The 84266-nt window shown below is 69.7% G+C and carries 76 protein-coding genes, 1 tRNA gene, 1 pseudogene and 1 riboswitch; of the genes and pseudogenes, 28 read left to right on the top strand and 50 right to left on the bottom strand.

Features of this window, described 5'->3' with window-relative positions; genetic code table 11:
* Positions 1–70: 70 nt before the first annotated feature.
* The 8 genes from IEZ13_RS41770 to mqnE form a co-directional block, all read right to left on the bottom strand.
* Complete coding sequence (locus tag IEZ13_RS41770; RefSeq protein ID WP_183225935.1) at positions 71–841, bottom strand: ABC transporter ATP-binding protein; 771 nt, start codon at positions 839–841, stop codon at positions 71–73.
* Between the two features lie 73 nt (positions 842–914).
* Entirely contained in the window at positions 915–1997 is a 1083-nt protein-coding gene (locus IEZ13_RS41775; protein ID WP_183225936.1) for a FecCD family ABC transporter permease, read from the bottom strand.
* 39 nt (positions 1998–2036) lie between these two features.
* A complete protein-coding gene (locus IEZ13_RS41780) occupies positions 2037–2957 on the bottom strand; it encodes an ABC transporter substrate-binding protein (protein ID WP_183225937.1) in 921 nt (306 codons plus the stop codon).
* A gap of 112 nt (positions 2958–3069) precedes the next feature.
* Positions 3070–3128: riboswitch (cobalamin riboswitch) on the bottom strand.
* A gap of 59 nt (positions 3129–3187) precedes the next feature.
* Complete coding sequence (gene lepB, locus IEZ13_RS41785; RefSeq protein ID WP_183225938.1) at positions 3188–3799, bottom strand: signal peptidase I; 612 nt, start codon at positions 3797–3799, stop codon at positions 3188–3190.
* A complete protein-coding gene (locus IEZ13_RS41790; protein WP_183225939.1) occupies positions 3796–4122 on the bottom strand; it encodes a PadR family transcriptional regulator in 327 nt (108 codons plus the stop codon). Before IEZ13_RS41790 ends, lepB begins: the two co-directional genes overlap by 4 nt.
* Before the next feature lie 64 nt (positions 4123–4186).
* Positions 4187–4498, bottom strand: a complete 312-nt coding sequence (locus IEZ13_RS41795) for a DUF4229 domain-containing protein (RefSeq protein ID WP_183225940.1) — start codon at positions 4496–4498, stop codon at positions 4187–4189.
* 12 nt (positions 4499–4510) lie between these two features.
* Positions 4511–4921 (bottom strand): hypothetical protein, encoded by a 411-nt coding sequence (locus IEZ13_RS41800; RefSeq protein WP_183225941.1) that lies wholly within the window; start codon positions 4919–4921, stop codon positions 4511–4513.
* Positions 4922–4943: 22 nt separating this feature from the next.
* Complete coding sequence (gene mqnE, locus IEZ13_RS41805; protein ID WP_183225942.1) at positions 4944–6113, bottom strand: aminofutalosine synthase MqnE; 1170 nt, start codon at positions 6111–6113, stop codon at positions 4944–4946.
* A gap of 234 nt (positions 6114–6347) precedes the next feature.
* On the opposite strand from mqnE, the gene IEZ13_RS41810 reads away from it, so the two are divergent.
* From IEZ13_RS41810 to IEZ13_RS41825, 4 genes are all read left to right on the top strand, one after another.
* On the top strand, positions 6348–7904 hold the full coding sequence (locus IEZ13_RS41810) for a C40 family peptidase (protein WP_229795702.1): 1557 nt from the start codon (positions 6348–6350) through the stop codon (positions 7902–7904).
* A 184-nt stretch (positions 7905–8088) separates the two neighbouring features.
* Positions 8089–9510 carry a hypothetical protein gene (locus tag IEZ13_RS41815; protein ID WP_183225944.1) on the top strand — a complete coding sequence of 474 codons (1422 nt, stop codon included), beginning with the start codon at positions 8089–8091 and terminating at the stop codon, positions 9508–9510.
* A 308-nt stretch (positions 9511–9818) separates the two neighbouring features.
* Positions 9819–11585: a DEAD/DEAH box helicase gene (locus IEZ13_RS41820; protein ID WP_229795703.1), complete on the top strand. Its 1767-nt coding sequence runs from the start codon at positions 9819–9821 to the stop codon at positions 11583–11585.
* 371 nt (positions 11586–11956) lie between these two features.
* Positions 11957–12580, top strand: a complete 624-nt coding sequence (locus IEZ13_RS41825) for a putative glycolipid-binding domain-containing protein (RefSeq protein ID WP_183225946.1) — start codon at positions 11957–11959, stop codon at positions 12578–12580.
* Here IEZ13_RS41825 and IEZ13_RS41830 read toward each other — a convergent pair.
* Genes IEZ13_RS41830 through IEZ13_RS41840 form a run of 3 tightly spaced genes read right to left on the bottom strand, consistent with a single transcriptional unit; the run spans position 12564 to position 15401 of the window.
* Positions 12564–13820 carry a gluzincin family metallopeptidase gene (locus tag IEZ13_RS41830; RefSeq protein WP_183225947.1) on the bottom strand — a complete coding sequence of 419 codons (1257 nt, stop codon included), beginning with the start codon at positions 13818–13820 and terminating at the stop codon, positions 12564–12566. The two genes, IEZ13_RS41825 and IEZ13_RS41830, sit on opposite strands and share 17 nt — an antisense overlap.
* A gap of 34 nt (positions 13821–13854) precedes the next feature.
* Positions 13855–14952 carry an L-cysteine desulfhydrase Cds1 gene (gene cds1, locus IEZ13_RS41835; protein WP_183225948.1) on the bottom strand — a complete coding sequence of 366 codons (1098 nt, stop codon included), beginning with the start codon at positions 14950–14952 and terminating at the stop codon, positions 13855–13857.
* The gene (locus IEZ13_RS41840) at positions 14952–15401 is read right to left on the bottom strand and encodes an Lrp/AsnC family transcriptional regulator (protein WP_183225949.1); all 450 of its coding nucleotides are present in this window, start codon (positions 15399–15401) and stop codon (positions 14952–14954) included. Before IEZ13_RS41840 ends, cds1 begins: the two co-directional genes overlap by 1 nt.
* A gap of 215 nt (positions 15402–15616) precedes the next feature.
* On the opposite strand from IEZ13_RS41840, the gene IEZ13_RS41845 reads away from it, so the two are divergent.
* The gene (locus IEZ13_RS41845) at positions 15617–15892 is read left to right on the top strand and encodes a BldC family transcriptional regulator (protein ID WP_183225950.1); all 276 of its coding nucleotides are present in this window, start codon (positions 15617–15619) and stop codon (positions 15890–15892) included.
* Here IEZ13_RS41845 and IEZ13_RS41850 read toward each other — a convergent pair.
* From IEZ13_RS41850 to IEZ13_RS41870, 5 genes are all read right to left on the bottom strand, one after another.
* Entirely contained in the window at positions 15889–16512 is a 624-nt protein-coding gene (locus tag IEZ13_RS41850; RefSeq protein WP_183225951.1) for a UbiX family flavin prenyltransferase, read from the bottom strand. The two genes, IEZ13_RS41845 and IEZ13_RS41850, sit on opposite strands and share 4 nt — an antisense overlap.
* A 12-nt stretch (positions 16513–16524) precedes the next feature.
* Positions 16525–17178: a hypothetical protein gene (locus IEZ13_RS41855; protein ID WP_183225952.1), complete on the bottom strand. Its 654-nt coding sequence runs from the start codon at positions 17176–17178 to the stop codon at positions 16525–16527.
* 110 nt (positions 17179–17288) lie between these two features.
* Complete coding sequence (locus tag IEZ13_RS48050) at positions 17289–17612, bottom strand: sigma factor (protein ID WP_372441918.1); 324 nt, start codon at positions 17610–17612, stop codon at positions 17289–17291.
* A 31-nt stretch (positions 17613–17643) separates the two neighbouring features.
* Entirely contained in the window at positions 17644–18546 is a 903-nt protein-coding gene (gene mqnP, locus IEZ13_RS41865) for a menaquinone biosynthesis prenyltransferase MqnP (protein ID WP_183226006.1), read from the bottom strand.
* Entirely contained in the window at positions 18534–19994 is a 1461-nt protein-coding gene (locus IEZ13_RS41870; protein ID WP_183225953.1) for a menaquinone biosynthesis decarboxylase, read from the bottom strand. The genes mqnP and IEZ13_RS41870 overlap by 13 nt, the downstream gene beginning before the upstream one ends.
* Positions 19995–20070: 76 nt before the next feature.
* Here IEZ13_RS41870 and IEZ13_RS41875 point away from each other — a divergent pair, with 76 nt between their 5' ends.
* Positions 20071–20901 carry a hypothetical protein gene (locus tag IEZ13_RS41875; protein ID WP_229795705.1) on the top strand — a complete coding sequence of 277 codons (831 nt, stop codon included), beginning with the start codon at positions 20071–20073 and terminating at the stop codon, positions 20899–20901.
* 3 nt (positions 20902–20904) lie between these two features.
* Here the strand turns inward: IEZ13_RS41875 and ccsB are convergent, their stop codons facing one another.
* From ccsB to hemL, 6 genes are read right to left on the bottom strand one after another with little or no spacing between them, the layout of a single operon-like run.
* The gene (gene ccsB, locus IEZ13_RS41880; protein ID WP_183225954.1) at positions 20905–21828 is read right to left on the bottom strand and encodes a c-type cytochrome biogenesis protein CcsB; all 924 of its coding nucleotides are present in this window, start codon (positions 21826–21828) and stop codon (positions 20905–20907) included.
* Positions 21828–23420: a cytochrome c biogenesis protein ResB gene (resB, locus tag IEZ13_RS41885; protein ID WP_183225955.1), complete on the bottom strand. Its 1593-nt coding sequence runs from the start codon at positions 23418–23420 to the stop codon at positions 21828–21830. The genes ccsB and resB overlap by 1 nt, the downstream gene beginning before the upstream one ends.
* The gene (locus tag IEZ13_RS41890; protein ID WP_183225956.1) at positions 23417–24172 is read right to left on the bottom strand and encodes a cytochrome c biogenesis CcdA family protein; all 756 of its coding nucleotides are present in this window, start codon (positions 24170–24172) and stop codon (positions 23417–23419) included. Before IEZ13_RS41890 ends, resB begins: the two co-directional genes overlap by 4 nt.
* A complete protein-coding gene (locus IEZ13_RS41895; RefSeq protein ID WP_183226008.1) occupies positions 24172–24738 on the bottom strand; it encodes a TlpA family protein disulfide reductase in 567 nt (188 codons plus the stop codon). Before IEZ13_RS41895 ends, IEZ13_RS41890 begins: the two co-directional genes overlap by 1 nt.
* Positions 24735–25391: a histidine phosphatase family protein gene (locus IEZ13_RS41900; protein WP_183225957.1), complete on the bottom strand. Its 657-nt coding sequence runs from the start codon at positions 25389–25391 to the stop codon at positions 24735–24737. Before IEZ13_RS41900 ends, IEZ13_RS41895 begins: the two co-directional genes overlap by 4 nt.
* Before the next feature lie 2 nt (positions 25392–25393).
* Positions 25394–26731 (bottom strand): glutamate-1-semialdehyde 2,1-aminomutase, encoded by a 1338-nt coding sequence (gene hemL, locus IEZ13_RS41905; protein ID WP_183225958.1) that lies wholly within the window; start codon positions 26729–26731, stop codon positions 25394–25396.
* A gap of 125 nt (positions 26732–26856) precedes the next feature.
* Here hemL and IEZ13_RS41910 point away from each other — a divergent pair, with 125 nt between their 5' ends.
* Positions 26857–27183, top strand: a complete 327-nt coding sequence (locus tag IEZ13_RS41910; protein ID WP_183225959.1) for an STAS domain-containing protein — start codon at positions 26857–26859, stop codon at positions 27181–27183.
* 33 nt (positions 27184–27216) lie between these two features.
* On the opposite strand, the gene IEZ13_RS41915 is transcribed toward IEZ13_RS41910, so the two are convergent.
* The 4 genes from IEZ13_RS41915 to IEZ13_RS41930 all read right to left on the bottom strand — a co-directional run bounded on the left by IEZ13_RS41915 (position 27217) and on the right by IEZ13_RS41930 (position 34617).
* Positions 27217–27999 (bottom strand): hypothetical protein, encoded by a 783-nt coding sequence (locus IEZ13_RS41915; protein WP_183225960.1) that lies wholly within the window; start codon positions 27997–27999, stop codon positions 27217–27219.
* Between the two features lie 101 nt (positions 28000–28100).
* Positions 28101–29528, bottom strand: coding sequence for a pectate lyase (locus IEZ13_RS41920; protein ID WP_229795706.1), 1428 nt, complete (start codon positions 29526–29528; stop codon positions 28101–28103).
* A 119-nt stretch (positions 29529–29647) separates the two neighbouring features.
* Complete coding sequence (locus tag IEZ13_RS41925) at positions 29648–30196, bottom strand: response regulator (protein ID WP_183225961.1); 549 nt, start codon at positions 30194–30196, stop codon at positions 29648–29650.
* A 29-nt stretch (positions 30197–30225) separates the two neighbouring features.
* Positions 30226–34617 (bottom strand): HAMP domain-containing protein, encoded by a 4392-nt coding sequence (locus tag IEZ13_RS41930; RefSeq protein ID WP_183225962.1) that lies wholly within the window; start codon positions 34615–34617, stop codon positions 30226–30228.
* 111 nt (positions 34618–34728) lie between these two features.
* On the opposite strand from IEZ13_RS41930, the gene IEZ13_RS41935 reads away from it, so the two are divergent.
* Both IEZ13_RS41935 and IEZ13_RS41940 read left to right on the top strand, forming a co-directional pair.
* Positions 34729–36765, top strand: a complete 2037-nt coding sequence (locus IEZ13_RS41935) for a SpoIIE family protein phosphatase (RefSeq protein ID WP_183225963.1) — start codon at positions 34729–34731, stop codon at positions 36763–36765.
* Between the two features lie 344 nt (positions 36766–37109).
* The gene (locus IEZ13_RS41940; protein WP_183225964.1) at positions 37110–37724 is read left to right on the top strand and encodes a dihydrofolate reductase family protein; all 615 of its coding nucleotides are present in this window, start codon (positions 37110–37112) and stop codon (positions 37722–37724) included.
* An 83-nt stretch (positions 37725–37807) separates the two neighbouring features.
* Here the strand turns inward: IEZ13_RS41940 and IEZ13_RS41945 are convergent, their stop codons facing one another.
* Positions 37808–38908: an FAD-binding oxidoreductase gene (locus IEZ13_RS41945; RefSeq protein WP_183225965.1), complete on the bottom strand. Its 1101-nt coding sequence runs from the start codon at positions 38906–38908 to the stop codon at positions 37808–37810.
* A gap of 106 nt (positions 38909–39014) precedes the next feature.
* Here IEZ13_RS41945 and IEZ13_RS41950 point away from each other — a divergent pair, with 106 nt between their 5' ends.
* Positions 39015–41078, top strand: a complete 2064-nt coding sequence (locus tag IEZ13_RS41950) for a S9 family peptidase (protein WP_183225966.1) — start codon at positions 39015–39017, stop codon at positions 41076–41078.
* A gap of 64 nt (positions 41079–41142) precedes the next feature.
* Entirely contained in the window at positions 41143–43884 is a 2742-nt protein-coding gene (locus IEZ13_RS41955) for an FG-GAP-like repeat-containing protein (RefSeq protein WP_183225967.1), read from the top strand.
* Here IEZ13_RS41955 and IEZ13_RS41960 read toward each other — a convergent pair.
* Genes IEZ13_RS41960 through IEZ13_RS41985 form a run of 6 tightly spaced genes read right to left on the bottom strand, consistent with a single transcriptional unit; the run spans position 43872 to position 49427 of the window.
* Positions 43872–45407, bottom strand: a complete 1536-nt coding sequence (locus IEZ13_RS41960) for a SpoIIE family protein phosphatase (protein ID WP_183225968.1) — start codon at positions 45405–45407, stop codon at positions 43872–43874. The genes IEZ13_RS41955 and IEZ13_RS41960 overlap by 13 nt on opposite strands.
* The gene (locus IEZ13_RS41965; protein WP_183225969.1) at positions 45404–46747 is read right to left on the bottom strand and encodes a sensor histidine kinase; all 1344 of its coding nucleotides are present in this window, start codon (positions 46745–46747) and stop codon (positions 45404–45406) included. The genes IEZ13_RS41960 and IEZ13_RS41965 overlap by 4 nt, the downstream gene beginning before the upstream one ends.
* On the bottom strand, positions 46744–47775 hold the full coding sequence (locus IEZ13_RS41970) for a SpoIIE family protein phosphatase (protein ID WP_183225970.1): 1032 nt from the start codon (positions 47773–47775) through the stop codon (positions 46744–46746). Before IEZ13_RS41970 ends, IEZ13_RS41965 begins: the two co-directional genes overlap by 4 nt.
* Positions 47772–48176, bottom strand: coding sequence for an ATP-binding protein (locus IEZ13_RS41975; RefSeq protein ID WP_183225971.1), 405 nt, complete (start codon positions 48174–48176; stop codon positions 47772–47774). Before IEZ13_RS41975 ends, IEZ13_RS41970 begins: the two co-directional genes overlap by 4 nt.
* Positions 48173–48586 carry an STAS domain-containing protein gene (locus IEZ13_RS41980; protein ID WP_183225972.1) on the bottom strand — a complete coding sequence of 138 codons (414 nt, stop codon included), beginning with the start codon at positions 48584–48586 and terminating at the stop codon, positions 48173–48175. The genes IEZ13_RS41975 and IEZ13_RS41980 overlap by 4 nt, the downstream gene beginning before the upstream one ends.
* Before the next feature lies 1 nt (position 48587).
* Entirely contained in the window at positions 48588–49427 is an 840-nt protein-coding gene (locus IEZ13_RS41985; RefSeq protein ID WP_183225973.1) for an STAS domain-containing protein, read from the bottom strand.
* A gap of 164 nt (positions 49428–49591) precedes the next feature.
* Here IEZ13_RS41985 and IEZ13_RS41990 point away from each other — a divergent pair, with 164 nt between their 5' ends.
* From IEZ13_RS41990 to IEZ13_RS42000, 3 genes are all read left to right on the top strand, one after another.
* On the top strand, positions 49592–49945 hold the full coding sequence (locus IEZ13_RS41990) for an STAS domain-containing protein (protein ID WP_183225974.1): 354 nt from the start codon (positions 49592–49594) through the stop codon (positions 49943–49945).
* An 85-nt stretch (positions 49946–50030) separates the two neighbouring features.
* Positions 50031–50480, top strand: a complete 450-nt coding sequence (gene mscL, locus IEZ13_RS41995; RefSeq protein ID WP_183226010.1) for a large conductance mechanosensitive channel protein MscL — start codon at positions 50031–50033, stop codon at positions 50478–50480.
* 64 nt (positions 50481–50544) lie between these two features.
* Positions 50545–50778: a hypothetical protein gene (locus IEZ13_RS42000; RefSeq protein WP_183225975.1), complete on the top strand. Its 234-nt coding sequence runs from the start codon at positions 50545–50547 to the stop codon at positions 50776–50778.
* Here the strand turns inward: IEZ13_RS42000 and IEZ13_RS42005 are convergent, their stop codons facing one another.
* Complete coding sequence (locus IEZ13_RS42005; RefSeq protein WP_183225976.1) at positions 50779–51543, bottom strand: zf-HC2 domain-containing protein; 765 nt, start codon at positions 51541–51543, stop codon at positions 50779–50781.
* A 42-nt stretch (positions 51544–51585) separates the two neighbouring features.
* Positions 51586–52182, bottom strand: coding sequence for a CGNR zinc finger domain-containing protein (locus tag IEZ13_RS42010; RefSeq protein ID WP_183225977.1), 597 nt, complete (start codon positions 52180–52182; stop codon positions 51586–51588).
* Positions 52183–52293: 111 nt separating this feature from the next.
* Here IEZ13_RS42010 and IEZ13_RS42015 point away from each other — a divergent pair, with 111 nt between their 5' ends.
* Positions 52294–53079, top strand: coding sequence for a L,D-transpeptidase family protein (locus IEZ13_RS42015; RefSeq protein WP_203834032.1), 786 nt, complete (start codon positions 52294–52296; stop codon positions 53077–53079).
* Here the strand turns inward: IEZ13_RS42015 and IEZ13_RS42020 are convergent.
* From IEZ13_RS42020 to IEZ13_RS42040, 5 genes are all read right to left on the bottom strand, one after another.
* Positions 53073–53513: a hypothetical protein gene (locus tag IEZ13_RS42020; protein ID WP_183225978.1), complete on the bottom strand. Its 441-nt coding sequence runs from the start codon at positions 53511–53513 to the stop codon at positions 53073–53075. The two genes, IEZ13_RS42015 and IEZ13_RS42020, sit on opposite strands and share 7 nt — an antisense overlap.
* A gap of 180 nt (positions 53514–53693) precedes the next feature.
* On the bottom strand, positions 53694–54236 hold the full coding sequence (locus IEZ13_RS42025) for a hypothetical protein (protein WP_203834033.1): 543 nt from the start codon (positions 54234–54236) through the stop codon (positions 53694–53696).
* 119 nt (positions 54237–54355) lie between these two features.
* Positions 54356–54751, bottom strand: coding sequence for a hypothetical protein (locus IEZ13_RS42030; protein ID WP_183225979.1), 396 nt, complete (start codon positions 54749–54751; stop codon positions 54356–54358).
* A gap of 231 nt (positions 54752–54982) precedes the next feature.
* Positions 54983–55054: transfer RNA gene (locus IEZ13_RS42035), tRNA-Lys, on the bottom strand.
* Between the two features lie 569 nt (positions 55055–55623).
* Positions 55624–55830, bottom strand: a complete 207-nt coding sequence (locus tag IEZ13_RS42040) for a DUF397 domain-containing protein (protein ID WP_183225980.1) — start codon at positions 55828–55830, stop codon at positions 55624–55626.
* 382 nt (positions 55831–56212) lie between these two features.
* On the opposite strand from IEZ13_RS42040, the gene IEZ13_RS42045 reads away from it, so the two are divergent.
* From IEZ13_RS42045 to IEZ13_RS42080, 8 genes are all read left to right on the top strand, one after another.
* A complete protein-coding gene (locus tag IEZ13_RS42045; RefSeq protein ID WP_203834034.1) occupies positions 56213–57379 on the top strand; it encodes a sensor histidine kinase in 1167 nt (388 codons plus the stop codon).
* The gene (locus IEZ13_RS42050; RefSeq protein ID WP_183225982.1) at positions 57376–58035 is read left to right on the top strand and encodes a response regulator; all 660 of its coding nucleotides are present in this window, start codon (positions 57376–57378) and stop codon (positions 58033–58035) included. The genes IEZ13_RS42045 and IEZ13_RS42050 overlap by 4 nt, the downstream gene beginning before the upstream one ends.
* Positions 58036–58117: 82 nt before the next feature.
* Positions 58118–58519: a hypothetical protein gene (locus IEZ13_RS42055; RefSeq protein WP_183225983.1), complete on the top strand. Its 402-nt coding sequence runs from the start codon at positions 58118–58120 to the stop codon at positions 58517–58519.
* Positions 58519–59211, top strand: coding sequence for an ABC transporter ATP-binding protein (locus IEZ13_RS42060; RefSeq protein ID WP_183225984.1), 693 nt, complete (start codon positions 58519–58521; stop codon positions 59209–59211). Before IEZ13_RS42055 ends, IEZ13_RS42060 begins: the two co-directional genes overlap by 1 nt.
* Positions 59208–61694: an ABC transporter permease gene (locus IEZ13_RS42065; RefSeq protein ID WP_183225985.1), complete on the top strand. Its 2487-nt coding sequence runs from the start codon at positions 59208–59210 to the stop codon at positions 61692–61694. Before IEZ13_RS42060 ends, IEZ13_RS42065 begins: the two co-directional genes overlap by 4 nt.
* A 168-nt stretch (positions 61695–61862) precedes the next feature.
* A complete protein-coding gene (locus IEZ13_RS42070) occupies positions 61863–62093 on the top strand; it encodes a hypothetical protein (protein ID WP_183225986.1) in 231 nt (76 codons plus the stop codon).
* A 287-nt stretch (positions 62094–62380) separates the two neighbouring features.
* The gene (locus IEZ13_RS42075) at positions 62381–67198 is read left to right on the top strand and encodes a glycosyl hydrolase family 18 protein (protein WP_183225987.1); all 4818 of its coding nucleotides are present in this window, start codon (positions 62381–62383) and stop codon (positions 67196–67198) included.
* Between the two features lie 342 nt (positions 67199–67540).
* Entirely contained in the window at positions 67541–67762 is a 222-nt protein-coding gene (locus tag IEZ13_RS42080; RefSeq protein ID WP_183226013.1) for a CBS domain-containing protein, read from the top strand.
* Positions 67763–67774: 12 nt separating this feature from the next.
* Here the strand turns inward: IEZ13_RS42080 and IEZ13_RS47225 are convergent.
* Positions 67775–68349: pseudogene (locus IEZ13_RS47225) on the bottom strand (transposase); the annotation flags it as partial.
* A gap of 681 nt (positions 68350–69030) precedes the next feature.
* Between IEZ13_RS47225 and IEZ13_RS42085 the strand changes: the two are divergent.
* Complete coding sequence (locus IEZ13_RS42085; protein WP_229795708.1) at positions 69031–71706, top strand: transglycosylase domain-containing protein; 2676 nt, start codon at positions 69031–69033, stop codon at positions 71704–71706.
* Positions 71707–71735: 29 nt separating this feature from the next.
* On the opposite strand, the gene IEZ13_RS42090 is transcribed toward IEZ13_RS42085, so the two are convergent.
* Positions 71736–71969: a hypothetical protein gene (locus tag IEZ13_RS42090; RefSeq protein ID WP_229795709.1), complete on the bottom strand. Its 234-nt coding sequence runs from the start codon at positions 71967–71969 to the stop codon at positions 71736–71738.
* Between the two features lie 18 nt (positions 71970–71987).
* Here IEZ13_RS42090 and IEZ13_RS42095 point away from each other — a divergent pair, with 18 nt between their 5' ends.
* Entirely contained in the window at positions 71988–72197 is a 210-nt protein-coding gene (locus tag IEZ13_RS42095; protein WP_183226016.1) for a hypothetical protein, read from the top strand.
* A gap of 285 nt (positions 72198–72482) precedes the next feature.
* Here IEZ13_RS42095 and IEZ13_RS42100 read toward each other — a convergent pair whose 3' ends face one another.
* The 5 genes from IEZ13_RS42100 to IEZ13_RS42120 all read right to left on the bottom strand — a co-directional run bounded on the left by IEZ13_RS42100 (position 72483) and on the right by IEZ13_RS42120 (position 77384).
* On the bottom strand, positions 72483–72668 hold the full coding sequence (locus tag IEZ13_RS42100) for a hypothetical protein (protein WP_183225989.1): 186 nt from the start codon (positions 72666–72668) through the stop codon (positions 72483–72485).
* A 35-nt stretch (positions 72669–72703) separates the two neighbouring features.
* On the bottom strand, positions 72704–73723 hold the full coding sequence (locus tag IEZ13_RS42105; RefSeq protein ID WP_183225990.1) for an IS701 family transposase: 1020 nt from the start codon (positions 73721–73723) through the stop codon (positions 72704–72706).
* Between the two features lie 75 nt (positions 73724–73798).
* Positions 73799–74947: an FAD-dependent monooxygenase gene (locus IEZ13_RS42110; RefSeq protein WP_183225991.1), complete on the bottom strand. Its 1149-nt coding sequence runs from the start codon at positions 74945–74947 to the stop codon at positions 73799–73801.
* Between the two features lie 1379 nt (positions 74948–76326).
* A complete protein-coding gene (locus IEZ13_RS42115) occupies positions 76327–76575 on the bottom strand; it encodes a calcium-binding protein (protein ID WP_372441919.1) in 249 nt (82 codons plus the stop codon).
* The gene (locus tag IEZ13_RS42120; protein ID WP_183225993.1) at positions 76461–77384 is read right to left on the bottom strand and encodes a calcium-binding protein; all 924 of its coding nucleotides are present in this window, start codon (positions 77382–77384) and stop codon (positions 76461–76463) included. The genes IEZ13_RS42115 and IEZ13_RS42120 overlap by 115 nt, the downstream gene beginning before the upstream one ends.
* Before the next feature lie 665 nt (positions 77385–78049).
* On the opposite strand from IEZ13_RS42120, the gene IEZ13_RS42125 reads away from it, so the two are divergent.
* Positions 78050–79549 carry a hypothetical protein gene (locus IEZ13_RS42125; RefSeq protein WP_183225994.1) on the top strand — a complete coding sequence of 500 codons (1500 nt, stop codon included), beginning with the start codon at positions 78050–78052 and terminating at the stop codon, positions 79547–79549.
* A gap of 62 nt (positions 79550–79611) precedes the next feature.
* Here IEZ13_RS42125 and IEZ13_RS42130 read toward each other — a convergent pair whose 3' ends face one another.
* A complete protein-coding gene (locus tag IEZ13_RS42130; protein WP_183225995.1) occupies positions 79612–80160 on the bottom strand; it encodes an RNA polymerase sigma factor in 549 nt (182 codons plus the stop codon).
* A gap of 42 nt (positions 80161–80202) precedes the next feature.
* Here IEZ13_RS42130 and IEZ13_RS42135 point away from each other — a divergent pair, with 42 nt between their 5' ends.
* Positions 80203–81540 carry a serine/threonine-protein kinase gene (locus IEZ13_RS42135; RefSeq protein WP_203834035.1) on the top strand — a complete coding sequence of 446 codons (1338 nt, stop codon included), beginning with the start codon at positions 80203–80205 and terminating at the stop codon, positions 81538–81540.
* On the opposite strand, the gene IEZ13_RS42140 is transcribed toward IEZ13_RS42135, so the two are convergent.
* Entirely contained in the window at positions 81531–82169 is a 639-nt protein-coding gene (locus IEZ13_RS42140) for a hypothetical protein (protein WP_183225996.1), read from the bottom strand. The two genes, IEZ13_RS42135 and IEZ13_RS42140, sit on opposite strands and share 10 nt — an antisense overlap.
* A gap of 158 nt (positions 82170–82327) precedes the next feature.
* Here IEZ13_RS42140 and IEZ13_RS42145 point away from each other — a divergent pair, with 158 nt between their 5' ends.
* Positions 82328–83539 (top strand): phytase, encoded by a 1212-nt coding sequence (locus IEZ13_RS42145; protein WP_183225997.1) that lies wholly within the window; start codon positions 82328–82330, stop codon positions 83537–83539.
* Between the two features lie 156 nt (positions 83540–83695).
* Here IEZ13_RS42145 and IEZ13_RS42150 read toward each other — a convergent pair whose 3' ends face one another.
* Positions 83696–84187 (bottom strand): STM3941 family protein, encoded by a 492-nt coding sequence (locus IEZ13_RS42150; RefSeq protein ID WP_183225998.1) that lies wholly within the window; start codon positions 84185–84187, stop codon positions 83696–83698.
* Positions 84188–84266: the final 79 nt, after the last annotated feature.

Genomic DNA, 84266 nt, shown 5'->3' on the forward strand with positions numbered 1-84266 from the left:
AGTTCGGGAACTTGAGGAAACGCCGGAGTGCGCGACGGGGGCCCCTCGGTTGCCGTCGGGTTGTGCAAGATCAGCCGCGGACGGCCACCACGAGCGGTCCCCGGTCCCCTTCGATGATCCGGACCTTGACCCGGTAGTGCTCGGCCAGGTGCGGTTCGGTCAGCACCTCGGCGGGCGTGCCGGACGCGGCCACCCGGCCGGCGGCCAGCAGGAACATCCGGTCGGCGTACTCGCCGGCGGTGGTCAGGTCGTGCATGGTGGCGAGGACGGTCAGGCCCCGCTCGGCGCGCAGCCGGTCCACCAGCTCCAGCACCTCCTGCTGGTGGCCGATGTCCAGGGCACTGGTCGGCTCGTCCAGCAGCAGGATCCCGGCGCCCTGGGCGAGCGCCCGGGCCAGGAAGACCCGCTGCCGCTCCCCGCCGGAAAGGGTCTCGAGACGCCGCCCGGCGAAGGACTCCAGGTCCAGCGCGACCAGGACCTCCTCCACCGCGGCCAGGTCCATCGCCGACTCCCGGCCCAGCGGCGGGATGAACGGGGTACGCCCGAGCAGCACGTAGTCGAACACCCGCATGGCCGGCGGCACCACCGGCGACTGGAGCACCGTGGCCACCGCCTTGGCCCGTTCGCGCCGGGACAGGCGGTCGGCCGGGACGCCGTGCCACCGGACCGTCCCGCCGAACGCCAGCAGCCCGCCGATGGCCCGCAGCGCGGTGGACTTGCCGGCCCCGTTCGGCCCGATGACGGTGACCCACTCGCCCTCGGCCACGTCCAGGTCCACACCGTCGACGATGAGGGTCCCGTCCAGCCGTACCGTAAGTCCTTCGACCTCGATCGCGCTCATGGCGCCACCTCCGCTTCGCTCCGGCGGCGCCATGAGTTCAAAACTGAGCCCGATGATTCACTCGCAAGCTCGCTCATGACGGCACCGCCCGGTTCGTCCGCAGCACCAGCACGAAGAAGGGCGCGCCGAGAAACGCCGTGACCACTCCGATCGGGATCTCCGCGTCTCCGCCCGCGGTCCGGGCGACCAGGTCGGCGAGGACCAGGAAGGCTGCCCCGAACAGCAGCGACAGCGGCAGCAGCGCCCGGTAACTCGGGCCGGCCATGAGTCGCAGCGTGTGCGGCACGATGATCCCGACGAAGCCGATCAGCCCGGAGGCGCTGACCGCGGCGGCGGTGCCCAGCGAGGCCGCGATGATCAGCAGGTAGCGGGACCGCTGCGGGTGTAGGCCCAGGCTGGTCGCCTCGGCGTCGCCGACGGTCAGCACGTCCAGCTCGCGGCGCTGGGTCAGCACGATCACGGCGGTCACCAGCACGTAGGGCAGGATCACCCGCACCTCGTGCCAGCCCGCGGTGGACAGCCGGCCGAGCGTCCAGGAGAACACCTCACGGACCGACTCGACGTTTCGTTGCAGCAGGTAGGTCTGCGCCGCGGACAGGAACGCCGACACCGCGACCCCGGCCAGGATCAGGGTGGCGGGCGACCGGTCCCGGCCCCCGGCCGCGCCGAGCAGCCAGGTGAGGGCCACCGCGCCGACCGCGCCCACGAACGCCGCCATCGGCGCCCCGATCGGCAGTTCGGTGACCTCGCCGGTGGCCCGCAGGACGATCACCGCGGTCACCCCGAGACCGGCGCCGGCCGCCACCCCGAGCAGGTGCGGATCGGCCAGCGGGTTGCGGAAGGCGCCCTGGTAGGCGGCGCCGGCCAGGGCCAGCATCGAGCCGACCAGCGCGCCCAGCACCACGCGGGGCAGCCGGAGCTGGGTGAGGATCGCGACCTCACGGTCGGTCAGGCCGCTGTCCAGGCGTACCCCCGGAAGGAGATTGAGCATCTCCACCGCGACGCCGCCGGGCGGCAGCCGGACCGACCCGAAGGCCAGCGCCAGGACCATCGCGCACAGCAGCGTGAGCACCCCGGCCGCCAGCCACGCCGGGCGCAGCCCGGCAGGCCGGCGCAAGCTCATGGCGCCGGCTCCGCTGCGCTCCGGCGTCGCCATGAGTTCAAGACTGAGCCGATGATTCGCTCGCAAGCTCGCTCATTGGGGAACCTTGCTCACCGCGTCCCCGACGGCCTTGACCAGATCGACGGTACGGGGACCCCAGCGCGAGGCGATGTCGTCGTCGAGGGCGTAGATCTGCCCCTTGCCGACCGCGGCGATCGACGACCAGCCGGGCCGCGCCTTCACCGTCTCCGGGGACTGCTGGCAGCACTTGGAGTCGGCCAGGAAGATCGTGTCCGGGTTCGCCTGGACCAGCGACTCCTGGGCGAGCTGCGGGTAGCCGCCGAGCTTGCCGTCCGGGTCGGCGGCGTCGGCCACGTTGGCCATCCCGAAGAGGTTGAAGACCGAGCCGATGAAGGTCTTCGAGGTGGCCGAGTACAGGTCCGGGCCCAGTTCGTAGTAGTAGCTGAGCGGCTTGCTCCGGGCCGGCACCGACTTGACGATCTTGTCGATGTCCGCGGCCATCCGCTCGTTCAGCGCCTTCGCCTCGGCCGGGTGACCGGTGAGCGCGCCGAGCTCGGTGATCTCCCGGTAGGTGTCGTCGAGGGTGGCGGCGGCCGGTGACACGAACGCCGGGATCGACAGTTTGCCGAGCTGGGCCACGATGCCGTCGGAGTCGTTGGACAGCACCACGAGGTCCGGGTCCTTGGCCGCGATCGCCTCGGCGTTCGGCTTGAAACCGGACAGGTCGGTCTTCGGCGCGTCGGCCGGGTAGGTGGACTGGTCGTCGACCGCGGTGACCTGCGACCCGGCGCCGATCGCGTAGAGCATCTCGGTGGCCGTCGGGCTCAGCGACACGATCTTCGCGGGCGGGGCGGCCAGGGTCACGGCACCGACCGTGACGGGGTACGCCCCGGCGGCGGAGCTGGACGCGGTGGCGGGCGTGGGTTCGTCGCCCGCACATCCGGTGAGGAACAGTGCGGTGGCCGCTATGGCAGCTGTGAGCAGGCGTTTCATCGGTCCTCCTGTCGGCCGGTCAGGTGGTGCTTCGCCGACAGGGGCCACGCTGGCCGCCGCCCGCGAGGCGCCCCTCCCCGGGAGCGCTGAATCGCGACCGACGCCCAGGCGACCTGGCTAGACCTCCGAAGAGGGATCACAGTTGCGGGACAGCGCCGGTTTCACACCGGCTTCGCTGCGGCGCGGTCCCTGAAACGCTAACCCACGGCCGTCCCGCAGCCTCAACGGCATCACATGACGAGCCTTCCGGTCACATCGTCCGCGCTGATCAGGCCCCAGTGGCGGGAGTCCTGGGCCACCGGGCGGCTGTCACCGAGCACGTAGACGGCGCCGTCCGGGACGGTGACCGGAGCGCACTCGGTGCCGACCACCTGGGACTCGAACGACAGGTACGGCTCGTCGAGCGCCGTGCCGCCCCGCAGCACCCGCCCGTCCCGGCACTCGATGCGGTCACCGGGCAGGCCGATGACCCGGAGCAGGGTCTCGTGCCCGGGCGCATCCGGGATCGGGAGAGCGACGATGTCGCCGTGGTCGATGCCGGTCACCCGGTAGCCGATCCGGTCGACCAGGTGGCGGCTCGTGACGGCGAGGGTCGGAGTCATGGCGTTGCTCGGCACGAACCAGACCGAGAAGGAGAACGACGTGGTCACGGCGAGCAGCACGGCGGCCAGCGCGCCCCCGTAGGCGACCGGCCGCTCCCGCACCGCCACCCACAGGCCGCCGGCCGTCCAGCGCAGCGCCGCCCAGGTCCCGGTCGTCTGATCGAACTCGGCCAGCACCGCTTCACCCCACGGCTTGCCCGTGACCGCGAGCTTCAAGAGCCGGTACAGCATCCGCCTCATGCCGGCCTCACGATCGCCAGGCTGGTGCCCCGGCGGGCCGCGACCTTGGCCGCCGCGTCGGCCAGCCGGACCCGGGCCAGCGCCACCCCGTCGCCGGTCAGCCGGTAGGTGTGCCGGGGCGGGCGGCCCGGCTGGTCGGAGGGCTCCCAGCCGGCCTCCAGCAGCGCCTGCTCGGTGAGGCGCATCAGGATCGGGTAGAGCGTCCCGGACGCCAGGCCGGTCTCCCGGCTCAGGTCGTAGCCGTAACGCCAGGTGGACGGGTCCTTCATCAGCGCCCCGAAGAGCCGCAGGGTCTGCGGCGAGGCATGCGGTGTCCTCGGCATGACAGAAACTCTACATAACTCGACTTACCCGAAGTCAAGGGGCCGGCATCGATCAGATGCCGGCTCAGGAGTTCTTGCCGTGCTCCACGACGTCGGCGGCAGCCACCCGGTCCCCCGCGGCGGCCGCGTCCTCGTCACCGGCGAGCGCCGAGCGCAGCCGGTCCTTCTCCGCGGTGCGGCGGGCCGCCATCTCGCCGAGCTGCTCGGCCATCTCGTCACGCCACCGGCGCAGCAGGATGAACGAGAGAGCCGCCGAGGCGACGAACGCCACCATGGCGCAGACCAGGACGTTCAACGGCGTCAGGAGGAACAGCACGGCGAAGGCGGCCACGAACAGTCCGAGGCGGCCGAGCGTGTACTTGACGGCGGGCTTCATGCGATATCCCCCTCAGCCGGACCGGTGACTGAGCCACCGGAGGCCGTAGAACCAGACCAGGCAGTACACGACCGTACCGGTCAGGGCGCCGGAGCCGCCGCTGACCAAGGGCGGAGCGACCTCGGACACCACACCGGCCACGGTCATCCCGGCCGCGACACCGAAGCCGGCGGCCAGGCCACTCACCATGATCCGGTGTGCGCCGAAGCCCTCGGCCCGGAACTCCTCGACGAAAAGCCAGACGGGAAGGATCAGCGCGAGCCAGCCGTTCGACTCACCGAACTCACCGAGGCCGGTCAGCGCCATCACCGCCTCGAATATCAACAGTACGGCGGCGCCGGCGGCCAGCCCGGCGAAGGCGGAACCCAGCAGGTCACCGATCGTCGCCAGGCGGCCGGTCGCGTCCTTCTTCAGCTGGGTCATCAACGTCACCGTCCGTAGGGGGTCAGGCCCAGATCTTCTGGGGCTCACTGCGGCGCTCGGCCAGCTTCGGCGCCTTCTCGTACTCGCGTACCACCTGATAACGAGTGTCCCGCTCGACCGGCTGGAATCCGGCGTCCCAGATCAGATCGAGCAGGTCCTCGCGGTGCATGGTGTGCGGCGTGCCGTACGAGTCGGCGTCGTGGGTGATCTTGTACTCCACCACCGAGCCGTCCAAATCGTCGGCGCCGAAGTTGAGCGACAACTGGGCCACCGAGAGACCGTGCATGACCCAGAAGCACTTCACGTGCGGCACGTTGTCGAACATCAGCCGGGACACCGCGAACGTCTTGAGCGACTCGGCCGGCGCCGCCATCGTGGTGCGCTCCTGGATCCGGTTACGGACCTTGCCGTCCGCCGAGTCGTGGAAGTCGTGCTGGTAGCGCAGCGGGATGAAGACCGCGAACCCACCGGTCTCGTCCTGGAGCTCGCGCAGCCGCATCACGTGGTCGACCCGGTGCCGCGGTTCCTCGATGTGCCCGTACAGCATGGTGGCGGGCGTCTTCATGCCCCTCTCGTGGGCCAGCCGGTGGATCCGGGACCAGTCCTCCCAGTGGCACGCGTGGTCGACGATGTGCTGCCGGACCTCCCAGTCGAAGATCTCGGCGCCGCCACCGGTCAGCGACTCCAGGCCGGCGTCCATCAGCTCGTCCAGGATCTCGCCGGCCGACAGCCCACTGATCTTCTCGAACCACTGCACCTCGGTCGCGGTGAAGCACTTGAGCTTCACGTTCGGCAGCGCGGCCTTCAGCTCACGCAGTACCTTCGGGTAGTACCGCCAGGGAAGGGTGGGGTGCAGGCCGTTGACGATGTGCAGCTCGGTGAGCTGCTCGTCCTCCATCTCCTTGGCCTTACGGACGGCCTCGTCGATGCGCATCGTGTACGCGTCCTTCTCGCCCGGCTTGCGTTGGAAGGAGCAGTACGCGCAGCTGGCCGAGCAGACGTTGGTGAGGTTGAGGTGCCGGTTGACGTTGAACATCACCCGGTCACCGTTCAGCTCGGTGCGCCTGTGGTGCGCCAGGCGGCCGAGCCAGGCGAGATCGTCGCATTCATAGAGCGCGACACCGTCCTCGCGGCTCAGCCGCTCACCGGCGTAGACCTTCGCTTCCAGCTCACGCTTCAACCCCGCATCCATGCGGTCGAGGGTACGTCCCGTCACTCGAGTGGCCCGCGGCACCGTTGAGTCGAATAATTCTCAGCATGCTTTCACCTTCATTGGATCGACATGGGTGCGCGGCTTGCGGTATGAACCAGTAGGAACGACAAGCGGCGGTCGTCCACCGACGCGGACGGGGAGCTGATGTCCAAGGCATTGCGGCACGGATCGCCGAATCGCATGCGCTTCGTGCGGTCCCGCTTTCGACCTGTCGTGTGCTCAGCCGCGGTCGCGGCCGCGATCGCAGCGCTCTTCCAGCCGATCCCGGCGATGGCCGATCCGGTCTCGGTGACCGGCTCCACCTCGGTGCCGGACGCCGGGGCACGCCCCCCGCAGCTCGCCTCGCTCGTCCTCCCCGGCACGCAGACCGCCAGCCCCACCCCGACCACCCCTTCGCTCATCACGCCCGGAGTCGTCGCCAGCCCGGTCATTCAGAAGGTGGAGAAGGGCCGCGCCGAGATCGCCGCCCTCGGCGACCAGCTCATCCGGCTCGGCCAGGATCGCGACCTCGCCCAGACCCACCTCACCGCCGCGGCACAGCGGGTCACCGAGACCCAGCAGGCCGCCGCCCAGGCGAAGACGATTGCCGCCGAGGCCGCCGCCGCCACCATGCAGGAGGCCGCCGCCCTGCCGCCCGGCGCCCTCGACTCCGGTCTGCTCGACCTCGACGCGCTGTCCCGCATGCAGCTTGGTGACGCCACGTCGTACGAGGCGGCCGCCTCACGCCTGGCCGCCGCCGAGGCCGCGGTGAAGACCGCCACCGAGGAGCACCTGCTCGCCAACAACCGGCACAGCAGCCTCACCGCGCAGTGGACCGCTCTGAACACGCAGCTCGGCCGCAAACAGGCGGCCCAGAAGAAGTATGAAGACGAGCACCGCGCCGAGATCAGCGCCGCCGAGAGCACGGCGAACGCGGCTGACCAGCAGCTCGGCGCCGAGTACCTGGCCGGTTCCCAGGAGGGCCGCGACGCCGACCCCCGCGCGGTGAAGGCGCTCGAGTTCGCGCTGGCCCAGCGCGGCGATCCGTATGTGTGGTCCGAGGAGGGCCCGGACCGGTACGACTGCTCCGGCCTGATGTACGCGGCCTACCGCTCCACCGGCTACCCGCTCGTCCGGGTCTCCCGCGATCAGTACTACCAGACCCGCGACCGGGTGGTCTCCCGCTACTCGCTGCTCCCCGGCGACCTGCTCTTCTTCAGCTCCTCCAGCAGCTGGACGGGCATTCACCACGTCGCCATGTATGCGGGCGAGGGCATGATGGTCGAGGCCCCGCGGACCGGCCTGAACGTCCGTCTCACCCCGGTCCGGTGGAGCCGCCTGTTCGCGGCGACCCGGGTGTACGGGTCGATCGAGGGTGACACCGAGACGCCGGACCTCGGCGCTCCCGACCCGGACGAGCCGGCCACCTCGTCGCCGAGCCCGAGTTCGACCACCAGCAAGCCGCCGACCAGCCCGTCGAGCAGCCCGTCGAGCAGCAAGACGCCGAAACCGAGCTCGTCCAGTTCGACGTCCCCCTCGACGTCGCCGTCGACGTCGCCGTCGACGTCCACCTCGCCGTCGCCGTCGGCCAGCCCGTCGGCGAGTCCCACCCCCAAGCCGTCCGACAGCACGATCCCGGTGACCACGCCGACCCCGGGCGGAAGCGCTTCGTCGTCCTCGGCCGCCGCGACGACGTCGTCGGCCGGCTCCGCGTCCGTGACGTCAGCGTCGAAGACCGCCGCCACGTCCGATTCGAAATCCGCCTCCCCGTCCGCTTCGTCCAGCGGCTGAGCCAGTCGCGCCGGCGAAAATCCAGTAGTACGCCCGGAAAACGGCCCATCCGTCGATCGGACAACCGTCCCGGAGTGGGTGCCGCTGATGCCGGGTGTGTTCACACCGGCTGATGTGGCACGGTTAAGGTCAGCGCCCGACGTCCGAAACCGTCGGCAGCGGTGGTCGGTTCGGGAGGATTTCCATGGACGAGCAGCAGGCGACCAAGGACGGCGAAATCGGGACGCCGCCCGCTGCGCCGCCGCCCGCTAACGACGCCGAGGGGTTTGCTCCACCACCCCCGCCGGCGCCGGGTGCCCTGTGGGCCGCCTCGGACAGTGCGGCTCCCGTCTCCGACACCCCGGCCGCTCCGGCCGTCAAGGCGTCCGCGTCGGTCCCGGTCTCCGCAGCCCCGGCAGCGCCCGCCGCCGATGCGGCCAAGCCCGCCCCGGCCGCGCCCGCAGCCGCCCCCGCGGTCGGCTCCGCCAAGCCGGTCTCGGCCGCCCCCGCGGTCGTCTCGGCCAAACCCGTCTCGGCCGCTCCCAGCAGCGGGACCGCACGCGCCGCCGTGCCCGGATCCGTCAAGCCGGCCGCCGACGAGGTGCCCGCTTCCGCTCGCGCCACGGCACAACCGAAGGTCTACGGCTCGATCGCCTCGCTCGAAGAGCCCGCCGAGCCCGAGCCCGCCGACCCGGCGGATCCCAAGCCCTCCGACCCGGCGAAGCCCGAGCCGGACGGACCGGACGAACCGGAGAAAAAGCCGGAACCGGAGAAGCCCGAACCGGAGAAGCCTGCCGACCCGGACGAACCCGAGCCGTCGCAGCCGAGGCCGGTGCCCCGCCCCGGGCCGCCGAAACCGGCCGAACCGGCACCGATCGAGCCGGAGAAGCCACCGACACCGTTCCCGGTGCCGACCCCGGCGCCCGCACCCGGCCCGGTCCCGCCGGTCCCGCCGCCACCGAGCCCCGTCCCGCCCGGCCCGGTCCCACCCACCCCCGTGCCGCCGAGCCCGACCCCGCCCGGTCCAGGCCCGAGCCCGGTGCCGCCGGGTCCCGGCCCGAGCCCGGTGCCGCCGGGTCCCGGCCCGGGTCCGATCCCGGGCCCGGTGCCGCCGCCCCCGGTGATCGGGAACGGTCTGCCCAGCTACACCCTGCCGCCCAGTGACGCTCCGGCAGGCCTGCCACCGACCTCGTACGGCACCCCGCGCGGAACGCCGTACCGGGGTTTCCCGTCGTCGCCGGAGAACATCGAGATGACCCAGCCGGTCCACACCGGAACGCCGTACCCGACCACCTACGGCAACCCGCCGACCACCCCGGTCAGCCCGACCTCGGGCGACGAGCCGCAACCGCGTGGGCAGGCCGGCACGGTCTACAGCACCGGCGGCTACCCGGCCATCGACATGACCATGCCGGTCTCCGACCCGGTGGAGAACTCCGGTTCGCTGACCGGGCACATCCTGGCCCAGGGCTGGTACGACGCCCCGGTCGACCAGCGCCGCAGCAACCTCAAGGTGGTCATCGCCATGCTCGCCGTCCTCGGCCTGCTGGTGACCGTGAGCCTGGTGTTCATCTTCACCGCCGGTGACGCCTTCACCGACTTCGTCGGCAATCTGACGGGCAAGTAGCCAACATCACGTCACCGCGTGAGCAACTGACGCGAGTCCGACAGAAGCGCGAGGCCCCGGCGTTTTGCCGCTCGGGGCCCGGCCGCCTAAGCTGGCGAGGTTTGCGCTTCGGGGTGAGCCGGCCCACTACCCGGCCGGAATGCGGTCGGATGTTTCGACGTTCACCCGTACACTGACTGTTAGTTGTTGACGCGGCGTGCCCACCCGGTGCACGCCACGGGCGTTCTTGCGGGCATTTCAGCGGGCGGTTTCCGATCAGGGGCCGCGGCGGGCCATTCGCGAGCATGCGCCCCCGTAGAGAGGTTCTCTTGACCACTTTCGCTGATCCCAGCACGTTCCCGTCCGTCCTCGAGAGCACGACCCCCGACAGCGAGCCCGTCGAGCAGCCGGTCACCGAAAGTGACGTGCGTAGCTTCGCCGACCTGGGGCTCCCGTCCGAAATCGTTCGAGTCCTCAACCGTGAGGGCATCACCACCCCGTTCGAGATTCAGGCCGCGACCGTTCCGGACGCGCTGGCCGGCCGTGACGTGCTCGGCCGTGGCCAGACCGGTTCCGGCAAGACGCTGGCGTTCGGCCTGCCGGTCCTCGCTCGCACGGCGAAGGGCGGCCGCGCCCGCCCGCACTACCCGAAGGCCCTGATCCTGGTGCCGACCCGTGAGCTGGCCATGCAGGTCGCCGACTCGCTCATGCCGGTGGGCCGGGCGGTGGGTGTCTTCCTGAAGACCGCGGTCGGCGGCGTGCCGTACGACCGTCAGATGGACGCCCTGCGCCGCGGCGTCGAGGTGATCGTCGCCACCCCGGGCCGTCTCGCCGACCTGATCGAGCGGGGCGCCTGCAAGCTCGACGACGTCGAGATCACCGTGCTGGACGAGGCCGACCAGATGGCCGACATGGGCTTCCTGCCCGAGGTCACCGAGCTGCTGGCGAAGACCCCCGAGTCGGCGCAGCGCCTGCTCTTCTCGGCCACTCTGGACGGTGACGTCGACACCCTGGTGCAGCGGTTCATGCACGACCCGGTGACGCACTCGACCGCCCCGGCCGAGGCCAGCGTCTCCACCATGGAGCACCACCTGCTGCTGATCCCGCCGGCCGAGAAGTTCCCGATCACCTCGTGGATCGCGAACCGGGACGGCAAGACCATCGTCTTCGCCCGCACCCAGATGGGCGTGGACCGGCTGGTCGAGCAGCTGGCCGCGGTCGGTGTCCGGGCCGGCGCCCTGCACGGTGGCAAGACCCAGCGCGTCCGCACCCGGACGCTCGCCGAGTTCAAGGAAGGCCGGACGAACGTCCTGGTCGCGACGGACGTGGCGGCCCGTGGCATCCACGTCGACGGCATCTCGCTGGTCATGCACGTGGACCCGCCGAAGGACCCGAAGGACTACCTGCACCGGGCCGGCCGCACCGCGCGGGCCGGCGAGTCGGGCGCGGTCGTCACGCTGGTTCTGCCGAAGCAGCGGCGCAGCACCCAGGCGATGTTGTCGAAGGCCGGTGTCTCGCCGGGCGAGTTCCGGGTCCGCCTGGGCGACGAGAAGCTGGCCGAGGTCACCGGCGCCCGTGAGCCGAGCGGCGTCCCGGTGATCGAGGAGCCGGAGCCCCGTCGCGAGCGTTCCGGCGGTTCCCGTGGCCGCTTCGGCGACCGTCCCCGTGGCGACCGCCCGCAGCGTTCCTACGGCGACCGCCCGCAGCGTTCGTTCGGCGACCGCAACGAGCGCAACTTCGGCGACCGCCCGCAGCGTTCGTTCGGCGACCGGCCCCAGGGCGACCGCTCCCAGGGTGACCGCTCTTACGGTGACCGTCCGCAGCGCTCCTACGGCGACCGCCCCCAGGGTGACCGCTCCTACGGTGACCGTCCGCAGCGCTCCTACGGCGACCGCCCCCAGGGTGACCGCTCCTACGGTGACCGTCCCCAGGGCGACCGCTCGTTCGGCGACCGCCCGCAGCGCTCCTTCGGCGACCGGCCGGCCGGCGACCGCTTCGGCGACCGCCCGTCGGGTCAGCGCCGCGACGGCCAGCGCACCGACCGCCGCGAGGGCCCGAACCGTTTCGGCTCCTCCCGCCCGGCTCGCAGCCACTGATCAACTGAAGCACCACGAAGCCCCGGCCGCCTACGCGCCGGGGCTTCGCCCTTTCTGACGTCTGCCGCGGCCTCCGCTTCCCTCCCCCGCTTCTCCCCTTCTTGTACGGGCTGCGCCGCCCCCGCCGAATCCTGGCCGTCCCGTGGCACCCCGCGACCATCTGCCGGGTCAGGCCCGCGACGCGCCCGCCGGGCTTAGATCGGTTCTCCAGCCAGCCCGACCACCGATCTAAGCCCGGCGGGCGCGGCACAGGCTCGAGTGGCACGTGATCGCGTGAACCGGCGGGACGGGAAGGATTCGGCGGGGGCGGCGCAGCCCGTACAAGAAAAGGAAAGCGCGCCGCGGCAGGGAGAAAAAGGTAGGTTACCGGCATGCCGTTGCCTATCGCCCTGTTCTGGGAGCGCAAGGACGTGCCCGGCGCCGAGCACGCCATGCTGGATGTGGATCGGTATGTGCAGGGGACGATCCTGGCCGCCGCGCCGGTGCCCTATTCCTGCCGTTATGAGGTGCAGACCGGGCCGGACGGGGCGACGAGCCGGCTGGACGCGCGCGCGGAGGGCGCCGGCTGGGCGCGGACCGTGCGCCTGGAGCTGGCGGCGGGACGCTGGCGGGTGACCGCCTCCGAGCAGGGTGACCTCGACGCGGCGCTGGTGGCGAACGGGCACGCCCGCGCCGGGCAGCCCGGCTGTGAGGACCCGGATCTGCTCTACGGCGCCTTCGACGCCGATCTGGGCGGCTCCCCGCTGTTCAACACGCTGCCGATCCGCCGGCTCGGTCTGCTGCGGGCGGATGCGGGCGTGTCGCACCGGCTCAGCGTGGCCTGGGTGCTGGTGCCCAGCCTGGAGGTGGTGCAGGCGGACCAGATCTACACGTCGCTGGGCGACCGGCGGATCCGGTTCGCCAGTGAGACGTTCAGCGCCGACCTGACCTGTGACGACGACGGCTTCGTCGAGGACTACCCGGGGCTGGCGCGGCGGATCAGGTTCGCTGCTTGATCCAGCTGACGCAGGCCTTGTCGACGTTCTTGAAGGGCGTGCCGAAGGCGGCCCGGGAGGCCGGGTCGAGCTCCTCGCCGAGCTGAACCACCCGGTCGACGAAGTCGAGCAGCTTCTTGTCGCCGTACTTGGCGGCCATGCAGCCGGCCGCGAAGTGCCCGGTGGCGTAGAGCGTGGCGACGGTGAGGTCGTCCGACTTGGCGGTGAGAGGCTTCACGACGACCGTCTTCAGGTCGCCGCGCTGGCCGAAGGAGTAGCTCAGCAGGTCCTTGTTGTAGGTGGCCCCGGGCTTGGCGGGCAGGAAGCCGATGTACTCGGCGATGCCCTCGATCAGCCAGAGGTCCTTCTCCTCGTCGTAGTTGGTGGACGAGGCGCGGGTCACCACGTGGGCCAGCTCGTGCTGGATGATCGTGGTGAGCTCCTTGTTCGAGGACGGCATCTCGCTGATCCGGACCACCACGTCGCCGCCGACCCGGCCGAGCGGCAGCTGGTACGCCACCGACCAGGCCGGGTATTTCCCGCCGTACCAGCTGTTCCACGACTTGTTGTCGGCCAGGTAGACCCGGTAGCGGGCCTGCGGGTTACCGGTGTATCCGGCGTACCGGTCGGCGACGGCGGCGGCCTTCTCGGCGACCTGGAGCACCCGGTTCAGGTGTTTACGCTGGGCCGGCGGCGCGGCCACGATGACCCGCCGGCCGGTCGCGAAGGCGAGCTGGGTGTACTCCCACGGCGCCGGCTGGAGGTAGTTCTCCTTGCCGGAGCCGGCCATCCCGGTGATCACGTAGGAGCCGCCGCGGGGCTTCCAGGTGAGTTTGTAGCCGACGTTCGGGTTGCCACCGCCGTCGCGGCAGAGCTGGGTGCTGAAGCAGTAGTCGAGCTGGAAGCCGACGTTCATCCAGCCGGCCGTCGGCGGCAGTTGCTCGATGGTCAGTTTGGTGTAGGAGATCTCGAGCGCTCGCAGGTTGCGGAAGATGGCCCGGTAGCGCTGCTGCAACTTGGTGTCGACCGGGGCGAGCCAGCCCTTCTCGTCGCCCTTCACCAACGCGTCGACCTGAGCTTCGAGCAGCGCCTCGACCTGCTCGAGCGGGGTGGGCGGGGCCTTCGGCTCGATCGTCACGCGGCGGGCCGCGACGGCCGTGTCGCCGTCGCCGGTCGGCCACAGCACGATGCCGGCCGACGCCACCGCCACCAGGGCCACGAGCAGCACGGCCCCGAGACGTGAGTTTCTTCCATCCCCCATGGACGAGGATCTAATCACGCCTCTTCAGCGCACGTCACCCGGGCCATCCACCATCGTCAAGGAATCGGCGGATCACCCCGGAGTACGACGAAAGGTCCAGTTCCTGGGCGCCCACCCAGGCGTCGGAGTAATAGGTGTCGGCGTAGCGTTCGCCACCGTCGCAGATGAGCGTCACCACCGATCCGGTACGCCCGGACGCCAGCATCTCGGCGATGAGCCGGAACGCGCCCCACAGGTTGGTGCCGGTCGAGCCGCCGACCCGCCGGCCCAGCACAGCCGAGCCGGCACGCATCGCGGCCAGGGAAGCGGCGTCCGGGACGTGGATCATCCGGTCCACCACCGAGGGCAGGAAGGACGCCTCCACCCGGGGGCGGCCGATCCCCTCGATGCGGGAGCCGCGGCCGGTCACGACACTCCAGTCACCGGCGAGATAAGCCTGCCAGAACGCCGACCCCTCGGGGTCGACAACGCAGACCTTGGTGTCGAGGCGGCGGTAGCGGGCGTACCGGCCGATGGTGGCACTGGTGCCGCCGGTGCCGGCGCCGACCACGATCCAGGCCGGGACCGGGTGCCGTTCACGCTCCAGCTGGGCGTAGATCGACTCGGCGATGTTGTTGTTGCCGCGCCAGTCGGTGGCCCGCTCGGCGTACGTGAACTGGTCCATGAAGTGCCCGTCCAGCTCGGCCGCGAGCCGCCGCGCCTCGGCGACCACCTGGGTCGGATCACTCACCAGGTGGCATCGGCCGCCCTGGAACTCGATCAGTGAGATCTTCTCCGGCGAGGTGGCGGCCGGCATCACGGCGATGAACGGCAGGCCGAGCATTCGCGCGAAATAGGCCTCGCTCACCGCGGTCGATCCGGACGACGCTTCCACGATGGTCGTGCTCGGCCCGATCCAGCCATTGCAGAGCGCATACAGGAAAAGCGATCGTGCCAGGCGATGCTTCAGTGAACCGGTGGGGTGCGACGACTCGTCCTTGAGGTAAAGGTCGATGCCCCAGGCCGCGGGAAGTGGGAAGGGCAGCAGGTGGGTGTCGGCGGACCGGTTGGCGTCGGCCTCGACCTGACCGATGGCCTCACGTGCCCAGTCGCGGTTGACCCGCTCGCAGCGCCCAAAGTCGGTGATCTCCATTACCCGAGGCCCGGCTGAGGACGGTTCTCCCACTTGGTGGAGAGAGCAATCGCGGTCCGGGTCGATGCGACGCCCGGGGTCCGGTTGATCCGCACGATCAGCTGCTCCAGTTCGGCGATCGTGCCGACCCGCACGATGAGCTGGTAGGACTCCACGCCGGCCATGAAATAGCAGCTCTCCACCTCGGGCATGGCGCGGACCGCGGCGAGGACGTCGTCGGTGTCGGCGCCCGAGTCCTCGATGATGCCGATCAGCGCGGTCACACCGAGCCCGATCGCCTCGTGGTCGATGTCGGCCCGGTAACCGCGGATGGTCCCGGCGGTCTCGAGCTTACCGACTCGCTCGTGCACGGCGGGGGCGGAGAGGCCGACCTTGCGGGCGAGCTCGGCGTACGACGAGCGGGCGTTCTCTCGTAGCAGGTCGATCAGCCGGAGGTCGATGGAGTCCATGGGAGAAACCCTAATCGGGTGGCGCTCCGGCCTTCACGCCCGGTAGCGGCGAATGGACGGCAGGATAATGACCACTGTCGCAATCGGGGCTTTTTCCGCATTTCACGGACTTGGTTCAGGGGCGGTGCTCTAATGACTTTACGTCCCGATCGAGCACGCCGACACTCACCGTGACCACCGGCCGCTCCAGATAACCGAAAACCGAGGAGGGGGTTGTGGACACTGGAGATCGTCTGCTGACACCGGGCGAGGTGGCCGCGTTGTTCCGCGTCGACCCCAAAACGGTCACGCGCTGGGCCGCCGCCGGACGGATCGGCAGTATCCGTACTCCGGGTGGACACCGCCGATTCCGTGAATCCGAAGTGCGTGCGCTCCTTGAAGGCGATGGTGTGATCGAGGAGATGCGCGAGGACGACGCCGCTAACAAGCCCCGCAACAACGGCCCGAGCCATCCCGGGCCGGGCTACGGGCCGCCCAACGGCCTGCGCTAGGCGCGTCCCTCACCCAGATCGCCGGCCCATCTGCGGAAGAGCGTGTGGGGTACGCCCAGCGCGTCGAGCACTTTTCCGGCCACGAAATCGATCAGTTGCTGTGCTGTCGCGCCGGCCCCGGAGCCGTAGAAGCCGGGGCTGGCCGGCAGCACCACCGCCCCGGCGTCGTGCAGGGCGATCAGATGCTCCAGATGACTGCGGGTGACCGGAGTCTCCCGGGGCACGATCACCGTACGGCGCCGTTCTTTCAGATTCACCTCGGCCGCGCGCTGGAGCAGGTCCTTGGAGAGCCCGATGGCGATGCCCGCGCAGGCCGCGGTGCTCGCCGGCACCACGACCATCCCACGGGCCGGGTAGGAGCCGCTGCTCGGGCCGGCGGCCAGGTCCCCGGCCGGCCAGTAGGCCAGATCGCCGAGGTCCCGGCCCAGCCAGGCGGCCACGTCGTCCTTCCAGTGCGCGTCCCGGACCGTCGCGCCGGTCTCGTCCAGCAGAGTCAGCCGGGCGGCCCGGGAGACCACCAGGTCGACGGATTCGCCGGCGTCCAGCAGGGCGGTGAGCACCTCCTTGGCGTACGGGGTGCCGGAGGCGCCGGAGACGCCGACGATCCAGGGTTCGCGCATGTCACCAGTGTGCTACTCGCCCTTGTACAGGTACTCCGCCGGGACCGCTTCGGTGACCGGGACCCAGGTCGAGTAGTCGCCCGGGGTGGACACCTCCATCGAGTCGAGGATCTTCCGCGCCTCAGCCTTCGAGATCGAGCCGGTGATGATCACCTCGTGACCGTCGTCGACCACCCGATATCCGGTGCAGCCACAGTTGGCCGCGCCGGCTGGGTCCCGCCCCTGCAGCACGATCTGGATGTTTCCCCTGGTCCCGTCGATGCCCTCGTAGCGGCGGCTCACTGGGGAACGCATCGACGCGGTCGGCAGGAAGGTGGCCGTGGCGAACTCGTTGGGTGAGTCCGGGCTGACCGCCCGCAACCAGAACCCGTCGGGCACATGGCCGACCTTGAAGGGGAGTTTGACCGGCTGCTCCGGGGCGAGGGCGAAGCCCTCGGCCACCTCTCTGACCTGTGCGCGTGTCGCGCCCGGGTGTTCCGGCGTGAGCACCGCGAACGCGTTGTCAGCGTACTCCCAGACCAGGGTCTCGCCGGGGAACCCGGCCGCGGAGACCGTGAACGCCGGCCGGCCCTTGATCGGGTCCATGTCGGCGGCCCGCTTCAGGCCCAGCCGGGTCAGCGGGTCGATGCCGGGCTCGTAGGCCACCAGCGACATCGTCGGTGACATGCCTTTTTTCGGAACGACCCCGGCGCCGGTGTAGCCGGGGCCGAAGTTTCCCGGGTCACCTACCCGGAACGAGGCCGTCCGATAGCCGCGGAACCGGGCGACGGACGGGATCAGGTACTCCGGGGCCGGCGCCGGGCCGACCGACGCGGCCGGCTGCGGCAGGTTCGGCGCCGGACCCCGGGTGACGATCTGCGGGACTGTTCGCGCCGCCACCACGGGCGGCGGGTCTCGTCGATGGCCGCCCGCACCACGGCGGTCCGCGCGTAAGCGTCCGGGTTCTCCACCCGGTTCCATTTCGCGTACAGCTTGGCCAGGGCGGACAGGACCGCGTCCTCGGCCACCTGCCAGTCACCGCAGGTGAGGTACGCGAGCCCCCGTAACGACTCCATCCGCGCGCCGACGAACTCGCGGAAGTCGGCCTCTCTATCGCTCACGCGGGTAAGACGGACGCCACCGGCCGATGGGTTACAGCACGTACAGATCGATCAGGGCGAAGAGGAACAGGGCGATGGCGATGAACCCGTTCGCCGTGAAGAACGCCCGGTTGACCTTGGAGAGATCGTTCTCGGTCACCACGACGTGCTGGTAGACCAGGCCGGCGCCGGTGACCAGCAGGCCGGCCCACCAGGCCCAACTGAATCCGGCGAGCTGGCCGAACCAGACGAACAGCGCGAAACAGAGCACGTGGGTGACCGTGGAGATGTGCAGGGCGGTCCGCACACCGAACCGGGCCGGGGTGGAGTGCACGCCGATCTTCCGGTCCACCTCGACGTCCTGGCAGGCGTAGATGATGTCGAAGCCACCGATCCAGAGGCCGACCGCGACACCGAGCACCCAGGCCGGCCACGAGCCGCTGAACGTGCCGGTGATCGCCAGCCAGGCGCCGACCGGGGCGACCGCCTGGGCCAGCGCCAGCACGTAGTGCGGGAAGTTCGTGAACCGCTTGGCGTACGGGTAGATCACCAGCGGGACGACCGCGAGCGGGGAGAGGACCAGGCAGAGCGGGTTCAGCAGGCCGGCCGCGACGACCAGGACGACCAGCGAGATCAGGGCGCCGGTCCAGGCCGTCCGCAGGCTCACGGCTCCGGTGACCAGTTCGCGATTCTGCGTACGCGGATTGAGGGCGTCGATCTTGCGGTCCAGGATGCGGTTGGCCGCCATGGCGAAGGTCCGCCCGGACACCATCGCGATCGTGACCAGCACCAGGTCGAGCCAGTGCCCGGCGACCGTCTCGTCCAGGGATGCGATGGCGACCAGCGACGACAGATAGGCGAACGGCAGCGCGAAGATCGAGTGCTCGATCATGACCAGGCGCAGGAAGGCCTTTATCTTGCCGGGCTTCTCCTCCAGCGACGTCACAGCCCGTATTCCTTCCACCGCTTGTCGACCAGGCTGACCACCTCGGGCGCCATCGTCATCTCCTCCGGCCAGCCGCGGGTGTAACCCTCGGTCGGCAGCTTACGGGTGGCGTCGACACCCGCCTTGCCGCCCCAGAACTGCTGGTAGGAGGAGTGGTCCAGGTGGTCCACCGGGCCCTCGGTGAGCAGCAGGTCGCGGGCGTAGTCGACGTTGCCGAAGGCGCGGAAGGCGACCTCGTTGTAGTCGTGCACGTCGACGTCCTCGTCGACCACCACGATCAGCTTGACCAGCGACAGCAGGTGGGCGCCCCAGATCGCGCTCATCACCTTCTGCGCGTGCTTCGGGTAGCGCTTGCGGATGGAGACGATCAGGCAGTTGTGGAAGACGCCGGAGGCCGGCATGTCGTAGTCGACGATGTCCGGGATCAGGATCTTGGCAAGCGGCAGGAAGATCCGCTCGGTGGCCTTGCCCAGGCCGTGGTCCTCCTGCGGCGGCTTGGACGTGATGATCGAGTGGTAGATCGGCTTCTTCCGCATGGTCATCGTCTCGATGTGCAGCACCGGGAACGGCTCGACCGGGGTGTAGTAGCCGGTGTGGTCGCCGAACGGGCCCTCCGGGAGGCGCTCGCCGGGCTCCAGGTAGCCCTCCAGCACGATCTGCGCCTCGGCCGGCACCTGCAACGGGACGGACACGCAGTCGACCATCTCGATCCGTTCGCCCTGGAGGAAACCGGCGAACAGGTACTCGTCGATGTCGGCCGGCAGGGGGGCGCTCGCCGCGTACGTCACCACGGGGTCGCAACCGATCGCGACCGCGACCGGAAGTCGCTGGCCGAGCCGCTCCGCCACCGCGTGATGCGCGGTCGAGTCCTTGTGGATCTGCCAGTGCATGCCGAGCGTGTTCTTCGAATGCTGCTGGAGCCGGTAGAGGCCGAGGTTGCGCTTGCCGGTCTCCGGGTGCTTGGTGTGGGTCAGCCCGAAGTTGTGGAAGATGCCGCCGTCACCGGGCCACACCTGGAGGCCGGGCAGCCGGTTCAGGTCGACCTCGTCGCCCCGGAGCACGACCTCCTGGCAGGGGGCGGTCTTCACCTTCTTCGGCGGCATCGACTTGAGCTGGAGCACCTTGCCGATGCCCTCGCGGATGCCGGACCAGCCGACCGGCAGCTCCGGCTTGGCGATCGCGCCGATCCGCTCGCCGACCTCGTCGAGCCGGTCGACGCCGAGGGCCATGGCCATCCGCTTCTCGGTGCCGAACAGGTTGATCACCAACGGCATGTCGCCCCGGGTGGGCCGCTCGAAGAGGATCGCCGGACCGCCGGCGCGGACCGTCCGGGTCACGATCTCGCTGATTTCCAGGGTCGGATCCACCGGCACGGTGACCCGCCGCAGCTCACCCGCCTCCTCCAAGGCGGCGATGAAGCTCTGCAGATCGGCATAGGGGAATCCACGCGGCGCCATGGTCCCCAGTCTGGCACCCGGCTCCGTCACTGGAGATCTGGGACTCCCGTTGGAGACTTTCGTGAGGCTCCGGAACGTGACCCGATGGTGTGCGCTGACCGGTGTGGCCGCGGCTCTCGCGGTCGCCGCCCCGGCGATCTCGTCGGCCGACAGACGCCTGCCCGTGTGCGCGCCGGGCCGGGCGCCCACCCGTCCGCCGACCGGTCCGGCGGACGTGGCCAGCCCACGGGCGTGCCGGGCCGGGGCGCCGCTGCCCGAGTCGGACAAGGTTCCGCCGGCCGCGTTCACCCCGAGCGGCTACCACCATCTCGGCGCGGGCACCGGCGGCGAGTGGGGTGGGGTGTCCGGGCGCTTCTCCGTGGTGGACGGGTCGGTACGGCCCCGCACGTACGACTTCGTGGTGGGCCGGTTCATGGCGAAGCGGGACCTCGGTGGGGGCCGGATCTCCTGGCTGGAGGCGGGCTGGGCGGAGACCGGCTGGGCCTCCCCCGGCCGCCAGCAGGTCTACACGTTCAACACGAACACCAACCGGTGGCAGTTCTACGACCAGTACCCGGTTCGGGCCGGCGACCAGGTCTGGCTGGACCTGAACAGTGACCAGAACGGCCTGTGGCGGGCCTGGCTGTGGTGGGACGACCGGTGGAACCTGCTCACCGAGCAGCGGCTGCCGATCGGCCCGGCCGCCTACATCGAGCAGTACGTCGAGGTGCACGTCGACGCGTCCCGCCAGACCAAGATCGACGTGCCCAAGGTGACCGTCGACAACGTGCAGCTGCGCCCGGCCGGCGGCGGGCCGGCCCGGTACTGGCGCGACGACGTCGCGACCGTGACCGGGGCGGCCGCCCGCGGCGGGTTCTGCCTGAACTGGGTGACCCGCTACGACACGTGGACCGCCGGGGACTGCTGACGCCTAGGCGTACGAGTGCAGGCCCTCGAAGAACAGGTTCACGCCGAACAGGTTCATCAGCATCGTCACGAAGCCGATGACGGCGATCCAGGTGGCGGTGGTCCGCTTGACGCTCGGGGTGGCCCGGGCGTGCAGGTAGGCGGCGTAGACGATCCAGGAGATGAAGGCCCACACCTCCTTGGGGTCCCAGCCCCAGTAGCGGCCCCAGGACGCCTCGGCCCACAGCGGCCCGGCGATCAGCGCCCCGAACGTGAACAGCGGGAAGGCGAAGGCGTGCAGACGGAAGGTGAGCCGCTCCAGCGTGCCCGCATCACCGACGCGCTTGCCCAGCGTGTAGGGGAAGCCGCGCTTACCGGTGTCCCACCCGTTCTTGATCAGGAACATGGCGGCCGGGACCACGCCGACCAGGAAGATGCCGGACGAGATGATGATCGTCGAGACGTGGAAGACGTACCAGTACGAGTTCAGCGCCGGGACCAGCGGCCCGACGGGGGTGTAGGCGACCAGCGCGGCCGCGCCCAGCAGCACCACCAGGGTGAGGCTGGCGAACAGACCCAGGTGCCGGACGGCCGGCTTGCGCAGCAGCACACCGGCCCAGACCGCGGAGCCGATCAGCGCGGTGGAGAGGATGTACTCGTACATGTTTCCCCAGGGCATCCGCTCGGCGGCGACGCCCCGGGTGACCGTGGTGGCCAGGTGCAGGGCCAGGGCGATCAGGTTGAGCGCCACCCCGATCCGGCCGACGAGCTCGCCCCGGTCGCGTTCCGGCGCCTTCTCCAATTCGGGAACCGGAGCGCCGGCCCCCACCAGAGCGGCCCGCCCGATGTGGCTGCGCCGGCCGAACGCGTACTCCCCGGCGTAGCAGACCATGGCGGCCAGGTAGGCCAGCACGGTCAGCGCCATAAGTTGATTGGACAGCTCCGCCATCAGGGCGTCCCTTCCTTGATGTGCCGGGTGAGCGCCGCGAACTCATCGCCGAAACCTGGATAGTCGGTACGTGGGAGGCCACCGGCTTCGATCGCGCTGCCGTTCTCGGCGGGCACCACCCGGAACCAAACCCTACGGCGGTGCGTGAACAGCGACAGCATCAACCCGGCCAGCCCCAGCACCGCCCCGATCAGCATGAGGAACTGGGTCGGGTCGTGCCGGATCGAGATCGTGGCGAACCGGCGGATCCCGGCGAACTCGAGGGTGCTGCCGTCGTCGAGGGTCCACTTCTCGCCGGGCCGCAGCACGTACGGCCGCTCGCCACTGATCTTCTTGAGGTCGCCGTCGGCGATCTGCTCACGGTTCAGCGCGTAGACCGAGCTCGGCTTGCCGACGTCCAGTCCCAGGTCGCCGCGGTAGGCCGCGATGTAGAGCACCGGGTTGTCCGCCGCCGGGAACTTCGAGGTCGCGCTGCCGTCGGTGCCGCCGGTCGGCAGGAAGACGCCCTCGAAGCCCATCTGGAGTTTCGGGTCCCGCTCACCGGTGGCCGGATCGAGGTTGACGTCCGGGAACTGGACGACCCCCTCGCTGGTCATGTTGAGGTCGCCGGGCAGGAACGGGACGACCTTGGTCTGCGAGGCGCCGTACCGGTCGGTGTAGCGCAGCACCGGCGCGTAGCCCTGGCCGATCAGGTTGATGTTGGCGCCGTCGAGCCGCAGCGGGTCGTTGACGGTGAACCGGTCCGGGCGGTAGTCGCCGCCGTTCTCGCTCACCTCGACCGTGGCCTCGAACGACTTCGGCACCCCGCTGGACTGGAAGGTGGATTCGAAATCGGTCATCCGCACGCAGAAGTCGGGCAGGTCCGAGGCGTCCACCCGGGGGCCGAGGACCGACTCGTCGAACTGCGTGACAGCGCTGCAGAAACCCTGGTCGGCACCCTCCACCAGGAGGCGGTTCGCGTGCCAGCCGTACCAGTGCCCGAACCCGACGCCGACCAGCACCGCCAGCATGGCGAAGTGGAAGAGCAGGTTGCCGGTCTCCTTGAGATAGCCCTTCTCGGCCGCGACGGTCCAGCCGTCGGACGTCTCCCGCAGCCGGGTCCGCCAGCGCCGCCGGCGCAGCGTCTTCGCGATCTCCGCGGCCACGGCCGCGGGCTCCTCCGGGCGTTCCGCTCCGGGGGCATGCTGCGGCAGCCGGTCCAACCGCTTCGGAGCATCCGGGGGTACGGTCCTGAGCGCCCGGACGTGGTCGCGCAGCCGGGGCAGCACGCACCCGATGAGCGACGTGAAGAGCAGCAGGTAGATCGCCGCGAACCAGGGTGACGCGTAGACGTCGAAGGCGAAGAGCCGGTCGATCGCCGGAGCCAGCTTCGGATGGGCGGCGAAGTACTCGGCGACGTTCTCCCGGCTCACCGAGCGCTGCGGGAAGATCGAGCCCGGGACCGCGGCCACCGCCAGCAGGAAGAGCAGGATCAACGCCGTACGCATGCTGGTGAGCTGGCGCCAGGAGTTGCGCAGCAGGGCCCACAGCGGGTTGCCCCGGCCCGGCGGCGGCGCGCCGGCGGTGGCGGGACGGTCCTCGACGACTGTCACAGCAGCGTCCCCTCACCGACGTTGACGCTGGTCATCAGCCAGGTGAGGAAGTACTCCCACTGGCCGGAGACGAGCGCCACCCCGACCAGGATGAGCAGCACCCCACCGACCCGGGTGACCCATCGGCTGTTGCGGCGGATCGCCTTGAACACGCCGAGCAGCCGGCGGAAGAAGAGCCCGAACAGGATGAACGGGATGCCCAGCCCGAGGCTGAAGGTGATCGCCAGGAGCACCGCGCGGTCGGCCTGCCCGGTCGTGGTGGCCAGCACCATCACGCCGCCCAGGGTCGGGCCGACGCACGGGATCCAGGACAGCGCGAAGATCGCGCCGAAGACCGGGGCGCCCAGCAGCCCGGCGGCCGGCAGCCGGTTGATCCGGGCCTCCCGCTGGAAGCCCGGGATCACGCCGAGATAGCCCAGGCCCAGCACGATGACGAGGATCCCGAGGACGAGGTTCAGCGTGTCCCGGTGGGTGATCATCGTGAAGCTGGCGGTCGTGGCCAGCGTGCCGAGCGTGAAGACGATCGAGAAGCCGAGCACGAAGAGCCCGGTCCCGGCGAGGATCCGGCCCTTCGCCCGGCCGGTGGGCGCCTCCAGATCGGAACCGGCCAACCCGGTGACGTACGAGAGGTAGCCTGGGAGCAGCGGCAACACGCACGGCGAGAGGATGCTCACCAGTCCGGCGATGAGCGCCGCGCCGATCGCGAGCAGCAGCGGCCCGTCCATGACCGCGCCCTTGAAGACCTCACCCATCAGCCGGCCGCCTCCGCCGCGATCCGCTCCACCAGCGGCTGCAACTCACCGTTGGTGGTCGAGCGCCGGATGGCGGCCGCGATCCGGCCCTGCCGGTCCAGGATCAGGGTGCTCGGCACCGCGCTCTGGGTCACGTCGAACTTGAGCCCGACCCGGCCCTCGAAGTCGTACACACTGCCGTAGGTGACCTTGTACCCGCGCTCGAACGCCTTCGCCGAGTCCCGGTCGTCGCGGGTGTTGACGCCGAGGAAGGTGACGTTGGAGTCCTTGGTCGCCTGGTAGGTCTTCTCCAGGTCGTCCGCCTCGGCCCGGCACGGCGCGCACCAGGAGCCCCAGAAGTTGACCACGACCACCTTGCCGCGGTCCGCCGCCAGGTCGTAGGCGGCGCCGTCCAGCAGCTCCCCGGTCACGCCGGAGACCAGCGGCCGCTCCGCCGCGGCGCACTCCACCACCATGTTCGTGGTGGTGCATTTCGTCGCCCAGTTCCCCTCGCCGCCGCAGCCGCTCAGGGCTCCGGCGGCGGTGACCGCGGTGAGGGCGGCGACGGCGAGGCGGCGCACGGTCAGGCTCCCTTGGCTGTCTTGGCCGTCGCGGACATGGCGACCAGGTGTGCGGCGGGCTCCGAGTAGTCGATGCCGACCACCTTGGACCCCTCGAACCGGAACGAGGTCAGGCTGGCCAGACCGCACTCCCGGCGCCTCGGATCGTGCCAGAGGCGCTTGCCCTCGACGTACCGCCGGAGCGTCCAGACGGGCAGCTGGTGCGAGACGCAGACCGCCTCGTGGCCCTCGGCCGCGACCCGGGCAGCCTGGACCGCCGCGAACATCCGCTGCGCGATCACCAGGTACGCCTCGCCCCAGGACGGGGTGATCGGGTCACGCAGCACCCACCAGTGCCGCGGGTTGCTGAACGCGCCGTCGCCGACCGAGACCTTCTTGCCCTCGAAGTAGTTCGCGCTCTCGATCAGCCGCACGTCGGTGGCGATGTCCAGTTTGAACTCGGCGGCGAACGGGGCCGCGGTCTCCTGCGCACGCTCCAGCGGGCTGGACACCACGTGCGTGATGTCCCGGCCGGACAGCACCTCGGCGGCCGCCTTCGCCATCTGGTGGCCCAGCTCGGAGAGGTGGAAGTCGGGCAGGCGCCCGTACAGGATCTTGGTGGGGTTGTAGACCTCGCCGTGCCGCAGCACGTGGACCGTGGTCTTCGTCGGCTCGGTCAAGGTCAGGCTCCCGCTGCCGCTCGGGCCGCGTGCGGTGCCGCCGCGGCGATCGTTTCCAGTGCCAGGTCGTCGATCGCCGTCGACACGAACCACGACTCGAAGGCGCTCGGCGGCAGGTAGACGCCGCGGGCCAGCATGGTGTGGAAGAACGCCTTGAACGCGGCCGCGTCCTGGGTCTTCGCGGAGTCGTAGTCGACGACATCGGCGTCGGTGAAGAAGATCGAGAACATGTTTCCGGCGTACGAGAGCCGGTGCGCGACACCCGCGGCGCCGAGCGCATCGGAGCAGAGCGAGCCGATGGTGCCGGCCAGCTCGTCCAGGCGCTTGTAGGCGGCCGCGTCGGCGAGCCGCAGCGAGGTCAGGCCGGCGGCGCAGGCCAGCGGGTTACCGGAGAGGGTGCCCGCCTGGTAGACCGGACCGGCCGGGGCGAGCCGGGACATGATCTCCCGGCGGCCGCCGAACGCCGCGGCGGGCAGGCCACCGCCCATCACCTTGCCGAAGGTGAACAGGTCGGCGTCGACCGGGTGCAGCCCGGCCCAGCCGCCGGCGGAGACCCGGAAGCCGGTCATCACCTCGTCGATGATGAGCAGCGCGCCGTGCCGGTGGGCGATCTCGGCGAGCTTGCCGTTGAAGTCGTCGCGCGGGGTGACCACGCCCATGTTGCCCGGGGCCGCCTCGGTGATGATCGCGGCGATCTCGGCGCCCTCGGACGCGAACGCCGCTTCGACGGCGGCCACGTCGTTGTACGGCAGCACGATCGTCTCGCTGGCCGCCGCACCGGTGACACCGGGCGAGTCGGGCAGGCCGAGGGTGGCCACGCCGGAGCCGGCCGCGGCCAGCAGCGCGTCCACGTGGCCGTGGTAGCAGCCGGCGAACTTCACGATCTTCGACCGGCCGGTGTAGCCACGGGCCAGCCGGATCGCGGTCATGGTCGCCTCGGTGCCCGAGTTGACCAGCCGCACCTCGTCGATCGGGGTCCGGCGGACGATCTCCTCGGCCAGGTCCACCTCGCCGGCGGTGGGCGTACCGAAACTGGTGCCCAGTGCCGCGGCGCGCTGCACCGCCTCGATGATCTCGGGGTGTGCGTGCCCGTGGATGAGCGGGCCCCAGGAGCAGACCAGGTCGACGTAGCGACGCCCGTCCGCGTCGGTGAGCCACGGGCCGCTGCCCGAGGCCATGAACCGGGGCGTCCCGCCGACCGCGCGGAACGCACGCACAGGTGAATTCACCCCGCCGGGCACGATGGCCTGGGCGCGGTCGAACAGGGCCTGGGAGACCGGGGCATCCTCCGGGTACGGAAGATCCGCGGCGGGATATGTCGTGGTCACAGCGGTCCCCATTCTGTCAGCGGCATGAAACGAGTATTGCGAGAGGGTTGTTCACATCACCGGATGATGTCCTTCGAGCGCACGGCCTGATGGCGCCAGACGGGCCGATATACCCCGAAGAGGATAGGCTGAGCCGCGTGGAGCGTCCCGAGCTGTCCATCACGGTTCAGCGCACCCCGGACGAGGTCGTCATCCAGCTCGCCGGGGAAATCGATGTGCTCACGGTCACCGAGCTGGCCTCCGTCGTCAATGAAGTCCTGGCCGAGCCGCCGGCCCGGATCGTGCTGGACATGGCCGGCGTGACGTTCTGTGACTCCCAGGGCCTCGGCACGCTGGTGGTGCTCAGCCGCAAGGCGCAGCACACACAGGTGGTGCTCGCGCTGGTGAATGTCGGTGACTTCCTGATGCGTGTGCTCGACATCACCGGGCTCCGATCCGCCCTGATGATCAGCAGCAACACCTGACCGGCTGGCTGTGGATAACGCTGTGGACAACCGCTAGCGGAAGTCGCCGCTGACGTTCTCGGCCACGTTCGCACCGGTGGTCGCGGTCGCGGCGTAGGAGTCCCCGTTCGCGTCCCGCCCGCCGGTGGCATGGGTGTACCGCGCGTAGAACGTGTAGGTCCCCGGTTCCAGGGTGTCGCCGGAGGACAGCACGAAGCGGTAGACCGCCGTCCTGGACTCCTCGGTGACGGTGCTGGTCACGCTCGCGCCAGGTACCTGTTGGCTGCCACCGCGGGCGGTGAACCCGTCGGTCTTCGCGATCCGGATCGTCACCTCGAGGGCGGTGAGCCGCTCGCCGGTCGTCACCGTGACCACGCTGCTGGCCTGGGAGTCACCGTCCGGGGCGACCGAGCCGTCCGCCCACAGCGTGCTCTTCGCCGGGGCCACGCCGCTGGTGGCGACCGACGGGCTCGGCGACCGGCTGGGCGGCCGGGACTTCGGGGTGCGGCCGGGGACGGAGCTCGGGTTGCCGGTCGGGCCGATCGCGCTGGAGGCGGCCACACCGCTCGGGGTGGGCCCGGGCGTGACCGTCACCGAGGGGGTGGGCCCGGGAACCGGGTCGCCGTCGCCGGCGACCGCCCACTGCGCGAAGCCGCCGCCGCCGAGCACCGCGGCGACCGCCACGGCCGCTCCGGCGATCGTCCCCCGGGGGCGTTTCGCGACCTGGTTGCGCATGGCGGTCTGGGTGATCCGGTCGAGCATCGCCTCACGGTCCGGCCGGTGCGCCGCCGCCTCGGCGCGCAGTGCCGCGCGCAGCTCAGGTTCGATGAGCGTCATCGCGCCGCCTCCCCACCGTCGATTCGGGCCAGGGCGACATCGGCACCCTTCGGTTCCTCCGGCCGTGGCCGCCGGGCAGAGCCTCCCGGCGGCCACGACGATCACTTGAAGGTGATGTCGGACTCGTTGTAGAGGCAGTTGACGCCGTCGGCGCCGGTGCCGATCTTGGTCGGTTCCTTGCCGGAGCTGTTGCCGGTGAACTTGACGCAGATGTCCAGGCTCTTCTTGCCGACCACGGTGACCTTGGAGATCGTGGCGGTGTCGCCGTAGTTGGTGTTGATGCCGACCAGGCTGCCGGCCGGGGCGGTGGCGACCACGTTCTGCACCACGACGGCGCGCTTGTGCTGCGTCGAGCAGTTGCCGCACGACCGGTACAGCTTGCCGAAGTCCTCGACCTGGAAGTTCTTGATGGTCAGCGTGCCGCCGCCGTTGTGCTGGAAGACCTTGTCGTCCGCACCCTTGGCGCCGCCACCGTCCACGGTGTAGGTGGCCGAGGTGCCGCCCTTGAAAGTGGCCGCGTCCTCACCGACGTTCTCCCACCACACGTTGATCAGCGTGCAGGAGCCGGAGCAGTGGATGCCGTCGGCGGCCGGGGCGCCGAGGATGACGTTCTTCAGCACCGCGCCGTCGGCCAGCTTGAAGATCGGGTCCTGCGACTCGTCCTGGGAGTCGCTGCCCAGGTCGCCGCTGCCGAAGTAGCGGACGTTGCCGCCGTCGAGCGTGCCGGACACGGCGATGGTCGCGGTGACCGCCTTCTCGCCGGTCGCGGACGGCCACGCGGCGCTCGTGCTGGTGGCGGTGGCGGTCGGGGTGGCCGTAGCGGTCTTGGTGGCGGTCGGGGTGGCCGTAGCGGTCTTGGTGGCGGTCGGCGACGCGGTCGCCGAGGAGGTCGCGCCGGCGCCGAGGGCGGCCACCGAGACGTCGTCGAACTCGGCCGAGGCGTAGCTGGTGACCAGGCCGATCCGGCCGGCGCCGGCGAGCGAACCGGCGCCGGAGGCGACCTTGGCGCCGTCCAGGTAGCCGGTGACGGTGCTGCCGGAGACGTCCACCTTGAGGGTGTGCCACGCGGCCGGGTCGCTCACCACGGCCGAGCCGAGGCTGGTGATCGTGCTGCCCTTGACCGCCTGGAGCTCGGCCCTGCCGGCCGAGGTCAGGGCGAGCCGGTACATGGTGGAGGAGCCGCTGGCCCGGGCCGCGACACCGGCCAGGCCCCTGCTCAGGTCAAGCCCTTTGACCTTGGCCTCGACCGAGTAGTTGGTCCAGGAGGTCTCACCGGCGAAGACCCGGGCGAGCTCGCTGTCGGCCTTGGCCTGCTTGTAGACCTTGGAGCCGTCGGAGACCACGGACCAGGTGCCGCCGGACTTGGACCAGTTGCCCGCGCCGCTCTCGAAGTCGTCGCTGAACAGGGTGCCGGCCGAGGCGGACGGGACGAGGACGGCGACCAGCGCGGTGACGGCGCCGGCCGCACCGGCCGCGCCGAGGCCCATGACCAGACGACGGCGACGCCGGCTCGGGGTCGCGCTAGGCATTGCGTGCCGCATGTTGCTCCTACTCACGGGAAGAGATGATCAAAGTGATCACGCCCCGGTAGTGGTGCGGCTGCCCAGCAAAGTTGTTCTTTGTGACCCAGGTCACATCAGGCCCGGGTTCAGTCTCCCCAGCGGGCCTTTTCCAGCAGGTCGAGCGCTTCGGCGGCGGCCTGCTCGCCACCGGCACGCAGCACCCGGGCGGCCTCGTCGACCGTCCCGGTCAGGCGGTGCCACTGCGCCTCCCGCTCCTTCGACGCCTCGGCCTGCGCCTTGAGCTGCTGGTTCTTCACCCACAGCTCGACGAAGATGGAGACCTTGGCGCGGAGCACCCACGGGTCGAACGGCTTGGTGAGGTAGTCGACGGCGCCCACGGCATAGCCCCGGAGGGCGAGCTGGGCGTCCCGGTCGGCCGCGGTGAGGAACAGGATCGGCACGTGCCGGGTCCGCTCACGGCGCTTGATGTGGCTGGCCGTCTCGAACCCGTCCATGTTCGGCATGTGCGCGTCCAGCAGGATCACCGCGAAATCGTCGGTGAGCAGCTGTTTGAGCGCGGCCTCCCCGCTCTCCACGGCCACCGCCGTGACAGGCAGGCCCTGGAGGATCGCCTCCAGAGCCAGCAGGTTGTCCCGCCGGTCATCGACCAGCAGCGCCTTGGCGCGCTCACCCACGCTTGATCACCCCACCCAGGTCGTGCCTCTCAGCCGTGGTCCGGCTCGGTCGTGCCGTGGTCTACCCAGCGGGCCATCAGCTCGATGAGCTCGTCCAGGTCCACCGGTTTGGTGATGTAGTCACTCGCCCCGGCGGCGAGGGCCGACTCCCGGTCCCCGGGCATCGCCTTCGCTGTCAGGAAGACTACCGGTAGGTCCCGGAAACGCTGATTGCGCCGGATTCCCCGGGTCGTCTCATAACCGTCCTGGTCCGGCATCATGGCGTCCATCAGCACGATGTCCACCTCTGGATGTTCGGCCAGGATCCGCACGCCGTCCACCCCGTTGTCCGAATAGAGGACATGCAGGCCCTGCATCTCCAGGGCGCTGGTCAGGGCGAAGACGTTGCGCACGTCGTCGTCGATGATCAGTACGGTGACGCCCTCCAGCTTCCGGCCGGCCGGGGTCACCACGGGCTTCTCCTCGACCCGCGGCGGCATCTCCATCAGCGGCATGTCCAGCGACGCGGCCGGGCGCACCGAGATCGCCTTGGCCGGCACCGACGGCAGCGCCGGCATCGGGATCACGTCCGGCACCAGCGCCTCGGGCATGTAGAGGGTGAACGTCGACCCCGCACCCGGCTCCGAGGACACCGTGATGGTGCCGCCGAGCAGCGCCGCGAACTCCCGGCTGATCGACAGGCCCAGGCCGGTGCCGCCGTACTTGCGGGTGGTGGTGCCGTCGGCCTGCTGGAACGGCTCGAAGATGATCGCCAGTTTCTCGTCCGAGATGCCGATGCCGGTGTCGGACACCGCGAACGCGACCACCTGCCGGGCCGCGTGCAGCGACGCCGGCGCCTCGACGTCGGAATCGAGCACGGCCGAGAAGATGCTCAGCGTGACCGAGCCGTTGTCGGTGAACTTCACCGCGTTCGACAGCAGGTTGCGCAGGATCTGCTGGAGCCGCTGCGGGTCGGTGACGATCGACTCGGGCAGCTCGGGCGCCACCGCCACCCGGAACTCCAGGCCCTTGTCCTCCGCCTGCGGGGAGAACGCCTGCTCGACGTAGCTGCGGATGCCGTCGAAGTCGACCACGTCCGGTTCCACGTCCATCCGGCCGGCCTCGATCTTCGACAGGTCCAGGATGTCGTCGATCAGCGACAGCAGGTCGGAGCCGGCGCTGTGGATGGTCTTGGCGAACTCGATCTGCTTGCCGGACAGGTTCTGCTCGGTGTTGTCGGCCAGCAGCCGGGCCAGCAGCAACAGCGAGTTCAGCGGGGTCCGCAGCTCGTGACTCATGTTGGCCAGGAACTCGGACTTGTACGTGTTCGCCCGGGACAGCTGCTGCGCCTTCTCCTCCAGGCCGAGCCGGGCCAGCTCGATCTCCCGGTTCTTCAGCTCGATGTTCGCCTTCTGCTCACTGAGCAGCTTCGCCTTGTCCTCCAGCTCGGCGTTGGTGCGCTGGAGCTCGGCCGACTGGTCCTGCATCTCCCGGGCCAGCCGCTGCGACTGGGCGAGCAGCTCCTCCGTACGCCGGTTGGCCTGAATGGTGTTGAGAGCGACCCCGATCGTGGCGACCAGCCGCTCCAGGAACGTCAGATGCAGCCCGTTGAAGGCCGCCACCGACGCGAACTCGATCACGCCGAGCATCTCGCCCTCGAACAGGACCGGCAGCACCACCAGGTCGTTCGGCGGCATGGCGAGCAGGCCGGAGCGCATGGTGAGTATGCCGTCGTGGGTGGCCCGCACCCGGATCGTGCGGCGCGACACCGCGGCCTGGCCGACCAGTCCCTCGCCCGGACCGAAGATCACCTCGTGGTCGCGGGCGACGTAGCCATACGCCGCGGCCAGCCGCAGCCGGGTCGTCGCCTCCTCGTTGTCGACCAGGAAGAACGCGCCGAGCTGCGCGTCCACCAGCGGCGTCACCTCGGTCATGATCATGCGGCAGACCTCGCCGACGTCCCGCTGGCCCTGGAGCAGGCCACCGATCCGGGCCAGGTTCGAGTCGAGCCAGCCCTGCTCCGCGTTCGTCTTCGTGGTGTCGCGGAGCGTCACGATCATCTGGTTGATGTTGTCCTTGAGCTCCGCCACCTCGCCCTGTGCCTCGACCGCGACGCTCTGGGTCAGGTCACCGCGGGTCACGGCGGTGGACACCTCGGCGATGGCGCGCAGCTGGATGGTGAGGGTGGAGGCGAGCTGGTTCACGTTGTCGGTGAGGTCCCGCCACGTACCGGAGACGCCCTTGACCTGGGCCTGACCGCCGAGCTTGCCCTCCGAACCCACCTCGCGGGCCACCCGGGTCACCTCGTCGGCGAACGACGACAACTGGTCCACCATCGTGTTCACGGTGTTCTTCAGCTCGAGGATCTCGCCGCGCGCGTCGACCGTGATCTTCTGGCCCAGGTCACCGTTGGCGACCGCGGTGGAGACCTGGGCGATGTTACGGACCTGGCTGGTCAGGTTGGACGCCATGTAGTTGACGTTGTCGGTCAGATCCCGCCAGGTGCCGGCCACGCCGCGCACCTGCGCCTGGCCACCGAGCTTGCCCTCCGAGCCGACCTCGCGGGCCACCCGCGTGACCTCGTCGGCGAAGGAGGAGAGCTGGTCGACCATGGTGTTCACGGTGTTCTTCAGCTCGAGGATCTCGCCCTGCGCGTCGACCGTGATCTTCTGCGACAGGTCACCCTTCGCGACGGCCGTGGTGACCGACGCGATGTTCCGCACCTGGCTCGTCAGGTTCGACGCCATCGAGTTCACGTTGTCGGTCAGGTCCCGCCACGTGCCGGCCACGCCACGCACCTGCGCCTGACCACCGAGCTTGCCCTCCGAACCCACCTCACGGGCCACCCGCGTGACCTCGTCGGCGAACGACGACAACTGGTCCACCATCGTGTTCACGGTGGACTTGAGCTCCAGGATCTCGCCGCGCGCGTCGACCGTGATCTTCTGCGACAGGTCACCCTTCGCGACGGCCGTGGTAACCGACGCGATGTTCCGCACCTGGCTCGTCAGGTTCGACGCCATGTAGTTGACGTTGTCGGTGAGGTCGCGCCACGTACCGGAAATGCCTTTGACCTGGGCTTGTCCGCCGAGCTTGCCCTCCGAGCCGACCTCGCGGGCGACACGCGTGACCTCGTCGGCAAAGGAGGAGAGCTGGTCGACCATGGTGTTCACGGTGTTCTTCAGCTCGAGGATCTCGCCGCGCGCGTCGACCGTGATCTTCTGCGACAGGTCACCCTTGGCGACGGCCGTGGAGACCTGGGAGATGTTGCGGACCTGGGCGGTGAGGTTGGCGGCCAGCTGGTTCACGTTCTCGGTGAGGTCGCGCCAGGTGCCGGAGACGCCACGGACCTGGGCCTGACCACCGAGCCGGCCCTCGGTGCCCACCTCGCGGGCCACCCGGGTCACCTCGTCGGCGAACGACGACAGCTGGTCCACCATGGTGTTCACGGTGTCCTTGAGCTCCAGGATCTCGCCCTGCGCGGCCACCGTGATCTTCTGCGACAGGTCACCCTTCGCGACGGCCGTGGAGACCTGGGCGATGTTACGGACCTGGCTGGTCAGGTTGGACGCCATCGAGTTCACCGAGTCGGTGAGGTCCTTCCAGGTGCCCGCCACGTTCGGCACGTCGGCCTGGCCGCCCAGCTTGCCCTCGGTGCCCACCTCGCGGGCCACCCTCGTGACCTGCTCGGCGAAGAGCCGCAGGGTGTCGGTCAGCCCGTTCATGGTGTCGGACAGCTCGGCCACCTCGCCGCGCGCCGAAACGGTGATCTTCTGCGACAGGTCGCCGCGGGCCACCGCGGTCGCCACCTGGGAGATCGACCGCACCTGGTGGGTCAGGTTGGACGCCATGGTGTTCACCGAGTCGGTGAGGTCCTTCCAGGTGCCGGCCACGCCCCGGACGTCGGCCTGACCGCCCAGCTCGCCCTCGGTGCCCACCTCGCGGGCCACCCGGGTCACCTCGTCGGCGAACGACGAAAGCTGGTCGACCATCGTGTTCACCGTCCGGCCGATCCGCAGGAACTCGCCCCGCAGCGGCCGCCCGTCCATCTCCAGGGCCATGTGCTGGGACAGGTCGCCCTCGGCCACCGCCACGATGACCCGGGAGATCTCGGTGGTCGGCCGGGCCAGGTCGTCGATCAGCGAGTTCACCGAGCGGACACTGTCCGCCCAGGAGCCGTCCAGGCCCTCCTCGTCGAGACGCTCGGTGAGCCGGCCGTCACGCCCGACGATCCGGCTTATCCGGCGCAGGTCCAGGTTCTGCCGCTCCTGGAGGGAGACCACCTCGTTGAAGGCCTCCGCCACCGCCCCGGCCATGCCACCGCGCCGGGGCAGCCGCACCTTGAGATCGCCACGTCGCACACGGCGCAGCGCATCGGCGAGTTCACCGAGTAGAACGGTCTCGTCGGGCACGCCGACGCTGGCCTCTTTCGCCGCAGTCATGCTGTCCTCACTCGCTGTCTACCGCCGGGGGTCCCTATCCTCTCTCGCCCTACCGGGTCAATGCGAGAGACGACTTTGTGCATACACCCGTCCACGGGAGAGGATGCATGGGTGCCAGCCGAGGTCGGAACCAGGACGAGCATCCCTACCGGTGCCCCGTCCGAGGCTCTGGTGCGCCGGACCAGGTTGCCCAACGACCGTCGTACCCCGGCGGCGGCGCGCGCACTCGTCCGTTCGGTGCTCGAGGAGACCGGTCTGGTCGGCCTGCTCAACGAGGCTCTGCTGCTGACCACCGAGCTGTCCACCAACGCCGTGGTGCACGCCAACACGGAGCTGGAGATCGAGGTGACCGCCGACCCGGGCGGGCTCACCGTGACCGTCACCGACTTCGCCCCCGGCCCGGTCGAGCAGCTCGCCGTCGGCCCGCGCAACGAGTCGGCGGAGATCGGCGAGGTCGCCGAGCGGGGCCGCGGCCTGCTCCTGGTCGACCATTTCGCCAGCCGCTGGGGCACCGTGCACGAGGGCGACGGCAAGGGCGTCTGGTTCCGGCTCGACCAGCGCGACGACGCCGGCGTCCCGGTCCGCCTGCCCAGCGCCGCCGAGACACCCAGCCTGGGCGCGCTCACCGGCCTGCTGCGCAGCGGCTCCGACCGGCACTCCGAGGAGGGGCTCGCCGACCTCGCGGCCGACCTGCTGTCTCGGCTGGCCCGGCTGACCGGCGCGGCCGGCGGGGTGGTGCGCCTGGACCGGGGCGACGGGATGGGCCGTCAGCTGCTGGCCCGGTACGGCCGGGCCCCCCGGGACAACGCCGACACCATCCGGGTGCCGTTGACCGTGCAGCGGCCGTACTCGGGAGAGCTGGAGCTGGACGCGGCCCCCGAGGGGTACGCGCTGGCACTGGGCGCCATGGTCGCCGAGCGGTTCTCCCTGCACCTGGAGAACGACCGCCTGCGCCGCGCCGACATCCGCCGGCAGACCTGGATCACCTTCCTGGCCGAGGCCAGCGAACTGCTCGCCCAGTCCCTCGACGTGAACCTGACGATGGCCCTCATCCCGCAGTTGGTGGTGCCCCGGCTGGGCCAGTGGTGCGCGGTGCACACCACCGACGCGTGGGGCCGGCTGCAACTGGCCGCCGCCACCCACGCCGACGAGTCGGCGCTGGCCGAGCTGCACACCACGCTGGCCGACACCGGCCCGGAGTCGCTGCTGGCCCGGCTGGAGGAGGCGTCCCGGCTGGGCACCCAGGTGATGTTCGGCTCGCCGCTGGAGGGTTACGCGCTGCCGCTGGTCGCCCGAGGCGCCCGGCTCGGCACGCTGGCGGTCGGGCGGCACCCGAAACACCGGCACGACGCCGACGAGGTGGCCGTCCTGGAGGACGTCGCCCGGCGGGCCGCGCTGGCCATAGACAACGCCCGGATCCACGACGAACGGCGTACGGTCGCGCGCACCCTCCAGGCCTCGCTGCTGCCGCCGGCGCTGCCCCGGGTGGAGGGCATCGGCTTCGCCGCGGAGTACGTTCCGACCGGCTCCGAGGTGGGCGGCGACTTCTACGACGTGGTCCCGTTCGGCGCCGACCAGTGGCTCGTGGTGGTCGGCGACGTGTCCGGCAAGGGCGTCCAGGCGGCCACCGTGACCGGCCTGGTCCGGGACGTGATCCGGATCCTCGTCGACGACGGCAAGGCGCTCACCGAGATCCTGCACCGGGTCAACCGCACACTGGTGCAGCGCGGCGGCGGGCGGTACTGCACGCTCGCCATGGCCTCGGTCACCCGGCAGCCGGGCGACGTCCTCAGCGTCTGCCTGCACCTGGCCGGGCACGACCGGGCCGTGCTGGTCCGCGCGGACGGCCGGACCGCCTTCGTCGGCGAGGGCGGGACCGCACTGGGCCTGCTGGAGACGATCACCTCGCCCGACGTGTCGATCACGCTGGGCTCCGGCGACTCGCTGATCTTCTACACCGACGGGGTCACCGAGCGGCGCCGCGGCCGGGAGCTCTTCGGCTCGAGCCGGCTGCGTGAGTCGGCCGCCCCGCTGGCCGGGTATCCGGCCGACGTGATGGCGGCCCGGCTGCGGTCCACGACGATCAACTTCTCGGTCGAAGAGCCGCGCGACGACATCGCCATCCTGGTGCTGCGCAACGACGCCTGATTCCTGTCGTACCCCGGTGGCAGGGTCGGCGCCATGAAGACGCAGTACTGCACCGCCACCACGATCGACGGTCACCTCGCCGACGCGCGGACGGCATGAGATCCGAGATGTGAGAGTCGGTCCCACCCGGTCCTGCGTTGGAGTACGGTGTGGGACCCCGCGGCGTGCTTTCCCGCAGGCCGTGGCGCCGGGCCGGTGACGGTGGCGGGCTGGGTGCGGCAACGCCCGACCCGCCACCGGCACCCCGCCTCGCCCTTCCGGAACCCCGCACACTCACCACGGCGCCTTCCGCGGCCTAGCCGATCCGCCCTTTTTGTCGCCGGAGCCGTGGCATGGTGATGGTCATGGCGAAGACGCAGTACTACACCGCCACCAGCATTGACGGCTATATCGCCGACGAGAACAACTCGCTGGAGTGGCTCTTCGAGGTCGACGAGGGCACCGAGAACCCGTTCGGCGAGTTCTTCGAGGGTGTCGGTGCGTTCGCCATGGGCGCGACCACCTACGAGTGGATCCTGGAGCACGACAACCTGGTCGAGGAGCCGGAGAACTGGCACGACATGTACGGCGACGTCCCGTGCTGGGTCTTCACCCACCGCGACCTGCCGCTGGTGCCGGACGCCAACATCTTCATGATCAGTGGCGACGTCCGCCGCGTGCACGAGGCCATGATGGTCGCAGCCCAGGGCCGGAACGTCTGGCTGGCCGGCGGCGGCAACCTGGTGGGACAGTTCGTCGCCGAGGGCCTGCTCGACGAGATCATCCTCGGGATCGTGCCGGCCATCCTCGGCAACGGCGTCCCGATGCTGCGCCACCGCCTGCTGGTCAACGACCTGGTCCTCACCAACATTCGCGAGGTCGGCCAGTTCGCCTACCTCACCTATGCCGTCGGCGACGTCGCCCGGCTGGGCCGCCACCTGGCCGCCGAGGCGATCACCCGGATCCCCGTCCTCCACTGACGCCCGCGCTTCGCGCAGCTCCGATCTTGGACGTTTCGCCACCGCCCGCGGTGGCGAATCGTCCAAGATCGGCATAAGGGTCGTCAGAGGAGGTCCGCTGGGCGGGCCATCTCCATCTGGGCGGCCAGCTCGGGTGGCGCGGTCAGCACCACGACGCGGCCACCCCGGCCCAGCAGCACCTGTTTGAGGCCGACCACCACATCACCGATCCGGGCCGCGCTCAGCCCGCGGGGCAGCACGGCGTGGACCACCCCGGCGCCCGCTGAGCCGCGGACCGGGACGGGCAGGCCGACCACGTCACGCAGCGTGTAGCCCACCGAGTGCAGGTCGCGGGACCGCACCCGGATCCGCAGCACCACATCGGAGACGCCGAACGAATACCGGCCCCACCACGGCGGTGGCTCCGCCCGGATCACCGCCCGCGGGCCGAGCTGCCGGGCCAGCCGCCCGGCGCCGGTGGCGACCCCGGTGGTTGGGCCCTCCAGCAGCAGCGCGAGCGTGCCCGCGCCGGCGGCCGGCAGGTCCACCTCGACCCCGCTCAGCGCGAGATCCTGCGTCACCACCTGCGCGACCAGCTCACCGACCTCGGTCGGCGTCGACACCGGACGGGTCACCCAGCGCCGGGCCTCGGGCAGATCCTCCAGCGGCAGCAGCGCCGCGGTGAGCACCTCGCCGGACGGCCCCTCCCACTCGGCCGTCTCGGCGAACCGCCCGGCCGGATCCACCAGGCTCACGCTCAGCGCCTGCCCGGCCGGCGCGCCGAACCGGTGCCGCAGCGGGCCCGACTCGTTCGTGGCCAGCACGCCGCCGATCGTGGCGCCGGGCGACGGCGGGTCGAGGGTGAGCCGGCGGCCGTGCGACCGGAGCACGGCCTGCGCCACCTCGACCGGGGTGCCGGCCGCCACGATCGCGGTGGCGCCGTCGTGATCCCACATCCCGTTGAGACGGCCGGTGTCGATGACGAGATCGGGGTGCTCCCCACCCGTACCCCAATGGAATTTGCTCCCGGAACCGCGCGGCCGGACGCTGAGCCCGCGCTCGACGGCGATGTGGAGAAGCTCGGCGACCGCGCGTGGGGTGGCCGGGGAGGCGACGAAGCCGGCGCCGGAGTCGTCCGGCCGGCCGGCGCGGGCAGCACCGGGACCGCAGATCGCCACGAGCTCGGCGAGTATGGAACCGCTCACCCCGATGCCTCCCCACAACGAAGATCGTCCACTCTGGCACATCGTACACATGTTCGAATGGACGAGGTCCGTGTGTGTACGAAATCCGGCCGGTAACGTGTTTCCGGTGACGATTGAAGGTCCACCCACCGCCCGCCAGGTCCCGTCCGAGCGCACCTTCCACGGCGACACGGTCACCGACGAGTTCGCCTGGCTGACGGCCAAGGACGCCCCGGAGACCGTGGCCCTGCTGGAGGCGGAGAACGCCTGGACCGACCAGGCGACGGCGCACCTGGAGGACCTGCGCGGCACCGTCTTCCAGGAGATCCGGTCGCGCACCCAGGAGACCGACCTCTCGGTGCCGACCCGCAAGGGCGGTTTCTGGTATTACACGCGGACTCTCGAGGGCAAGCAGTACGGCATCCACTGCCGGATGCCGGTGCGCCCCGGCGAGACCGGTCCACCGGCCGGTGAGGACCGTCCCGGCGAGCAGGTTCTGCTGGACGGCAACGAGCTGGCCGAGGGGAAGGACTTCTTCGCGCTCGGCACGTACGACGTCAGCCCCGACGGGACGTGGCTGGCCTACTCCACCGACTTCGCCGGTGACGAGCGGTTCACGCTGCGGGTGAAAAACCTGAGGACCGGCGAGGTGCTGGCCGACGAGATCACCGACGCGTTCTACGGCAGCGCCTGGTCGGCGGACGGCGGCGAGCTGTTCTACATCACCGTCGACGAGGCCTGGCGGCCGAACCGGGTGTGGCGGCACACCATCGGCACGACCGAGGACACCCTGGTCTTCGAGGAGACGGACGAGCGGTTCTGGGTCGGCGTCGAGCTGACCCGCAGCGAGAACTTCATCGTCATCGACACCCAGAGCAAAATCACTTCAGAGGTACGGGTGATCCCGGCCGACCGCCCGACCGCCGAACCGGTCGTGATCGCCGAGCGGCGGCAGGGCGTGGAGTACTCGATCGAGCACCACGGCCACCGGTTCCTGATCCTGCACAATCACGAGGCCGAGGACTTCGCACTGGCCAGCACCTCGGTGGACAACCCGGGCGAGTGGGTGGAGCTGATCCCGCACCAGCCCGGCACCCGGCTGGAGTCGGTGGACGCGTTCACCCGGCACATCGTCATCTCGCTGCGCCGCGACGGGCTGACCGGCCTGCGGGTGATCGCGGACGGCAGCACCGCGGCGTACGACATGGAGTTCCCCGAGCCGCTGTACAGCGTGGGCCTGTCCGGCAACCCGGAGTACGACACGTCGTCGGTGCGGATCTCGTACACCTCGCTGGTCACCCCCGAGTCGGTGTACGACGTCGACCTGGTCACCCGGGCCATGACGCTGCTCAAGCGGAAGCCGGTGCTGGGCGGTTACGACCCGGCCGACTACGAGCAGTTCCGGGAGTGGGCGACGGCCGCCGACGGCACCCGCGTCCCCATCTCGATCGTGGCCCGCAAGGGGACCGAGCGGGACGGATCGGCGCCCACGCTGCTCTACGGCTACGGATCGTACGAGCACTCGATCGACCCGTACTTCTCCATTCCCCGCCTGTCCCTGCTGGACCGCGGGGTGGTCTTCGCGATCGCCCACGTGCGCGGTGGCGGCGAGATGGGCCGGCAGTGGTATGAGCAGGGCAAGATGCTCGCCAAGAAGAACACCTTCACCGACTTCGTGGCGGCCGCCGAGGCCCTGGTCCGCAGCCGGTGGACGACATCGGCCCGGCTGGTGGCCCGCGGCGGCTCGGCCGGCGGCCTGCTGATGGGCGCGGTCGCCAACCTGGCCCCGGAGGCGTTCGCCGGAATCCTGGCCGAGGTGCCGTTCGTGGACCCACTCACCACGATCCTCGACCCGTCGCTGCCGCTCACCGTCACCGAGTGGGAGGAGTGGGGCAACCCGCTCGAATCGGCTGAGGTGTATGCGTACATGAAGTCCTACAGCCCGTATGAGAACGTCATCAAGCAGTCGTACCCCCGGATCCTGGCGGTGACCAGCCTCAACGACACCCGCGTGCTGTACCACGAGCCGGCCAAGTGGGTCTCCCGGCTGCGCTCGGTCGCTCCCGAGGGCGACTACCTGCTCAAGACCGAGATGGGCGCCGGCCACGCCGGCCCGAGCGGCCGCTACGACTCCTGGAAGGAGGAGGCCTTCAACCTGGCCTGGATCCTCGACGTGGTCGGCGCGGCCTGACATCCATTCAGGGGTACGGGCGCGCCCGTACCCCTGAATTCTGGACGGCGCCCGGTGGAGCCAGGTGTCCGCAGCGGGCGGCGACAGCGTCCGGCTCTCCGGGGACCTGACGGAACACGCCGTGGCCGGCACCATCACGGTGCTGGATCTGAGCACCCGGTCCTGGTCGCACCCGGCCCTGCCGGCCGGCGACACGATCCTGAACCTCTTCGGCGACACTCTGCTGGTCCGGCCGGCTGGGGCGACCGCGACGCTGGAGCTTCGGAGAGCGGCCGAGGACGGCACATGGCGCACGGTGCCGATGTCGGGTCTGCCGGACGGCGCGATCCCGGTCAGCCGGGCTCCCTGGGGGGTCGACGCGACCGGCGCGGAGATCACCTTCCGGCTTCCGGCGGGCGGCGTCGGTCATGGCCTTCTCGATCTGCGTACCGGGCGGGTCTCCCCGATCCCGGCGGTGCCGGGCATCGTCCAGACCTTCCTCTCGGAGACCCATGTCGGGTACCGGGTCAGCGGTGCGGTGCTCACCTTCGCCCGGTCGGCGATCGTCGACGGCACCGCGACCACCCCGGTCACCATCCCGATCCCGGCGCAGAACGTGCCGACCGCCGGCACCTTCCTGGTCGGCGGCGACGTCCTGATCCGGCCGACCGTTTCCGGCGCCGTCCCCGCGCCGGTGACGCGCTACGCGGCGGACACGGCGCCGCGGCAGGTCCTGGCCGATAGCCAGACTCCCGACTTCTACTCCGCCACCTGGAGCGGGGCCGGTGTCCTGATGGTCGGCGGCGCCGGACCACGGGACTGGGCGGTACACCGATTCACCGCGGCCGCGTCGGGGCCGGTCCTCCCGGTCGCCCGGCCGGCCGTCAGCGCCGGCCTCACCCTCAGCCGTGGAACGGTCCGGCAGGTCACCGCGGTCGGCCGGTTCGCCGAGACCCCACGGTTCGACCTCACCAGTCACTCGATGCTCACCGGCTCCAGCCAGACGACCTCCCTGACCGGCGCGCACGCCTGCGTCGAGGACACCGCCTGCATACGGACCGTGGACGGCAGCGCCCACGGCACCGCCTACCTCACCGGTGGCGCCGCCTCGACCGTCGTCCGGTACCAGGATCAAGTGAACTCCAGCAAGCCGTCGGTCCTGCTGGAAGCGGGCGGCGGCACGATCGTCGACGCCTCTTACGGCTGGACCGTCGTCAACACGACGACGCCGGCCCGGCAGTACATCTTCGCGCCCGGCGCCTCGACCCGGCCCTCCTTTCGCGCGGTCACCGGCGCCGCGCTCTGGCAGGACACCCTGTGGACGGCCACACCCGGCCGCCTGGAGCCGAAGAACCTGGTCACGAACGCCGCCGGAACCGCGGTGAGCACCGGATCGCCCTGTACCGCCACCGAGGTCCAGGCCACCCACCGCTACCTCTACTGGGCGTGCGGCACGGACGGGCCGGCCGGCGTCCACGACCTGGCCCGCAAGGTGACGATCCCGGTGCCCGCGGACCGGTACCTGCTCGGCGACGGGTTCCTGGCCCGGCACGACGCCGGCACCGGAGACCTGCTGCGCTACGACCTGACCGGCGGCTCCCTCGGTGACCCGGCGGTGCTCGGCACGTTCGCCCGGGGCCCGGTGCCGGACGACCGGAACATCGGCTGGGCGGTCGACCGGTACAGCGGCCACGTCGCATACGCGGACAGCGCTCACGCCGTACACGTGGTCGATCCGGGGGTGGCCCGGTCAGCTCCGGTCGGGACCCACAACAACCACAGCTGGTTGTTGGAGTTCGGCAGCGGGCGGTCTCTGCCGATCTTCGCCCTGAACCGGCCGGTTTCGGCGTGGAAGGTGACCATCACGCAGCTCGGCACGGGTGCCGTGGTGGCCACCCGTACCGGCGGCTCCGCCGTCAGCAACGTCGTCTTCGACTGGGACGGCCTGCTCCCGAATCGGAAGCGTGCGGTCAGCGGCGTCTACCTGGCCACGCTCACGGCCACGGCCGACGGGCGTACGGTAACCGCAGGCTCGGCGCGGTTCAGCCTGTGGGGCGGCGCCCCGAAGCTGCACAGCTACGAGCGCGGGGGCGAATCCGCGATCCTCGGGGTGAAGAAGTCGGGCGAGGGGCACTGGCTGATCGACCAGGTCGGCCGGGACGCTCTCTGGGACAACGGCTACACCGAGCACTGGACCGGGGTCTCCGCGATCGTCCCGTTCGGTGACGTGAACCAGGACTACAACAACGATCTCCTGGTCCGCCGCACCAACGGGACCCTCTACGCCCACCTCGGCATCGGCCAGTCACACTTCGGCGGCCGGCAGGCCGTCCGGATCGGCACCGGCTGGAACCAGTACGACCTGCTGCTGACCTCCGGGGACCTGACCGGCGACGGGATCGCCGACCTGCTGGCCCGCAACCGCAAGACCGGCTACCTGTACCGCTTCAACGGCACCGGCCGGAAGTCCTTCAGCCGGCCGGTACGGGTTCCGGGCTCGTACCGGACGTACGCCCGGCTGATCGGCCCCGGCGATCTCAACGGTGACGGGCGCGCCGATCTGCTGTCCATCGACCGGAAGGGCGTCCTCTACGTCCAGTTCGGCACCGGCGCGGGCGCGTTCGGGGCCCGGAAGAAGCTCGCTTCGGGCATGGGCGGCTACAACGCGGTGATCGGCGCGGGCGACCTCAACGAGGACGGCCGCAACGACCTGGTGGTCCGGGACCGGGCCGGGGTGCTCTACCGCCACCTCGGCACAGGCCGGGGCACGTTCGGTGGCCGCCAGAAGATCGGCAGCGGCTACCAGCGTTTCGCCTACCTGTTCTGACGGCGGACCGCGACGACGGCGATGTCGTCCGCCTGCTCCTTGGCTCCGGTGAGCTGGGTGAGCAGGCGGCGGCAGAAGGCGCCGAGGTCCGGCTCGACCTCGGCGGCCGCGGCGGCCAGCGCCCCCAGGCCCTCGTCGATGTCGGCGTCGCGGCGTTCGATCAGGCCGTCGGTGTAGAGCACCAGCGTGCCGCCGGGCGGCAGGGTCAGCTCCAGTTCCTCCCGGCGGGGCGCGCCGATGCCGAGCAGCGGACCGCGCGGCTGGAGGAACTCGACCCGGCCGTCGATGTGCAGCAGCGGCGGCAGGTGCCCGGCGCCGGCCATCCGGATCCGGCCGGTCCCCGGTTCCAGGGTGAGTAGGCAGAGGGTGGCCGAGTCGGCCGGCAGCACGGTTCGCATGAACCGGTTGACCAGCTCCAGCACCGCCCCGGGGGAGTGCCCCTCGACGGCGTACGCCCGGACCGCGTGCCGGATCTCGGCCATCACCGTGGCGGCGTGCAGCGAGTGCCCGGCCACGTCACCGATCGCCACCAGCAGCCGGTCGTTCAGCACGGTCAGCTCGTAGAAGTCGCCGCCCACCTCGGTCTGCGCGCCGGCCGGCTCGTAGAGGACGCCCAGGTCCAGGCCGGGCACCTCGGGCAGTCGCGCCTGGAGGAGGCTGCGCTGGAGGGTGACCGCGATCCGGTGCTCCTCGTCGAAGGAGCGCTGCGCCTCGACGGCGGCCGCGACCGCCTGGGAGAGCTGGCGGAGCACCGGCGAGCCGGCGGTCTGCGAGCTCCCCGGCGCGGCGACGTAGACCGGTGGCCGGTCGATACGCAGGCGGGCGGCGGCCACCGTGACCGTCTCACCGGGCGGCCACTCGGCCACCTCCCAGTCGCCCGGGTCGTCGGTGCGCAGCAGTGATCCGACGGCGACGCGGTGACCGGGGACGGCCCACCGGCGTACCGATGCGGGTTTGCCGACCGCGGCCAGGCTCTCGCCCTCGGAGGTCTCCGCCACCACCACGACCGGACCGCCGAAGATGTCGCAGGCGCCCTCGGCGGCGGCGGCCAGCAGGGCGGGCAGAGTGGGCGCCGAGTTGATCGCCAGGGTGGTCTCGGCGAGGCGGAGCGACCGTTCGGCGAGCAGTTCGGCACGCTGCCGGGCGCGGTAGTAGCGGAGCACAGCCTGCGCGGTGGCGATCAGCTCGTCCGGTTCGATCGGTTCGACCAGGTACGCGTCCGCGCCCCGGTTCAGTCCCTGGGTCCGGTCGTTGACGTCGACGGCGTGCGCGGACACGTGGATCACCGGCAGTACGCCGTACCGGTGATCGGTCTTGATCTTCTCGCAGACGTCGAAGCCGCTCATGTCCGGCAGTTTCACGTCCAGGACGACCAGGTCGACCTCGACCTCGAGCAGACGGGTCAGGGCCTCGCCGCCGGTCTCCGCCTCGAGCACCGTGAACCCGGCCCGGGTGAGCCAGCTGACCAGCAGGTAGCGCTTGGTCGCGCTATCGTCGACGACGAGAACCGTGGCAGCGATCATGACGCGGTCGGCAGCCGGAGGGTGAACACGCTGCCCGTGCCCGGGGTGGAGTCGACCCGCAGGCCGCCGCCGAGGATGCCGGCCAGCCGCCGGGCGTAGGGCAGGCCCAGGCCGGTGCCCTTGCCGCTCACCGGTTTGCTGCCGGGCACCTGGTAGAACTCCTCGAAGATGCGTTCGTGCAGCTCAGGCGGGATGCCGGTGCCAGTGTCGGCGACGACGAACTCGATGTCCGAGCCGGCCGGGGCGACGCTGAGCCGCACCGATCCGGACTCGGTGAACTTGAGCGCGTTGGTAAGCAGGTTGCGCAGCACCTGGGCGAGCAGCACCTCGTCGGAGCGCAATGCCGGCACGGCCGGCTCCTCGACCACGAAGTCGACCTCGGGCCGGGTGGCGAGCGGCCGCAACGTGCCGCGCAGCTGCCCGAACATCGCCTTGAGATCCACCTCGGACCAGTGCGGCTCGATCCGGCCGGCCTCCGCCTTCGCCAGATCGAGCAGGCCGTTGACCAGGGTCAGCAGATCGCTGGCCGAGGTACGGATCAGGTCCACCTGACGGTGCTGCTCCCCGGTGAGCTCGTCCGAGCCGGAGTCGGTGAGCAGCCGGCCCAGGCCGATGATCGCGGTGACCGGGGCGCGCAGCTCGTGGCTCACGTTGGCCAGGAAGCGGCTCTTCGCCTCGCTGGCGGCCCGCAGTTGCGCCGACTTCTCGTCGAGTTCGGCGTAGAGGGCGACGACCCCGCGGTTGGTCTCCTCCAGCTCCTGGGAGAGCTGGTTGTAGAGGGCCATCACGCCGCGGTTGGTCTCCTCCAGCTCGGCGTTGAGCCGGGCCAGGTCGTCGCGTTGCGCACGCACCTCGTCGAGGGCGGCGATGAGCTGCTGATTCTGTACGGCCAGCTCGTCCAGGGGGGTGCCGGGAACGTGCTGGGACAGCCCGGCGCGTATCTCGCTCATACGCTCGGGCGTCAGCAGGGGAGCGCCCGGCGGCAACCGCCGGGACATCCGGACGACCGTCTCGCTCTCACCCTCGTCCACCTCCAACGTGTCGACCAGCCGGCCGATCTGCTGCAACTGCCCGGCGACCCGGACCGCCGCACCGGCGCCCGGATGTGCCATCGTCACCAGCAGCGAAGGTACCCCGATCGCCGGAACGGTGAACGTCACCTCGGCGTGCAGGCCCACGGCGAGCAGCACCCGGGCCACCTCACTGAGGGCGGTGGCCACCCGGGTCTGGTCCTGGGACTCCAGCCCGACCGTCCGGGCCACCTCCCGGCCCAGTTGCCGTACCACGAAGATGTCCTGCTCGACCCGCAGGCGCATGCGCATCAGCGGCTCGGAAGTCATGGGAGTCGCGCCACCAGTACGCCGGCATCGTCCCGCCGGACCCCGGCGTCCCGCAACACGGTCGCCGCGATCACCTCGGGGGTGTGGGTCAGCAGGCCCGGGTAGTCGGCGGCGTTCCAGCGGTCGACCACGCCGTCGGTGTGCATCAGCACGACCGCGCCGGGGGCGAGCGGGTAGTCGAACTCCCGCACCTGGCGGCGCTGATGCCCGGCGATGCCCGGCATCGAGACCATGCCGCGCCGGCCGCCGTCCGGCGCCAGCACGGTGCCGGAGATGTTGCCGAGGCCCGCGTAACGGACCACCCCGGCCGACGGGTCCGGCTCGGCGACGGCGAGCGCGGCGCCGCGGGTGTGCCCGAGGCTACGGTGCAGCGCCTCCACCACCTGGGCGGGCGGCACGGCCGGCGCCTTCCGGAAGGCCCGGACCGCCTCGTGCGTGGCGGCCGCGGCCAGGCCACCGTGGCCGAGCCCGTCAGAGAGCAGCAGTTGCCGGCGGCCGTCGACCTCGCGGATCGCGTACCCGTCCCCGCTGACCGTTTGACCGGTGAGCGGCCGGGTCAGCCCCGCGGCCCAGTTCGGCTCCGGGAGCCCGTCCGGCCACACTTGGACGGCCAGCACGGTCCCCCGGCCCGGCACCGAGTGCAGGTCCCACCGGCTGGCCTGGCGCGAGATCGCACCGAGCCCTATCCCCAGGGTCCCGGCCGTGGAGTGCCCGTCGCCGATCGCCCGCGCCACGTCGGCCATCCCGGGGCCGCTGTCGACAACGATCAGCTCGACGCCGGCGTGTTCCGCGGTCCGCACCGTCCGCACCAGGACGGCGCCCTGGTCGGCGTGCTTGACCAGGTTGCCGGCCGCCTCGGCGGCGACGATGGCGAGATCGGCGACACGGTTCTCCGGCATGTCCAGGCTGGCGGCGAGACGCTCCGCGGCCCGGCGTACGGCCGAGGCCGTACCGGATTCCTCCACCCGGAACCAGACCCCCTCGTCGAGGAGCCCTTCGGGTACGGACGCCACCGTGCCTCCACTCATCGGCACCACTTGACGACCGTGATGGTAGTTCCCTTACCCGGCTCGGTATCGATCTCGAACTCGTCGACCAGCCGCCGGGCGCCGCTGAGCCCCAGACCGAGGCCGCCGCCGGTCGTGTACCCGTCGGTGAGCGCCAGATCCAGGTCGGCGATGCCGGGCCCCTGGTCGGCGAAGACGATCCTGATCCCGGCCCGCCGGTCGTTGTGCACCCGGCTCACCTCGGCCTCGCCGCCGCCACCGTAGACCAGGGTGTTGCGGGCCAGCTCACTCGCGGCCGTGACCAGCTTGGTCTGGTCCACCAGGGACAGCTTCACCGCCACCGCGACGGTACGCACCAGCTGCCGGACCCGGACCACGTCCTGGTCGGTGACGACCGGTAGGCGCTGGACGTCGTCGTTCACGGTGTGGGTTCCGCAACCTGATCCGTGTCGTCCTCGTCGCCGAGCAGGTCGATGTCCTCGTCCTGGCGGGCCAGCATGGCGATGCCCAGATCGACGTTGAGGGCGGTCCGGATGCCGGGCAGCGACAGACCCAGCTCGACGAGGGTGATCGCCACCGCCGGGCGCATCCCGACCACGACGGTCTCGGCGTCCAGCACCCGGGAGACCGAGGCGATGGTGGCCAGCGTGCGCCCCACGAACGAGTCGACGATGTCGAGCGCGCTGATGTCGATGATCACACCGCGGACACCGGTCGCCACGATCCGCTCGGCCAGGTCCTCCTGGAGTTGCAGGGCGACCTGGTCCTCCATGTCGATCTGGATGGAGACCAGGAGGATCTCACCGATCTTCAGAACCGGCACGCGCTCCATGTCAGCGCACCGGCCGCTTGCCGGTCTTACCGAGGACGTAGCGCAGCGCGTCGGCCAGCGAGGCCTTGGTCGCGATGTCGCCGAACTCGATGCCGAGCGCCACGATGGTCTGCGCGATCTGCGGCCGGATGCCGGAGATGATGCAGTCGGCCCCCATCAGGCGGGCGGCCACCACGGTCTTGAGGATGTGCTGGGCGACCTGGGTGTCGACGGCCGGCACACCGGTGATGTCGATGATCGCGTACGGCGAGCCGGTGTCCACCAGCGTCTGGAGCAGCCGCTCCATCACCACCTGGGCGCGGGCCGAGTCGAGGGTGCCGACCAGCGGGACGGCCACCACGCCCTCCCACAGCTTCACCACCGGGGTGGACAGCTCCAGCAGCTGCTCGGCCTGGTCGGAGATGAGCGCCTCACGGACCCGTACGTAGCTGTCGAAGGTGAACAGCGCCGCCCGGTCCACGAAGGCGGAGAACGCCACGTAGTCCCGCAGGGTGGCCGCGTCCTCGGCGTCGCCGAGCACGTGGAGCGTCGCCTCCTTGAGCGCGAAGACGCTGATCGCCGTCTCGGTGGCGCTGAAACCCTGCCGGGCCCGGTGACTGGACAGCTCGCTGAGCTGGGCGCGCAACTCGGCGGCCGCCTCGTCGTTCACGTCGGAGGCACCGCCCGCCAGGGCCTGCTGGAAGGCGCTCCGCAGATCGCGGGTCTGCCGCAGCAGCTCGGCACCACTCAGCCGGCCGCGCAGGCCGGCGCCGGCCAGCTCACTCCAGCGTGCGGCGAGCGACTCCGCATTGCTTTCCAGCAGTACGGCGAAGCGGCTCGCCTCGTCCGGACTCAGCGGCATCGCTGTCTCCCTACCACACGATCTGAGCGCAACGGCCGGACTTTACCATCAGAAAGTTCGTTAGTTGCTGTAAGCCAAGTAACGGACCGGGGTCGAAGGGCGGTCCTGTTCTGCGCGCCCCGGGGGACCTGGAGTACCGTTCAGCAATAACTGGAGGTCGGCGAATGTCCTTGACGGTAACAACGGAACAGCGCGGCGACATGGTGGTCGTGTCGGTCGCCGGTGAGCTCGACATGGCGACCGCCCCCCAGCTCCAGGATCAGATCAGTGATCTGCTGGAGAAGGGCCGGACCCGCCTGGTCTTCGACCTCGCCGAGGTGTCGTTCTGCGACTCCACCGGGCTGTCGGTCTTCGTCCGCGCCAAGAACAGCACCGACGACGCCGGCGGGACGGTCCGGCTGGCCGCGCCGCAGCGTGGGGTGCTGCGCATCCTCGAGGTGAGCGGGCTGGTCGAGGTGCTGCACACCTACCCCACGGTGGATCAGGCGGTCACCGCCGAGGAGCCCGCGCTCGACTGACACACGGTCGGCGTAGTTTGTCGTCGACCGGTGGCGGGCACCCCGTTGCCGGATTGAAACCGGCCCCCCAGGAGTGCCCGTGAAAATGTTCCAAGGCTTCAAAGACTTCATCATGCGCGGCAACGTCGTCGACCTGGCGGTCGGCGTCGTCATCGGCGCCGCCTTCACCGCTGTGGTCACCAGCTTCACCAAGTCGTTCCTGGAGCCGCTCATCAAGTGGATCTCCGGCGGCAAGGGGGAGCTGGCGGGGTCGGTCTCCCCCGCCGACGGCGTCGAGTTCACCTACGCGGCGTTCCTGAACGCCCTCATCACCTTCCTGCTGACCGCCGCGGTCCTCTACTTCCTCGTGGTCATGCCGCTGAACAGGCTGGCCGAGCGCCGCCGCCGGGGCGAGGAGCCCCCGCCGAAGGCCCCCAGCGAGGAGGTCAAGCTGCTCACCGAGATCCGTGACGCGCTGCTGCGCGGCCAGGGTCACCAGGTGGCCAACAGCGCCCTGGACGAGGTGCTCGGACGCCGCCCGGAGCCGCCGCGCTGACGCAGGCGGGAAAAAGATCCGCCCTTCCGGCACTGTTCGAACAGATGTTCGATACAGTGCCGGGATGGAGCAGCGTAAGCACTGGTGGAACGGCAAGTGGGGCCGGATAGCCCGCAAGGACGTCTACTTACGGACCAGCGGTGATCAGTGGTATGTCGAACAGCGCGCCGGCGGTTCCGAGGGCACCTCACACTTCTTCGAGTACGACAGCGAGGACGCGGCCCTCGACATGGTCCGCGCTCTGCTGACCGGCCCCGACGAGTGGCGTGAGCTGTCGGTCCGCCCGTCGGCCCGCTGATCAGGCCGCCCGGTGGTCGTCCCGGTGGCGCGCGGTGAGCGGCCCCCGTGGCGACGGCAGCAGCCGCAGCCCAGGCCGGGGCGCGTCCTCGTCGGCGGGACTCTCGAAACGCCAGCCCGAGCCGGCTCGCGCCCCGGGCGGTTGACCAGCGCCGCCCACACCCCGCGACAGCGCCACCACCAGCAGATATCCGGCGATCACGAATCCGTGGCCGACAAGCCTGGCGATGTCCACCCGCCCGCCGGTGAGGTCGTTGACCGAGAGCAGCAGCAGCATCGCGACGAAGGCGGTCAGCATCGGCACCAGACCGGTCGGCCGGGTCCGTCGCAGGGCGATGAAGAGGTAACCGGCACCCACCGCGACGTTCCAGGCCGCCGACTCGTGCCACAGGTGGCCCGGCGTCGCGCTCAGGCCGGTGTGCGCGTGCGCCGCGCTCGCGCCACCGCCGACCTGGGTCAGCCCCAGGATCAGTTGCACCGTGCCGACCAGCGCCAGGGCGATGTAGAGCAGCGCCGCCACCGGCAGCCGGCGGCGCCGTGGCGGGGCGGCCCGCTGCGGCAGCGCGGCCAGGATCGCGGCGCTGAGGTCGGGCACCGGGGGCACCGGGGCGGTCCGGGTCAGCCGGTTGACCACCGCGGCCCGGTCCAGCCAGTCCCGGCAGCCGGCACACCCGGCCAGGTGCTCGTCGACCAACGGGCGCAGCGCCGGGTCGTCCTCACCGTCCAGCTGCGCGGAGAGCATCTCGCGCCACCGCTCACATGCCATGACCTGATAGTCGCCCCGAATCGCTGCGAAGTTCCCGTGGGATCAATGATGTTCCTGGCCGAGCAGGCGCCGCCGCTCCCGGAAGGCCCGCAGGTTGGCCGTGTTGCCACAGGTGCTGACGTCGTGCCAGACCCCGCTGTTGTTGCGTGAGGTGTCGAAGAAGGCGGCCCGGCACGCCGCGTTGTTGCAGAGCTTGAGCCGCGGCCACATCCCGGCCTGCTGGGCGGACAGCGCCTCGGCCCACAGCGCCGACGCCAGCCAGCGGACACCCCGGCCGGTCGGCACCACCCGCACCCAGCCGGTCCCGTCCGGCACCAGGCTGACCTGGACGTCGGCCGGCGGCAGAGCGCTGTCCGGCTCCGGGCTCGCCCCGGCCAGCACCACGTGCTCGAAGGCGGTCCGCAGGCGGCGCAACGACCGCAGATCGGCCGCGGAGAGCAGCAGCGTCGGCGCCGACAGGCCGGAGGTGTGCGACCAGATCGTGAGGGTGTCGGTCACCCACCACTGGGCGTCCTCGGTGGCGGCCAGCAGATCCTGGGCGTAGGACATCGCGGCCCGCGTGTTCAGCAGCTCCTGGACGAGCGCGAAACCGCCGGGCGCCTCTCGTACACCATGTCGTGCGCTGGCCTTCCATGACATAGACAAAGGGTACTCGGCTCTTTTTTCACATTTACCGCGCCGCCACCCGGGCGGGTGGACGAACGCCATTGACCGGTGGACGTTCGTGAATGTGTCCCTAGACTGGGTCCCGTGCGCAGAGCCCTGTCGATGACGCTCGCCGCCACCGCGGCCCTGACGTTCGCGGCCGGCTGCGACACGGATTCACCGACCGCCGCCCCCACCACCACGGCGCCCGCGCCGACCACTCCGTCCGTCACACCGTCGGTCGCGCCCAGCGTCTCCACTCCGGCCACGCCCTCGCCCAGCACCGCCGTACCCCGGAAGAAGTTGAAACGAGGTGCCGAAGGCGCCGAGGTCCTGGCGTTGCAGCAGCGCCTCACCGAGCTCGGTTACTGGATCGGGAAGACCGACGGGAAGTTCGGCGGCACCACCCAGCAGGCGGTCTACGCGCTACAGAAGGCCGCCGGCATCGGCCGGGACGGCAGCGTCGGCCCGAAAACCTGGAAGGCATTGAATCGAGGGGTACGCCCGAAGCCGCGCTCCACCAGCGGGGACCTCGTCGAGATCGACCTCAAACGGCAGCTGTTGATGCTGGTCGACGACGGTCAGGTCACCCAGACCTTCAACACGTCGACCGGCTCGATGGAGTACTACGAGCAGGAGGGCCAGACCTACCTGGCCGACACTCCGCGCGGAAAATTCACGGTGGGCCGCCAGATCGACGGCTGGCGCCACGCCCCGCTCGGGCTGCTCTGGCGGCCGAAGTACTTCAACGGCGGCATCGCCGTCCACGGCGCCCCGAGCGTGCCGCCCTACCCGGCCTCGCACGGCTGCGCGCGCGTCTCGATCGACGCGATGAACTGGATGTGGAAGAACGACGCGATCCCGCTGAAGACCAGGGTCTGGGTCTACTGAACCGTCTCGTAACGCCGCAGCCGGCGCCGCGGCCCGGGGATCACCGGCGCGTAACCGGGCGGCCAGGCGGCCCCGTACATCTCCGCGCAGAGCACCACGCTCAGCCACGGCACCCACGGCCCGCTGATCTCGACCGTGCCGCTCCCGCGCGTCTCCAGCGCGAGCGCCCAGTCGTCCTGCCGCGGCCGCAGCCGGGTCACCGACCGTAGCTGGTACTCCTCGGTGCCCAGGATCAGTCGCCGGTTGGTGACGACCGCGAGCCGCCGGCCCGCACCGGTCACATCCACGGGAAACCATCCGTACTGCTTCTCGCCGACCATCAGGGGAATCGTGGGCTTCACCGCCGCCGGCCGCCCGCCCCGCTCGACGAAACCGGTCAACATGGTCATCGACCGGTAGCCGGCGAGAAGCTGTCCAGGGTCGTACTCCGACAAATCAATCTCCGATCCGGATGGCCACCCGGTGTGGCCCCCGACAAACCCTGGCATGCCGGGCCCCTCACGGACAGCGAATACACCCCCACGGTGGGTCCGAAATTTCCGACGTTCCCGGTTAACCCGACCGAGTCAACGGTTCTTGAAGTAGGTGAAGGTGCGCTTCCCTGGCAGGTGACATCAGTGCGGCTTGAGGACGATCTGCAAGACGATGACGATCAACCCGATCAATCCACCTGCCAGCGAGCCGAGTAGCAGCTTCGCCCCTCGCAGCCCGGCACGGTGGCAGGCGAAGGCCGACAGAAGCATCAGGGTGACCATCCCCGTGACCTCGGCCACCGCCCAATCGACTTCGGCGTCGATCGATACTGCTCGACCGATGACCAGGACCACCAGCGGAGGCACGGCAGCGAGCAGCACGGGCACCTGCCGGCGGACGATGTCCACCCACTCCGCTCGCGTGAGCGCGCGCTGATGGGCGGCATGCTCATGCAACGCCTCCGAGAAGACGTGAGCCACGCACACTGCCAGCACCGGGGAAGCGACCACGGCCACGGCGCCCAGCAACGACAGCTGCGCCCACCCCTCGAAGGCGGCCAGGACTGACATCACAACAACTGTCGCGTAGGTCAATCGCTCGAGATCCAGCGTCATACCACCGACGCGGACCGAATGCGGTTCACGACTCGTCACGATCTCCAGACTCGCACCGGTCAGCGGCACATCACCGATGTTCGCGTTCCGTCTCACCCAACCCGGCCAGGGGACTTGAACGGTTGCCGCCGAACGGCCATGCATCACAGCCTGGACCGTTACTTGCTTCGACGCCCCCACCGCAACTTTCAGTTCGGCGCCTGAGCGGCCCGCTCGGCACGCTCGCTACGACGAACCATCAGCGTCGTCTCCACCACGAACGTGATGATCGTCAGCGTGCATCCGACGATCAGAGCGAGCAGCCCGATCACCATGATCACCGTGCCGGGCCCGTCGTCGAGAGAGGCGATCCGCGCGGACAGATCCCCCGGTCCACCCGGGCAGTATCCCTCGAGGCACGAGGGCTGCGACGGCCTCAACAGCTCAATCAGTCCGAGCACGATGACAGCGAAGGCCCCGGGCGGGGTGAGCCCGGCAAACCACAGCCGCGCACGGCGGCTCGCCCACCACAGGCCCATCCAGGCCACAACGAGCAACTCCGGAAGAACCCAGCACCACCAGGGCAAGTCGAAGAAGAAGAACAAGCCGGCTACCACCTCTACGATGACCCGACCCGCTCACGGCCGGCGCCGCGCTCGCGCGCCGCGTCGATCACTGAACCGCTGCTGTACGACCCGGAAACGGAACTGGTCAGCCTCGGGAGCCCCGGGCTGACCAGTCTGTCGACGACGCCTGAAAACTGACCCTTTCTGGACGCGTTGGTTCTAGGGCGAAAAGGGGTCAGTTTTCGGGCGTCCTTGACACAGTCGTAACAGTGGGCCGCCAGGGACTCGAACCCTGAACCTATGGATTAAAAGTCCACAGCTCTGCCATTGAGCTAGCAGCCCGCAGCAGACAGAGTACCGGCGTACGACCTTGAGGCCTACCGGGATACCCCAAAGCACGTGTTTTCGCAGTTCAAGGCCATTATCCATGTGTCCCGGACGTGCGTTGATCCATCGCTGTTCAGCGTCTTACGGACTTGGCGGGCCATGGGCGTGTGACCGCGGAGCGGCTTCGGAGCGACCGCGCGGCGCTGGTGGAGTCCTTCCCTGAGCATCTCACGGCGACGGCCGAACTGGTCGGGGCGGGCGCATAGAAGGGCCCGGCCCGCGCAGCGCGTCATTGAGCTGCACGGACCGGGCCGATTTAGCAGCGCAAGCCCTCCCGGGAACGCAGGGCCGTCGCTACCGGTCACCTACTGTCGGTCGAACTCTGCGGTCTTGGCGCACCGCGCCGCTACGCGGTGGCAGAACGCCGTCAACCCCGCGTTGGCTGCGGCCAGTAGCGCCATTCCGGCGGCGTGACCGTCGTATTGGCTGCCAGGGGCCAGCGCATATGCGGTCGCACTGATGACGCCATACACGCAGGCCGTTGCGGTGAGCGCCATCCAGAACCGCCAGGCGTTTGCCATGGCTTACGCCGGGAGGTCGAACTCGCCGGCCTTGGCCCCGTCCACGAAGGCGGTCCACTCGTCATGGGTGTACCGGTTCTTCGGCCCGTCCGGGTCCTGGCTGTGGCCCACGGCGACGCCGCCGGACGGCAGGTGCTGGACCGTGACGCAGTGGCCGGCCGATCCGGACTTCGAGGACTTGAAGGGCTGGCCGTTGTTGAGCAGTTCCATCTCGTTCTCCTTCTCCTGGTGTGGCGAAATACGGGGTTCCGGTACGCGGCGCCGCCACATCACGCCGCGCCGGAGTTCGGGAGGGGGTGGGCTGCTTCGTAAGCCGTGATGGCGGCACGCAACTCCTCGGGCGTGCGGCCGAACGCCTGGTGTACCCATACGGCGCCGTCGATCAAGAGGGCTGACCAGGCCGCCCCTGGAGATGTGCGGGGCGGGTGGTACCACGCCACCCATGCCGGGTGAGCAACGTCGATGGCAAGGCACGTCCGGTCCGCCTGAGAAGGCCAGGCCATCAGGTCCGCCCAGAGCGGCCGGGCCAGGCGGCGCAGACCGAACAGCCGACGCCGCCTGGTCAGCTCGTGGCGCCGTCTATGGTGGCGGGGTGTTTGGTCGGTGGGCCCCGCAGCTGGGCATCCTGTGGGATCTCATCATCGCGACGGTGGTGGCGACCGTCGCCGTGCAGTACCGCGGCCACTCGATATGGGACGCGGTCATCGGGGTCAGCATGGCGGCGGCCCTCATCCTCCGGCGCTACGCGCCGGTGCGGGTCTTCACGGTGGTCACGGTCCTCGCCTCGGTGCAGGTGCTGTTGGCTTCGGCGGTTCCGGCGGCGTACGACGTGGCGTTGCTCGTGGCGATGCTGGCGGTGGTGACCCACGCCCGTGACCAGCGGGCGGTGCACCTGTCCGGTGTGGTGGTCGCGTTCGGTGTGGTCGTCGTCGCCCTGGTGCGGATCGACGACTCGTGGTCGGGTTCCGTGTTCGACTACCCGTACCTGGCCGAGCATGTCGCGGTCCTGGCCGGCTGCGGCGCGCTGTGGCTGTTCGCCTACGTGTTGCGGGCGAACCGGGAGCGCGGTGTGGTGCTGGCCGAGCGGGCGGCGACCGCGGAGCGGGAACGCGACCATCTGGCCCGGCTGGCCGCCGCGGACGAGCGGGCGTTCATCGCCCGGGAACTGCACGACGTGGTGGCGCACAGCCTTGCGGTGATGATCGCGCAGACCGACGGGGCCCGCTACGTGATCGACACGGACACCGAGCGGGCGCGCGAGGCGATGCGCACGGTCGCGGACACCGGCCGGGAGGCTCTGAACGACATGCACCGGATTGTGGCGGTGCTGCGCGGCGCCGGTGGCGAGGAGGATCCGGAGGACCGTCGGCGGAGAGGTCTCGGGCAGCTCGGCACCGTGGTGGAACGGGCGCGGTCGGCGGGCCTCGATGTGGAGACGCGGTTCAACGGTGACGTCGGGAGGCTGTCCGCGGCCGACGAGCTGACCGTGTTCCGGATCGTGCAGGAGTCGCTGACGAACGTGTTGCGGCACGCCGGAACGGGCACGCGGGTGGTGGTGACGTTGTCCGTGGATCGGGGCCGTGCGGTGCTGGAGGTCGGCGACGACGGCGCGCTGGGGTCGATGACCAGCGGCGGCGGCAACGGTCTGCTTGGGATGCGCGAGCGGGTGGCGGTGCACGGCGGTGAGTTCTCCGCGGGGCCGGGCGCGGACGGCGGTTGGCTGGTCCGTGCCATGATCCCGGTCAAGGAGGCGGTATGAGCATTCGGGTCCTGATCGTCGACGATCAGGCGCTGGTACGGGCCGGGTTCGCGATGGTGCTGTCCGCGCAGGCCGACATGGAGGTGGTGAGCGAGGCCGGTGACGGCGCGGAGGCTCTCTCGCTGCTCGTCCGGGTGCCGGCGGACGTGGTGCTGATGGACATCCGGATGCCGGTGATGGACGGGGTGGAGGCGACCCGGCGGATCTGCGCCGGGCCGGACGGGCCGCGTGTGCTGGTGCTGACCACTTTCGACACCGACGAGGACGCGTTCGCCGCGTTGCAGGCCGGGGCGAGTGGGTTCCTGCTGAAGAACGCGCCGCCGGAGCAGCTGCTCGCGGCGATCCGGGTTGTCGCGGCGGGTGAGTCGGTGGTGGCGCCCCGGGTGACCCGGGCGCTGCTGGATCGGTTCGCGGGTCAGCTGACCCTGCCGGGGCGCGCCGACGAGCGGCTGGCCATGCTGACCGAACGGGAACGGGAGGTCCTGGAGCTGGTCGCGGCCGGGCTGTCGAACGTGGAGATCGCCGGCCGGCTTTTCGTCGCGGAGGGCACGGTGAAGACTCATTTCGGGCGAATATTGGCGAAACTGGAACTTCGTGACCGGGTGCAGGCCGTGGTGTTCGCGTATGAGATCGGCCTGGTCAAGCCGGGCGTGTAATACCTGAGTCGTACACCGGGCCCTGCCGGATCAGATCTGGCGTCAATGTGCCGGGCGCGCCCCACGCCGCAGAATGGCGGCCGTGAACAGCAAACACGTCACTTTCGGGATTCTGACCGCGATCATCCTGGCCGGTGTCGGCTTCGGCGTGAACTACCTGTGGGACAAGCGATTCGGCCCGACGGCCGCGTCCAGCACCGACTGCGCCCTCGCCCAGGAACTGATCGACAAGGCGCAGACGCCACCCTCCGACGCCACCGAGGCCGAAAGCTGGGAGCAGCAGATCCGGCAGGTCCGCTACACACGGTTCGAGAACGACGGGATCAGCACCGAGGTCGGCCGGTACGTGTACTGGTCGCGGGTCAAAGCGACCGGCGCCGCCGAGCGGCCGCGGGCCGGTGAACTCGACGAGATCACCGAGCTGGCCGTCGGCCACTGTGAGGACAGCGGCGTGGACCTGCGCATTCCGAAGCTCGCCTTCTGATGGCAGCCGTCACCGCCACCGACCTGGTCAAGGTCTACGGCACCGGCGACCGTGCGGTTCGTGCCCTCGACGGGGTGTCGGCCACCTTCGCCCGCGGCCGGTTCACCGCGATCATGGGGCCGTCCGGATCCGGAAAGTCGACCTTCATGCACTGCCTTGCCGGGCTCGACACCGTCACCAGCGGCCGGATCACGATCGGCGACACCGAACTCACCGGCCTGTCCGACAAGGCGTTGACCGCCGTGCGCCGGGACCAGATCGGGTTCGTCTTTCAGGCGTTCAACCTTCTGCCACAGCTCACCGCTCGGCAGAACATCACTCTCCCGGCCGAGCTGGCCGGCCGGGCCGTGGACCGCGACCTGTTCGACCACGTCGTCGGCGTCCTCGGCATCGGCGACCGGCTCGGGCACCGCCCCTGCGAGCTGTCCGGCGGCCAGCAACAGCGCGTCGCCCTGGCCCGGGCCTTGAGCACCCGGCCGGAGGTCATCTTCGCCGACGAGCCGACCGGCAACCTCGACTCGCGGTCCGGGGCCGAGGTGCTCGGCTTCCTGCGCGATTCGGTGCACCGGCTCGGCCAGACCGTCGTCATGGTCACCCACGACCCCGACGCCGCCGGATACGCCGACCGGGTGCTGACGCTCGCCGACGGCCGCATCGTGAAGGACACCGCACTCCAGGACATCGCCCGATGACCGCGAGCGTCTTGCGCACTCAGCTCAGCGGGGTGTCGCGCCGTCCCGGGCGGCTACTGACGACCGGGCTGTCGGTGCTGGTGGCAGCGTTCGTGGTGTTCGGCACGGTGCTCGCGTACGTGATCGTCACGCGGACAACGCTCGACACGTTCAGCGAGACGCCGGAGGCCGTCAGCCTGGTGGTGTACGCGGCCGGCGGCGAGCCGCTGAATCCGGAGCAGGTCGCCGAGGTCCGTGGCACGGCCGGGGTACGGCAGGCGGCGGGCCGGGTGACCGCGACGTTCACGGTCGGCGACGCCTCGTCCGGCAACGAGCTGGAGCTGATCGCCGACCCGGGCTCCGGGCCCCTGTCGCGCATCACGCTGCTCTCCGGCGGCTACCCGCGCAGCGACCGGGAGATCGCGATGGACCGGCGGGCCGCCGCACGGCTCGGCACGACCGTGGGCGGCACGCTACGGCTGCACACCGGAGACCGCAGCGGAAAGCCCGTGACGGTGACCGTGACGGGTGTGGTCGACGGGCCACGGGACGCCGCCGAGCGGGCGTACGCGCATGACGAGGCCGTCGCGAGGATCAGCGGGAACCCGGGGTTCCCGCGGGTCGACGTGCTTGCCGCGGACGGCGCGGACGTGCAGTCGATGATGAACGGGTGGTCCGAGCGGCTGCTGCACGATCCTCGGGCGTACATCAGCGTCACCACCGGCGAGGCCATGCGGGTCCGGGAGGCACACGACGCCGTACGCCAGCTCGATCAAGTCTTCGCCCTGGTGGCGATGTTCGTAGCGATCGCGGTGGTGGCCGCGGCACTGGTGGCCACGTCGACGTTCCGGATCGTGTTCGCGCAGCGTCTGCGGCAGTTGGCGCTGCTGCGGACGATTGGCGCCCAGCGCAATCAGCTGATCCTGGCACTGGCCGTCGAGGGCGCTGTGACGGGCCTGGTCACCGGGGCGGTCGGCGTCGTTCTTGCCCAGCTCGCTGGGCTGGCCGCCCCTGCGGTGGCCGCGGCTTCCGGCCGTACGCTGACCGGTCCTGGTGTGCCGCTTGTCGCGGCCGTCGCCGTGGTGGCCGGCGCCGGACTGCTGACCGCGGGCGCCGTTCTCGCCCCGGCCTTCGCCGCGGCCGGTGTCGCCCCGCTGCAGGCCCTGCGAGCCGCGAGCACGCTGGCCGCCGAACGGGGTGTCGCCGCGCCACGGCTGGTGGCGGGCCTGCTGCTGGTCGCGGCGACTGGCGGCCTGGGGTGGCGGACCGCCGGCCGGATGGGTTCGTCCGACGCGCTGATACATCTCGTCGGTGTCGGCGCGCTCGGGTTCGGTGCGCTGATCGTGCTCGGGCCGGTGTTGATCCGCCCGATCCTGGCGGTGGCCGGGTGGCCGCTGCGGCGGCTCGGCTCAACGGGCAACCTCGCGGTCAGCGGCATCGGGGGTACGCCCCGACGTGCCGCGGCGGTATCGGTGGTGGTGGCGCTGGGTGTGACCATGCTGGCCGGCACCGTCGTCGGGATCAGCAGTCTGCGGTTGTGGACGGACCGGGAGATGGCCGCCCGTACCCCGGCCGACCTCGCCATGTTCGCCGAGTCACCGGACGGGTTGGACGAGGTGATGGCGGGCGTGCGCGCCGACCCGCGGTTCCGGGACGTCACCCCGTTCCGGATGGCGGATTTCACCGCGCTTTCCGGGAATTTCTCGCACGGCGCCATCGCGATCGACATGGCGGCGATGCCGGCTCTGCGGAGACTGGAGGCGGCCACCGGAAACATCGCGGCGCTCGGCCCGGGGACGGTGATCCTGTCGGCGGTCGCCGCCTCCGACTTCGGCGCCCGGGTCGGTGACGTGGTGACGCTGCGATCGGACGGTGCGGCCCGCGTCGAGGTGGTGGCGATCCTGACCGGGGACGCTCCGCTGCGGATGGGAGCGGTGCTGACCAGCGCGGACCTGGATGCTCTCGGCAACTCGTCGGCCGGTTTCCTCGCCGACGTCGCCACCGGGACCCGGAACGAGGCCCTGGCCGAGTTCCGGCGCCTGAGCGGCCCGGCCGGCGCGGAGGTGGCAGTGCTCGCCGACGAACGGGACAAGGCCGACGGCGAGGTGTCGTCGCTGTTCGCGGCGGCGCTGGGCCTACTCGGACTGACCGTGCTGATCGCCGTGGTCGGTGTCGGCACCACGACCGGGTTGTCGGTGCTGGAGCGCACCCAGGAGTTCGGGCTGGCCCGGGCGCTCGGTCTGACCAGGGCCCGGCTGCGGATGATGGTCGGGTTGGAGGCCGGACTGTACGGCCTGATCGGGGCGGTCCTCGGCGTCGTGCTGGGCGTGCCGATGGCCTGGCTCACCCTGGAGTCGCTGCGCCTGGACCTGCCGCTGACGTTCCCGGTCGGTTGGCTCACCACGATCGTGGTGGCAATCGCCGGGATCACCGTGCTGGCGGGACTGCTGCCGGCCCGGCGGGCGGCGAGGGTCAGCCCGGTGGCGGCCCTGGCGATCGACTGACCGTCCCGCGGCCCGGCACGGCTGAGCTTTCTGAAGCTGCGCGACGAGGGCAAGAACCTGTGGGACTCAGCCGGCTGTGGCCTAGAGGCGGTCCTGAGCCGGCACCCTTCCCGGCAAGCGTTCACCTGGCCGTACGAGGCGCACGAGCGCAAGCACGTCCAGACCGCGATGATCCGGCTGGCCGCTCTCACCGGGGCCACGCCGCCGGCCCAGGGCGCCGTCGTCCGCTCCATCCTGGTCATCATCTGGCACCTGCTCGCCGACCCTCACGCCATCTACCACGACCTCGGCGTCGACTACTACACCACCCGTATCGACAAGGAACGCCGCCAACGCCACCTGGTCCAACAACTCGAAGCGCTCTGCCTACAGGTCACCCTCACCCCGGCCGCCGCCTGAAAAGACCACGCACCCAACCCGGACCACAAACCCATGCTCCTGAGCGCCGACACTCAGTCACTCACCTATCAGGGCTTTGACGCTGGGCTTCGGCCCGATCCGTTTCCAGATCGAGCCGCCAGCCTGCTACCGGGCCTCCTGGCAGCTACCCGGACCGGACTTTTACCGACAAGCGACGGCGAGCTTACGACCCAAGATCGACTACAGCTCTCCACCTCCAGGTCTGCTGGAGGCACGAAAGACCGAGGCCAGAACCCAAGAAGCCGGCGAGGCCCCATAAAAGATCGATGCTTATAATTGAAAACCAATTGGTTTCCAACGATTTGGTTGTTTCCGATCTGTTGGATGTGAGAAACGGGGAGTTCTTGTTCCGTCGATTATTCGCCGCAGTGGTGGTGATGACCGGGCTGGCGACATCTGTTGCCGTTCCGGCCGCCGCCGCCGATTTCCCTGCAGCCAGCACGGCCTTGATCTCCTGGAACATGCAGGGGTCCACCAACAAGGCAAAGACCGGCAGCAAGTGGACGAACACCGTCAAAACGCTGGCGACACAGGCGCCGATCGTGATGATTCAGGAAGCCGGCCCGGAACCGCCTCCGAACAACAGCACCCAACTGCCGGCCGACCTGATCTTCACCACGACCAACAGCCAGGGCGTCTCGCGTCAGCACACCGTGCGGCACCGGCGGTGGAACATCGCCAGCACTGGCCGCAGTCCCATCCCGACCCGTCAGGTCTACTTCCTGCCCACCGCCGACCCGTCGAACCCGCGCGCGATCGACGGCCGGGTCAACCTCGCGCTCGTCCTGACCCAGGAGCCCGACGAGCTGCTCGTCGTCGGCAACCCGGTCGACGCCGGCCGGGCCGCGCTCGGTGCGCGGTTCGGCAACGAGTGGTACTTCACCGTGCACGGCCTGTCCGGCGGTGGCGGTGACTCTGGAGTGCTGGTGAGCGCCATCAACGACCAGGTCAGGCTCCTCGGGACCCAGAACAACAACACCACCTACCATGTGACGATCGGTGGCGACTTCAACGTCGACCCGGCGATCCTCGGCGACCGGAGGCACTTCCCGACGAACATGCGGATCAACAGCTCGGGCCAGGCGACCCACCAGAGCGGTGGTGAGCTGGACTACTTCGTCACCACCCACACCGACCAGCCGCAGACGGTCACGGTCCGGCCCAACGGCAACTCCGACCACTGGCCGGTCCTGTCCGGTCAGATCAACGCGGCCGCGGGCGCCCCCTCGCCCAGCCCCACCCCGTCGCCCAGCGCCAACCCGGTGATCGACGAGATCCGGGTGATGCCGACCGGTGACGGGATCACGGCCGGTGTGCACAGCACCGACGACGGTGGCTTCCGGGACTACCTGCACACCATCCTGAAGGGCCTGACCACCGCTGTGGTGATCACGGGCACGGCGGCCGCCACCCTCTTCGCGCGCACGGACTTCGTCGGTGAGCAGAAGAACGGCAAGCGTGGCGACCCCGACCACATGGGGTTCGACGGCAAGGGCATCGACGACATCAAGGCCCAGTCGATCCCCGCGCTGAAGACGCTGCGGCCGAACCTGATGACCCTGGTCGCGGGCACGGCCGACCTCGTCGGCGGCGCCGACGGTGCGGCGACGGCCGAGAAGACGCGGAGCTTCCTGAACGAGATCTACCGGACCTCGCCGACGACCACGGTCCTTCTCGGGACCCTGCCGCCGTCGACGAACCCGACGTACCAGACCCGGATCGACGCCTACAACGACGCGCTCCGCACGATCGCCTACGACAAGATCAAGGGCGGCGCACGGCTGGTGCTGGTCGACCTGGGCGCGGTCTCCCCGGAGGACATCACCAACGAGATCTACCCGACCGACGCCGGCTACCGGAAGATCGCGGAGGCCTTCGGTGAAGGCGCTCAGATCGCGGTCCTGCAGCGCATGATCAGCCGCCGCTCGTACGTCTGGGAGCCGATCGGCAAGATCCGGGACGCCGTCGCGACCGGCTCCAAGATCGGGTTCCCCGACCTCAACGGCGACGGCAAGGCCGACTACGCGGTGGTCGGTGCGGACGGCAAGGTCACCGGCTGGCGCAACGACGACCCGCACAAGGAGGCGGTCTCGCTGGGCGACATCAGCCCGGCCGACCGCGGGAACAACCCGGCGCTGGTCTACTTCGCCGATCTGGACGGTGACGGCAAGGACGACTACGTCCGGATCCTGCCGGCGGCCGACTCGCCGACCGGCATCGCCGCGATGCGGATGTCGCGGAACACCAGCAGCGGCGGCAAGATCAGCTGGGACAGCGCCACGATCGTCGCGAACAACCTCACCTACCCGCCGGAGCTGTACTTCACCGACCTCGACGGTGACGGCCGCGACGACCTGATCACGATAGACCGCATGGGTTTCCCGGTTGCCTGGCAGAACAAGGGCAAGGGAATGCCGACCCCGGGCGGCTGGAACAAGGTCGAGGGTTTCGCCACGCCGGGTGAGGCGCGCGGCGCGCAGGTCGCCTTCGCCGACATCACCGGTGACGGCAAGGCCGACACGGTCCGGGTGGAGTTCACCACCGGCGAGGTCCGGGCCTGGGAGAACACCGGCGCTCCGTGGGACGTCACCAAGGGCTGGACGTCGCTGGGCGTGGTCCGCGACGACGATCCGTTCCAGGGCACCTACGGGACCTTCGCGGACCTGAACGGCGACGGGATCAAGGACTTCGCCATGACTCGCTCCGGTGCGACGGCGAAAACCGCCGCGAAGACCGCCGTCAAGGCGGCCGCGGCGAGTGGCGCCGGTGACATCGAGGGCTGGCTGGTGCCGAGCTACGGCGACGGCAGCCGCAGCGACGGCGGTGCCGGTGATCTCGGCATCAACGGTGGTGCCGGCGACCCGATGGAGTCGCACCCCGGTGGCGACGACGGCGGTACGCGGCCGGCCGCGTCCGGCGACTGCCGGCCGGACGGTCTGGCGACCACGCCGGGCGTGGCGACGCCGTACTGCAAGATCTACCAGAGTGACGGCCGGGAATGGCTCGGCCAGGGCCGGGACCGCCGGGTCGTGGGCTACTTCAACGGCGGCCGCACGGGCGCCGACGGCACGCCGCACTATCTGGTGAAGAACATCCCGTGGTCGAAGGTGACCCACCTCAACTACGCGTTCGCGTCGGTGGTGAACAACCAGATCGTTGTCGACTCCAACGCCACCCAGAAGGAGTGGCCCGGCGAGGTCGGCGCCGAGATGGATCCCTCGCTGCCCTACAAGGGGCACTTCAACCTGCTGACGAAGTACAAACGCCTGCACCCGCGGGTGAAGACGCTGATCTCGGTCGGTGGCTGGGCCGGTTCTCGTGGCTTCTACGCGATGACCACCAACGCCGACGGCTCGGTCAACCAGGCCGGGATCGACACCTTCTCCAACTCGGTCGTGGGCTTCCTGCGGACCTACGGGTTCGACGGTGTCGACATCGACTTCGAGTACCCCACGGTCCTCGAGGACACCGGCAACCCGGCCGACTGGGCGGTGTCCAACCCGCGTCGCAAGGGTCTACCCACGACGTACGCCGCGTTGATGAGGACGCTGCGGGACACGCTGAACCGGGCTTCGGCCGCGGACAACAGGTACTACCTGCTCACCTCGGCGTCGACGGCCTCCGGCTACCTGACCCGCGGGATGGCGAACCAGACCGCGCTCGACCACCAGGACTTCACCAACCTGATGGCCTACGACTACCACGGCACCTGGAACGACGTCGTGGGTCCGAACGCGGCGCTGTTCGACGACGGCAAGGACCCGGAACTGGCCGACCTGTACGCCACTGCGGAGTACGGGAAGCTCGGGTACTTCAACACCAGCTGGGCGATGAAGTACATGCGTGGCGCGCTGCAGGCCGGGCGCGTCAACATCGGCGTGCCCTACTACACGCGCGGCTGGCAGAACGTCACCGGCGGCACGAACGGTCTGTGGGGCAAGTCGCAGAAATCGAGCGGCTGCGAGCCGGGTACGGGAATCAAGCGGCCGTGCGGTGACGGCGCCTTCGGTATCGACAACATCTGGCACGACGAGACCAACGTCGGCAGCGAGCTCGGCTCCGGGACGAACCCGCTGTGGCACACCAAGAACCTGGAGAAGAACATCACGCCGGCCTATGCCCGCAGCGTCGGGCTGAAGCCGGATACCGACGTCACCGACCGGCGCACGGGCTGGTACACCCGGTACTGGGACGACACCACGAAGACGTCGTGGCTGTGGAACGCCGAGAAGAAGGTGTTCCTGTCGACCGAGGACGAGCAGGGCATCGACGCGGTCACCGATCTGGTCAAGTCGACCGGTGCGGGCGGCGTGATGATGTGGGAACTCGGCGGCGACTACTCCTGCCCGGCGGACATCCAGCCGGACACCCCGTGCGGGATGGGGTACACGCTGACCACCCGCCTGAACGAGAAGCTGGGCAATATCGGCGCCTATGACAACAGTCTGCGCACCGGCAGCAGTGGCGTCGCGCCGACGGTGACCGCCAACCTGAGCGTCGAGATGGTCAACTACCCGACCGCCACGGCGAACCTGTGGCCGTTGCAGCCGACCGTCCGGATCACCAACAACACCGGGCGCACACTCGGCGGTGGCAAGGACACGAAGCTGTCGTTCGACATTCCGGCCTCGACGTCATGGCTGGTCAAGGACGGCAACTGGCAGACCTATGCCCAAGGTGGCCAATGGAAGCTGGAGCCCGGTGTGACGCTCCACCGGATCAGCACGACGCTGGACTACTGCCAGATCATCCCGGCCGGGAAGTCGCTCGACCTGCCGATCATCTACTACCTCCCGATCACCGGTCCGGTGAACACGAGTCTGTCGATCGGCGGTACGGCGTACGCGCCGGTGACCGACAACCTCAAGGGACTCGGTACGGCAACCCCGCCGGCCGGTGGCTGTAATGCCGGTAACTGGGACGCCACCAAGGTCTACTCCCCGGCCAGCCAGCCGATTGAGCAGACCACGGTCAAATACAACGGCAAGGTCTGGAAGGCCAAGTGGGAGACGAAGGGCAGCGCCCCGGGCACCGGGGCCGATGCCGACCACGAGCCCTGGAAGCTGATCGGCAACGCCAGCTGACCGTTCTCAGCCACCCAGCCTGACACTCCACGTCTTGATCAAATAAACGGAGAGTGCTTCTGACCTGCAACGATGGGACTTGTCTAGGCCCCTGTTGGCTGCACGGAAAGAAGCACTCTCCAGGTAAGGCAGCCGGGAAAACCCTCACACACTGCGACATCCGAGCCGCCAACTCCTGATCCGCCCAGATGCTCGCGTAGTCGTGGTCGACTGGCCCAGGAGATGCCGCAGACCGGCATGACTGCACACCGTGCTTCTCAGAGGGCATTCGATTTGTACTTGATCTACTAATATGCACCTCTCCAAGTAGGTGCTGATAGCCTCAGCGAGGCCGCGCACCGGATGAAGCGGCAGAACATCGGCGACGTGATGGTCCTTGATGGTGGTGACCGCCTTGCCGGTGTGGTCACCGACCGCGACATCGTGGTGCGCTGTGTCGCCGCGGACAAGGACCCGCGCACGGTGACCGCGGGCGATATCGCCTCCCCGGCGACGGTCACCGTCGAGCCCGACACGGACATCGACACCGCGGTCGCGCTGATGCGGAACGTGTCAAGGGATTGAGGCCAACGGGAGTTAAGCGGCTTGCAGTTCGGGCTGTATTTCCTGGTCGGGTTGGTTGATCCAGACCTGGTCGGGCAGGTCGAGGATCTTGGGCAGTGGCCGACTGGTGCCGAACCGTTGCGGATGCGCGGCGCGAGCCGCGGCGAGGGTGTCCTCGCGGCCGGCGCGGACCTGGTGGTGGCGGCCGTGGTGCACGTCGGCGGGGTGTGCAGGCCGATCCCTGAATGCCGGTGGGCGTGGTTGTACCAGTTCACGAACTCGGTCATGAACGAGCGGGCGTCGGCGAGGGATGCGAACCGGTCCGGGAAGACCGGCGCGTACTTGAGCGTCTTGAACCAGGCTTCGCTGTACGGGTTGTCGTTGGAGGTCTTCGGCCGAGAGTGTGACCGGGTCACCTGAAGGTCTTCGAGCAGGTCAGCCACCGATTTCGAGGTCATCGACGTGCCGCGGTCGGCGTGGACCACGTGCGGCACGCCATGGGCGTCAAACACCTCGCGCATCATGCTCTCGGCCAGCGGCCCGGACTCGCGGGCGTGCACGCGGACACCGACGATGTACCGGGAGTAGATGTCGATCATCACGTCGCATCGAAGTAGACGCCGTTCTGGGCTCGACGCCTTCGCGGAACCGGCCGGGCTTGGCCGGGAACGGTCTTGGCGGTGGACCGGAGCGCCGAGCCGGGCTCGGGTCGGGTCGGGTCCGGTCGGGTCCACTGTGGTCCCGGTGTCGCGACCAGGGCTCTCCATCCACCGCCATGACATCCCGGCTCATCGCAAGGTGGTCGAACACGGTCACCGGTCGCCTCACGCTGAAACTTGCAACTCGGCACGTTTTGGGGATTCATAAAATTGAATCGATTCGCCGCCACTACTCGGGTTTCGCATGTCGTACCGGATGTAATCGAGAAGCCTGAACTGGCTCCGCGGTACGTAAAAGTCGCCGAAGAGGTTGTATTCGAGCCGGTATAGAGACGACCGCCATATTTGCTGTTCGCAATGCACCGATCCACCCTCCCTGCAGCGTCTATATATCGGACACGTGTGTCCATGCCGTGTCGAGTCGTGGAGGGGAGAAGCGCAATGCCAGGGACTCCGACCAGCCGATCGGCGCAGCACCGACGAGAGGAGCCGGAACGCTGGCCGCAGTGGATCCGTCCGGGTACGGCTCGGCTCGGCGTGGTGGCGTCGCGGCCAGTGTTCTCGGCGCTTCGGCGCGGGTCGCACCGGCCGGTGGCGTGGTTCCGGCGTTGGCCACGATGGTGCCGTCGGATGCTGGCCGCGGTGATCGTGGTCCAGTTGGCCCTGGCAGTGGCCGCTTGCGGCTACGTCGTGAGTGTGGACGTGCCGCCGGATCCCGTGCCCCCGCAGGCCTCGGTGCTGTACTACCGTGACGGACACACGGTTCTGGCGAGAATCGGCCTGACCGACCGCACCGACGTCACCTTGGACAAGGTTCCCGTGGGCGTCCGGCAGGCGTTCATCGCCGCTGAGGACCGGGGATTCTACGAGCATTACGGCGTCTCGGTGCGGGGTCTGTCCCGGGCGCTGTGGTCGAACGTGGTGAGCGACAGCGGGCAGGGTGCCTCCACGATCACCCAGCAATATGTGCGTAACGCGTACCTGACGCAGGAGCGGACGGTCAGCCGGAAGGCCAAGGAGGCGGCGCTCGCGCTGAAAGTCGAGCACCGGTTCACCAAGGACGAGATCCTTGAGCGTTATCTCAACACCATCTATTTCGGCCGGGGCGCCTATGGCATCGAAGCCGCGGCACATGCCTTCTTCGGTACGTCTGTCGCCCAGCTGACCGCGTTCCAGGGGGCCGTGCTTGCCGCGATGGTCAAGGATCCGACGCGGGGTGATCCAGCCGTAGACCCCACGTGGACCTTGGACCGGTGGAAGTGGATTCTGCGTGCGATGAGTGAGGCCGGCTGGTTGCCGGACGGGGCGGCCGATCAGACGCCGTATCCGGCCGTCGCGAAGGAGTCGGTCACCGCGGCAACCATCGGCGGCCCGATTGGGCTGATCACGGATCGGGTCGAGGAGGAGCTGGTGGCCGCGGGCATCACCCGGCAGCAGATCCGCACGGGTGGCTTGAGTATCACGACCACGCTCGACGCCACCGCACAACAGGCTGCCACCGGGAGTATCGCCAAGGCCCTCAACGGTCAGCCGGAGGTGCTGCGGACCGCGCTGGTGGCCATCGATCCGCGCGACGGCGGGGTGCGCGCCTACTACGGTGGCGATCGCGGCCGCGGCTTCTACGACGACGCCCTGGCGGCCCGGCCGCCCGCCTCCACCTTCAAACCACTGGTCCTGGCCGCTGCTGAGGAACGCGGCATCGCTTACCAGTCGTACTACAACGGCACCTCTCCGCGGGTGTTCTCCGATCGGGGCGGCGTGCCGCTCTATAACCAGGACAACCTGCAGTGCCCGGTGTGCCCGCTGGACACCGCGATGGTGCACTCGTTGAACACTCCGTTCTACGCCCTGGCGGAGAAGATCGGCCCGAACCGAGTCCGTGATCTCGCTCTGCGGCTGGGCGTGCCGGAGAGGTACGGCGACCAGGTCACCATGGTCGACCTCAAGGGAGAGCTGTCTCCTGGCCGGACACGTGCCGACATCGCCCTCGGTAGATATGCGGTCGCTCCGGCCGACCTGGCGAGTGTCTACGCCACGCTCGCGGGCGGCGGCACCCGCACGAACCGGCACTTCGTCGTGTCGGTCACCGCCGCTGAGAGCGGCGTCCTTCACCGGTACCAGGTGAAGCCGGTCCGGGTGCTCGACGCGGGAGTGGCGGCGGACATGGGCGCTGTACTGTCGCAGGTCGTCGACGAGGAGGGCCGCGTGCCCGGCGTCGCAGCCGCCGCGAAAACCGGTTCCCAGCAGTACGGCGACACGAACGACTCCTCCGACGCGTGGACCGCCGGGTGGGCCTCCGGCCTCGCCGCGGTCATCTGGGTGGGCCGTGACAAGCCCGGGCCGATCCGTACGAAGGACGGTAAGGCCATCAACGGCGACGGCATGCCGTACGAGATCTTCCAGAAATTCCTGACCGGTGCGTTCGCCGGCCGTCCGGCGGGGGATCTTCCCTCGGCGTCGCACGTGGGGCGCCAGGACATGGGCGACCTGGAGACGCTCGAGGGCGATGTCAGCATGACTCCCGGCCAAATCATCCAGGGGCCGCAGAAGGGCGACCAGGTCGACAGGTCACTGGCCTTCGGCATCTGGTCCGAGCGGGTGTCGCGACTGACCGACGTTCTCCAGAAGTATGCTTCGTCCGGCACCGATTTCTCCGTTTCCTTCGTCGACCGCAAGACCGGACATCGGTACGACTATCAAGGCGACCGTGAGTTCGAGACCGCCAGTGTGGTGAAGGTGGAACTTCTGGCCGCGTTACTGCTGCAGGCGCAGGACGAGGGCCGCGGACTCACCACCGCGGAGCAGAAGAGCGTCCGCAAGATGATCGTGGCCAGTGACAATGACGCAGCGGTCAAGGTGTACGCCAAAATCGGTGGCGTTGACGGACTACGCCAGAAACTGGAGCGGCTCGGCCTCCACGACACCGACCCGGACCCGCAATTCGGGTTGACCACCACCACGGCGAAGGATCAGACCCGGATGGTGTCCGCGCTCACGGCAGCCGGCGGCCCGTTGAACGAGGACTCCAAGGCGCTGATCCTGCAGCTCATGTCGTCGGTCAACGCCGACCAGACCTGGGGCATCAGTGCCGCCTCCTTCGAGGGTGAGCAGACGGCGCAGAAGAACGGCTGGGTGTCGCGAGCCGCCGAGGACGGGCGGTGGATCGTCAACAGCACCGGCCGGATCAGTGGTGAGAAGACTGATGTCGCACTGTCCGTGTTGTCGCATGGGCACAAGACCCAGCAAGAGGGCATCAAGGTCGTCGAGCACATCTCCGCGTTGACCCGCAGCTATCTGGGGTGGTGAGTACCGTGCCAAGGGATCCGGGAGGCCGGTCAGATGTCGGCCTGACGGAACGGCGCCGTTGTGGTGCAGCGAGGCAAAGCATGCGAATAGGCGATCGCCGTGAGCATCTGCCGCAGCTCTTCACTCATGCGTGACCAGCGGCGAGTGAGCCCGTCGACCTGTTCGACGAAGGTCTTGCTCCGGCACTCCGGGTTGTCGCAGAAGAACCGCCGGACCCTCAGCAGGATCCGTACCACCAGCCCCGTTATCGGCGCATCGGCCAACGTTCGCCGATACCGCGAATGGACTCGCGACGACGACTTCGAGCAGGCGGGACACTCTCCTTCGTCCCGACGCACGGTGGCTACGAGGACCAGTTCAGCGTCGGCGTGCACCTCTTCGATCTCGATGCCGACCAGATGAGGAAGAAGCTGCTCGACGGCATCACACAGCCGGACAACGACTCATCGTTCAAGATCAGTCACGGAGTTCGCGCCAGAGCCCGCTACTGACGACCAGAGCCAATCCGGACTCGCTTCCGCACAACGAGCCCGTCCGGAAGTTGCTGGCATCTGGCGCCGACCCGCATGACGTGATGCTGGCCGGACGAGCTGCCGCGTATGACGCAATGGTCGCCATGGTCGCCATGGTCGAAATTGTCGATGCCGGAGTGGATTGGGATGTTGCACCCGACGGGCCGGGGTGGCGCTTGATGGAGACTGATTCTGACGGAGAATCAACGGGTCGGCCGGTCTCAGCGTTGCATGAGTCGCTCCTGTACTACAGCTGCGGATCTTCTAGATCTGGATGATCTCCAGGCGTTTTGCCCATTTACGCAGGGATTGGGGGAGTGAGTCACCGCGGCGTAGGTAGTGGCTGATCCGGGCACGGATCTTGTGTTTGAGTCGCCAGGCGGTCCAGTTCAGGATGTGGCGGTGGTCGTGGCGGGCGTGCAGCACGGTCTGGGCGAGCAGGTTGCGCACGTCGGCGACGGTAGCGTGGGTGAGCAGGTCCGGGCTCAGCCAGTCGGGTCCTGCCGTTCTTGCCGGTGGTGGTCGTTTCCCGGGCCCGCTGCCGGATCATCGGTGGCGGTGACGGCTGCCGTGGTCAGGTCTGCGTGCTGGACCGCGAGGAACGCGTGGGCGAACATGCAGACGGTGATCATGTGGTGCCAGGCGGTCCAGGTCCTCACCTGGTGCTGGTCGAGGCCGATGAGGTCCTTGCCCTGCTCGTTGTTCTCCTCGATCTTCCACCGGGTTCCGCTGATGGTGATGAGGGTGGCCGGTGGTGTCGGGTCCGGGGCGTGGGCCAGGAAGAACGTGACATCGCCGGGGTCAGCGATCGAGCGGCGCACGAGCAGGGTGTGGGTGAACCCGGGCGCGGGTGTCTCGTCGGCGGCCTGCAGGTTGCCGCCGAGTCGGATCATCGCCCAGTCGTAGAACCGTTCGCCCTTACCGCCCTGCCCGCACGAGCGACGTTCCCAGTCACCGGCGGGGATCCGGGACAGGACCTGGTCGGCGCGGGTGACCGGGTCGGTGCCGACCGGCACGCTGATCTGGGCCAGTGGCAGGGCCGCCGACACGGCCACCACATAGGGCAGACCTCGTTCGGCCATCCAGTTGCGGACCTGCGGATACTGGCCGTAACCGCCGTCCATGGTGATCCACCCGAACGGCACGCCCGCGTCGACGGCCTCGCTCAGCAGCTCGATCGCCTGGTCGAGTTTGGTGGCGAACCCGACACCTGCCGGGATGCGGGCCTCGCGGCAGCGGGCCGGGTCGTCGGTCCAGCGTTTCGGCAGGTAGAGGCGGTGACCGATGAACGCGTGCCCGGCCGGTCCGGCGTAGGTGAGCATGACCGCGACCTGGCAGTTCTCGATCTGGTTGGTGGCGCCGCAGTGCTGCGGGGCGACCCCGACGGACTTGTCACCCTTCTTGACCATCTGGGTGTCGTCGATGATCAGCACCCCGTCCGGGGCACCGAGATGTTCCACCACATAGGCCCGGACCGGGACGTCCTGCGCGATGTACCGAGACAAGAGAGCGCCTGGCTGGCCTACCGGCGCGACCTACTCCCCGCCCCGAGGGCCACGCTCTCGCCGACCGGCCCCTCGTCAGCGCTCAACCGACTCAGTCTGCGCCGGTGGGTGCCAATCGGCGTAGCGGGCCATGGAGCGCAGCGCCATCCGCGGCGGCGTCAGGCGCATCACCGTGTTGCGGGCGGCCACCGCGATCGGGTTCTCGAGTTGCTGGCCGAAGCGGCCCATCATCCGCGACGCCTTCGCCACCTGCTGACTACGGGGGCGGCGCTGGGCGTCGTAGGCGGCGAGCCCGTCCGGCCGGCTGGCGACGCCGGCCAGCACGACGGCGTCCTCCAAAGCCTGGTTGGCGCCCTGGCCGAGGTTCGGCGTCATCGCGTGCGCGGCGTCGCCCAGGAGCGCGACGCGGCCGCGGACGTACGTCGGCAGCGGCTCGTCGAGGCAGGCCAGGTCGTCGCGCAGCACGGTGCCGGTGGCCGCGACGAGGGCAGGTATCGGCTCGTGCCAGGCGCCGAACCTGTCCAGCACCAGGGCCTTGTCGTCGCCGGCCGGCCCGCCGGGAACGGCGTTCACGGCGGCGAACCAGTAGACGCGGCCGTCCACCAGCGGCACGATGCCGAACTCGGCGCCCCGGTCCCAGGTGAACGCGACGGCGAGGTCGCCGTCCCAGGGCGGCGTCACCCCACGCCAGACCCGCACGCCGACGTGCACAGGGTCGGCGGCCGGCCACATCAGCCGGCGCACCGTGCTGTGTATGCCGTCCGCGCCGACCACAAGGTCGGCCGCGATCCGGACCGGTCCGGCCGGGCCATCGTAATCGACCAGGCCGTCCCGGGTGACAGCGGTGACCTGCGCGCCGGTCACCACCGTGCCCGCCGGCAGCGCGCCGAGCAGGATCTCGTGCAGGGCGGCGCGGTGGATGCCGACCGCGGACGTCTTGAGCAACCGTTCCAGATCGCCCGCCGGGACGCGGGCCAGCCACCGGCCGTCCGGCCGGCGAGTGCCAGCGGAGGCGTCGGCCAGGCCCCGCATCCGCACGGCCTCGCCAAGGCCGAGGGCGTCGAGGCAGCGCAAGCCGTTCGCCTGCAGCACCAGGCCCGCTCCGACCGGCCCGAAGGCCGCGACCCGCTCGAGCACCGTCACGTCCCAGCCCTCGCGGCGCAGGCCGATCGCGGCGCTCAGTCCGCCGATGCCGGCCCCCACCACCACTGCCGTCCGCGTCATTCCCCGCTCCTTCTACAAAAGTAGAAGCGCCACACTACAGCCGGCACCACCGCAACCGCGCGAAGGTTGAACGAGCAGGTGTTAGCGGTGCATCACGAGTGTTGGGTGACGAGCACCGTGGGCCGAGCCAGCACCAACTGGAAGTCTCCATGCCGTATCTGCTCGACGCCGCGACCGAGATCTCCCGCCGGGCTGGACCCAAGAGCCGGGGGCCGCCGCGAAGCCGCCTCGCCCCGGGCGGCCCATTTCGTGTACGTCTCCAGCTCCACTGATGCCGTCACGGCTGGCTCCCGCCCTGCCCGCCAGTGTCCTCGACGAGTCGGCCCATGGGTCGCTATGTGCTGCTCGCTGTCGATTCAGTCGTCGACCTCGACGCCGTCGAGGACAGCTACTACGGTAACGACCCCAACCGAACTTTCGACCCGGCACCGGCGCTGCGCCGGGTCCAGGCGGTGGCCGGATGGCTCGCGCCGACATCGAGGCCCGCCATCTCGACAGTCCAGAAATGGAATGATCGACATTCGCGCGACACACGATCTACCCAGGAGCGAGCTGGGTCTACTGTCGACGTCCGGAACCAGGGTTTTCGCAGCTCAGGGCACCTATCACAGAGGCCAATCAAGACGTTCCTGTGGGTTAAAAGTCCACAGCTCTGCCATTGAGCTAGCAGCCCGTAGCAGACAGAGTACCGGGGCATGACCTTGGAGCCCACCGGGATACCCCCGCAGGCGTGTTTATGCAGATCCAGGGCCTAAACGTGGGCACCTCGGACGGGCATGGAGGCCATGGCAGCGCCCTGGTCCGGCAAACCGGGAGCTGCGGCAGACGCGGCCACGGAGCGACGTCGGAGCAGCCGCACACAGGGGAAGCTTCTCCTCAAGCGCCGACCCCGCCCCGTCCGTCGTGGCCGCAGGTGGAACACCATTGGACCGCTCGAACGGCGCCAGAGGCACCTTCTCCCGGCCGAAGCCAGGCCGACATCCTCGGTACCTGCAAGTTGAGGTCGACACGGCCGCACGGGGTTGAGCGACCGTGCTGGGTCGTCAGAGTGTGGCGCGCCGCTCGCAGCCGACCTTCTTGTCGCCGGAGTCTGGGCGGTAGGCATCACCGGCAGGTCCGTTGCTGCCGCCGTCGAGCCGGTTGGCAGCCCGAAAGTCCATGTCCGGACTCCGCTAGGCAACCCATCGTTACTCTATGTCACTAGAAGTACGGTATGAAGTCCGCGCCGCTTCTCTGGCGGACAGAATTCGATGGCAAGTACCCGGCCCGGAACCTGATCCGATGACGCGGGCAAACTTCATTGGCAACGGACATCAGCGACGGGGTTGGGGCCTGAATGGGCGGGCCGGTCAGTGGTCACCGGCCCGCCCATCGGTCGTTCAACTGCCGGCGGTCACGTACTCGCAGCCCACCGTCCGGTCGTTGGTCCACCGCAGGCAGGAGTCACCGCTGCTGCCGTTGGCGCCACCGTCGAGCAGGTCCGCGGTCCGGTTGTTGGCCCAGTCCTCGCCGGTCAACCAGTCGTCGCCGGAGCCGCCGTACATCTTGTCGGTGCCCGGGCCACCGTAGAACACGTCATCGCCGCCGAGACCGTAGATGACGTCGTTGCCGCCGAGGCCTTCCAGGATGTTCGCCCCGGCGTTGCCGACGATCCGGTCGTTGCCGTCGCCGCCGATGAGGTTCTCGACGTCAGTGGCGATGTTGTCGCCCTCGCCCTTGCGCCCGTCGTCCGCGACCGCGTCGGCGTCCTGTTGACCGCGGCGTTGTAGCTGTACATCACGGTGTCGGAGCCTGCCCCGCCGAAGATCCGGTCGGTGTCCGCAACGTCCGTGTACTCGAGCATCGTGATCCGGTCGTTGCCGGCGTCTCCGTAGTACACATCCTTGCCGCCGTGTCCGTAGAGGGTGTCGTCGCCGTTCCCGCCGCGGACAAGGTCCCGGCCGTGCCCGTCCTCGACGGTGTCGGCGCCGTCACCGCCGTACAGCTTGTCGTTCTGCGACGATCCGTAGATGCGATCGTTGCCGCCGAGGCCCCAGATCTGATCTCCGCCGAGGTCGGCGTACAGGATGTCGCCGCGCGGACCGCCGGTGATCTTGTCGCTGCCGGTGCCCCCGTCGGCCGTCATGGACAGGCCGGTGTTGTTGACGATCGTGTCGTTGCGGTCGTATGTATTGACCCGCACCCGAGTCGGCGCGATCTTCGTCGTACAACGCACCTTGGTCCTGTCACCCTTGACCGCCTTGCATCCCGCGCCGGCCTTCACTGCGACCCGGTCGTCGACGGTGATCGTGTTGCCGGACCGACTGAGGAGCACCCGGTTCTGGTGGCCGCCGCCGGCCTTGTATCTGACCTTGGTGCCGTCATAGACGGAGACGACCCCGGTACTGGCGGCCTGCGCTGGCGTCGCCACGACGCCGACGGCGCCCGCGACGACCAACGCCAGCCCGGCTCGGGTCAGCCATACGGAACGTGACACTCGGAATCCCCTCATGGGCCTAGGCGTGGTACCAGGTGCGGATGATTGCATAGGTGGACGTTGCCGAGCCGGTCGGCCGCTGATCGCACTGGTGAGGGAGCCGCGAACTCGGCTGTCGGCGGGCCACCAGGGGTGGCGCCATCCAGGCGCCGGTCAGCAAAGCGGCCGGCAGGCCGGTAGAGACGATGCGCACGAGCCCCCGCCCCGAAGATCGACATCAGACATCGAGGATCGTAGCCGCAACGCTACGGTTCCGTCACGTCGTTAAAGCGAAGAGGACGTTGTGATACCTGCGGGCTGCGGTGCAGAGGATGCCATCCGCGCTGGTCAAGCAGCGTGCTGATGCTCGTGGAGGAATCTTCCGCGGCACTCACATCGGTGGATGTTCCGGTGTGCGAGCCGGTTCGGATCGGTGATAGGTAGCGCCATCGACGCGCCCTCAACGGATGCGGGCCGGTCGTAACGCGTTGGCCATAATCGATACACTCCTGCCCACTCGCATCGTCGGGTATCACATTCCACGGGAGGAATCCTTGATACGTATGCGTTCCCGCGCCCTTGTGGTCGCGGTGGCGTCGCTTGCAATATCAGTCGGGGCCGCCGCGCCGGCACAGGCCGCACCGCGCATGGCCATCACCGACCTGGCGTTCTCCAGTACGGCCGTCGACGCCACCGCAGATCCGCAGTCGGTCGCGCTGACCTGGCGGGTCACCAACACCGACCAGCGAGCGATCGCGGTCACCGGCGTGGTGGAGTTGCGCGAGTTCCGGCAGGGCGCGGCCTTCGGACCGGTCCGGACGCTCGACTTCGCGCTCCGGTCCGGTGACGCCGACATCTTCGCCGACTGGGACAGCACCGCACAGAACTCGTCTTATCGCTACGAGATGTACATCCCGCAGTACGCGACGACCGACACCGCCGAGTGGCGGGTCACGAAGGCGACCGCGCAGGATGGGCGGGGCCACACGGTCAAGCTCAACGCCGAGGAACTGGCAACCTTGGGCGCGCAGTTCACGGTGACCCACCTTGCCGACAAGGAGGGGCCGACTGTCAGCACCGTCTCCCTGAACGGTGGCGACCGGGTTTACCACGATGGCAACGGCCTGACGCTGGACTACGACGTCAACATCGAAGACGTGGGCCTCGGCTTCAAGCGTGGCACTCTCGTCCTCGCGGGCCCGGGCGGGCGCGAAATCAGCACCCCGTTCGAAGTCCGCAAGGAGAACGACTGGTCGGCGTACTGCGGCGAGAACAGTTGGGTGTCCCTGCCCGCCCGATGGGCCAACTGCACGGTGACGGTGCCGATCGCCGCGGGCACTCCGTCCGGCGCTTGGACGGTCAGCCGCGTCCGTCTGGTCGACGAGGCCGGCAATGTCACCGTCAACCGTGATGTGACCGCACCCACGGTCTACGTCAGCCGTAACCAAACGATCGAAGCCGGCGACTTCCAGGTCACCCCGGAGTTCGTCGACAACTGGCGAGCGGCCGCGACGGCCGAACTGCGCTTCCGGGCACAGAGCTGGGGTGGCCCGATCGTCGACGTCGACGTCGAGACCGCCCGCATGTGCTGGACCGGCGGTTCTGAACCGGAGTTCCACGAAGACGGCACGGTATCGGTCGGTCTCACGATTCCGGCGGGCAGCGCCGGATGCGAGATCACCGGCATCGCGCTTACCGACGAGAGCGGCAACATGTCGTTCTACGGCACGGTCTACCGTGCGCCAGCGCTCGACCTGGTCGTCGCGCCGAAGCCCGACGACACGCCGCCGGCGGTGCTGGCGGTCCGGGCGCCCAAAAAGGTCTGGAAGGTGTCAGAACTTCAGAACGCCTGGGGCATCGGCTTCGAGGTTCAGGTCGACAACACCTCCGGCGCACCGGTCACCGGCGGTTGGGCGACGCTCTACGACTCGAACGGTCACTCGGTCGGCGGCCACGGCGGCGGCTACTCGGAAAACCCGGACGGCTGGGTGAACATGTCCGTCTCGGCTTACGCGGTTCCGGGTGAGTATGTGATCGGCTTCCGGGTCACTGACGCCGCGGGCAACTCGTCCGGGTTCGGGTTCCCCAACTCGTCCTACCCTGCCCCGCCCGGCGGTCCTCTGACCATCACCGTCGTCGAGGGCTGACCATCCGGCGACCGGCTGACCGTATCCCGGGCAGCCGGTCGCACCCGCCGCGCCCCTTGGTCTCAGAGGCCGGCCAGCAGATACTCCCGCACCTGTCCCCGCGCCTGGTGGATCCGCGACTTCACGGTGCCCTCCGGAATGCCCAGGTGGGTGGCGATCTCCTTGTAGTCGAGCTGGCAGATGTCCCGCAGCACCATCGGCGCCACGAGTTCGGCCCGGGTCGACTCGAGCCGTTCGAGGGCGTCGAGCAGGTCGAGCCGCGATCCGGCGATCACGCTGGTGGTCCGGGCGTCGGCGACGTCGATGGGCATCTCGCCGTACCCCTGCTCGGAGGCCCGCCGCTTGAGGGTCCGGTACGTCTGCCGCGACCCGTTGGCGATGATCACGTGCAGCCAGGTGCTGAATTTCGACCGGCCCTCGAATCCGCCGATGTTCCGGGCCACCTGCATGAGCACGTCCTGGCAGGCCTCTTCGGCGTCCTGGTAGCAGGGCAGGAAGCGTGAGCACCGGCGCAGCACGCTGGGCTGGATGGCGGCCAGCAGCATCTCGAGCGCGTTCCGGTCTCCCGCAGCCGCCCGCCGAGCCAGTTCTTCCTGTTGTTCGTCCCGCACGCCGCCCCCGTCCGCTGATTTAACAACGTTGATAATACGAGCGTGCAAGCACCTACCATGATCGGCCGTTACCGGATCACCGAGCGCCTCGGTTCCGGGGCGTTCGCCACCGTGTGGCTCGCCGAGGACGACGTCCTGGAGTCCCAGGTGGCGATCAAGATCCTCGCGGAGAACTGGGCTCATCACCCGGATGTACGGGCCCGGTTCGAGCAGGAGGCGCAGGTGCTGCGCCGGGCCGATTCGGAGCGGCTGGTCCGGGTCCACGACTTCGGTGAGCTGCCGGACGGCCGCCCGTACCAGGTGATGACGTACGCGGCTGGCGGCACCCTCCAGGACCGGCTGGAGCGGGGCCCGATGCCGGTCCGGAAGGCCCTGCGCACCGCCAGCGACATCGCCCACGCGGTGAGCGTCCTGCACGACTCCGGGGTCCTGCACCGCGACCTGAAGCCGTCGAACGTTCTCTTCGACACGGTCCGCGGCAGCGAGCGGGTGCTCGTGGCCGACCTGGGTCTGGCCAAGGAGATCGCGCACGCCTCCGGGTTCACGGTGGTGGCGGGCACTCCCGGCTACATGGCGCCCGAGCAGCATCTGCCGGGCGGCGGTCTGGATGTGCGCGCCGATGTGCACGCCATCGGCGCGATGACCTATCAGATGTTGACCGGCCGGCCCCCGCAGGTGGGCCGGGCCGCCCCGTCGAAGTTGCGTACCGGTATCTCCCGCGAGGTGGACCGGGTGGTGATGCGGGCGCTGGACGCGGACCGGGATCGCCGCTGGCCGTCGACGGCCGCGTTCGCGAAGGCCCTGGACGCCTCGGCGGCGGCCGCCCCGAGCCGGGTGCTGCGGTTCCTGCGGCACAGTGTGGGCATGATGGTGGCGCTGGCGTTGCTGGTCTTCCTCGGTGGCGCCACCTTCCCGAACCCCACGCCGCAGGGCTGGGTCCGGGTCGCCGACGATTCCGACACGCTGTCGATCGCGGTGCCCGCCGAGTGGGGCCGCCAGCTGCGGGATTCCGGTTGGAACACTGCGGCCGTGGGGATGCCGGCCGGTTCCGAGGAGGGCCTCCAGGTGGGCGCCGACCTGAGTTCGGAGACGTCACCGGGGCTGTTCGCCGGGCGGAGCAAGTGGCTGGTGCCGGGGAACGCGGCAAAGGTTCCGCTGCATCCGGGGTGCGATCGGGCGAGTGACCGCACGATCGACGTGGTCGGCTTCACCGGGCGGATCCAGCGCTGGATCGACTGTCCGGGCGCGATCTCGTACGACGAGGTGCTCCTCACCCGGGCCGGCGGCAAACCCGGGTTGTATCTACAGATCCGGCAGAGCGGCGGAGCCCCGGACCGTACCGATGAAGTGCTCCGCACACTGCGGTTCCCTCACTCGTAGCAGGCCGGTTCGTCGTGCTCGAGGTCCAGGTCGGTGATCTTGCCCTTGCTGAACCGGAACCGGTAGTGGACATTCTTGTACTTGTCGTTCCGCCCGGCGTAGGCGTCTCCGCTGCCGTCGGCCTCGAACACCTCCTCGGGGAGTTCCTCGACGTTACGCCACTCGAAGTCGGGGTAGGCCGCCTTCACCTGCGCCAGGGTGCTGCCGATGCGGATGCCCTCCGGGGTGGCGATCCGGCCCCACGCCGGGATGGCGGTGATCCCGCGGTCCATCTCGTAGGTGACCTTGACGACCTTGGGTTTCGCCACCCTTACCGCGGAGTAGCCGCAGCCCTCCTCAGGCACGTCGGACGACTTGAGCTCCCCGATGGCCACCGCGTCCTCGACGCTCATCCCGATCTTCAGCTTGCCGACCCCGACAGGGCCGAAGACGAGGGCGGGGCTATTCGTCGTCGTCGAGGGGGACGACGAAGGGGAGGGAGAAGAGACCGGCTTGGCAGAGGAGGCCGCGGGCGAAGGGGACGGGGAAGCCACACCGGCCGGTGCGGCCTCGCCGGCCACCGTCTGCGGGGCGTTGGCGCATCCGGTGACGAGAGTCGCCACAGCGAGAGCCAGGATCGTGCGTCGCATCGTATTTCAACCTCTTCTGTGATCTCGGTCGGTCACATGGTGCGATGCGCCGTCCAGCGGCCCGGTTCGGGATCCAACATCACGGATGGATAACGGACTCGCGGGTGTTCAGCATCTAGCCACCCCATGGTCAGGTCGATCGGGGATCGTCGTGAATCATGCAACGGACCACCGGCCTCGCCGCTCTCGTCGCCCTCACCACCCTCGCCGCGGGTGCCCCCGCGGCCGCGGCCGATCGCCCGCTCCGGGAGATCACCGCCACCGTCGAGACGCCGGCGCTCTTCGACGACGAGGCGGGCGGCATCGCGGACGCGGACGACCCCGCGATCTGGATCAACTCGGCCGACCGTTCGCGCAGCCTGGTCATCGGCACCGCCAAGAACGGCGGCCTGCGTGTCTACGACCTGAAGGGCCGTGAGGTCCAGTCGATCGCCACGCCCGAGGGCGGCCGCTTCAACAATGTGGACATCCTGACCGGCTTCACCTTCGGCAAGAGGAAGGTCGACGTCGCCGTCGTCACCGACCGCGGCCTCGACAAGCTCCGCATCTACCGGATCGAGGCGAGCGGCCTGACCGACATCACGTCGGCCGACGCCCCGCTGCTGTTCTCCAGGGACCAGGCCGAGGTGGAGGAGCAGGCGACCGGCTACGGCGTCGCCGTCTACGACCGGTACGCCGTGGTGAGCCGCCGGCACAGCACCCGCCTCGGCATCTTCCGCCTCGAGGAACGCAACGGCAAGGTCACCTACCGCACCACCGACACCCTCGACCTCCCGCGCGAGTTCCGCCTGCCCGACGGCACCAGCTGGACCCCGTGCCTTGAACCGGGTGAGGACCCGCAGGTCGAGGGCATGGTCGTTGATGCCGCGGCGGGCGTGCTCTACGCCGCCCAGGAGGACGTCGCCCTCTGGCGCATCAACCTGGCCGGCGGCACGTTCAGCAGCATCCCGCGGATGGTCGAGCGGGTCCGCGAGTTCGGCGAGCCGGCCACCTACGACCCCGAGTCGGAGGAGTGCACCGTCGACTACCGGACCGGCTTCGGCGGCCGTATCACCGCCGACGTCGAGGGCGCGACCATCTACCCGACGGGCAAGCGGGACGGCTACCTGATCGTTTCCAGCCAGGGCGACAGCCGCTTCTTCGTCTACGACCGCCGCACCAACAAGCCGGTCACGATCTTCTCGGTCGTCGACGGAAAGCGCACCGACGGCGTCCAGCACTCCGACGGAGCCGCTGTCACGGCCGTCTCCCTGCCCGGCTACCCGAAGGGCCTCCTGATCCTCCACGACGGCGAGAACACCCCCAACGACGACCGCACCAGCACCAACTTCAAGTTCGTCGACTGGCGCGCCCTGAACCTCCCGTCCTGAAAGAGCAAAAACCGGGCCTTCCGCTTTCTCCAGCGGAGGGCCCGGCCTCTTTTCAAAACCCATTTCTCGTACGGCTACGCCGCACCCGCCCACACCAGGATCGTTCTCGGACAAGCCGCGACCGGCCAACTCGTGCCCGTCCCCACGCCGGAAGGCTCAGCTCCAGTAGCGCAGCACGGCCGCGTACAGGTCGTCGGCGTTGCACCGCAGTCCCGTGGCACTCAGATGCACCCCGGAGAAGCCGGCGCCCTGGTTGATCCGTTGGAGCATGGCCGTCCCGCCGGACAGGAACTCCCGCTCGAACTCCTCGTCCAGGTCCAGCGCCACGAACCGCTGCCGTTGCACCTTCACCTCACGCACCCGCAGAACCGCCGTCCAGGGGATGACCTGTGTAGACAACCGCACGTCCCGAACCCCGTCCGGACCGATCTCCACGACCGGCCCACGGTGCAGCAGCTGCTGTCCCGTCCGGAACGCCCCGAACCCGAAGAACAGCACACCGACGGCCCCGAGCCCGACCTGAAGGAGAGCTCCGACCGCCGGCAGCCGGGGAATCCCGTCGACGAGCATGAACACGGACGCCCCGAGCAGCGTCAACGCGCCCAGAACCAACCCGAGAGTCTTCGGCACCGACCGGTGAACGACCATCGTGGCGTCCCTTTCCACGGGCAAAAAGAAAGGCCCACCCCGGATGGGGTGGGCCTTTCTATCACGTTGAGTCCGGCGG

The sequence above is a fragment of the Actinoplanes campanulatus genome, assembly GCF_014647795.1.
Classification (GTDB): domain Bacteria; phylum Actinomycetota; class Actinomycetes; order Mycobacteriales; family Micromonosporaceae; genus Actinoplanes; species Actinoplanes campanulatus.

Excerpts from the sequence above, each read along its gene's own strand:
- IEZ13_RS41770 (WP_183225935.1), bottom strand. The coding sequence starts at position 841 with ATGAGCGCGATCGAGGTCGAAGGACTTACGGTACGGCTGGACGGGACC.
- IEZ13_RS41775 (WP_183225936.1), bottom strand. The coding sequence starts at position 1,997 with ATGGCGACGCCGGAGCGCAGCGGAGCCGGCGCCATGAGCTTGCGCCGG.
- IEZ13_RS41780 (WP_183225937.1), bottom strand. The coding sequence starts at position 2,957 with ATGAAACGCCTGCTCACAGCTGCCATAGCGGCCACCGCACTGTTCCTC.
- lepB (WP_183225938.1), bottom strand. The coding sequence starts at position 3,799 with ATGAGGCGGATGCTGTACCGGCTCTTGAAGCTCGCGGTCACGGGCAAG.
- IEZ13_RS41790 (WP_183225939.1), bottom strand. The coding sequence starts at position 4,122 with ATGCCGAGGACACCGCATGCCTCGCCGCAGACCCTGCGGCTCTTCGGG.
- IEZ13_RS41795 (WP_183225940.1), bottom strand. The coding sequence starts at position 4,498 with ATGAAGCCCGCCGTCAAGTACACGCTCGGCCGCCTCGGACTGTTCGTG.
- IEZ13_RS41800 (WP_183225941.1), bottom strand. The coding sequence starts at position 4,921 with ATGACCCAGCTGAAGAAGGACGCGACCGGCCGCCTGGCGACGATCGGT.
- mqnE (WP_183225942.1), bottom strand. The coding sequence starts at position 6,113 with ATGGATGCGGGGTTGAAGCGTGAGCTGGAAGCGAAGGTCTACGCCGGT.
- IEZ13_RS41815 (WP_183225944.1), top strand. The coding sequence starts at position 8,089 with ATGGACGAGCAGCAGGCGACCAAGGACGGCGAAATCGGGACGCCGCCC.
- IEZ13_RS41825 (WP_183225946.1), top strand. The coding sequence starts at position 11,957 with ATGCCGTTGCCTATCGCCCTGTTCTGGGAGCGCAAGGACGTGCCCGGC.
- IEZ13_RS41830 (WP_183225947.1), bottom strand. The coding sequence starts at position 13,820 with ATGGGGGATGGAAGAAACTCACGTCTCGGGGCCGTGCTGCTCGTGGCC.
- cds1 (WP_183225948.1), bottom strand. The coding sequence starts at position 14,952 with ATGGAGATCACCGACTTTGGGCGCTGCGAGCGGGTCAACCGCGACTGG.
- IEZ13_RS41840 (WP_183225949.1), bottom strand. The coding sequence starts at position 15,401 with ATGGACTCCATCGACCTCCGGCTGATCGACCTGCTACGAGAGAACGCC.
- IEZ13_RS41850 (WP_183225951.1), bottom strand. The coding sequence starts at position 16,512 with ATGCGCGAACCCTGGATCGTCGGCGTCTCCGGCGCCTCCGGCACCCCG.
- IEZ13_RS41855 (WP_183225952.1), bottom strand. The coding sequence starts at position 17,178 with ATGTCACCGACGATGTCGCTGGTGGCCTACGAGCCCGGCATCGACCCG.
- IEZ13_RS41870 (WP_183225953.1), bottom strand. The coding sequence starts at position 19,994 with ATGGCGCCGCGTGGATTCCCCTATGCCGATCTGCAGAGCTTCATCGCC.
- ccsB (WP_183225954.1), bottom strand. The coding sequence starts at position 21,828 with ATGGCGGAGCTGTCCAATCAACTTATGGCGCTGACCGTGCTGGCCTAC.
- IEZ13_RS41890 (WP_183225956.1), bottom strand. The coding sequence starts at position 24,172 with ATGGGTGAGGTCTTCAAGGGCGCGGTCATGGACGGGCCGCTGCTGCTC.
- hemL (WP_183225958.1), bottom strand. The coding sequence starts at position 26,731 with ATGGGGACCGCTGTGACCACGACATATCCCGCCGCGGATCTTCCGTAC.
- IEZ13_RS41915 (WP_183225960.1), bottom strand. The coding sequence starts at position 27,999 with ATGACGCTCATCGAACCTGAGCTGCGCGCGGCACTGCGCGCCGAGGCG.
- IEZ13_RS41920 (WP_229795706.1), bottom strand. The coding sequence starts at position 29,528 with ATGCCTAGCGCGACCCCGAGCCGGCGTCGCCGTCGTCTGGTCATGGGC.
- IEZ13_RS41930 (WP_183225962.1), bottom strand. The coding sequence starts at position 34,617 with ATGACTGCGGCGAAAGAGGCCAGCGTCGGCGTGCCCGACGAGACCGTT.
- IEZ13_RS41940 (WP_183225964.1), top strand. The coding sequence starts at position 37,110 with ATGGCGAAGACGCAGTACTACACCGCCACCAGCATTGACGGCTATATC.
- IEZ13_RS41960 (WP_183225968.1), bottom strand. The coding sequence starts at position 45,407 with ATGATCGCTGCCACGGTTCTCGTCGTCGACGATAGCGCGACCAAGCGC.
- IEZ13_RS41965 (WP_183225969.1), bottom strand. The coding sequence starts at position 46,747 with ATGACTTCCGAGCCGCTGATGCGCATGCGCCTGCGGGTCGAGCAGGAC.
- IEZ13_RS41970 (WP_183225970.1), bottom strand. The coding sequence starts at position 47,775 with ATGAGTGGAGGCACGGTGGCGTCCGTACCCGAAGGGCTCCTCGACGAG.
- IEZ13_RS41980 (WP_183225972.1), bottom strand. The coding sequence starts at position 48,586 with ATGGAGCGCGTGCCGGTTCTGAAGATCGGTGAGATCCTCCTGGTCTCC.
- IEZ13_RS41985 (WP_183225973.1), bottom strand. The coding sequence starts at position 49,427 with ATGCCGCTGAGTCCGGACGAGGCGAGCCGCTTCGCCGTACTGCTGGAA.
- IEZ13_RS41990 (WP_183225974.1), top strand. The coding sequence starts at position 49,592 with ATGTCCTTGACGGTAACAACGGAACAGCGCGGCGACATGGTGGTCGTG.
- mscL (WP_183226010.1), top strand. The coding sequence starts at position 50,031 with ATGTTCCAAGGCTTCAAAGACTTCATCATGCGCGGCAACGTCGTCGAC.
- IEZ13_RS42000 (WP_183225975.1), top strand. The coding sequence starts at position 50,545 with ATGGAGCAGCGTAAGCACTGGTGGAACGGCAAGTGGGGCCGGATAGCC.
- IEZ13_RS42005 (WP_183225976.1), bottom strand. The coding sequence starts at position 51,543 with ATGGCATGTGAGCGGTGGCGCGAGATGCTCTCCGCGCAGCTGGACGGT.
- IEZ13_RS42010 (WP_183225977.1), bottom strand. The coding sequence starts at position 52,182 with ATGTCATGGAAGGCCAGCGCACGACATGGTGTACGAGAGGCGCCCGGC.
- IEZ13_RS42040 (WP_183225980.1), bottom strand. The coding sequence starts at position 55,830 with ATGGAACTGCTCAACAACGGCCAGCCCTTCAAGTCCTCGAAGTCCGGA.
- IEZ13_RS42050 (WP_183225982.1), top strand. The coding sequence starts at position 57,376 with ATGAGCATTCGGGTCCTGATCGTCGACGATCAGGCGCTGGTACGGGCC.
- IEZ13_RS42060 (WP_183225984.1), top strand. The coding sequence starts at position 58,519 with ATGGCAGCCGTCACCGCCACCGACCTGGTCAAGGTCTACGGCACCGGC.
- IEZ13_RS42065 (WP_183225985.1), top strand. The coding sequence starts at position 59,208 with ATGACCGCGAGCGTCTTGCGCACTCAGCTCAGCGGGGTGTCGCGCCGT.
- IEZ13_RS42070 (WP_183225986.1), top strand. The coding sequence starts at position 61,863 with ATGATCCGGCTGGCCGCTCTCACCGGGGCCACGCCGCCGGCCCAGGGC.
- IEZ13_RS42075 (WP_183225987.1), top strand. The coding sequence starts at position 62,381 with ATGCTTATAATTGAAAACCAATTGGTTTCCAACGATTTGGTTGTTTCC.
- IEZ13_RS42080 (WP_183226013.1), top strand. The coding sequence starts at position 67,541 with ATGAAGCGGCAGAACATCGGCGACGTGATGGTCCTTGATGGTGGTGAC.
- IEZ13_RS42085 (WP_229795708.1), top strand. The coding sequence starts at position 69,031 with ATGCTGGCCGCGGTGATCGTGGTCCAGTTGGCCCTGGCAGTGGCCGCT.
- IEZ13_RS42095 (WP_183226016.1), top strand. The coding sequence starts at position 71,988 with ATGGACTCGCGACGACGACTTCGAGCAGGCGGGACACTCTCCTTCGTC.
- IEZ13_RS42110 (WP_183225991.1), bottom strand. The coding sequence starts at position 74,947 with ATGACGCGGACGGCAGTGGTGGTGGGGGCCGGCATCGGCGGACTGAGC.
- IEZ13_RS42125 (WP_183225994.1), top strand. The coding sequence starts at position 78,050 with ATGGCCATCACCGACCTGGCGTTCTCCAGTACGGCCGTCGACGCCACC.
- IEZ13_RS42140 (WP_183225996.1), bottom strand. The coding sequence starts at position 82,169 with ATGCGACGCACGATCCTGGCTCTCGCTGTGGCGACTCTCGTCACCGGA.
- IEZ13_RS42145 (WP_183225997.1), top strand. The coding sequence starts at position 82,328 with ATGCAACGGACCACCGGCCTCGCCGCTCTCGTCGCCCTCACCACCCTC.
- IEZ13_RS42150 (WP_183225998.1), bottom strand. The coding sequence starts at position 84,187 with ATGGTCGTTCACCGGTCGGTGCCGAAGACTCTCGGGTTGGTTCTGGGC.